Raw genomic sequence first — 114,513 nt, 5'->3', positions numbered from 1 at the left:
TTTCGGAACCTCGTTCCGGACGCGCGAGCCTGTGACGTTCATGATCGCCAAGCGGATATGGCCGACGCTCCAGCTCATCTTCGCGGCCATGGCGTTTTCTGTCGTGATCGGTGTTCCCCTGGGTTTCATCGCCGCGCTGAAGCCGGGGGGCATCGTCGACACGCTGGCCATGGTCGTGGCGGTGTCTGGACTTTCGATCGCCAAATTTTGGCTCGGATTGGTGCTGATGTACTTGTTTGCGTTGAAGCTCGGCTGGCTGCCGAGTTTCGGCTATGGCGATGGCGGACTGAAATATTTGATCCTGCCTGCCGTGACGCTTGGCGTCTCGCCGATGGCGTTGTTCGCCCGGACGACACGCGCTGCTGTCCTCGAGATCATGACCGCGGATTTCGTCCGCACCGCGCGCTCCAAGGGCATGAGCGAGACGCGGGTCGTGAAGTGGCATGTGATGCGCAACGCGCTTGTCATCATTCTCACCACCGTCGGCCTGCAGTTCGGCGCGCTGATGGGGCAGGCGGTCGTGGTCGAGAAACTGTATTCCTGGCCGGGCATCGGCTCGCTGCTGGTCGACAGTGTCCTGCAGCGCGACATTCCGGCCGTCCAGGGCTCCATTCTTGTCGTGGTGCTGTCCTTTCTCGCGATCAATCTGCTGATCGACGTGCTCTACGGCGTGATCGATCCCAGGATCAGATACGCATGAAGCTCCGCGCCAATCTCATCATCGGTGGCGCGCTGTTCGCGCTTGCGATCCTGGTCGGCCTGCTCGCGCCCTGGCTGGCGCATACCGATCCTGTGCTGGACGCCAATTTGCTCAACGCGGAAGAGCCTCCGAGCTGGACCTGGTGGTTCGGCACCGACGATCAGGGCCGCGACATCTATTCCCGCGTCGTCTATGGCGCGCGCGTTTCGCTGACGGTCGGCATCGTCTCGCAGCTCATCAACAGCGTCATCGGCGTGGCGCTGGGCCTGAGCGCCGGCTATTGGGGCGGCTGGTGGGACGATGTCGTCAACGGGCTGACCAATCTCATGCTCGCGATCCCATCGCTGATCTTCGCGCTGGCCATCATGGCGGTGCTGGGACCCGGCCTGACCAGCCTGCTGATTGCACTCGGCTTGACCAACTGGTCCTTCACGTGCCGGATCGCCCGGGCCTCGGCGCTGTCGCTGAGGAGCCAGGGTTACGTGCAGGCCGCGACCGTGCTCGGCTACGGCGATCTGCGCATCATGATCACGCAGCTGCTGCCGAACATGCTGGGGCCGATCGTCGTCATCGGCACGCTCGGCATGGGCAGCGCGGTGCTGTCCGAAGCCGCGTTGTCGTTCCTCGGCCTCGGCGTGCGCCCGCCGTTTCCGAGCTGGGGCAGCATGTTGTCGGATGCCCGCGACCAGATCACGACGGCGCCGTGGCTCTCGGTGTTTCCCGGCCTTGCGATCTTCTTGACGGTGCTCGGCCTCAATCTGCTCGGCGACGGCCTGCGCGACATTCTCGATCCGCAATCGCGGAGCCGGCGCGCATGACCGGCGCGCCGCTGATCGAAGTCGAGAATCTCAGCATCGATCTCGACGATGGATCGCGGCGCGTCGCGGCGGCCGAGGGCATTTCATTCCGCATCGATCGCGGCGAAACCTTCGGCCTCGTCGGTGAATCCGGCTGCGGCAAGAGCATCACGGCGCTTGCCTTGATCGGCCTGTTGCGGCAACCATTGTCGATCGGCGGCGGCGCCATCCGGTTTGAGGGGCGGGAGATCCAGCACCTTTCGGCCGCCCGGCAACGCGATCTGCGCGGCAATCGCATCGCCATGATCTTCCAGGAGCCGATGACGGCGCTGAACCCGGTCTCGCCGGTGGGCCGGCAGATCGCCGAGATGTTCGTGCTGCACAAGGGCAAGAGCTGGCGAGAGGCCGACAGACTGGCGGTCGAGGCGCTGGCGAGCGTCCGCGTTCCCGCGCCGGAGCGGCGCGTGAAGGATTACCCGCACCAGCTGTCCGGCGGCATGCGCCAGCGCGTGATGATCGCCATCGCGCTCGCCTGCGGTCCGGATCTCCTGATCGCCGACGAGCCGACAACAGCACTCGACGTGACCGTGCAGGCCGAAATCATCGAGCTGATGCGGAATTTGTGCGCCGAGCGGGGAACCGCAATCCTGATGATCAGCCACGATCTCGGGCTGGTCGCCAATGTCTGTCGCCGCGTGGCCGTGATGTATGCCGGCCGCATCGTCGAGGAGCGCGGCTCGGCGGACATCTTCCGGGCGCCCTCCCATCCCTATACGCGAGGCCTCGTCGCCTCGCTGCCGCGGCTCGGCAGTCGTGCAGCCCTTGGCCGCAGCCGGCTGACGGAGATCGCGGGTGTGGTCCCGGCCATCACGAATTTTCCGAACGGCTGCCGGTTCAATCCGCGTTGCGCGCAGGCGACCGATATTTGCCGGACCACCCCGCCGGGAGCGGATTTGCTGGAGGCCGGCGGCCTTGTCAGGTGTCACCACCATGCATGAGCCGCAGGACAGGTTGGGTGAGACGCGGCCGGACGACGATGTCATTCTCAGCGTGAGGGATCTCGCGGTCCATTTTCCGCTCGGAGGCGGCCTGCTGGGGCGCGGCCGGCGGCTGCTCCGCGCCGTCGACGGCGTCGATCTCACCTTGAAGCGCGGCGAATGCCTCGGCCTCGTCGGCGAATCCGGCTCCGGCAAGTCGACCGTCGCATTGTCGATCCTTGGCCTCGTGACGCCGACGCGCGGCCGCATCGTGCTGGACGGACAGGACGTGACGAACCGGCCATCCGGCGATCGAAAGGCGCTGGCCCGCATCGTGCAGATCGTGTTTCAGGATCCCTACGCCTCGCTCAATCCGCGCCAGACCGTTCGCCGCACGCTGGAGGATCCCCTGCGTGTGCATGGCATCACGGCCAAGAGCGAGATCGAGGACCGCGTCGCGAAGATGCTGCGGCATGTGGGCCTGCGGCCGGAGCAGGCCGACCGCTACCCCCATGAATTCTCGGGCGGCCAGCGCCAGCGCATCGGCATTGCCCGTGCGCTGATCCTCAACCCGAAGATCGTCATCTGCGACGAACCCGTCTCGGCGCTCGATGTCTCGATCCGCGCCCAGATCATTAACCTGCTGCTGGAATTGAAGGAAACGCTCGGTCTCTCCTACATCATGATCAGCCACGATCTCGGCGTCGTCGAACACATGAGCGACAAGGTCGCCGTGATGTATCTCGGCCGCATCGTCGAGAACGGCCACTGGCGCGAGATTTTCGAGCGGCCCGCGCACCCCTACACGCAAGCCCTGATCGCCGCCATCCCCGATCCCTTGCGTCACGCACCGCTGGCGACGACAGGCGGCGACCTTCCCAACCCGCTCAATCCGCCGAACGGATGCGCCTTCAGCCCGCGATGCCGCCACGCGGAAGCTGTGTGTCGGAGCGAGCCGGGGCCGGTGCTCGAAACGCGTCCAGATGGGCACGCGGTGAGGTGTTGGCGGAGCGAGGAGATTGCGGCAGCGAGCGTCGCTCTATCACCGTCACCCTGAGTGGCCGCTTCGAAGCTCCGGATGAGGTGCAATCGCATTGCTGGCGTCGTGACTCAACGGTCACGACTTAGCGGTTGCGCCGGAATTACGGCGTTGTTCAAACTCCTTGGGACAGCGAGCGCGGCGCAGTTCGCTCCGGGGCCCGCGCCTTCGGGCTCTCGCTGGGAGTTCGCGACTGACAATGGCCAGCGGACCTATGACAACGGCACGCCTGCCGTGGCGCTTGTGCCGAACGGGGGTCAATAATGGTTGAGCTTTCAGCGTCCCGAAACACCTTGGCAGAAAAGCTTCGTCGCGCGGCGCGTAATGCACCCACGGTGCTGCCGTCTGTGATGGCGGCGCCCCCGACGATTACATTCACTGCAAACGTCACCGGAAACCCCGCGACGTCATACAACGCAACTCGCCAGATCGCGACTGGAGTTCTCACACCGTCTACCGATAGCAAGCTCCTTATCGGCGGCAAGAAACTCGTCACCAATACGGTGCTCACGACAGTGCAGCAAAGCTGGGATGGATCGAGCTTCAAGGGGTATGATAGCTGGCTCGAATTCGGGTTCTTCGGCGGTGGTGATGCAAGTTCGAGGTCTACATGACCTCGAACTCGCAGAAGTGCGACCTTCTCATCAATGGACAATATGCCTACGCGCGGGGGAGCAAGAGTGCTCCGAGTGGTGGCAACAATTGCACCATGTTGGTCGATTTCGGCGGGGCGCAACTTTCGGATATGGATGTTCGCTTCGAGCGCACGCAGATTTGCGGTATCGGAACATCCGTCGTCAACACGATCAGACCTGTCTCGTTGCTTGATCGCGTGGTCGCTTACATCGACGGCGACAGTTGGACGGGACCGGCGACCGCGGCGACGTGCCCCCAGATGGGCTGGTCGCGGTCGTTCGCGAAGCTGATGGGCTGGAAGAGCGCCGAATTCTATGGACTCGGCGGGACTGGTTACGTCACGACAGGCGGCACGCTCAATTTCGGCCAGCGCGCGCCCTTTGACATATTCCTGCGTCCGAAGCCTGACGCGCTTGTCGTGTTCGGATCGACCAACGATGGGAGCGTCACGCCAGCATCTACAGTCCAGACCGCGGTTAGCGCTTACATCGCTGCAGTCCGCACGAATTGGGGCTATAATTTCCCAATCTCCCTAATTGGCATTCAGGGTTATACGTCAGGATATCCGACCGCACAGAATGCTGCTGTCGCGGCGGCTGTGGCGGGCGCGAACGCCGCCGGCGATATTTGGTCCTCTTCATTGATCCTTCGACATGGCAGACAGGCAGCGGTCGGGTCGGCACGACCACCAGTGACGGCAACTCCGACTGGATGATTTCCAGCGCTCTCACAGGCCATCGCAGCGATGCAGGTATGGACTATTGGGCTGCAAGAGCATCGCAGGTAGTCAAGTCAATCATCGCGAATTTACCGGCTTAGGTCTACTACGCCACGATAACGCTTAGCGCGCGGCGTAGCTCCACTTCGGCGCGATTAGTCGCGACGCGTGGGATCGCATTGAACCAAAGTGGGTGATCCCACAGCGCCTGCTTCAATTCTGGTGGAATGCTCATTCTTTCGATGCGCTCGGTAAGCTTCAACCCAAGCCGCTGACTGATCTCGAGTAGATAGGTTGCTAGCTGACCGGTATCAAAATTCTCTGATCCCCCCGTAACTGGCTTCACGATCGGTGCGGCATCATCCGGATGTCGGATGTGCTGTTGTGACGTCGCAGGAATGAAAATATCAGCGGCGCGGATGGCGGGGACGTTCATGTAAGTCGAGTAGACAGCAAGCTGGAAACGCGTGAATTGCGCAGTCTGGAGTCGAAAGCCGGGCGTGAATTCGAAGGTGTGGACCGGAAGGGCAGCAAAAACAAAGTAAACCGGGCTCGACGTGTCCATGTGGGTGAAGGGGTCGGCGATGCGGATGAGCTTGTCGCGTGGTTTTGGATTGGCCGTGTATCGAGGCTGATCAAGTCGAGCGCAGCGTCGCGCATATACGTTCCAAAGAAGAAAGCCCTTCGAATTTTCGATGAAGGCGGCGGATGTTATGAGGCGACCGTCAGCAAGTTTCGTTGATCGTTTGATGGTAGTGCCGGGTGCGCTGTCGCTTGGATGGAGTGAATACCGTTCGAAGGAGATGGGTACATTCGCTCCGCCATCTTCGTGGTTCGTCTCAGAACGCGAGAAAAGCATGACGCTGCCGTCGCTGGTTTCTTGTGCAGCGAGCAATTCCCGATCAACTCCGTCGTACCGTGCGATGAACCGGGTCTTGGGACGAGGCATGGCTTGATCCGATGTAATGGAAGGCCGCCGGTCAGGGTAGGAAGAGCGCCACCGAGCCGTTCGCTCGTCTCAGGTCGGTGGTAGTTGCTTGATCCGCTTTCCGTTCCGATCGTACTGGATGGTCAGCGGGACTGACTGACCATCTTTTTCCAAGCCAAGGCGGATCGCTAAGCTACCATCTTTGAGGCGTTCGATTTTCGGGCCGCCGTCGCGATTGCCGTGAGCAGCTCCGTATACTTTCTGGCCGGACTGCTCTTCGGATTCTATCGCGTGACGCAGATCTTGCCCTATCTCTCCAAGGATTGCAGAGGCGTCGAGAATTTGAGCCAGATCACCCGAAGTCAGCTCTATGCCCAGGTTATTGCGGAATTGCCCTCCTGTCGGAATGCTCAAAGTCACGGCGTATCCGTCTGCTATCGCATCCTTGATTGCGCGTTCCAACCGTTCGAACTTCTCTGAATCCGTGCTTTTCGCTTCTGACGGCGACGCCCTTGAAACGAGGCGTTTCAGGGCGTCATAACTATCCCCAGCAATCGACTGCCCCAATTTACCCACCGCGGCAGCTCCAAAGATGCCGGCTCCCAGCGTTGCGAAAGTGCGCCAGGATTCCCAGTCCATAATGATCTGCAGCAGATCGTTAGGTCCGGCCCAGCCCTGCAGGTTCTCTACACGTGGCGGATGGCCAACAAAGTCTTCGAGCGCGTTGCTGATCGGAAGGTACCTATCGCCATGGACGCGGCCAATGCTGGCTTCGATTTTGGTCATCTGATCCTCCCAAAAGGGGGCATTTTGACCGGTGCTGCCCGAATGTCGAGTCCACTCCCCTCAGGGACGCGCGTTCCCTTAGCCTTTCGTCCATTTGATTGTGCACTCGTTTCCGCTCTACCTTGACGGCACTCCGGGCTACCGGAGATTTCATAGGGGGGATTTTATGCGCTTGTTCACTGCCACCTTTGCTGTTTTAGCCGTTTCCTGCGTTCAGGCGAGTGCCATTGACCTGAAAGACTGCAAGGCGATCAAGGAGCTGCCCGACCGGATCGCCTGTAGCGAAGGCAACGTAAGGATGTTGAGCGACGCGCTCGCCAAGACTGTTCAGCTTGGGAAGGACTACAAACTCTCCACGCGAGGCCGTTGCCTGAGCTATTACGACGAAAACAAGGGCGCTATCACCATGACTTGCGATCATCCCGATCTGCAGGGATGGAGGATGGAATAATAAGGGAGCGTGGGCGGCGCACCGCCGCTCACGCACCACCCTTTTCCGGCTTCGTCGAATTTCCCATCAGGCTCCTCAGGCACCGGCCGTCCACTCCCATCAAGGCGCTGAGGCACTCCCTCAGGGGGAGCTGCCACTGACGCCACAATCGCTGTGATGAGATCGTGCTCCTGTTTCGCCTGCCTCATCAAACGCGGCCCCGGCAAGGCTATGGATTCCTGGTCAAGCCTATCGTCTGACACCGGCCAGACGAGGGCGACTCGCTACCGAGTTCTCCGCCGGCAGCGCACGCAGCCACGCGCGAAAACTGACGACCTCCGGACAATCCGCGGTGCCTTCAGGCGCAATCAGCCAATCACCCAGACCTGATCCCTCATCGACCCGGTCGCAGCGATAGCCTGGATGGTGGCCAAGACTGCGGGCGATCAGCAGGTCGACCTTGCCCTCGACCAATTCGTGCAGGCCGGCCGGATGCAGCACCCGCAAGCCGATCTCCGCATGCGTGCTGCGAAACGCTGCCAGATCGAGGCGACGGAGGTCGAAGCTGCCATGGATGCCTAATTGCAGCAGCACCGCACCGGCCGGTTTCAACTGTGAGGTCGCCTCCGCAATGTGGCGAAAGCCTTCGGAGACGCCGGGCAGATAGGCCTGACCGGCCGCGGTGAGGATGAGCTGCTTATGCAGCCGCTCGAACAGCTGCATGCCGAGGCGCGCCTCCAGTGCCTTCACCTGCTGCCCCACGGCGGCGGGCGTGACGTGTAGCTCGTGCGCGGCCAGCTTGAAACTGAGATGCCGGGCGGCGGCCTCGAAGGCGCGGAGCGCGTTGAGTGGGGGAAGGGCGTAGGTCATCGGTCTCCATTTTGACACTGATGGGCTGTGGCCTTGCAATAGATTTTCTTGCGCTGAACCGCAGCAATGATGCTTTGCGAAGCGGTGATGGCGCCGGATACGGTCGACAAGCAATCCGGAGAAACCTCATGCCCCCAGCTCACCTCGTCAGCCACAATCCCGCATCGGTCCACGCTCCCGCCGGCGGTTACTGCATGGGACTTGAACTGACGCAGCATCGACGGCTGTTGTTCATTAGCGGCCAGGTGCCCCAGAGACCCGACGGCACCGTTCCTGACGGTTTTGAGGCGCAGTGCGAGCAGGCCTGGCGCAATTTGATCGAGGTGCTCGCCGCCGCAGGCCTTGGCGTCGCGCATCTGGTCAAGGTCAACACGTTCCTGACCGACCGCAATCAACTCGTGGCCAACCGCACCATTCGTCGCGCGATGCTGGGCGAACATCAGCCCGCGCTGACGGTCGTGATCGTCGAGACCGTCGACAGCCAATGGCTGCTGGAGATCGAGGCGATCGCCGCGGAGTGAAACCGGCCGACATTGCAATTGAACCAAATCATATCAGGTGTCCCATGGCTGAGATCATCCATCCGTTCTACGAAGCGCATCGCGGTGCAATGGAGGCCGCCATGCGCGAGCGGCTCGATCTGGCCGAACCGATGTTGCGCGAGCGCGCGCAGCTTTCCGAGATCGACGGGATCAGGCGGAAGGTGATGGACGAATTCGAAATCGTGCTCACCCAGATGCCCCATGTCGGCGGCGCGGCGAGCCGCATGAGCGATTTCTTCATGCGCCTGATGGGCTTCATGGCCATCAGCCGGGTGCTGCGGCGCCACGGTGTGCCGCTGCCTGTGATCGGCGAGATCGAGCGGGACACCTACAAGGCGCAATTGCTCACCGTATCGGAAGCGGAACGTCTCGCCTCGGGTCGTCAGTTCATGTCGGCTGAGAACCAGGCCTCGCTACGCGAGCAGGCGGCGAGAAGCGCGACTGAAAGCCATCAGACCGAGTTTCCGGAAGATTTCGTCTACGATTTCGTCGAGCCTGATGCGGGTGACAGTTTTGAATTCGGCATCAACTACAAGGCTTGCGGCTTCTGCAAACTCGCGGCGCGCCATGGAGACAAGGACATCCTGCCGAACATCTGCGGGCTCGATTTCGTCGCCTACGCAGCGCGGGGCATCCAACTGGAGAGGACACAGACGCTAGCGGGCGGTGCGAGCCATTGCAATTTCCGGTTCTCGCGGCTTGTGCCGGACTAGAACCGTCACCCTGAGGTGGCCGCTTTAGCGGCCCTCGAAGGGCGACGGCCCGGCTGCATCTTGGCCGTTCATCCTTCGAGGCTCACCACGGGACGCGTTGCGTCCCATGGCTCGCACCTCAGGATGACGGAGCGTTGTTCGTCGCGAATGTCAGAGTTCTCTGGAATAGCAGCTACGGACGCGCACACCGCCATGATGACATCCTGCTCCTGTTTTGCCCGACGAGTCAAACCGTCGCTGCGGTCGCAGCTACACAATTTCGGGTTTTTGTAAGTCGTTGAATTCCCTCAAAGTCTCTACTGTGCATGGGGTTGTTTTCGCGCTTTTTGTTTTGAGGGGCGGCTATTCCACCGCCTTTTCCCTCAGCCGCTGCGCATAGACGTTGATCACCAGCGCCGCCAGCAGGATCAGGCCGCGGATCAGGATCTTCAGGAAGCTGTCGATGTTGACGTGGTCGAGGCCGTTATTGAGAACTCCGAGAACGAAGAGCCCGACGATGGTGTTGCCGATGCCGCCGCGGCCGCCGAACAGGCTGGTGCCGCCGACCACGACGGCGGCGATGGAGTCGAGCAGATAGGTATCGAACTCGTTCTGCTGCGCGCTGCCGAAATGAGCGACACCGAGCATGCCGCCGATACCGGAGCACACCGCCGAAATGACCATCACCGCGCCGAGGATGAGCTTGACGTTGAGGCCGGAATATTCGGCCGCCTCGCGGTTGCCGCCGACCATGTAGACGTAGCGGCCGAAGCGCGTGTAGGTCAGCACCAGATGTCCCAAGAGCAGCATGATCGCGGCGACGATGACGATCCATGGGATGCCGCCGATTGAGCCCGAGCCCAGCGTGGTGATCACGCCGGGCACCTTGTAGGCGATCTGGCCGCGCACCAGCAGCGCCGAGATGCCGGCCGCGATCTGCATCATCGCCAGGGTCATGATGAAGGAGGGGATGCCGATCATTGTCAGCCCCAGCGCATTGACGAGGCCGAGAGCTGCGCAGAGCAAAATGGCCAGCAGGATCGCCGCGGCGCCGGGCAGGGGAATGTTGGGGATGTTGACGTAGGATTCCTGGAGCGTGAAGTAGGCGACCGCGATGCCCGTGACGTTGGCGATGCTGGCGATCGAGAGGTCGATCTCCGCGCAGAGGATCACGAAGGTAAGGCCGACGGCGATGATGCCTGTGACCGACACCTGCGTCAGGATGTTGCCGAGATTGTCCAGCGTCGCGAAGGAGGGGCTGGCCAGCGCAAAGAAGCCGGACAGGAAGATCAGCGTCAGGAACGGGGCGATGTTGCGCATCTGCGAGCGCAGGAACGGCGCAAGCCCTCGCGCCCGCTGCCCCGCCGCCAAAGCCGTCTCACTGCTCGCCATGTGCTTCTCCGTCACGCCGCTTCCAGCAGGCGGTCCTTGCTGACCGGCTCGTTCTTGAATTCGCGCACCAACGCGCCGCGCTTGAGCACGAGGATGCGGTCGGCCAGCGACAGCACCGTTTCCGGCTCGGTCGACAGCACGATGATCGCGAGCCCCATGGCGCGGAGATCGCGGACGATGTTGATGACGTCGTTCTTGGCGCCGACATCCATGCCGCGGGTGGGCTCGCACAGCACCAGGAGTTTTGGCGGATAGGTCAGCCATTTCGCCAGAGCAACTTTCTGCTGATTGCCGCCGGAGAGCATGCCGAGATCGAGCCCGACCACCGGCGGTCTGATCTGGAGCTGCTCGACCTGGCGCTGGGCGATGTCGCGCTCCTGCGCCGGCTTGAGCAGCAACGCCGAGATGCGATCGAGAATGCTGATCGAGATGTTCTTGTAGACCGGCTCCTGGTGAAACAGCATCGCGCGTCGGCTCTCCGGCACCAGCGCCACGCCGGCGCGCCGCGCCGCCGCCGTGCTTGCGAAGGTTTTGAGGTTGCCCTCGACCGCGAGCGTGCCGCCGTCCGGCTTCAGTTTGCCGAACAGGATGCGCGACAATTCCTGCTGGCCGCAGCCCATGAAACCGTAGATGCCGAGCACTTCGCCGGCGCGCGCATCGAAGGAGATGTCCTTCAGGCTGCGGGCCAGGGACAGCTGGTCGACCTTCAGGACCACCGACCTGTCGCTCGGTTGGGGCAGCATCAAATCGTCGCTATAGCTGTGCTCGAGCGCTTCGCCGCCGCGGCCTATCATGGCCTCGATCAGCGCGCCCTTGCTGGTCGAGGCACTTGCGGTCTCCGCGACCTTCCGCCCGTTGCGGAACACGGTCACCGTGTCGGACACGAGCAAGATGTCCTCGATGAAATGCGAGATGAAGACGATCGCCGTGCCTTCCTCTCGCAAGCGCCGCAGCGTCGCAAACAGTCGCTCGACCTCGGGCGGGGAGAGGGCGGAGGTCGGCTCGTCCAGGATGACGATGCGCGCGCCGGAGAACAGCACGCGCGCGATCTCGATCAGCTGCTGAAGCCCGATGGGTAAGTCGCCGAGCCGGCTCATCGGATCGACGTCGATGCCGAAGCGGGCGAGCTGCTCGCCGGCCTCGCGCGCCATCCGCCGCCATTGCACCAGGCCAAGCCGGTTCGTCGGCTGGTTGCCCAGAAACACGTTCTCCGCGACCGTGAGGTCGGGCGCGACGGAGAGCTCCTGGTGCACCATGGCGATGCCGGCGTTGTGCGCATCGCGGGCCGAGCGGAAATGCGTCTCCTGTCCGTCGATCAGGAAGCGGCCGGAAAATTCGGTGTGCACGCCGGCGATGATCTTCATCAGCGTGCTTTTTCCCGCGCCGTTCTCGCCGACGAGACCGTGGATTTCGCCGGGTGAGAGCGCGAAGTCGACACCACGAAGCGCCTCGACGCCGCCGAAGCTCTTCGTGATGCCCTGCAGTTCCAGGAGGGGCGAACGATCCTCTCGCATGGAGGCTCAGATCAGGAAGTGATCCTGCATCCACTGCATCCCGGCGGCGTTGGCCTTGGTCACGACCGGACCGTCGGTGACGACATTCTTGGGGATGCCCTGTCCGCTCTTTTCTCCGCCGACCACGGCGGAAACGCCTGCGATGATCGCGCCGCCATGAATCCGGCAGGACGGATTGCGCACGGTCGCGAACATGCGGCCTTCGCTGACGGCCTGGATCGCCGGCGGCATCGCGTCCACGCCGCCGATCAGGATGTTGGTGCGGCCCCGCGCCTTCATGATGTTGGCGGCGGCGAGCGCCATGTCGTCATTGTGGAAGAACGCCGCGTCGATCTGCGGATACTTGGTCAGGTAGGTTTCCCAGAGACGTGCGGTCTTCGACACATCCCAGTCGGCCGGCTGGGTGTCGAGCACCTCGATCCCGGGGAATTGCTTCACGACATTGTTGAAGCCCTTGGCGCGGCCCTGCGCGCCGGTATGGCCGAGGGCGCCCTGCGTCATGATGATCTTGCCCTTGCCGCCCATCGCGTTGCACAGCGCCTGCGTCACCGAGGCGCCCATGAACTCGTTGTCGGGGGCGAGGAAGGAGTGGACGTTGATCTGGTCCAGCGGCGCGATCAGCGTGTCCATGTCGATCACCGGCGTGCCGGCATCGATCATCTTCTGCACCGGCTGGGTGAGGGTGCCGATGCCAAAAGCCTGGATCGCGACGAAGTCCCATTTCTGCGAGGCCATGTTGTCGATCGCCGCGCGCTGCTTCACGGCATCGAGCTGGCCGTCGAACCAGGTGACCTCGACATTGAACAGCTTGCCCCAGAATTCCGCGGCCTGCTTGCCCTGCGCGCACCAGGTGGCCTGGAGGCCTGCGTTGGAGAACGCCGCCTTCAGCGGCTTCTCGCTGCGTCCGACTTCGGCTGCAAGGGCGGGGTTTATGCCCATGCTGCCGAGGATGGCAGTCGCGGCGCCGGCGGTTGCTGCCGCCTGAAGAAGATCGCGCCTCGTCGTCGAGAAATCTTTCGTCCCGGACATCGCTCGCTCCCATACAATTTTGCTTCGGCGCGTCATTGATTGCGCGACCGATGTCCGAAAGTGTCTCACAAGAGTTGGTGCCACTCAATCCGCAATCAACGGTCGCCGCGAGAGGCGTTGGTGCAGCGCAAAGCGTCAGGCCTGAACGGAGGCGAACGCGTCGATCTCGATGAGCAGTCGGTCCCAGGCCTGTGCGATGTCCGACGACCATTCATCGCGGAGGAGATCGCGCAGTGTATCCCTGATGACGGCGAAGAAGGCGGTGAACAACTCGCGCGGCGTGCCGTAGCCATCGTGCGATACGACCTCGCACGCGATCAGCCGGAATTGCCCACGGCGATCACCGGCGAAGTCGAGAATCGCCTCGATCGTGAGTGCGAGCATCGATCCCATCACGAGCTCGCTGCCTTGCGTGCGGAACATCGCCCGCGTTTCGGGATGCTGTTCGAACAGCCGCTGATAGACGTGTGGCGTGAGATCGGTGCAGCGCGAGGCTGCAAGTTCAAGGCTCTGTTCGATCGGATTGGGAGAAGGATTCATCGGCGCATCAGCCCCGCAGACAAAAAAAGAGCGGGGCCCTAGCCCCGCTCGAAAATTGTGTCGACCCTATTATCCCCGATTCTAAGATTTGATCTTGATTGGCGGGGCGACGCTGCATTTTGCGCGTCAGGGGCTCCTCCCGAGACTTGGACCACCAGACTTCGACCTCGCGGCCAGCCTGAGCAAGGGGATGCTAGATCAACTTTTCTCACTTGTCATCATTTTCGGCAACGAATGTTCAAAATTCGAGCATTTAACGAAATGATCGGGTGGCCCGCCGTGTAAGCATATGACAAATATAAGAAATCTGTGGATGGGGCAGGGGCTCGACTGCCTCAAATGCCGGAGGTTCCCTGCTGGTGGCGGCCGGACCACAGTTTTCCGGGGAATTTGCGCTGCATTAAGAAGGCGGCGGAACCGGGCTCGACTCGGCCATAGCGCGGTGTTTAGTTAGTAGACGAACGAATGGTTCGGCGGATGCGCGCACGGCTGCAAAAATTCCTACCCCTGGTCCTGCTCGCTTTGGTGATGCAGGTGCTGGCGCCGATTGCCGCCTGTTTGGCGGCTGGCCAGGCTGTGGCCGATCCGCTTTCTGCCGCCGTCATCTGCCACAGCGCGAGCGAGCAGGGCGGCCTGAACGACCGGAATGATGCACCGATCGCGCATGGTGGCGCCTGCGCCCTCTGTTGCCTGGCGCAATTGGGCGCGTCGCTCGATTCGCCGCCGCACGCCGCGCTTTCCGTTCCCTTCCGCCACGCCGAGCGCGTGGTATGGCACGCCGTGGAGGCATCCGCCGGCGCGACCCATAAAGGCACAAACGCCCAGGCGCGCGCGCCGCCTCAATTTTCCTGACGACTCTCGTGATCGTCGCGGTCCGCCGCAGGCGATTGATGCTGTCGAATGGCCGGAGAGAAAGCCCGGCGTCAGGAATGCCCCATGTTATGTTGTCATGCTCGCCGTGGCGCGAGCGTCGTTGCCATTCAGGCCGCGCTGCTTGCCTCGTCAAGCGGAGCCTTTGCCCAAAGCGGCAATACCGAGCTTCCCGCGGTGACTGTCGTGGCCCCGCAGGCTGCCCGTCCCAAACCAATAAGCCGACCGTCGAAACCGCGCGCTGCATCGGCAGGCCGTGCGGCAAGGCCCGTGACGCCAAGCGCAAGCGTCAGCGTATCCACCCAAAACAGGGCCGTGACGGCCAGCGCTGCCCGCGACGGCGTCAATCAGGCGCCGGCCGGTCAGACCGCGACGACCATCGATCGGAGCCAGTTCGACAACCGCCCGTCGTTTTCGGTCAGCGACGTCCTGCGGGATAGTCCGGGCATCTCGATCAAGCAGGGGAACGGCCCCCGCGATTTCGGCATCTCGATCCGTGGATCCAACGCCCGGAATAGCTTTGGCATCCGCAATCTCGTGATCTTCGACGACGGTTTTCCGGTGACGCAGCCGGATGGCCTGTCGCGCAGCGACCTGATCGATCCCCATGCCTATGGCGCGATCGACGTGGTCCGCGGTCCCTCGTCGGCGCTTTATGGAAACTACGCGACCGGCGGCGCGCTCAATTTCCGAACCCGGCCCGGTGGCACGATCGACGGCGTCGAGTATGGCGTCGACGGCGGCAGCTACGGCTATCTCAACAACTACCTGGCGGCCGGAAAGAAGGTCGGTAATTTCGAGGGATCGCTGTTCGCAAGCGATACGCGGGGCGACGGCTACATCGGCAATAGCTGGTTCAATACGCAGACCGTCAACTTCCTCGGTACGCTCAAGGCGACGCCGGACGACCGCTTTACGGTCAAGATCATCAATAATGACCTGAGCGCGCGGTTGCCGATCCGGCAGTCGCTGAACCAATTCCACACCAATCCCTTCCAGCAGGGGTGTACGAGCGGTACGGCGGCGGCCGCCGGATGTCCCACCGTGTCTCTCTTCAAGAACGGCTTCAACGGCGGCAAGGACATCGAGACAGCGACGCAAGCCGGTCTCGGGCGAAACGATCGACGAACCATTGTCGGAGCACGATGGGACCACGACTTCGACAATACGACCACGTGGCGAAACCAGTTCGTTTTCGACGACAGGAACATCAGCCAGCCGACCGGCGCGACCAGCGCCATCGGCGATTTCCCCTCCTACAACTACATGAGCGATATTACGAAGCGTGGCGAAATCTTCGGCATGGAGTCCACCACATTAATCGGCGCCTGGTACAATACACTCGTGGCGTCGAGCGATACGCGTAACGTCATGCCGGGCGGCAACGCCACGTTGGGGCTGCTGCAGGCCAACACCTTCAGCGATACATCCAACTATGGAATACGGGCGAGGGAGGAACTGAAGCTCACTCCTGATTTGACGGCGATAGCCGGAATTGGTTGGGAAACTACAATTCTGAGAGGCGTCAATACCCTCTATAAATACGACACCTTCAATGTTCCGGTAGCGACGATACCGGTGCCCACCACCGCCGATCGCAAGATCGAAAACACGGCTCCTGAGTTGGCGCTGCTCTACAGGCTCAATCCAGAATGGCAATTTCGCGGACGAGTAGCGACCGGATACGGGACGCCGCAGGTCTCGAATCTGTTCGTTCTTCCGAGCGGTGATTTCGGCAACAACACGCAGCTCCAGACGCAAACCAATGTCGGCTACGATCTGGGCTTCGACTGGACGCCGAGCAGTGCGGTCAAACTGAGCGCGACGGCCTTTTACGAGTTTTTTCGAAATGAATTGGTGAGTCAGGCCGTCAGTAACCCGAGCGCGAGCAACGCGACTTACATGTTCAACGCACCGCGATCCGAGCATCGGGGCATCGAACTTGCTGCCGATTGGAAGTTCCATCCGGGCTGGCGGTTCATGGCGGCGTATACCTATCTCGACGAGGTCTACACCGAGTATGTGGAGAACATCACCAATGTCGCGGTGTTCAGCTTCAACCGGGCAGGCAACAAGATCCCCGGAATCTCGCCGAACGAGCTGACGGCCAGGATCGGCTACGACGAATTCGCGGGGTCGCTGACGGGGCTCGGAGGTTTTGTCGAAGTCCAGTGGAAGGAATCCTTCTACATGGACAATGCAAATCTGCTGAAAGCGCCGGGCTATGAGCTGATCAACGTGAACGTCCACTACAAGACGGACCTGGTGTCAGACACCTTCAGATCCCTCAACCTGTTTCTCGAAGTCAGGAACGTATTTGATCGCACTTATGTTGCGTCGGCAAACAACATCACCAATGCGGTGACCACAGCCGGCCTTCCAAATCTTGCCAGCGTGCTCGCGAACACGACGGGATCGATTTACGCGGGCTCGCCGCGCACGTTCGTTGCGGGTATGAAGGTGGCGTTCAAATGATACGGGCTCTCAAAGGGAGTGCGGCTGTGATCCGAAGTGGCTTGTTGGCGATACTCGCTCTCGCCTTCTTGCAAGACGCGGCACTTGGACAGATGCACGCGCAGCATGCGTCGGAGGCCGCTTGTGACGAGCCGACGCTGCGTTGCGCGACCAAGACGACGCCTGCATTCGGTCCGGATGGAACGCTGTGGCTCGCCTGGATGGCGGGCGGGCAGGTTTCAGTTGCGAGTTCGCAGGATGCAGGGCGGAGTTTTTCGCCTCCCACCCAAGTCACGACAAAGCGGCTCAACCTTGATTGGGGGCCGGATGCCCGGCCGAAGATCGTGGTCGATCGAAATGGGGGCATCGCGCTGGCGTTCTCGATCTTCAGGGATGAAGCTTTCAACGGCCAGGTGCTCTACACCCGCTCGTCCGACGGCGGAAAGCACTTTGCGGAGCTGAAGCCCATCACCGCAAACAACGAGAGCCAGCGTTTTGAGGCGCTCGCGCTCGATCAGGATGGAACGGTGTTTGCGGCCTGGCTCGATAAGCGCAATCGTGTTCCTGCAAAGGAGGCGGGGCGAAAATACGAGGGGGCAGGGTTGTTCTTTGCTTCGTCGCGCGATGGGGGCACCACTTTCGGGGATGCTGGTCTCGCGCGTGACAACACCTGCGAATGTTGCCGATTGGGGCTGACATTCGCAACGGCGGGCCGGCCGGCCGTGATCTTCAGAAACATCTTCGAGGGCGGCGTGCGCGATCACGCAGTCATGACCTTTGCCGACATCTCGACACCCGGCGAGATCCATCGCGTCAGCAACGACGACTGGCAGATCAACGCCTGCCCGCATCATGGGCCGAGCCTCACGGTTGCGCCGAACGGGACCTATCACGTTGCCTGGTACACGAACGGAAAGGTGCGGAAAGGACTGTTCCACGCCCACTCGCGCGACGAAGGCCGCACCTTTTCCACGCCGATGGCGCTGGGGCAGCCGGGCCGCAACCCGACGCGCCCGTTCTTGCTCGCAGGCCCGGCGGGAACCCTGATGGTCTGGAAAGAGTTCGATGGTGAGAAGACCTCGGTCCAGATGACGATCTCCCGCGACGATGGCGAGACGTGGTCGCTGCCGAAGACGATATCGAGCACGACCGATACATCCGATCATCCCTTGCTCGTTTCCAATGGCCGACAGACCTACCTGTCATGGATGACGAAGGCGGACGGCTATCGTTTCACGGCAATCGAGGACCAACCATGAAACGTCGGTTTGTGGGCCTTCTGGGCCTCGGTATCTTAATCGCATCAGCGTCAGCGCTAGGAGCGGCGCCAGCCCTTAAGCCCTTCGAGCGCGGCACGTGGCAAAGCGTGCTGAGCGGGCATGCGGGTCGCCCGACGCTCGTGCATTTTTGGGGCGTAACCTGCGGGCCCTGCAAGATCGAGCTGCCGCTGCTCGGGCAATTTGCGAAGAATCATCCCGGGATCGACGTCGTCACGATCAGCGCGGATCTCGTGCCGAACCTGCCGGCGGCGACGCAATCGATGCTCGATAAAGCGGGGCTGTCGACGACCGAAAACTTCATCTTCAACGACGGTTTTGTCGAGCGTTTGAGGTTCGAGATCGACCCCGGCTGGCAGGGCGACATTCCCCGGACAATGCTCATATCGCGCGATGGAGTCATCACGACGATTGAAGGCTCGGCCGAGATAGCCGACTTCGAAAAATGGTCTGCGCAACAACTCACCAAACACTGAAAGTCAATCTGCAAACGGGAAGACCGATATGAAGACGATGTTGAAAGATGTGCTGATCGCAGCGTTCGCTCTCGCGCTCTGCACGGCACCAGCGGCGGCCGACGACGTCAAGGCGGGCGATCTCGTCATCTCGCAGGCGTGGAGCCGGGCGACACCGGGCGGAGCCAAGGTCGCCGGCGGCTATCTCACCATCGAGAACAAGGGCACAGTGGCCGACAAGCTGGTCAGCGTTTCCGCCGATATCGCGGGGAAGGCCGAGGTTCACGAGATGGCGATGGAGAACGGCGTGATGAAGATGCGCCTGCTCGATAAGGGCCTCGTGATCGATCCCGGCAAGACGGTGAAGTTCGCCCCCGGCAGCTACCACCTGATGCTCCAGGAGCTGAAGGGCCCCTTCAAGCAGGGCGACAAGGTGCCGGTGACGCTTCAGTTCGAGAAGGCCGGTAAGGTCGCCGTCACCCTCGACGTCCAGGGCGTCGGCGCGCAGGCGCCCGGCGAGGGCGGGCACATGATGAAGAAAATGCCGGATCATCCGGGAATGAAGATGTGATGAAACAGATCAAGCCTTCCATGACTATGCATCGAATCCTTGCGAGTCTGATCGCCGCGCTCGCGGCGTCCCCCGCGGCGGCGCATATCACGCTAGAGACCAAACAGGCGGCGGTCGGCTCCTACTACAAGGCCGTCTTTGCTGTGCCGCACGGCTGCAAGGGATCGCCCACGGTGAAGATCCGGGTGCAGATTCCGGAAGGGGTGATCGCGGTGAAGCCGATGCCGAAGGCGGGCTGGAGTGTTGACGTGGTCGAGGGCAAATACACCAATGAGTACGACTACCACGGCAACAAGCTTTCCTCCGGCGTCAAGGAGGTGGCCTGGTCGGGCGGCAAGCTGCCGGACCACAATTACGATGAGTTCGTCATCAGCAGCTTCCTCACCACGAGCCTGACGCCGAACACGACGCTGTATTTTCCTGTCGTCCAGGAATGCGAGACCGGCGTCAGCCGCTGGATCGAGATCCCCACGGAGGGGGCCGGGCATTCGCACGAGGGCAAGTCACCGGCGCCGGGTGTAAAACTCCTGCCAAAACCCTGATGCGCCTGCTCGCCGCGCTCGCGACGCTGCTTCTTGGTGTCGGCTTTGCGACCGGCGTCTCGGCGCACGCGGCGCTGGTCGCGGTCGAGCCGCCGAGCGGCAGCATGCTTGCGAACGCGCCGAAGGCGGTGGAGTTGCGCTTCAACGAGGCGGTGACGCCGGGTGCCATCCAATTGATCGACGGCGCGGGCATGGCGCGGGATGATGTGCGCGTCAACGCATCGGGCGAGACCATCTCGGTCGCGATGCCGGCTGACATGCCGCAGGGGACGGCGGTCGTCAGCTATCGCGTGATCTCGCAGGATGGCCATCCCGTCGCGGGATCGGTGATCTTCTCGATCGGCATGCCGACGGGGACGCAAGCTCTCGCCAACGCCGCTGTCGGATTGAACGTGCTGATCTGGCTGGCGCGGGTCGGTCTCTATCTTGGCCTGTTCGTCGGCGTCGGCGGCGTGTTCTTTGCGCGCTGGGTTGCGTGGTCGATGACCGGCATGACCGTTCCGTGCATGGCGCTCGCCATCGGCGTCCCGAGCGCGGTGGTGTCCCTTGGCGTGTTGGGGCTGGATCTCCTCGGCCTACCGCTATCCGCTCTCGCGACGATGGCTTCCTGGAGAGTCGCATTGGGGACCAGCGCGGGCCCGGCCTTGCTCGTGTCCATCACTGCAATGCTGCTCGCGTTGCTGGCGCTAGGCAACGCGTGGTGCGCGCGCGCTCTGGCGATCATTGCCTTCGTCGGCGTCGGCTTGTCGCTGGCCATGACCGGGCACGCCGCTACGGCACCGCCCGAACTGTTGACTCGGCCGGCAATCTTTCTCCATGGTCTCGGTGTCGCGTTCTGGATTGGGGCCCTCGCGCCGCTGGTCGCGCTGTTGTCGAAGCGGCCCGCCGCGGCTTTGCCTGTCGTAAACCGCTTTTCTCGCATCGCCGCGCCGGTCGTTGGCGTTCTCGCATTGACCGGCCTCGCGCTCGCCATCGTTCAGCTTGAGAAGCCGTCTGCATTGGTCGAGACCCGCTACGGATTGATCCTCTCGATCAAGCTTGCGCTGGTCCTCGTGCTGCTGGCGCTTGCCGCGCTCAACCGCTTTCGCCTGACTCCGGCTCTGGCGGGGGATCACGGGGCCGCGCAGAGCCTGAAGCGCTCGATCGTGCTCGAATGCGCCATCGCGCTAGGCATCTTGGCCGTCGTGGCGGGCTGGCGCTTCACGCCGCCGCCGCGAACGATCGTTCCGGAGACGCCGCTGGCGATCCACATCCACACCGACAGGGCGATGTTCCAGGTCCTGGTCTCGCCGGGTAAGGTGGGTATCAACGATTTCGTGCTGCAGCTCATGACCGGCGAGGGGGCGGTGCTCGGGGCCAAGGAGGTGACGCTGACGCTGAGCCTGCCCGAACGCGGCATCGAGCCAATGGAGCGGAACGCCTCGCTCGGGCCGGACAGCTACTGGCACGTGCGCAAGGTCGAACTGCCCTTTGCGGGCCGCTGGCATGTGCGGATCGACGCGCTGGTGAGCGATTTCGAGAAGATCACGCTGGAGGACGAGCTCGAGGTGGCGGCGCCCTGAACCCGGCTCTTCGGCACCTCGCGTCGAACCTGAAGTCGACGGAAAAATGACAGGAATTCCGCTGTGTTAGCGGGTTTTCCTCATTCCCGGTCTTGTGTTTTGGCTCCCAATCCGGTTTCACTGCAAGCCATCACTGATTCCTCGAGTATTGCCATGCGGTTGTCGCGGTTCTTTCTGCCCATCCTGAAGGAAAATCCGAAAGAGGCGGAGATCGTCTCGCATCGGCTGATGCTGCGTGCCGGCATGATCCGGCAGGAGGCCGCCGGCATCTATGCCTGGCTGCCGCTCGGCTTCCGCGTGCTCAAGAAGATCGAGCAGATCGTGCGCGAGGAGCAGGACCGCTCCGGCGCGCTTGAGCTGTTGATGCCGACGCTCCAGCTTGCCGACCTCTGGCGCGAGAGCGGCCGCTACGACGCCTATGGCCCCGAGATGCTGCGCATCGCCGACCGCCACAAGCGCGAGCTGCTATACGGGCCGACCAACGAGGAAATGATCACCGAGATCTTCCGCGCCTATGTGAAGTCCTACAAGAGCCTGCCGCTGAATCTCTATCATATTCAATGGAAATTCCGCGACGAGCAGCGTCCCCGCTTCGGCGTGATGCGCGGCCGCGAGTTCCTGATGAAGGACGCCTATTCGTTCGACCTCAACGAGGCCGCGGCGCGCGTCGCCTACAACAAGATGTTCGTGGCGTATTTGCGCACCTTCGCGCGGATGGGGCTGAAGGCGATCCCGATGCGCGCCGAGACCGGCCCGATCGGCGGCGATCTCAGTCATGAGTTCATTGTGCTCGCCGAGACCGGCGAATCCGGCGTTTTCATCAATCGCGACGTGCTGGACCTGCCGGTGCCGGGCGAGGACGTCGACTATGAGAGTGATTTGACGCCGATCATCAAGCAATGGACCTCGGTCTATGCGGCGACGGAAGACGTTCACGACGCCGCGCGCTTCGAGCAGGAAGTGCCCGCGGACAAACGGGTGAACACCCGCGGTATCGAGGTCGGGCAGATCTTCTATTTCGGCACGAAGTATTCCGATGCGATGAAGGCGCTGGTCGCGGGCCCCGACGGTGTCGACGTGCCGATCCACGGCGGCTCCTACGGCGTCGGCGTCTCGCGCCTGCTCGGCGCCATCATCGAAGCCTGCCATGACGATGCCGGCATCAAATGGCCGGAGGCCGTTGCCCCGTTCCGCGTGTCGATTCTCAACCTCAAGCAGGGCGATGCCGCGGTCGATGCGGCCTGCGAGAAGCTTTATGCGGAGCTGTCCGCCAAGGGCGTCGACGTGCTCTACGACGACACCGACCAGCGCGCCGGAGCCAAATTCGCCGCCGCCGACCTGATCGGCATCCCCTGGCAGATCATGATCGGGCCGAAAGGGCTTGCCGACGGCAAAGTCGAGCTCAAGCGGCGAAGTGACGGCGCCCGCGAGACCATGTCGCCTGCCGACGCCGTCGCAAGACTTGTGGGCTGATAAGGCTGGTTGGCTGAATATTGTTCATCGCCCCAGATCGCGGCCGCCAATCCGGCCACATTTGACCCCGAATCATGGGACTATCAAGCGATGGATGAACCCATGACCGAGACGATACAGACCGCGCCTTTTGCGCCATTCGAGTGGATGCTGTCGGCGCGTTACTTACGCGCGCGCCGCAAGGAGGGATTCATCTCGGTTATTGCCGGGTTCTCCTTCCTTGGTATCATGCTGGGCGTGGCGACGCTGATCATCGTCATGGCCGTCATGAACGGCTTCCGCAAGGAGCTGCTCGACAAGATCCTCGGGCTCAACGGCCACATCCTGGTCCAGCCGCTGGAATCGCCCCTGACCGACTGGAAGGACGTCGCCGACCGCCTTAGTCAGGTCCAGGGCATCCGGCTCGCAGCGCCCGTGGTGGACGGCCAGGCGCTGGCGTCGTCGCCGTGGAACGCCTCCGGCGTCCTGGTGCGCGGCATCCGCTCCGACGACCTCAACAACCTCACCTCGATCGCCAAGAACATCAAGCAGGGCTCGCTCGAGGGCTTCGACGACGGGCAGGGGGTTGCGATCGGCCGGCGCCTCGCCGACCAGCTGTCGCTGCACGCCGGCGACAGCATCACGCTGGTGGCGCCGAAGGGCGCGGTCACCCCGATGGGCACGACGCCGCGCATCAAGCCGTACAAGATCGCCGCGGTGTTCGAGATCGGCATGTCCGAGTATGATCTCGGCTTCGTGTTCATGCCGCTCGCAGAGGCGCAGGCCTATTTCAACCGCAGCAACGACGTCACCTCGATCGAGGTCTTCACCACCAACCCGGATCAGATCGTCGCGTTCCGCCAGGCCGTGACGGAGGCGGCGGGCCGGCCGGTGTTCCTGGTGGACTGGCGCCAGCGCAACTCGACCTTCTTCAACGCGCTCCAGGTCGAACGCAACGTGATGTTCCTGATCCTCACCATGATCGTGCTGGTCGCGGCGCTCAACATCGTTTCCGGCCTGATCATGCTGGTGAAGGACAAGGGCAGCGACATCGCGATCCTGCGCACGATGGGGGCCTCGCAAGGCTCGATCATGCGCATCTTCCTGATCACGGGCGCCTCGATCGGCGTGGTCGGTACGATGGTCGGCTTCATCGTCGGGCTGGTGATCTGCCTCAACATCGAGTCGATCCGGCAATTCCTGTCCTGGCTGACCAGCACCGAACTGTTTTCGCCAGAGCTGTATTTCCTGTCGAAGCTGCCCGCCGAGATCGACATCGGCGAGACCTCGGCCGTCGTCATCATGGCGCTGACGCTGTCGTTCCTGGCGACGCTATACCCGTCCTGGCGCGCCGCGCGCCTCGATCCCGTCGAAGCGCTGCGGTACGAGTGAGGGGCTGATGGAGAGCCAGGGGGCGGAAGATGTACCGGTCATTTATCTCCACGAGATAAAGCGACAGTACTTGCAGGGTGAGGTGCCGCTGACGATCCTCGACGGCGCCAAGCTCGCGCTGTGGGCGGGCCAATCCGTCGCGCTGGTGGCGCCGTCCGGCTCGGGCAAGTCGACGCTGCTGCATATCGCGGGACTGTTGGAAGCGCCCGATTCCGGCGAGGTCTATGTCAATGGCGCGCCGACCTCGCAACTGCCCGACATCGAGCGCACCCAGCTTCGCCGCACCGATATCGGCTTCGTCTACCAGTCGCACCGGCTGCTGCCGGAGTTCTCGGCGCTGGAGAACGTCATGCTGCCGCAGATGATCCGCGGCCTCAAGAAGTCCGAGAGCGTCAAGCGCGCCAAGGAAATCCTCGGCTATCTCGGCCTCGGCGAGCGCATCACGCACCGTCCGTCCGAACTATCGGGCGGCGAGCAGCAGCGCGTTGCGATCGCGCGCGCGGTGGCCAATGCTCCGCGGGTGCTGTTCGCGGACGAGCCGACCGGCAATCTCGATCCGCACACCGCGGACCACGTCTTCCAGGCCCTGATGCAGCTCGTCAAGGCGACCAAGGTCTCCATGCTGATCGCGACCCACAACATGGAGCTCGCCGGCCGGATGGACCGCCGCGTGTCGCTGTCGAACGGCCAGGTCATCGAGCTCGAATAAAAAAACGCGAAAACAACCCCATGCACAGTAGCCAAGTGCTTGGCCGGACTGACGAAAAAATGGCGCTCCCCGGGGCGTTCAAGGCCGGATCACCGTCAATTTGAACGGCCCGCCATTGGCGGCGGCATGGGCTACCGCCTCATTGGCGTGGTCGAGGTCGAAGGTGGTGGCCTCGTACTCCTCCAGCCTGAGCAGTCCCGCGCGCACCAGCGCGATCAGGCGGCCTGCCGCATCCGGCGGATACATCCAGACGCCGTGAATGCTGATGCAGTTGCGCATGATCCAGGGATAGGGCAGCTCGAGGCCCGCGCCGCCGGCCATGCCGACACCACCCATCAGCACGACGCGGCCGTAAGCGCGCACCGTCATGATCGCCGCGCGCACCACATTCGTACTCACCGAGGGTGGCATGATGTCGAGCACGCAGTCGATCGGACCGGGTGCCGCACGCTTCATGCGCTCGCGGTCGTCGTCCTCATTGCCGGAGAGCCTGACCGGCTTGACGCGATCGCCGAAGCGGCGGACGAGGTCGGCGAGAATAGTCTCGTTGCGACCGGGCGCGACCACGCAGGCTGCGCCCATCGCAAGCGCGACCGAGACGGCTGCGCTGCCGAAATTGCCGGTGGCGCCGCTCACCAGCACGGTCTCGCCGGGCTCAAGGTTGGTGGCAAGGAAGCCGCCATAGGGCACCAGCAGCGTCCCCAGCGCGCACCATCGCGTGGCTTCGTCGGACGTAATTTGGCCCAGGCGCTTTACGTTCTCCGTCGGCACCCGCATCTGCTCGGCGAAGGAGCCGTGGCGAAAATGCTGTTGCAGGCGCATGGCGCCGGCACCGGGGGCGGTGAGTCCTTGCAGGGCAATGTCGGGCGCCGCGGCGTCGTCGCGCGAACGCACCGTCGGGTCGCAGAACACCCAGTCGCCAACGCTGAGCTTCGTCGCGTCCGGGCCGATGGCGCGCACTCTGCCGATGCCGCCTGGCCCAGGGATGATCGGCAGGTCGAGCGCATAGTTGCGCGCGCCGCTGAAGACCTCGTTCATGTAGGACAGCACCCGCGTTGCGATGACGTCCACGATGACCTCGCCCGTGCCGAGCACAGGGTCCGCGGCTTCCTCGATCGCAAGGGGCGATCCAAATGACTTCAATACGGCAGCTTTCATGATCTCACCTCAAAGTGGGGTGAAGCCCATATGCGCCGGCTTTCCAGGCCAGGGAAGGCCTGGTATTATCCTAGTATTCCCGAGGCCCTCCATCGAGGCACGTCACCATGGCCGACCCACGCCGCGTCGAATTCGGCGACTTTCTCAGGTCCCGCCGCGAAAAGCTGTCGCCGAAGATGGTCGGGCTTCCCGCGGGCCGGCGGCGCCGCACGGCGGGCCTGCGCCGCGAGGAGGTCGCGCAGCTCGCCGGCATCGGCGTCGACTGGTACATCCGGCTCGAACAGGGCCGCACCGTCAGCCCCTCGGTCACCACCGTCGACGCGCTGGCGCGTGCGCTACGCCTCAGCAAGACCGAGCACGCCCATCTCAAGGCGCTCGCGCGCGACGGCGACAGGCGCGCGTTCACGCGCGAGATCGTGCCGCCGCCGGTTCGGCGGATGATCGAGAGCCTGGCGCAGCCGGCCTACATCACGGGGCGGCGCTGGGACGTGCTGGCCTGGAACGCGGCGGCCGAGGAGATCTTCGGGTTCGGACAATTGCCCGAGCAGGACCGCAACACGCTGCTGCTGGTGATGACGAACAAGCAGACGCGAAAATTCTACGGTGCCGGCTGGGCCGATGTTGCCAAGAGCATGGTCGCGATGTTTCGCGCCACTCACGACGTCTGGGCCGGCGATCCCGCCTTTACGGAATTGCTGACGCGGCTGCGTGAGGGCAGTCCGGAATTCGTCAAATGGTGGGAAGCGCACGAGATCCGCAGCACCGCCGCGGGCCTCAAGATCATGAACCATCCGACCAAGGGCGTGCTCCGGTTCGAGCACACCAGCTTTCAGGCCAATGACGATCCGGCGCTGAAGCTGGTGATCTATACGCCGGTTTAGGACGGTGACCGATGCGTACGGGCACGCGGCTTGGATCACTAGCCGACCACCTTGAGCGACCAGATGGATGTTGGGGTCGGCATGGTGCCCACTATGGGTGATGGCGGAACCTAAATGCCATCATGCGGTTATCGCGCAGACAATTTGCGCGACCCGCCTGCATCACTCGAAGTTCAGGCGGGCTACCTTTGGTGGAAGCGAACAGCAGCGGGACGAGCAAGCAGCTAGCTCATCGTGGAGCTGGGAAAGTGGCAGGGGAAGACCAATGACGACAGCGACCGGGGTCCGCTCGGCCGATCGCAATTCCGTCTTAGCCACACTCGGCGACTACATCCGAGAGATCAGCAATCCCGACGATCTCGCCTATGCTGCGGCAGAGCTGCTCGGCCGCAGCCTCAACGTCAGCCGGGCGGGCTATGGCACCGTCGACACCTCAGCCGAGACCATCACCATTGTCCGCGACTGGAACGCACCGGGCATCCTGAGCCTCGCAGGCGTGCTGCGCTTCCGCGACTATGGCAGCTACATCGAAGATCTCAAGCGGGGCGAGACCGTCATCTGTGCCGATGCGGAAAAAGACCCTCGCGTCGGCGATCGTGCCGAGGCCCTTGCGGCGATCTCTGCGCGCGCGCTCGTCAACATGCCGATCTCGGAGCCCGATGGGGTCGTGGCGCTGCTGTATTTGAACAATGCCGGGCCGCGCGAATGGAGCTCTGAAGAGCTGGAGCTTATTCGCGACGTTGCCGAGCGGACGCGCACGGCGGTAGAGCGCCGCCGTGCGGAGACGGCTGTGCGGGAGAACGAAGCCCGGCTTGTTTTCCTGGACGCACTCAACAAGGAGACGGCCAGGACGCGCGATGCCGACGGCGTGATGGCGGTCACGACCAAAATGGTCGGCGAGCATCTCGGCGTCTCGAACTGCGCCTATGCCGACATGGACCCGGATCAGGACGGCTTCACGATACGGGGCGATTGGGCCGCGCCCGGCGCAATGCATATCCTCGGTCACTACAGTCTGGCCGACTTCGGCAAGAAGGCGGTGCGAGAGTTGGGCGCGGGCAGGCCGCTCATCATCAATGACAATTTGAGGGAGATTGCGCCGGACGAAGCCGCCACTTTCCAGAACATCGGGATCGGTTCGACGATTTGCATGCCCTTGGTGAAAGAAGGGCGACTGACCGCCTTGATGGCGATTCATCACCGCGGCCCTCACCGGTGGACGCCGCGCGAGCTCGCCTTGCTCACTGAAGTGACCGAGCGATCGTGGGCCCACATCGAGCGCGTTCGATCGGAACAGGCAGCGCGGGAGGCTGCCGAACGACTGACGCTTGCGAACAAGGCGGCTGGTATCGGCACCTGGGACTACGACCCTGTGAACAACGTTCTTCGATGGGATAGCCGCTGCAGGGAGGTGTTCGGTCTACGGCCGGACGCCGAAGTCAGCTATGAAGGGTCGTTCCTGAAGGGCCTCCATCCCGAGGACAGGCAGCGCGCCCACGAGGCCGTGTCCGCAGCCCTGACGCCGCACGCGCCGACGACCTACAATATGGAATACCGAACCATCGGCATCGAGGACGGGGTCGAACGCTGGATCGTCGCGACCGGTCAAGCCATCTTTGCCAACGGCCAGGCTGTTCGGTTCATCGGAACGGTTCTGGATATCACTGCGCAAAAGAAAACCGAGCGTCATCTTAGACTACTGAATGATACCGGGGCTTCGGTCTCTCGCGAACGCGACCTCGACAAGATCGTCCAGATCGTGACGGATGCCGGCGTCGGCCTCACCGGGGCTCAATTCGGCGCCTTTTTCTACAACGTTCTGGCGCCGGATGGCGGCAGCTACATGCTGTATTCGCTGTCGGGTGCGCCGCGATCCGCGTTTGAAAACTTTCCGATGCCCCGCAACACCGCCGTCTTTGGCCCGACCTTCGAGGGCTCCGGCGTGGTGAGGTCCGACGATATCCTGCAGGACCCCCGCTACGGCAAGAACGCGCCGCGGAAAGGCATGCCCGAGGGCCATCTTCCGGTCCGATCCTACCTGGCGGTCCCTGTGATCTCGCGAACCGGCGAAGTCCTCGGCGGACTTTTCTTCGGCCACGCCGAGACGGGCAAATTCCAGGCCGAGCATGAGGCCGCCTTGCTTGGTATTGCGGGCCATGCCGCCACCGCCATCGACAACGCCCAGCTCTTGACCCGGCTCGAGGCGCTCAATGCCGGATTGGAGCAACGTGTTGCCGACGAAATTGCCGAGCGCATGAAAGCTGAAGAGCAATTGCGGCAATCCCAGAAGATGGAAGCCGTCGGGCAATTGACCGGAGGCATTGCCCACGACTTCAACAATATGCTCGCCGTAATTCTCGGCAGCCTGAATCTTGCCAAGCGGCGGCTCGGCAGGGGAGAGGTCAGCATAGACCGCTTCATCGAGGGCGCGATCGACGGTGCAAATCGCGCAGCCACGTTGACGCAGCGGCTGCTCGCGTTCTCGCGCCAACAGCCGCTCGCGCCTGAAATCGTGGACATCAACAAGATGGTCGGCGGGATGAGCGAACTGCTCGAGAGATCGCTTGGCGAGCTTATCCGCCTCGAGACGGTCCTGGCGGCTGGCCTCTGGCGGGTCAAGGCAGACCCGGCCCAGCTCGAAAGCGCCATGATCAATCTCGCGGTCAATGCGCGCGATGCCATGCCAAAGGGCGGCAGGCTGACGATAGAAACCAGCAATGCCTCGATCGATCTAATGTATGCTCGCGAGTACGCACTCGCACCCGGGCAGTACGTTCTCGTGGCCGTGACGGACAACGGCACGGGAATTCAGTCCGATGTGCTGGGCAAGGTGTTCGATCCGTTTTTCACGACCAAGGTTGTGGGCAAGGGGACCGGCCTCGGCCTCAGCCAGGTCTACGGTTTCGTGCGGCAGTCGGGCGGCCATGTCAAAATCGACTCGGAAGTCGATGTTGGCACGACCGTGAAGATCTACCTTCCACGCTTCGCTGGCGAGGAGGCGGGCTCAGATCTGTCGCAGGAAGACATAGCCGCCGGTGCAAGCCATCAGAATGAAACCATTCTCGTCGTGGAGGACGACGAGCGCGTCCGCAGCATGTCTTCGGAAAGCCTGCGCGAACTTGGCTACACCGTCATCGAGGCAGCCAGCGCCAAAGAGGCGATCAGGACGATCGAGAATGGCTTCGTTCCAGATCTGCTGTTCACGGATGTCGTCATGCCCGACATGACGGGCGCCGAACTGGCGGCCGAGCTGTCAAGACGGTACCCGGAGCTGAAAGTGCTGTTCACCACCGGCTACACGCGCAATGCAATCGTTCACAATGGCGTGCTCGATGCCGGCAAGCATCTGCTTCCGAAGCCCTTCGCTATCGATGACCTGGCTGCCAAAGTCCGCAGCTTGCTCGACGAGATATGAACGCGCTTCGCAAACGATCTCTCCCGTTTGCAAGCCGTCGTCACAAGGGCTATGTCCCGGCTTTCGGAAGAGCATGACATGACAATCTCGGATGACAACGACCTCGCGCGCCTGAAAGAGATCGGGCGAATCGTCGCCAATACCCTGGAGGCAATGGGGAAGGCGCTCGAGCCGGGCATGACCACCTCCGAGCTCGACCGGATCGGGCGAACGCTGCTGGAGGCTGCCGGCGCACGTTCGGCGCCGGAGCTGGCCTACGACTTTCCGGGCGCAACCTGCATCAGCGTGAACGAGGAGATCGCTCATGGCATCCCGGGCGATCGGCGGATCGCGCGTGGGGACCTCGTGAACATCGACGTGTCGGCCGAGAAGAACGGCTTCTTTGCGGATACGGGAGCCTCGTTCGCCGTTCCACCCGCAACGCGAGCGGTCGAACGTCTTTGCAGGGATGGCCGGCGCGCGATGTGGACGGGCCTGCAGCAGGTCGGAGCCGGCAAACCGATCGCCGGTATCGGTCAGGCCATCGGGACCTTTGCGCGGAAGAACGGTTACAGCCTGGTCAGGAATCTTGCGAGTCACGGCGTCGGCCTGTCGCTCCACGAGGAGCCGACGGAGATCGCAACATGGCCCGACCGCTCCGAACGCCGCGTCATGAGCGAAGGCCTCGTGTTCACCGTCGAGCCGTTCCTGTCCCTTGGCGCCGAATGGGCACAGGATGGCGATGATCCGTGGACGCTCTACAGCAGCCCCGAGGCGCCGACCGTTCAATACGAGCACACTGTGATCGCCACGCGAAGCGGACCGTTGATCGTGACGATGGCTGGTTAAGGAGGCGTCCTCAAGCCACCGGATCTCGCGCAGCATCCGAACGGCTTCGATCGTCCGGCGCCAGCGGCGGTGCACGTCTCGCCGGAGGAGTCTCGGGTAAGGCGGTCTTGCGTCCCGAGCTGATATCGACCGGAACAGATTTGGCGTCGCGATAGGCGACAATCCAGATCAGGAAACCCAGAACTGCCAGCGCGGCGCCGACGGGACCGGTGGAGGTCCACCCCAGCCCTCGCGAATGGCGAGACCGCCGAGGAACGGGCCGAGCGCATTGGCTGTGTTGAACGCCGAATGGTTGAGTGCGGCGGCGAGCGCCTGCGCGTCTCCCGCGACGTCCATCAGGCGCGTCTGGAGGATGGCGCCGAGCGAGACGCTGGCGCCGATCGCGAAGACGTCTGCCGCCAGCGCCCAGGGATTGCCGGCGGCGAGCGGAAACACGGAGAGCGCGACCGCCGAGAACAGCAGGATGCAACCCGCCGTCGGCATCAGCGCGCGGTCGGCAAAGCGCGGCACGACCAGATTGCCGAGCGTGGCGCCGATGCCGAACACGGCCAGAAAAAACGGAATGACCGCCGGGCTGACCTTGGTCACCTCGATCAGCGTCGTCGCGAGATAAGTGTAGACGGCGAACATGCCGCCGAAGCCGATGGCGCCGATCGCCAGCGTGATCCAGACGCGGCCGCTTCGCAACGCTCCGAGCTCTCGCAGGGGATCGGACCGGCCAGCCTGGTCGCGCGGCGCGAACAGGGCGCACAGCAGCACCGTGAGCAAGGCCAGCACCGACACGAGGCCGAAGCTCGCGCGCCAGCCGATCGCCTGCCCAATCAGATTGGCGAGCGGCACACCGACGATGGTGGCGCCGGTCAAGCCGAGCATCACCTGGCCGATCGCCTGCGAGCGACGATGTTGAGGGACCAGCGAGGCCGCGACCAGCGCGGCGATGCCGAAATAGGCGCCATGCGGCAATCCCGAGAGAAAACGCGCCGCGATCATCGAGCCAAAGCCCGGCGCCAGCGCGGTGAGGGTGTTGCCGAGCGCGAACACGGCCATCAGAACCAATAGCTGCGCGCGCCGCGCGAACCGTGCGCCGAGCACGGCGATCAGCGGTGCGCCCAGCACGACGCCGAGGGCGTAGGCGCTGATCGCGTGCCCCGCCGTCGGCTCGTCGACCCCGAGATCGGCCGCGAAGAACGGCAACAGGCTCATCGACGCGAATTCGGTGGTCCCGATCGCAAAGCCGCCCATCGCGAGCGAGAACAGGACGATGGCGAGATGAGGGGGCGCGGAGGCGGCGGTCGCGCGCGGCGAGGTCGCTTGCTTCGATGTCGTCATATGTCCTGCAATGGTGGCGTCAACGGGAACCAGCCCAGCGAACGTCGCCACCCCTGCAAGATTTCTCCGTCCTAGTTAAACCCGGATCGGTCGGCGTCAACACTGGACGCTCAACGCAAGGCAGGCCGCATATCAGCGTCCCGATTTGTGAGCACGACGCGAACACCGGGCTTCTTGGTTTGCTCGTCCGCTTCAATTGGACGAGCGCGGCGCATCTCAACGCAGCAAATAGCGCGGTGAATTGCTCAGCCCCGGCCATTCATCCCCGGTAACGCAGAAAGGATGATAGGTCCCGAACGCGCGCGCCGGCGCGCTTGCGCCGAGCGTGAGCGTAAATGTGGCGAGGGCGAGCGAAAATGTGGCGACAATGGGGAGAGCAATTCGTCTCCGCATTCGTTGTCCAATCACGCGAACGTGCGCGCGACGTTGTCACGCGCGCGTGCTGTGTATGTCGTGTAGGCGATATCGGAACTCGTGAAACCACTTGTTTCAAAGGGTTTCCAGCGCGCACGGTAAATCTTCATTAATGAAGCGCGACCCTTTGGCGCGAACTGTGGCGTCGAGGTTACAGCAATTCCGTCGAGCGCTGCTATGACGACGCCACGGCCCGGGGGCCTAACGAAACTGGAACGGGAATCAAATGAACAAGAATCTGTTGCTTGCTGCTGTGAGCCTTGTCGCGCTCGGCGCGGCTGCACCGGCGGTGGCTGCTGACCTCGCTGCGCGGCCTTACACCAAGGCGCCGGCGATGGTCGCCGCGATCTACGACTGGAGCGGCTTCTACATCGGTATCAACGGCGGCGGCGGTTCCGCACATTCGACCTGGGATCTCGTCGGCGGTGGCCGCGAGGGTTCGCACGATGCGACCGGCGGCACGGTCGGTGGCCAGATCGGCTATCGCATGCAGTCGGGCCAGTGGGTGTTCGGTATCGAAGGTCAGGGCAACTGGGCTGACTTCTCGGGCGACAACGTCAGCGCGCTGTTCGCGACCCGCAACCGTTCCAAGATCGACTCGTTCGGTCTGATCACCGGTCAGATCGGCTACGCCTGGAACAACGTCCTCATTTACGCCAAGGGCGGTGCGGCTGTCGTCGGCGGCAAGTATGAAGTCTCGACCACGGGCGGCGCACTGCTGTCCTCGAACGATCAGACCCGCTGGGGTGGCACGATCGGTGCCGGCCTCGAGTACGGTTTCGCCCCGAACTGGTCGGTTGGCGTCGAGTACAACCACTTGTTCCTGCAGGACAAGAACGTCACCTTCGCGCTGGTGCCTTCGACCGATCGCATCCGTCAGGACGTCGACATGGGCCTCGTCCGCCTGAACTACAAGTTCGGTGGCCCGAGCCTCGGCCGCTACTGAGTAAAAGACTGCTATCGATCGCTCGACTTCGAGCGGTCGGCGAAAGCCCCGGCCATCGGCCGGGGCTTTTTGTTGTTCAAGTTCAGCGGGTTAACCATTCCGCTGCGAGATGGCCGAGACGGCTTGACTCCTGAGAACGAAATGAGAACAATGTTCTTCATACGTTCTCGCCATGGAGCAAGCCATGTTCAGGATTTTCGTCGAAGAAGCCGCCGCGTTGGCGTCGATCGCGCTGTTTGTCGGGATGATCGCGATCTGGGCCCAGGTGCTCCCGCAGCTCTAGGGGCGGGACAGGTTGGGGAAAAGCAGGACGACGCGGCCGATCGGCCGTTCCGGCGTGGACTCTGGCACCATGACGCCCCACCATCGTGAGGCGAGTCGGCCAGGCGAGTGCAGGATGCCTCCGGTGCCGGTGTCCGCTCCATCTCATCTGCAAGAGGCCGTCACGCGACCATGCCGAGCGCCGGATTTGTCCACCTTCACGTTCACTCGGCCTATTCGCTGCTCAAGGGCTCGATCAAGATCGCCAAGCTCGCCGAGCTAGCCAAGAAAGACCATCAGCCGGCGCTGGCGCTGACCGACACCGACAACATGTTCGGCGCGCTGGAGTTCTCCGACAAGATGGCGGGCTCCGGCATCCAGCCGATCGTGGGCTGCGAGATCGCGATCGAGTTCGGCGACCAGGATCCCAATGCGCGCAACGTGCTGCTGCCCTCGCGCGTGGTGCTGCTGGCCGCGCAGGAGCGTGGCTACCGCAGCCTGATGCGGCTGAACTCGCGCGCGTTCCTGGAGACGCCCGACACTCATGCTCCCCACATCAAGTTCGACTGGCTCGAAGGCGAGACCGAAGGCCTGATCGCGCTGACGGGCGGTCCGGACGGGCCGATCTCGCTGGCGCTTGCCGGCGGCTATACCGAGCTCGCGGCGGCGCGCTGCGAGCGTCTCGCCAACCTGTTCGGGGACCGCCTCTACATCGAATTGCAACGCCACAACACCGACAAGGAGCGGCGGGTCGAAAGCCACCTGATCGACATCGCCTACACCAAGGGCCTGCCGCTGGTTGCGACCAACGAGCCGTATTTCGCCGCGACCGACGATTACGAAGCCCATGATGCGCTGCTCTGCATCGCCGGCGGGCGGCTGATCGCGGAGACCGAGCGCGAGCAGCTCACGCCCGATCACCGCTTCAAGACCCGCGCCGAGATGGCAGTGCTGTTCGCCGACATTCCGGAGGCGCTGGTCTCGACGGTCGAGATCGCCGAGCGCTGCTCGTTCCGGCCGATGACGCGCAAGCCGATCCTGCCGTTCTTCACGGTCGGCGCTGCCGCAAGCTCCGACGCCGCCGCGGTCGAGGCGGCCGAATTGAAGCGGCAGGCGGAGGAGGGGCTCGCCAACCGCCTACGCGTGCACGGACTGTCGCAAGGCACGACTGAAGAAGATTACAGCGCGCGGCTTGCGTTCGAGCTCGACGTCATCATGCGCATGAAATACGCGGGCTACTTTCTGATCGTCTCCGACTTCATCAAATGGGCGAAGGGCCAGGGCATTCCGGTCGGGCCGGGCCGCGGCTCCGGCGCAGGCTCGCTGGTTGCGTGGGCGCTCACCATCACCGACCTCGACCCGATCAAGTTCGGCCTGCTGTTCGAGCGCTTCCTCAATCCGGAACGCGTCTCGATGCCGGATTTCGACATCGACTTCTGCCAGGACCGCCGCGGCGAGGTGATCAAGTACGTCCAGGAGCGCTACGGTCGCGATCAGGTCGCGCAGATCATCACGTTCGGTACGCTACAGGCCCGCGGCGTGCTCCGCGACGTCGGCCGCGTGCTGCAGATGCCCTATGGCCAGGTCGACAAGCTCACAAAACTCGTGCCGCAGAATCCGGCCGCGCCGGTGACGCTTGCGGCCGCGATCGAGAGCGAGCCGAAGCTCCAGGCGTTCCGCGACGAGGACCCGGTGGTGGCGCGCGCCTTCGACATCGCCCAGCGCCTCGAAGGCCTGACCCGTCACGCCTCGACGCACGCGGCCGGCATCGTGATCGGCGATCGGCCGCTGAGCGAACTCGTGCCGATGTATCGCGACCCCAAATCCGACATGCCGGTGACCCAGTTCAACATGAAATGGGTCGAGCCGGCTGGCCTCGTGAAGTTCGACTTCCTCGGCCTGAAGACGCTGACCGTGCTCGACGTCGCGTGCAAACTGCTCAAGCCGCGCGACATCCATGTCGATCTCGCCACGCTGCCGATCGACGATGCCGAAAGCTACCAGATGCTGGCGCGCGGCGAGGTGGTCGGCGTGTTCCAGGTTGAAAGCCAGGGCATGCGGCGCGCGCTGGTCGACATGCGCCCCGACCGTTTCGAGGACATCATTGCGCTGGTCGCGCTCTATCGACCGGGCCCGATGGCGAACATCCCGACCTATTGCGCGCGCAAGCACGGCGACGAGGAGCCGGAATATCTCCACCCCGTACTGGAGCCGATTCTCAAGGAGACCTTCGGCGTCATCATCTACCAGGAACAGGTGATGCAGATCGCGCAGGTGATGTCGGGCTATTCGCTCGGCGACGCCGACCTGCTGCGCCGCGCCATGGGCAAGAAGATCCGCGCCGAGATGGAGAAGCAGCGCGAGATCTTCGTCGCCGGCGCCGTGAAGAACGGCGTCCCGAAGGGGCAGGCCGATACGATCTTCGAGCTGCTGGCGAAATTCGCCGACTACGGCTTCAACAAGAGCCACGCGGCGGCCTATGCCTTGGTGTCCTACCACACCGCCTACATGAAGGCGCATTACCCGGTGGAGTTCATCGCGGCGTCGATGACGCTCGACCTCAACAATACCGACAAGCTGTCCGAATTTCGCGCCGAGGCGCAGCGCCTCGGCATCAAGGTCGAGCCGCCCAACGTCAACCGTTCCGGCGCGACTTTCGAGGTCGGCGACAAGACCATCTACTACGCGCTCGCGGCGCTGAAGGGCGTCGGCATCGCGGCCGTCGAGCAGATCATCGCGGAGCGGACCAAGAACGGCTTGTTCACCTCGCTCGCCGACTTTGCCGCGCGGGTGTCGCCGCGCGCGATCAACAAGCGCATCATCGAAAGCCTCGCCGCCGCGGGCGCGTTCGACACGCTGGAGCCGAACAGGGCACGGGTCTTCGCCGGCGCCGACTCGATTCTCGCCGCATGCCAGCGGGCGAACGAAGCTGCGACCATCGGCCAGAACGACATGTTCGGCAGCTCGGCCGACGCGCCGACCATCATGTTGCCGCAGATCGAGCCCTGGCTGCCGGCGGAGCGGCTGCGCCGTGAATATGACGCGATCGGCTTCTTCCTGTCGGGACATCCGCTCGACGATTACGCCACCGTGCTGAAGCGGCTGCGCGTGCAGTCCTGGGCCGAGTTCTCGCGCGCGGTGAAAACCGGCGCCACCGCCGGCAAGGTCGCCGCCACCGTGGTGTCGCGCATGGAGCGGCGGACCAAGACCGGCAACAAGATGGGCATCATGGGGCTCTCTGATCCCACGGGTCACTTCGAGGCGGTGCTGTTCTCCGAAGGCCTCGCGCAATATCGCGACGTGCTGGAGCCGGGCGCCGCGGTGCTGCTCCAGCTCGGCGCCGAGCTCCAGGGCGAGGACGTCCGCGCGCGCGTGCTCCACGCCGAACCGCTGGACGAGGCCGCGGCCAAGACGCAGAAGGGCCTGCGCATCTTCGTGCGCGATACCAAGCCGCTGGAATCGATCGCCAAGCGTCTCGCCGGTCCCGACATGGCCGCTTCGAACGGCGCCGCGCCGAAGGTCGGCAGTCCGGGCATCGCGCCCCGCTCCAACGGCGACGGCGAGGTCTCGCTGGTCATGATGCTCGACCTCGAGACCGAGGTCGAGATGAAGCTGCCCGGCCGCTTCAAGGTCTCGCCGCAGATCGCCGGCGCCATCAAGGCGGTCGCCGGCGTGGTAGACGTGCAGCAGCTCTAGCAACACGCACCGTGTTGCAGGCGGCTGCATGTTTTGCGCGGGGTGATGCTGCGGCCCTGTTGCAACCTGTCGCTGATTTTGATTAGCATGCACTCGGGGAAAATCTGGGGGCGTGATGCTATTGCGTGGGCTGGTATTGCTCGTGGCTGCAGCACTGCTGTGCGGCTGTGAGACGGCGAGGAGCGGGCTCGGATATTCGGAGACGGTACGAAAGCTGGGTCCGCCGAAAGCCGGGCAGGCCCGCGTCGTCGTGTTTCGCGAGAAAGGCTTCGGCGGCATCGGCGATCCGGACTGGGAATTTTCCCTCGACGGTACGCCGATCAAGGGCCTGAAGACCGGGACCTACGTCTATGTCGATCGCCCGGCAGGCCAGCACCAGTTCGTAGCAGAGGAAGCGGCGCTCGGCGTCACGCGCGTGGACTTTTCGGCTCAGTCCGGCCAGACCCTGTTCTTCGTGGCGCGGTTCAGTGAGCGCAAGAGCGCCATGATCGCGAACGCGAGCACTGGGGTTCTGGGCTGGGGTCTCACGCTTGCGATGACGTCCGGCTATAAAAATCAGGGGCCGCTGGATTTCCTGCCCTTGGATGAACCGGCCGCCCGGACGACGATCGCAGAGCTTCGGTTGGCGCAATAGCCCCCGCGCGAATTCGGCCCCGCCCGCACCGTCATTTGTGGTGTCGTCACATTGTTGCGGCTATGATCGCAGTGAGGCCGTTCGTCCATCGCGCCGGGAGGGAACGTGACATGTGCGACAAGTGCAATGAATCCCCACATGAGATGATCGCGCCGTCGCGACGATCCGCGATGTTGTTGGGCGCCTCCGCGCTCGGCCTCGCCCTGACCGGCAGAGCGTTCGCCAAAGAGACCAAGGCGCCGCCCAAGCCGCAGAACGTGCTGTCGCCCGACGCATCATTGAAGCGCCTGACGGAAGGCAATGCGCGCTATGTCGACGGCGTGTCGCGGCGGCACGATTTCAAGCACGAGCGCGAGGCGCTGGTCGGCGGACAGAATCCGTTCGCGGCCGTGCTGAGCTGTGCCGATTCGCGCATCGCGCCGGAATATGCCTTCGACACCGGCCGAGGCGATCTGTTCGTTTGCCGCGTCGCAGGAAATTTCGCCGGCACCGAAACCATTGCCAGCATGGAATACGCGGTGGCCGTGCTGAATACGCCGCTGATCCTCGTGCTCGGCCATGACGCTTGCGGCGCGGTCGATGCGACGCTGAAGGCGATCAAGGACAACAAGCCGCCGCCGGGCCATATTCCCTCGCTGGTCGATGCGATCACGCCGGCCGCCAAGACTGCGATGCAGCAGGGTGGGGACGTTCTCGACAAGGCGATCCGGCAGAACGTCATCGACAACGTCGCGAAGCTGAAGTCGGCAACGCCGATCCTCAATGCGGCCGTGGAGCAGGGCAAGCTGAAGGTCGTCGGCGGCATCTATCGGCTCACGACAGGAACGGTGGATGTGATCGCGCAGGGCTGAACCGGTGCGTCGCCGCGTCGCTTACGCGGAGCTGACGGCGGAGCGGGGTGGCCATCCCACCGCCTCAATCCAAGCCTTCGCTATTTGGAAGTCTTTCGTTCAAGTGCCATTCAGCTGGCCGCGCGTCTGATGCGTCGCGGCACCTCAACAACAGAACGGGCAAGCAAGCCATGCGTGGGACGCTCAGAGCCTTCATTTGCCTTCTCCTGCCGATCGCGGTCCTTGCCGCGGGCGCGCCGGATGCGGCGCGTGCGCAGCAGCAGGAAAAGCGTATCGCGCTCGTGGTCGGCAACGGCGCCTATGCCAAGTCGCCGCTGGCGACGACGGCAAACGATGCCGGCCTGATCGCGCAGACGCTGCAGGCGGCGGGCTTCGACGTCGTCGGCGCCCGCGATCTCGACGGCGACACGCTGCGCAAGAGCTTTCGCGATTTCATCCAGAAGGCGCAGGCCTCAGGCCCGGGCACCGTCGCGATGGTCTATCTCGCCGGCTATGGTGTGCAGCTCGCCGGTGAGAACTACTTCATCCCGGTCGATTCCAACATCACCCGCGACACCGACATTCCGACCGAAGGCCTGCGCATCGGCGACTATCTCCGCCAGTTGGCCTCCGTTCCGCTGAAGGCCAACATCGTCGTGCTCGACGCCGCGCGCGCGCAGCCCTTCGTTGAGGGCGGCCAGCAGATCGCGAGCGGACTTGCGCTGGTCGAGCCCGAGGCCAACATGCTGATCGCGTTCAACGCCGCGCCCGGCACGGTGGCGCCCGAGGAGCCCGGACCTTACGGCATCTATGCGCAGTCGCTGGCGGAGATGATCCGCACCGGCGGCCTGCCGCTGCCTGAAGTGTTCGACCGCGTTCGCCTGCGCGTCAACGAGGCCAGCAAGGGCGCGCAGGTGCCCTGGAACGAGCAGAAGATATCGGCGCAATTCTCGTTCTTCGAGCGTGGGCCCGACGCGCCGCCGCCGCAGGCCACGCCCGACCAGGTCGCCGCGATCCGCAACAAGCCGATCCGCGATCTCGGCGTGCAGGATGCCTATGCCGCCGCGCTCACGCGCGACACGCTACCTGCCTACGAAGAGTTTCTCACCGCCTATCCCGGCGACCCGCTGTCGAAGCGCGTGATGGTGATCGTCGCGGCGCGCCGCGAGGCCATCACCTGGCGGCGGACCTATCGTACCGACACGCCGGAAGCCTATTGGTCGTATCTGCGTCGCTATCCGCGCGGTCCGCATGCGGCTGATGCGCGCCGGCGCCTCGCGATTCTCACCGCGCCGGCCGAGCCCCCGCCGAGCTTCGCGATGATCGACTACGACGTGCTGCCACCGCCGCCGGAGGAGGTGGTCTATGTCGACCGTCCCGTGCTGTATTTCAGCGATCCGGATTTTGGCTTCGCGCCGCCACCGCCGCCGCCGGTCTATTATCTGCCGCCGCCGCCACCGGATTTCGTCGTGCTGTCGCCGCCGATGCCGGTGATCGGCCTGTTCGTGCTGCCCCAGCCGATGTTCGTGCCGATTCCTGTGTTCGTCAGGCCGCCGGTCTATGTCGCACCGCCGCCCAACAACATCATCTATCAGAACATCCATAATAGGACGGTCATCAACACGGTGATCAACCAGCCGCCGGCACCGCCGGCGGGTGCGGGTGCCGGACCGGGCAATCTCACGCCGGCCATTCCCGGGCGCACCAATCCGGCTGGTCCAGCCATGCCGCAGGCGGCCGTGCAGCGCGCCGCCCTGATTCAGCAGGGCAAGGCGCCGATGCCGCCGAGCGCGACGATGCAGCCGACGACGAGGCCAGGAATGCCTCCGGCGACGCCGGCCAAGGTCGTCCCAACCGGGACGCCACCTGCTCCACCACTTGCTACACCCCCTGCCACTCCACCTGCGACGCCACCGGCCAAGCTGCCCCAAGCCAATACGCTCCCGGTTCCCGGCACCCATGGCGGTCCGCCCGTACCGCCAGCGGGAGCGGGGCCACTGCCGGGCGGCAAACCCGGATTGCCGACGGCCACTGCACCCGGCACACCGCCGCCGACCCATTCGGGAACGCCTGCGGGAAGGCCTGCGGGAGCGCCGACAACTGCTGCTCCCGGCACCACGCCGGCAGCCCATCCCGGTGCGCCGACCGCCACGGCGCCGGTGACTGCGCCCACGGCGACAAACCCGGCCGGTGTGCCCGGCCAACCGCCGAAGCCGCCGGTGGCACAGGCTCCGCCCGGGACCGGCCCCGGGGACCATGGCAAGTCCGCGACCCGCGAGCCGGCTGGTTCGCCGCCGGCTGCCCGCACGCCTCCCGGCGCAGTTGGACGACCGGTCACGCCGCCGCCTGCGGCCGCGCGGGAGCCGATCCGGCCGCAGCATCAGCCGACCGCTGCTCCCGCCCAGGCTACCCGGCCGTCGGCACCACCACCGCGGCCTCAGGCCGTGGCCCGGCCGACGCCTCCGCCTCCGCCGCGTATTGCGCCGCCGCCACCGGCACGGGTGGCTCCGCCCGTGGCGGTCGCTCGGCCGGCGCCGCCGCCAATGGCACGACCCGCGCCGCCGCCGCCGGTCGCCCGGCCGGCGCCACCTCCGCCGCCCCGGGTGGCGGTCGCGCCACCGCCGCCGCCGCGCCCGGCAGCGCCCCCACCGCGTCCTCCGGCTCCGCCGCCGGCGGCAAAGAAGTGCCCGCCGAACCAGCCCAGATGCTAAGCAGGGGCTAGGCCGCAGCGTGGTCTTTACGGAAGGGGGGCTCTCGCGGGCGAAAGCCGCCCCGAAAGGCCCTTATTTCCTTGCTTCTGGTCGAAATCGCGCTATACACCGCGCCATCTCACACGGAAGCATGGCTCACAAGGCCGTCCGGTGGCAGCCGGGGCGACAACGCTCTGTCCTGCTCACACGCTTCCGGAGGAACCAACCGGAGAACTAGAACGATGGCACTACCCGATTTCACTATGCGTCAGCTCCTCGAAGCCGGCGTGCACTTTGGTCACCAGTCTCACCGCTGGAATCCGAAAATGGCGCCGTTCATTTTCGGCGCCCGCAACAACATCCACATCGTCGACCTCGCGCAGACCGTGCCGTTGCTGCACAACGCCTTGCAGGCGGTCAGCGACACCGTCGCCAAGGGCGGCCGCATCCTCTTCGTCGGCACCAAGCGCCAGGCGCAGGACGGCGTTGCCGACGCGGCCAAGCGCTGCGCTCAGTACTTCGTCAATTCGCGCTGGCTCGGCGGCACGCTGACCAACTGGAAGACGATCTCGGGCTCGATCAAGCGCCTGCGTCATCTCGACGACGTGCTCGCCGGCGGCGATGCCTCCTCCTACACCAAGAAGGAGCGCCTGACGCTTCAGCGCGAGCGCGACAAGCTCGACCGCTCGCTCGGCGGCATCAAGGACATGGGCGGTCTGCCCGACCTGATCTTCGTGATCGACACCAACAAGGAAGACATCGCGATCCAGGAAGCCCAGCGGCTCAACATCCCGGTCGCGGCGATCGTCGACACCAATTCGGATCCGAAGGGCATCACCTATGTGGTGCCGGGAAATGACGACGCCGGCCGCGCGATCGCGCTCTATTGCGATCTGATCGCGCGCGCAGCCATTGACGGCATTTCGCGCGCCCAGGGCGATTCCGGAATCGACGTCGGCGCTTCGGTTCGGCCGGTCGCAGAAGAGCTGCCCGCCGCCACGAGCGGCTTCCAGGGCCTCGCCGGTCCGCGCGGTACCTCCGACGACCTCAAGAAGCTCCCGGGCGTGTCGGGCGCGATCGAGAAGAAGTTCAACGACCTCGGCATCTTCCACTTCTGGCAGCTGGCCGAGCTTGATCACGACACCGCGCACAAGATCGGCGAAGAAGTCGGCCTGCCGAGCCGCGCGGACGCCTGGGTGGCCAAGGCCAAGGCGCTGACCGCGGAAGCGGAATAGTCAAAAAGAGCGATGGGTTGGCCGGACAAGTTCCGGCCACCATTTCAGTTGACGCGAATTCCTGAGATGGACCGCGGCGAGGCGATCTGGCCGCGCCGCGGTAAACCGGCAGGCAAAAAGGATTTTGAACGATGGCAACGATCACAGCTGCGATGGTCAAGGACCTGCGCGAGTCGACCGGCGCAGGCATGATGGACTGCAAGGCCGCGCTGACCGAAAACGACGGCAACATGGAAGCGGCGCAGGATTGGCTGCGCAAGAAGGGCCTGTCGAAGGCCGCCAAGAAGTCGGGCCGCGTCGCCGCCGAGGGTCTGATCGGCGCGCTCACCAAGGGCAACAAGGGCGTCGTGGTCGAGGTCAATTCCGAGACCGATTTCGTCGCGCGCAACGGCCAGTTTCAGGGCCTCGTCAAGATGATCGCGCAGGTCGCATTCAACGCCGGCGCCGATGTCGAGAAGATCAAGGCCGCCAAGGTCGGCGACGTCACGATCGAAACTGCGATCAATGACGCGATCGCCACCATCGGCGAGAACATGACGCTGCGCCGCGCCGCTTCGCTTGAGGTCAGCCAGGGCGTGGTGTCGAGCTACGTCCATGGCGCGGTCGTCGAGGGCGCCGGCAAGATGGGCGTGATCGTGGCACTGGAATCGCCCGGCAAGGCCGACGAGCTCGCAACGCTTGGTCGCCAGATCGCGATGCATGTCGCGGCCGCCAACCCCCTGGCGCTGGATCCGTCCGGTCTCGATCCGGCGGTCGTCAAGCGCGAGAAGGACGTGCTCGCCGACAAATATCGCCAGCAGGGCAAGCCTGAGAACGTGATCGAGAAGATCGTCGAGTCCGGCCTGAAGACCTATTACAAGGAAGTTTGCCTGCTGGAGCAGGCCTTCATCCACGACACCGGCAAGTCGGTGGCGCAGGCGGTGAAGGAAGCCGAAGGCAAGGTCGGCGGCGCGGTGAAGATCGCGGGCTTTGTGCGCTATGCTCTCGGTGAGGGAATCGAGAAGCAGGAAAGCGACTTCGCGGCCGAGGTCGCGGCGGCCAGCGGCAAGAAGTAAGCGCCGGAACGTTCCTTCCGGCGTGCCGCCGGAAGCGGCGGCCGGACAAGGAAAGTGCTCATGACTGATCCGGTCTATCGTCGCGTCGTGATCAAGCTGTCCGGCGAATATCTCGCGGGACCGCAGGGTTTTGGCATCGATCAACCGACCATCGACCGGGTCGCCGACGATCTGATCGCAGCCCGCCATCTCGGTACCGAAGTCGCCGTCGTGATTGGCGGCGGCAACCTCTTTCGCGGCGTCGAGGTCTCCTCGCGCGGTGTGTCGCGCCCGACCGGCGACACCATGGGCATGCTCGCCACGATGATGAACTGCCTCGCGCTCGAAGCCACGATCGAGCGCAAGGGCGCGCCTGCGCGCACGCTGTCGGCCTTCGTCATGCCGGAGATTTCCGAGCTGTTCACCCGCACCGCGGCGCACAAATACCTCGCCGAGGGCCGGATCGTGTTGCTCGGCGGCGGAACCGGTAATCCGTTCTTCACCACCGACACGACCGCAGTGCTGCGCGCCGCCGAGATCGGCGCCCAGGCGGTGCTGAAGGCGACCAATGTCGACGGCGTCTACTCGGCCGACCCGAAGAAGGACCCGACGGCCACGCGATTCGACCGGCTGACGCATTCGCAGGCGATCGAGGGCGGCTACAAGGTGATGGATGCGACCGCCTTCGCCCTTGCCCGCGAGACGTCGCTGCCTATCATCGTGTTCTCGATCGCGGAGCCGGGTTCGATCGGCGCTGTACTGCGTGGCGGCGGCCACGGAACCATTGTCGCCGGCTGACGGCTTGTCGTTGCACCCTGAGAGAAGGGGTGCGGAGAGGTCGGCGGGATTTTGAAGGAGAAACGTGATGGCCACGGATAATTTCGATCTCAACGAAGTCAAGCGCCGCATGCAGGGCGCGATCCAGTCGCTCAAGCACGAACTTGGCGGCCTGCGCACTGGTCGCGCCTCCGCCTCGATGCTCGATCCGGTGCAGGTCGACGCCTATGGCAGCCACATGCCGCTGAACCAGCTTGCCACCGTCAGCGTGCCGGAGCCGCGCCTGATCTCGGTGCAGGTCTGGGACAAGTCGATGGTCAAGGCGGTGGAGAAGGCGATCGTCGATTCCAATCTCGGCCTGTCGCCGGCGACCGAAGGCCAGGTGCTGCGCCTGCGCATCCCCGAGCTCAACGAGGAGCGTCGCAAGGAGCTCGTCAAGGTCGCGCACAAATACGCGGAAGCCGCCAAGGTCGCCGCGCGCCATGTCCGCCGCGATGGTCTCGACGTTCTCAAGAAGCTCGAGAAGAATCACGAGATGTCCGAGGACGATCAGAAGCGCCACGCCGACGAGGTGCAGAAGGCGACCGACGGCACGATCTCCGAGATCGACCAGTTGCTGGCCGCCAAGGAAAAAGAAATCCTTACCGTCTAAAGCGCGGTGGATCGCGCTTTAGGTTATTGTTCGTGCATGATCTTTTCGGAAAACCGTTTCGCACTTTGCGCTAACGCGGCCCTTCGGGTCCGGATCATGCTTTAAGGCAGCCTCATGTCCAACGCCGCCGCGCCCGCAACGGAAGGACCAGATCGGTCCGATGCGCCTGCGCATGTCGCCATCATCATGGATGGCAACGGACGTTGGGCGGCCGCGCGCGGCTTGCCACGGGCGGAAGGCCATCGCCGCGGCGTGGAGGCCCTGCGCCGCGTGGTTCGCGCGTCGCATGAACTTGGCATCCGCTATCTCACCATCTTCTCCTTCAGCTCGGAAAACTGGTCGCGTCCGGCGAGCGAGATCGGCGATCTGTTCGGCCTGTTGCGCCGCTTCATCCGCAACGATCTGGCGAGCCTGCATCGCGACGGCGTCAAGGTACGCATCATCGGCGAGCGGGACGGGCTGGAGGGCGACATCTGCGCACTTCTCAACGAGGCGGAGGAACTGACGCGCGATAACACGCGCCTCACGCTCGTCGTCGCCTTCAATTACGGCTCCCGGCAGGAGATCGCGAAGGCGGCGCAGAAGCTCGCGCGCGAAGTCGCCGAGGGCCGGCGCAGTCCTGACACGATCGATGCCGAGACATTGGGGGCGCATCTCGACGCGCCCGACATTCCCGATCCCGATCTCATCATCCGCACCAGTGGCGAGCAGCGCCTGTCCAACTTCCTGATGTGGCAGGCCGCCTATAGCGAGCTCGTCTTCGTGCCGATTCACTGGCCCGATTTCGACAAGGCGGCCCTGGAAGGCGCAATCGCCGAATTCGCCAGGCGCGAGCGCCGTTTCGGCGGCCTGGTCGCGAAAACCGCCTCGTGAGCGAGCCCGACTCCGCACCGGCCGGTTCTCAGCCTGCCCCCAGCAATCTCGTGATGCGAATCCTCGCGGCGCTGGTGCTGGCGCCGCTCGCCATTGCGCTGGCTTATGCCGGCGGCTGGCTGTGGGCGCTGCTCGTCACCCTGGTGTCGATCGGACTGTTCGCGGAATGGCTGATGGTGGTGGGCGCAGGCTCGACCGCGCTGACCGGGACGGGGACGATCGTCATCGCCACGATGGGCTTGTGCGTTGCCTTCGGCGCGCTGAAGACCGCAATCATCACCGGCGTGATTGGCGGCGCGGTCGTGACGGTGATCGCGCGGGGCAAGTTCGTCTGGGCGGCCTCCGGATTCGCCTATGCGTCGGCGGCGCTACTCGCCTCGATCCTGCTGCGGAAGGATCTCGTGAACGGCTTCGCCGCGCTGATGTTCGTGCTGCTCGTGGTGTGGGCGACCGATATCGGCGGCTATTTCGCCGGCCGCGGCATCGGCGGACCGAAACTGTGGCCACGCGTGAGCCCGAAGAAGACCTGGTCGGGGGCGCTCGGCGGCTTTGCCGCGAGCCTTTTGGTCGCGGCCGGCTTTGCCGCTTGCGGGATCGGAAAGATGGCTCCATTGATGCTCGTCGCCGCGGTCCTCTCGGTCGTGTCGGCCTGCGGCGATCTGTTCGAATCCGCGGTCAAGCGGCGCTTCGGTGTCAAGGATTCCAGTCACTTAATTCCCGGCCACGGCGGGCTATTGGACCGTCTGGACGGTTTTGTCGCCGCCATCCTGGTGGCATGGATTATCGGCTTCCTCCGCCATGGTGTGCATAGCGCCGGAAGCGGTCTTATGGTTTGGTGAATATATGAGCGCGGTTCCATTGCGTAACAACAAGGCTGCGGCGTCGACCATCCGCAGCGTCACGGTTCTCGGCGCCACCGGCTCAATCGGCGACAGCACGATGGATCTGCTGCGCGCCTCTCCCGAGCGCTACCGTGTCGAGGCGCTGACGGCGAACAGCAATGTCGAGGCGCTGGCAAAGCTCGCGAAGGAGTTTTCAGCGCGCTTCGTCGCGATCGCCGACACCTCAAAATTTGCCGAGCTCAAGGCTGCGCTCGCGGGCACCGGCACCGAATGCGGCGCCGGCGAAAGCGCGGTGATCGAGGCCGGCGCGCGTCCGGCCGATTGGGTGATGGCCGCCGTGAGTGGCGCGGCCGGACTGAAGCCGGCACTGGCGGCGGTCGATCGCGGCGCGCATGTCGCGCTCGCCAACAAGGAATGTCTCGTCTGCGCCGGCGATTTCTTCATGCAGCGCGCGGCGAAAGCCGGCGCCTGCATCCTGCCTGCGGATTCGGAGCACAATGCGCTGTTCCAGGCGCTCGCCTCGGGCAACCGCGACGAGCTCGTCCGTGTCATCATCACGGCCTCCGGCGGCCCGTTCCGCACCTGGAAGCCCGCCGACATCGAGCAGGCGACACTCGAGCAAGCCCTGAAGCATCCGAACTGGAGCATGGGCCAGAAGATCACGATCGATTCCGCCTCGATGATGAACAAGGGGCTCGAGGTGATCGAGGCTTCCTATTTGTTCGCGCTCTCGCCCGACGAGATCGACGTCCTCGTTCATCCGCAATCGATCATCCACGGCATGGTCGAGTTCTCCGATCGCTCGGTCGTCGCTCAGCTCGGCGCACCCGACATGCGCACGCCGATCGCGCATTGCCTCGGCTGGCCCGACCGCATCAAGGGGCCGGCGGCCAAGCTCGATCTGGCCAAGATCGGCCAGCTGACATTCGAGGCGCCGGATTTCGAGCGCTTCCCCGGGCTGCGCCTGGCCTTCGATTCGCTCCGGACCGGGAAGGGGGCGACCACCGTCTACAACGCCGCCAACGAGGTCGCGGTCGCCGCCTTCATCGCCGGCAAGATCCGGTTCGGCGCGATTGCACGGCTGGTGGAAGCGACGCTGGACGACTGGATCCGCAGCGGGAACCAGGCCCCGCTGACGTCGGCGGACGATGCAATCGCTGTTGACCATGTTGCGCGAAATAGGGCTGCCGCCCTATTGCCTCAAATTGCCTTAAAGGCATCCTAGATGGTTCGGGGCCAGGGCCTTGCGGCGCTGGATGAGGGAATTCGATGATCGACTTTTTCGTCCATAGTTTCAATACGTTGAGCCATGGGCTCCTCGGCTACGCGGTTCCCTTCCTGTTCGTCCTGACCATCGTCGTGTTCTTCCATGAGCTCGGCCATTTCCTGGTCGCGCGCTGGGCGGGCGTTCGCGTATTAACTTTTTCGCTCGGTTTCGGACCTGAGCTGGTCGGTTTCAACGACCGCCATGGCACTCGCTGGAAGATCTCGGCGATCCCGCTCGGCGGCTATGTCAAGTTCTTCGGCGACGAGAGCGAGGCTTCGACACCATCGTCCGAGAAGCTCGCGGCCATGACGGCCGAGGAGCGCGCCGGCAGCTTCCATCACAAGAAGGTCGGCCCGCGCGCCGCCATCGTTGCCGCCGGACCGATCGCCAATTTCATCCTGGGCGCGCTGATCTTCGCCGGCATGGCGCTGTATTACGGCAAGCCGAGCACGATCGCGCGCGTCGACGGTGTCGTCGCCGACGGCGCTGCGGCGGCAGCCGGCTTCAAGATCGGTGACGTCGTCGTCCAGATCGACGGCAAGCCGATCGAAAGCTTTGCCGACATGCAGCGTATGGTTGCGATGAATGCTGGTTCGCCGCTTGCCTTCCAGGTCAAGCGCGACGGTGCCATCGTGTCGCTGACAGCGACGCCGGCACTGCTCGAGCGCAAGGATCCCTTCGGCAACAGCCACCGTCTCGGCGTGCTCGGCGTCGAACACAAGTCTCAGGCCGGGGAGACCTCCACGTCGCCTGTCGGCGTCGGCGAAGCGCTCAAGATCGGGGTGGAGCAGGTCTGGTTCATCATCACCAGCACCTTCAAGTTCCTGGGCTCGTTGTTCGTCGGGAACGGCAATCCGAATGAGGTCAGCGGCGTGCTTGGCATTGCCAAGATGTCGGGGCAGGCGGCCAGCGCCGGGTTCCAGTTCGTGATCAACCTCTGCGCGGTGCTCTCGGTGTCGATCGGCCTGCTGAATCTGTTCCCGATCCCGCTGCTCGATGGCGGTCACCTTATGTTCTATGCGGCGGAGGTTGCCCGTGGTCGGCCGCTATCCGAGCGGACTCAGGAGATGGGGTTCCGAATCGGGCTTGGCTTGGTGCTGATGTTGATGGTGTTTGCGACCTACAACGACATCCTGCGAATGGCCGCATCTTGATAGGGGCTTTTTTGTGGCGTTGCCCGGGCGTTGCTCTTGGGCAACGTCTTGGAATGAAAATGAAATTACGGCGCGCTCGACCGTTTGCGGCGTCGGTGAAATTGTCTACAAGCGGCTTGAACTTGGGGAATCTCCAGACCGGCGTTGGGGTTGGGTCTGGTACGGAATGATAAGGGCGCGTTGCGCAATGAAGTTTGGACTGCGACTCCGGGGGGGCTTGCTCGCAACCCTGATCATGTTCGGCGCGCCGGTGCTTGCCCCGGTTGGGGCTGCCTTTGTGTCTTCGTCTGCGCTTGCTCAGACCGTGCAGTCGATTTCCGTCGAGGGAAATCGCCGGGTCGAGTTGGAGACGATCCGCTCCTACTTCAAGCCGGGTCCCGGCGGTCGTCTGGATCAAGGCGCCATCGCCGACGGCCTCAAGGCGTTGATCGAGACCGGCCTGTTCCAGGACGTCAGGATCAACCGCGGTGCCGGTGGCCAGATCGTCGTCTCCGTGGTGGAAAACCCGGTGATCGGCCGCATTGCCTTCGAGGGTAACAAGAAGATCAAGGACGAGCAGCTCACCCTTGAAATCCAGTCCAAGGCGCGCGGCACCTTCTCCCGCGCCATGGTGCAGTCCGACACGCTGCGAATCGCTGAAATCTATCGCCGTTCCGGCCGCTACGACGTTCGCGTCACGCCTGAAGTCATCGAGCAGCCGAACAACCGCGTCGATCTCGTCTTCACGGTCGAGGAGGGCGCCAAGACCGGCGTCAAGTCGATCGAGTTCGTCGGCAACAGCGCATTCTCGTCCTACCGCCTTCGCGACGTCATCAAGACGCACGAAACGAACCTGCTGAGCTTCCTCGGCAGCGGCGACGTCTACGATCCCGATCGGGTCGAGGCCGACCGCGACCTGATCCGCCGCTTCTATCTCAAGAACGGTTTCGCCGACGTCCAGGTCGTGGCCGCGCTCACCGAATACGATCCGGAGAAGAAGGGCTTCAACGTTACCTTCAAGATCGAGGAAGGCTCGCAATACCGGGTCGGCTCAATCGACTTCCGCTCCAGCATTCCGAACTTCGATCCCAGCTCGATGCGCAACTATTCGCGCGTCAATGTCGGCTCGCTCTACAACGTCGAATCGGTCGAGAAGTCGGTCGAGGAGATGCAGATCGAAGCCTCGCGGCGCGGTTATGCCTTCGCCGTAGTCCGTCCCGGCGGCGACCGCAACTTCGAGGCGCATACCGTATCGGTCGTGTTCAACATCGATGAGGGTCCGCGCACCTATATCGAGCGCATCAACTTGCGCGGCAACACCCGCACGCGCGACTACGTGATTCGTCGCGAGTTCGACGTCTCCGAGGGCGATGCCTACAATCGCGCGCTGGTCGACCGTGCCGAGCGCCGCTTGAAGAACCTCGACTATTTCAAGAGCGTGAAGATCACGACCGAGCCCGGCTCGTCGAGCGACCGCGTGATCCTGCTCGTGGACATGGAAGAGAAATCGACCGGCGATTTCTCGGTTTCGGGTGGTTACTCCACCACCGACGGCGCGCTGGCCGAAGTCTCGGTCTCCGAACGCAATTTGCTCGGCCGCGGCCTGTTCGCCAAGGCCTCGGTGACCTATGGTCAGTACGCCCGCGGCTATTCGCTGTCGTTCGTCGAACCCTATTTGCTCGACTACCGTGTCGCGCTGGGTCTCGACCTCTATCAGCGTGAGCAGAAGTCCAACAGTTACATCTCCTACGGCACCAAGACGCTCGGCTTCTCGCCACGCCTCGGTTTCTCCCTGCGTGAAGATCTGTCGCTGCAGGTGCGCTACTCGATCTATCGGCAGGAAATCACGCTGCCGTCCTACCTGTCGAACTGTAACAACAATCCCGCTTCCGCGGCGTTCAACCCGAGCCCGGCCTATGCCAATGCAAACGGCATCGACCTGAGCTCGACCAACGGCCTCGGCTGCTACAGCGACGGCGAAGCTTCGCTGCCGGTGCGCAAGGAGCTTGCCAACGGCAAGACCCTGACCTCGGCGCTCGGCTACACGCTGACCTACAACACGCTCGACAACAACAAGAACCCCACCGACGGTCTGCTGGTCGATTTCCGGCAGGACTTCGCCGGCGTCGGCGGCGACGTCTCCTACCTGAAGACTGTGGTCGACGCGAAGTATTACACTCCGCTGGTGTCCGATATCGTCGGCCTCGCTCGCATCCAGGGCGGCATGCTGAACAAGATGGGCAGCGATTTGCGCATGCTCGATCATTTCCAGATGGGCCCGAACCTCGTCCGCGGCTTTGCCCCGAACGGCATCGGACCGCGCGATCTGAATCCCTTCGGTACTCAGGACGCGCTTGGCGGCACCAAATATTGGGGTGCTTCGCTCGAATTGCAGATGCCGTTCTGGTTCCTGCCGAAGGAAGTCGGTCTGAAGGGCGCCGTCTACGCCGACGCCGGCGGACTGTTCGACTATCAGGGCCCGACGACGTGGTCGGTGACCAACGAAATGACCACGACCAGGAATTCGACCTGCACGCCGTCAACCGTCAATCCAAACTCGGCCGGAACCTGCACCGGCTTGGTGTATGACAACGGCAATGTCGTCCGCTCGTCGGTCGGTGTCGGCTTGATCTGGGCCTCGCCGTTCGGTCCGCTGCGCTTCGACTACGCCGTGCCGCTGACCAAGGGCAAGAGCGACCGTACCCAGGAGTTCCGGTTCGGCGGCGGCACCTCGTTCTAATTCGAACAGCACGGCACGATCCGGACCACCGGAGCCGGTTTCCGAAAGGGATCGTGCCAATCCAGGAGATGAGGCATGATGCGGCTTGGCCGCTTCATGCCGAAGCCGGACCGCGACGGGGTGGAATGGCGCAGCCGACCTTCTTCACACAACCGCCCGCCTCAGCGCTGGCTGACATAGCCACGCTGACCAAGGCGGAGTTGGTCGATCCCGCCAGGGGCGGCCAAATCATCAGGGGCCTTGCTTCGCTCGGCGAAGCCGGCCCGATGCACCTGTCGTTCTTCGACAATCTCAAATATGCCGATGAGCTCAAGGCGACCAAGGCCGGTGCTTGCCTGGTGAGCCCACGCTTCGAGGCTCGGGTGCCCGCGCACGTCGCCGTGCTGCGGGCGCCACAGCCGTTCCGCGCGTTCGTCAGGATCGCGCGGGAGTGGCATGGCGACGCGCTCCGGCCGCAATCCTGGACCGGCAATGAGGGCATCGCGCCGTCGGCCATCATCGATCCCACGGCCAGGCTCGAGGACGGCGTGATCGTAGATCCCCTGGCCGTGATCGGCCCTGACGTGGAGATCGGCAGCGGCACGGTGATCGGTGTGGGGGCCGTGATCGGCCCCGGCGTCAAGATCGGCCGGGACTGCAATGTCGGCGCACGCACCGCCATCCAGTGCGCGCTGATCGGCAACGACGTCCTGATCCACCCCGGCTGCTCGATCGGCCAGGATGGCTACGGCTTCATCTTCTTCGGCCCCGAGGGGCATCTGAAGGTGCCCCAGACCGGCCGCGTGCTGATCCAGAACAATGTGGAGGTCGGCGCCGGCACCACCATTGATCGGGGCTCCTTGCGCGACACGGTGATCGGCGAGGGGACCAAAATCGACAATCAGGTCCAGATCGGCCACAATGTGACCATTGGCCGGCACTGCCTGCTGGCCGCCCAGATCGGCCTTGCCGGTAGCCTCACCCTCGGCGACAACGTGGCGCTGGGAGCGAAGGTGGGCATCAACAATCACGTCAAGATCGGGGATGGAGCTCAGGTGACTGCCATGAGTGGCGTCAAGGACGACGTTCCTCCCAACGGACGCTGGGGTGGTTTTTTTGCCAAGCCGACCAGGCAGTGGTTCAAGGAAATTTTGGCGGTGGAGCGCCTGGCGCGCGACAGCAAGGCCGATCCGAAGCAGGAGGAACGGGAGTGACGGACGAAGCACCGGTCAGGTTCGAGCTTGTGGACATCAACATGATCCTGCAAACGCTCCCGCACCGCTTTCCGATGCTGCTGATCGATCGCGTGATCAACATCCGCACCGATTACAGCGGCATCGGCATCAAGAACGTCACCTTCAACGAGCCGCCGTTCCAGGGCCACTTTCCCGATCGCCCGGTCTATCCCGGCGTCATGATGATCGAAGCGATGGCGCAGACCGCGGGTGTGATCGGCATCAAGTCGGTCGAGGGCACCGAGAAGCCGCGCGCGGTGTATTTCCTGACCATCGACAAGTGCAAGTTCCGTAAGCCGGTGCTGCCCGGCGATACCATCGAATATCACATGCGCTCAATCGGCCGCCGCAAGGCCATGTGGTGGTTTCACGGCGACGCCAAGGTCAACGGCCAGGTGGTTGCGGAGGCCGACGTCGGCGCCATGCTGACCGACTGAGCGGGATCAACTTCTCTGGATACGCTCGCGCGCAGGACACGCGTAGCGTCCGCCGCTGACCTCGCGCTTGATGTTCTGGTTGAAGAACTGTCCCATGGACGGCGCGCCCAGCAGGCGCTCGACGGTGTCGACCGGCACGCCGCAATAGCGATCGTAAGCGCCGTTCACTGCTACGACGAGGCCCTGCTGCGCACGGTCGTAGCAGACCCGTTGGAGCACCGTGCTGCGGCTGATGTCGCGGCATTCGAATGTCGCGAGGTCGATGGGGCGGTGTTCGGCGGTCTCGATCGTCTCGGACACGATCGGCGCGGTCACGAGCTGTGCGAGGAGAAGTGCCAGGGCCCTGACCACGATACCTGAAGCTCCGCATGAACTTGTTGATGAGCCGGGAAGACTGCTTCACCCGGCCCTTGAAACACGGAGAGATCATACGTCACTGGACAGATCGGGCATAGTCGCGCTAACCAGCGGAAAACCGAGCGACTTCAACACCTAATCAGACCTTCTTGATGAGTCAGATTGCTTGATGAGTAAGATTGATCCCACCGCACGGATCGCGGACGGCGCCGTGATCGGCGAGGGCACCGAGATCGGCCCCTTCTGCATCATCGGCCCGCATGTCGTGATCGGCAGTAACTGCAAGCTGATCGGACATGTGCATATCACCGCGCAGACCACGATCGGTGACGATTGTACCATCTATCCGTTCGCCTCGCTCGGCACGCCGCCGCAATCGCTCAGCTATCGTGGCGAATTGACGAAGCTCAAGATCGGTTCGGGCTGCACGATCCGCGAGTCCGTGACCATGAACGCCGGCACGGTCGCAGGCGGTGGCATCACAGAGGTCGGCGACCGCAACTATTTCATGAATTGCAGCCATGTCGGCCATGACTGCCATGTCGGCAACGACGTGATCTTCGCGACCTCGGCCACGCTCGGCGGTCACTGCGAGATCGGTGATTTCGTCTTCATCGGCGGTCTGTCCGCGGTGCACCAGTTCACCCGCATCGGCCCGCAAGTTATGGTCGGCGGCGTGTGCGGCGTGCGCGACGACGTCATTCCGTTCGGCCTCGTCAACGGCCAATATGCCGTGCTCGAAGGCCTCAACCTGATCGGCATGAAGCGGCGCAAGTTCACCAAGCAGCGGCTTGCGACCGTGCGCGCGTTCTATCAGAAGCTCTTCCATGGCCCCGCGACCTTTGCCGAACGCCTGGAGGCGGCGCGGCCGCTCGCCGGTGAAGATCCGGCGATCGGCGAAATTCTCGACTTCATCGGCAAGGGCAAGCGCCCGCTCTGTCTTCCCGCCATCGCGAAGTGATGATGGGATGGCCGCAGGCATGACATCGGCGGCTTCGGAGATTTCATCGCCGGTCGGCGTGGTCGCTGGCGGCGGTGCGATGCCGTTCGCTGTCGCCGACTCGCTCGCCGCCCGCGGCATCACGCCGGTGTTGTTTCCGCTTCGGGGAGCCTGCGATCCGGCACGGGTGGAGAAATTCCGTCATCGCTGGATCTCGGTCGGCCAGCTCGGCCGCGCCATGCGGCTGTTTCGCGAGGAGGGCTGCCGCGACCTGATCTTCATCGGCACGCTGGTGAGGCCTTCGCTCTCGGAGGTCCGGGTCGACTTCACGACGCTTCGGCTGCTCGGCCATGTCATCCGCGCCTTCCGCGGCGGCGACGACCATTTGTTGTCCGGCGTCGGGCGCATTCTCGAGCAGGGCGGCTTTCGCATGGTCGGCATCAAGGATGTCGCGCCCGACCTCTTAATGCCCGAGGGCTGCATCAGCCGCGCCTGGCCGAGCGACACCGGCAAGACCGACATCGAGCGCGGACGCGCGGTGCTGACCGCGCTCGGTCCGTTCGACATCGGCCAGGCTGCGGTCGTGATCGACGGCCATGTGGTGGCGGTCGAGGACATCGAGGGCACCGATGCGCTGCTCGCGCGCGTGGCACGGCTGCGCGAAGAGGGTCGCATCCGCGCGGCCACCGGGCGGGGCGTGCTGGTGAAGGTCCCAAAGAGCGGGCAGGATCTGCGCTTCGACCTGCCGACGATCGGCCCGCGCACCCTCGAGGGCGTCGCCGCCGCAGGGCTGGCTGGGATCGCCGTCGTTGCCGGCAACACCATCGCCGCCGAGCCGGAGGCGATGATCGCGCTCGCCGACGCCAAATATCTCTTCGTCATCGGCCTGCCGGCGTGATGCAAGGCCGCGATCCCAAGCGCAAGATCTTCCTGATCGCCACGGAGGAATCCGGCGACCGGCTTGGCAGCGCCTTGATGAAGGTGCTGCGCCAGCGCCTCGGCGACGGCGTGCAGTTCGTGGGCGTCGGCGGCCACACCATGGCGCGCCAGGGCCTCGAGACGCTGTTTCCGATCGAGCAGCTTTCGATCGTGGGCTTCGCCGCGGTCGTGCAGCAATTGCCGAAGATCCTGCGGCTGATCCGCGAGACCGCGGAGGCCGTGACCGAAGCCGCGCCGGACGCGCTCGTCATCATCGACAGCCCCGACTTCACCCACCGTGTCGCCCGCCGCGTGCGGACGCGCAATCCGGCGATCCCGATCGTCGACTACGTCTCGCCGCAGCTCTGGGCCTGGCGGCCGGGGCGAGCGCGGACCATGCTCGGCTATGTCGACCATGTGCTCGGCCTGTTGCCGTTCGAGCCGGAGGAATATCGCAAGCTCGGCGGCCCGCCATGCAGCTATGTCGGCCATCCCCTGATCGAGCAATTGCCCTCGCTGCGGCCGAACGCGGAGGAGCAGGCGCGCCGCGACGGCGAGGCGCCGGTCTTGCTGGTGTTGCCCGGCAGCCGCCGCAGCGAGATCAGGCACCATCTCGATGTGTTCGGCGCCACGCTCGGCCGATTGCAGACGGAGGGCCGCACGTTCGAGCTGATGCTGCCGACCATGCCGCATCTCGAAGCCACCATCTGCGAAGGCATCGCGAGCTGGCCGGTCAAGCCTCAAATCGTGGTCGGCGAGAACGAGAAGCGCGCCGCCTTCCGCATCGCGCGCGCGGCACTGGCAAAATCCGGCACGGTGACGCTGGAGCTCGCGCTATCGGGCATCCCGATGGTGACGGCCTATCGCGTCGGCGCGATCGAAGCCTTCATCCTGCGCCGCGCGATCCGCGTCTCCTCGGTGATCCTCGCCAATCTCGTGATCGGCAAGGATGTCATCCCGGAGTTCCTGCAGGAAGACTGCACGCCGGAGAAGCTGGCGCCTGTGCTGTCGGAGCTGCTGACCGATTCACCGCTGCGCCGGCAGCAGGTGGAAGCGTTCGCCCAGCTCGATGCGATCATGTCGACCGGCAACACGTCGCCGAGCGTGCTCGCAGCGGATATCGTGCTGGCGACCATGCGCAAGGGCAGGCGGGTTAGCTAGGACGTGTACTCCCAAGCGTCGGCTTGCCAGCGCAAAGCGGAAGCCTCCTGAAGCGGGATCGGCGGCTTGTGGACCCAAAGCGGTCCTCCAGCGGTTCACCGGCTGAATTTTTGAGTGGCACCTTCAGGTGCTTGCAGCGTTTGGTTTGCTGGCCAGTCCGCACCGGCAACCGAGGTATTGAGGAGTGGGTCAATGAGGCCCCAGAGCGCAGATGATATTATCAGCAAAGTACCTGCCGTCACGTTCGGCTTCTGGATAATCAAAATCTTAGCCACCACGCTGGGCGAAACGGGCGGCGACGCGGTGACCATGAGCTGGCTGCACGCAGATCAGAACGCCCAAAACGGCGGATATCTGATCGGAACGGCTATCTTTCTGGCCATTTTCGTTGCCGCAGTCATTGCTCAGATTTCGACGCCGAAGTTCAATCCTTGGGTCTACTGGCTGGCCATCGTTGCTTCCACCACCGTGGGTACCGCGTTGGCGGATTTTTTTGATCGTTCATTGGGGATTGGTTATGTGGGAGGCTCATCCATCTTGCTGGCCTGTGTGCTTTGTTCCCTTGCTGCATGGTACACGACCTTGGGCTCGGTGAATGTCGACACGGTAACGTCCCCAAAGACCGAACTATTCTATTGGATCACCATTACGTTTTCGCAAACCTTGGGTACCGCTCTCGGAGATTGGGTCGCTGACGACTCCGGGCTGGGATACGATGGAGGCGCTCTACTGTTTGGTGCGGGACTTTTGGTGCTTGCGGCGCTGTACTACTGGACCAGGGTATCGCGGGTTTTTCTATTCTGGGCGGCCTTCATTCTCACGCGTCCTCTGGGGGCCACCGTTGGAGATTTTCTGGACAAGCCAGTCAGCCATGGCGGGCTCGCCCTGAGTCGTCCTTTAGCTTCCGTGGTCCTTCTCGCTGCAATCGTCTTGCTCGTCGCTATCCTGCCGCAGCGGCCAGGGCGGCATTCGGTCGATTGGGCTTCGCAGCCAAGGACCGAGTAGTCCAGTTCATCGGGGAGGTCGCCTTCTGGCCCCAACTCGGACCCAGGGTGAGGTACGCCAACGCGACTGCTCTCGGATGCGGAGTGGACCTCTACGAGGCAACTCGGGTTTGTGAGTACAGGCTCTAGCCGAGACCCGCGTCGACCTGAAAACACTGCCGCGTGACGCGCTGGCTCTCATCGGAAGCGAGGAACAGCGCCATGTTGGCGATGTCATCGGGCGTCACCGCGTCGGGAATAGCCTGACGCGTGCGCAGCTCGGCGATCGCATGGTCGTCCGGATACCACAGCTGGCGCTGGCGCTCCGTGATCACCATCCCCGGCGCGATCGCGTTGACGCGGATGCGGTCGGGCCCGAGCGACCGGGCCAGGGAGTTGGTGAAGCCGACGATGGCGGCCTTCGCAGCGGCGTAGACCGGCAGCCCCGGCGCGCCGCGCATCCAGGCAATCGATGACATGTTGATGATCGAACCGCCGCCGCGCGCCTGCATCTGCGGCACCACCGCTTGCGCGGCAAAGAAGACGTGCTTGAGGTTGACGCCGATCATCCAGTCGAACTCGGCCGGGGTCACCTCGGCCAGCACCTGACGCTGATCATTGGCGGCGTTGTTGACGAGAACCGCGGCATCGCCAAGCGATCTGTGCACCTGCGCCATGGCGCCGCGCAAGGCGTCGATGTCGAGGAGGTCGCAGGGCACGTACAGGGGTACAGTTCCGGTCGCCGCCTTCACTTCCGCGACGAGCGCCTGGCCGGCTGCTTCATCGAGATCCAGGAACGCGACGCGCGCCCCTTGCGCCGCGAACGCCCGCACGAAGGCGGCACCGATGCCGCTGGCGCCACCGGTGATCAACACCACGCGATCCCTAAGACCGGCATAGCTCGTTCTTGTCATGCGATCAGTCGCTCCGTCTCGGGGTCGAACAGGCAGATGCGGCGCGTGTCGAGCGCAAACGGGGCGGCGGCGCCCGGTGTGGGGCGGATGTCCGGCGTGATGCGCGCCAGCGCAGGCTCGCCCCCAAGCCGCAGCAGCACGATCGTTTCGGCCCCCGTCGGCTCGACCATCTCCACCGGCGCGTTGACGACGACGGGCGGATCGGCGGAGAACACCCGGCTGCCCTCGGCGATGCATTCCGGCCTGATCCCGATCACCACGTCACGGCCGACGAAGGGGGCCGCCGCGTCGTATTGGCCAAGGCGGAGGTGGACCTCGTCCGGCCGTCCCGCGCCGATCACGACCACCGGCCCGCCGGCATCGGCCTCTAGCCGTGCCGGCATCGTGTTCATCGGCGGCGAGCCCATGAAACGGGCCACGAACAGATTGGCGGGATAGCGATACACGGTGTCAGGGTCGGCAAACTGCTGCACCACGCCCCGGTGCATCACAGCAATGCGCGTCGCCATCGTCATCGCCTCGATCTGGTCGTGGGTGACATAGACGATGGTGGCGCCGATGCGCTGATGCAGGCGCTTGATCTCCATCCGCATCTCGACGCGCAGCTTGGCGTCGAGATTGGAGAGCGGCTCGTCGAACAGGAAGAGCAGGGGATCGCGCACCAGCGCCCGGCCCATCGCCACACGCTGACGCTGGCCGCCGGAGAGCTGCGACGGCTTGCGGCCGAGCAGCGGCTCGATCTGGAGCAGCCTGGCCACATTCGCCAGGGCTTTCTCCTGCTCCGCCTTTGGTACGTGGCGGCATTCCATGCCGAAGGTGATGTTCTGGCGCACCGTCATCGACGGATAGAGCGCGTAGGACTGGAACACCATGGCGATGTCGCGGTCCTTCGGCGGAACGTCGTTGACGATACGCCCGCCGATTTCCACGGTGCCTGCACTCGGGAGGTCGAGCCCGGCGATGATGTTGAGCAGCGTGGACTTGCCGCAGCCGGATGGTCCGACGAGCACAGTGAATTCACCGCTCTCGATGTCGAGATCGATGCCCTTCAGCACCTCCAGATTGGCGTAGCGCTTGGACAGGGAGCGAATGCTTAGTGCTGCCATGACAATCCGATCATTTCACGGCGCCGGCGGTGAGGCCGCGCACGAAATATTTGCCGCCGATCAGATAGATCAGCAGGGTCGGCAAGGCGGCGATCATCACCGCCGCGCTTTGCACGCCATGCTGCGGGATGTCGGCGACCGCGGCGGATAGCGCGATCAGCGCGGCGGTGACCGGCTGCTGCTGACCTGTCGTGAATGTCACGCCGTAGAGAAATTCGTTCCAGATATGCGTGAACTGCCAGATCACGGTGACGACCAGAATCGGCGGCGAGAGCGGCAGGATGATGCGCCAGAAAATACGAAAGAAGCCTGCGCCATCGATGCGCGCAGCTCTTATCAAATCCTGCGGGATGGCAGTGTAGTAGTTTCGGCAGAACAAGACGGTAAAGGAGAGCCCCTGGATCGTGTGGATCACGACCAGCCCCGTCAGCGTGTTCATGAGGCCCGTATCGCGCAACACGATGGTCCAGGGAAGCAAGCGCATCTGCTGGGGAAGGAAGAGCCCAAGAGTCACGATGCCGTAGATCCAGCTATCGCCGCGAAAACGCCAGAGCGACACGGCGTAACCGGCGACAGCACCGAGCAGGGTCGAGAAAATCGTCGCAGGGATCGTGACCAGCGCGGAGTTCAGCATGTACGGCCGGATGCCGGCGCAGGTCTCGGCGACGCAGAAACCGCTCCAGGCGGCGGCGTAGTTGCTCCATGCCCATTGCTTCGGCCAGCCGATCATCGAGGCCTGCGCGATCTCCTCGTTGGTGCGGAGCGAGTTCAGCACGACAACAGCCAATGGCGCGAGCCATGCTGCAGCGATCAGCGAGACGACGAGATAGATCAGAATCCGGCCTGGCGCGAGGGTTCGCTCACGCATGGATCGCACGCCGCCGCTGGACATAACGCCACGCTGCATAGGGCAGCAAAACCGCGAGAAGAATGAGCAACATCAGCACTGCCGCCGCCGCTCCGCGTCCGAGCAGGCTGCGCTGGAACATCAGGTCGTAGACGACGAGGGCTGGCAGCTGGGTGGCGATCCCAGGCCCACCATTGGTGAGCGCGCGGACGAGGTCGAAGGTCGAAATCGCGAACTGCAGCTGGATGACGATGACGGTGATGGTGATCGGCCAAAGGGTCGGCAGGATGACGCGCCGGTACATTCGGATCGGTCCGGCGCCGTCGATCTGCGCCGCCTTGATCAGGTCGGCGTCGACGGAGCGGAGGCCGGCGAGGAACAGCGCCATGGCGAAACCGGAGGATTGCCAGATCGCAGCGATGACAATGGTCCAAATGGCCATGTCGCGGTCGATCAGCCAGTCGAACCGGAAGGAGCTCCAGCCGAGGTCGCGGACCAGCTTCTGGATCCCGAGGCCAGGATTGAGCAGCCAACTCCAGACCGTGCCGGTGACCACGAATGACACCGCCAGAGGATAGAGGAAGATGGACCGCAGCAGGTTCTCGCCGCGAATGCGCTGATCGAGCAGGATCGCAAGGATGAGACCGGCCGCCAGACTCAGCAACACGAAGCCGCTGCCAAACAGCAACAGATTGTCCAAGGCAATCTGCCAGTTCCGCGATGCTGCAACCGAAGAATAGTTGCGTAAACCGACCCAGCCCGAGATCGGGACCAGAGTGGACGGCGTGAATGATATCCAGATCGTCCAGAGCGAGAACGCAATGAGGTGCGCGGCGGAAAACAGCAGCGGCACCCAGATCGTCAAATATTCGGGCAGCCGGCGTACCCAGTCAGGGGCTGCCGGCCGGCCCGGTGTTGTCGGGATAGCGATGGTCAACGTGCGCCCTCGACGGCCTCGGCAAGGCGAGTGACCGCTTGCTCGGGCTTGATCGTCTTGTTTTTCACGTACTCCGTGATCACGTCGATGATCGCTGCGGTCATCCCGTTTTCCTGCGCCATGTTGTGCGCGAGACTGAGGACGGCCTGATTGCTGGCGATCGCGTCTTTCAGGGCTGCTGCGGTCCGCCGTTGCCCGTCCGACCAGCCTTCGCCGGACAGATCGACATCGGTGCGCACGGGGATCGATCCCGTGATCTGCGAATACATGGTCTGGATCGCTGGATCCATGACGAGCTGGGCCATCAGCTTCTGACCGGCTTGCAGGTCGGGCTCCTTGCGCTGCCAGAATATGAAGGCATCGGCATTCAGCAGGAAGACAGGCTTGCTATTGTCGCTCGGGCCCGGGGCGATGATGAAGTCCTCGAACTTGAAACCCGCGTTGCGCAACACGCCCTGCGCCCACCCGCCCATGATCATCATGCCCATGTCGCCGTCGACGAAACGCTTCAGGTTGGTCGAAAAGTGCTGGGCGCCGACGTTGGGGTCCATCCAGTCGGCAATCTTGCGCACCTGGACGAAGGCAGCCTTTATTTCGGGACCCTCCAGGGCCTTCTTGTCCAGATTCATGAGGGCTGCGCGGTATGCAGTGGGACTGATGCCTGCCAAAGCGGCTTCGAATTTTTGGCCGTCGTCCGGGCGGGTGCCACCGTTGGCGATGGGATAGGGGACGCCGCCTGCTTTCATCTTCTCGGCGAGGTCGTTGAACTCGGCCCATGTGACGGGGATCTTGTCGGCCTTGGCCTTGTCCATCGCGCGTTTGGAGAGAAACAGCATGTTGGTGCTGTAGATCTGCAAAGGCAGCGCAATCCACTTGCCCCCCGGCTTGTGCAATTTTGCAAGGTCCGGAGCGATAACCTTTTCGTAGCCGGCGGCAGCGACGACGGCATCGAGATCGACGGTCGGGGCAATCTTGGACCAAGCCGCGATCTCGGGACCTTTGAGCTGCGAACAGGCCGGTGGATCGCCAGCCATGATCTGGGCACGCAGCTTGTTCATCATCTCGGTGGTGAAGCCGGGGACGGGCGAGTGCTGCCAAACCCCGCCTTTCTCCTCGAATTTCTTGCCGAGCGCCGTGATGGCAGCCCCATCGCTGCCCGCGGACCATTGCGAGATCGCAGTAAGACGCGGCTTGATCGCGCCTTGCGCTCGCGCAAAGGCCGGCAGTGCGAGCGCAGCCGCGGATCCGGCGAGCAGTTGGCGCCTTGTTGTCGTGATCGGCATGGCAGTTTCCTCCCGGTGTGAACTCTTTCGCGCGAGAGCCGCGCGGCATCAGGTATCTCAGGCGGCCTCGATTGATGCGGCCGGCATGCCGCCGCGGCAAGCGAGGCAGAAAGCCGCGAATGCCAGCGCCGCCCGCGGATCGTTGCCATTCGACGGCGGCACGAAAGCGAGCGACACTTGCGCGTGCTTGCGCCCGCCCAACAGACAGGCGTCGATCCCCTCGACGAGCGCGCTGCGATCGTCGTCGGCGAGAAGCGATGGCCAGCCGCTGATCGCGACGCCCTTGCATGGCTTCACGTTCAGCGTGTTGCCGATCGCAAGGCCAAGCCGGAACAGCCGCCGGCGCAATTCCTGCCGCACACGCGACGAGAGCGGTATCGCGGTCACCCATTCGCTGCCGGGTTGAAGCAGCTCGGCTTCCGCGACGCCAAGAAGCTCGGCCAGGGCCGGAAGCGACGTATAGGCCTCGACGCAGCCATGATGACCACAGCGGCAAATTGGACCGTCGGCTCCGAACACCATGTGGCCGAGCTCGACCGGCTGGAGGGCATCGTCCTCCATCGGATCATCCATCCAGGTGCCTGCGACGCCCTGACCGACGAAGACGAAGAGATGCGCGCCGCTGAATGGATAATGCTCCGTGCGGCAACGGTGAAAAATGGCGTGCGCGACGACCGAATTGGTGAACTCGACCGGCACGCCGGCAAAATTCGCGCCGAACATCTCGCTGATACGCCCGATGTCGCAAGGAATGATCGGATTGCTTGATGCGCTCGAGCGGCCGAGGCCCGGAATTGAGACGCCGATCTGCGCGAGGGGGATGTGCCGGCGCCGCGTCCAGTCGCGCAGCAATGTCATCGCCTCGCGAAACGCCTGGCCGACCGTTGCGACCGTCGGCGTCTTCGGCAGCGGCACATCCCCGGTGTCGTGCAGTTCGCCCGACAGGCCCCCGACGCCGACGCTGAGCCGCTGGGTGGTCAGCTCGAAAGCCGCAAGCGCCACCGTCCCATCAAGCGACACGAGGCCAGTCGGGCCGCCGACATAAGGGGCAGGGCGCCGCACTTCCTCGATCAGGCCTTCGGCCTTCAGGTCGAACAGGATGCGCGACAGGCTCGCTTCCGACAGGCGCACGGCCTTGGCCAGCGGCGGACGAAACGACCCGCCCGACTGAAGCAGATGAGTCAAAATGGCAGCACGCGTCTGCCGCCGACTTCTCGGCTGCTCCGGCATTTCCATCCCTGTCGTCATTCTTACTTAGAGTAAGAATTTGCGCGCGAAGCGTTTCGACGTCAAGCGCCGGCCGACGCATTGCGCCGACTTGTTGTTGTGCGCGGCAGCAAGATTGTGTCGGCGCAAAACAAAAACGGCGCCATCGGGAGATGGCGCCGCTTCGAAAGCCGTGATGGCTCGACCTTACTTCCGGTTGTTGATCGCGACGTAGTCGCGCTTGGTAACGCCGGTGTAGAGCTGGCGCGGACGGCCGATCTTCTGCTGCGGATCCTCGATCATCTCGCTCCACTGGCTGATCCAGCCGACGGTGCGGGCGACCGCGAACAGCACGGTGAACATCGAGACCGGGAAGCCCATCGCCTTCAGCGTGATGCCCGAATAGAAGTCGACGTTCGGGTAGAGCTTGCGGTCGATGAAGTACTGGTCGCTGAGCGCGATCTTCTCGAGCTCGAGCGCCACCTTCAGCATCGGATCGTCGCCATGGCCGGTCTCCTTGAGCACGGCGTGACACATCTTCTGCATGATCTTGGCGCGCGGATCGTAGTTCTTGTAGACGCGGTGACCGAAGCCCATCAGGCGGACTTCGGAGTTCTTGTCTTTCACCTTGGCGATGAACTCGGGGATCTTGTCGACCGAGCCGATCTCGGCGAGCATCGCGAGCGCGGCTTCGTTGGCGCCGCCATGCGCCGGGCCCCACAGGCAGGCGATGCCGGCGGCGATGCAGGCGAACGGGTTGGCGCCGGAGGAGCCGGCGATACGCACGGTCGAGGTCGAGGCGTTCTGCTCGTGGTCGGCGTGCAGGATGAAGATCTTGTCCAGTGCATCCGCAAGCACCGGGTTGATCTTGTAGTCCTCGCACGGCACGGCGAAGCACATGTGCAGGAAGTTCTCGGCGAACTTCAGCGAGTTTTTCGGATACACGAAGGGCTGGCCGACCGTGTATTTGTAGGCCATCGCGGCCAAGGTCGGGATCTTGGCGATCATGCGCATGGAGGCGATCATGCGCTGCTTCGGATCGTTGATGTCGGTCGAGTCGTGATAGAACGCGGCGAGCGCGCCGACAGCCGCCACCATGATCGCCATCGGATGGGCGTCGCGGCGGAAGCCCTGGAAGAAGCGGGCCATCTGCTCGTGCACCATCGTGTGATGGATCACGCGGTCGTCGAAATCCTTCTTCTGCGCGGCGGTGGGAAGCTCCCCGAACAGCAGCAGATAGCAGGTCTCCAGGAAGTCGCCGTTCTCGGCGAGCTGCTCGATCGGATAGCCGCGGTATTCCAGCACGCCCGCGTCACCGTCGATATAGGTGATCTTGGACTGGCAGCTCGCGGTCGAGGTGAAGCCCGGGTCGTAGGTGAACAGGCCGGACTGGCCGTAGAGCTTGCCGATATCGATGACGTCGGGCCCGACGCTGCCGCTGTGGATCGGAAGATCGAAATTCTTGTTTCCGACCGTCAGTGTGGCGGTCTTATTGCTTGGTTTTGCGTCCATCAGAGGTCCCCGATGTATGGTGAAACGGGCCGGACCCGGAGGCCCCGATGAGATATCGCGGGGCAGGCCGGATGTTCCAGAAGGTACGGCTGAGATGGGTATATTATTGCTGTGTGCGCTGCAAGATGGCGCCGCGCATGGTCGACTTACGTCGTAGCCTAGTCCTTGGCCGGTCCTCGGCTCGGTCCTCGGCCTACTCCTTGGCCTGATCTTTGAGCCGGCCCAGGCTTTCCTGGCGTCCGAGGACGTCCAAGACCTCGAATATGCCGGGCGAGGTCGTCCGCCCGGTCAGCGCCGCCCGCAGCGGCTGGGCGACCGCACCGAGCTTGAGACTATTTTCCTCGGCAAAGGCGCGCAGCGCGGCTTCCGCATTGGCCGCGCTCCAAGTCTCGACTTTCTCCAGCGCGGAATGAAGTTGGCCAATCAGCTTGCGGTTCTCAGGCGTCAGCAGCGCTGCCGCCTTCGGATCAAGCTCCAGCGGCCGATCGGCGAAGATGAAATAGGCGCCGTCGATCAGCTCGATCAGCGTCTTGGCGCGCTCCTTCAGGGCCGGCATGGCCTTCAGGAGCTGCGCGCGCGTGGTGTCGTTTAACTTGGCCTTAAGCTCGTCGCGGCTGGGCACGACGTGGTCCAGCACGTCCTCGAACATCTTCACGAGTGATTGATCGTCGGCATTGCGGATGTAGTGGCCGTTGAGGTTTTCCAGCTTGGCGAAGTCGAAGCGCGCTGCTGCGCGGCCGACGCTGGCGAGGTCGAAGGCGGCGATCATCTCCTCGGTGGAGAAGATCTCCTGGTCGCCGTGGCTCCAGCCGAGCCGGACGAGATAATTGCGGAGCGCGGCCGGGAGGTATCCCATGGCGCGGTAGGCATCGACGCCAAGCGCGCCGTGCCTCTTGGAGAGCTTCGAACCGTCCGGGCCGTGGATCAGGGGGATGTGGGACATGCTCGGCAGCGTCCAGCCCATCGCGTCGTAGATCTGCTTTTGGCGGGCCGCGTTGATCAGATGGTCGTCGCCGCGGATGACATGGGTGACACCCATGTCGTGGTCGTCGACCACCACGGCGAGCATGTAGGTCGGGTTGCCATCGCCGCGCAGCAGGACGAGGTCGTCGAGATTCTCGTTCTGCCAGACCACGCGGCCCTGGACCTGATCGTCGATCACGGTCTCGCCGGTCTGCGGCGCGCGGAGCCGGATGGTGGGCTTCACGTCGGTTGGGGCCGTCGCCGGATCGCGGTCGCGCCACAGACCGTCATAGAGGCGGGTACGCCCCTCTGCGCGCGCCTTCTCGCGCATCGCGGTCAGCTCCTCGGCGGTGGCGTAGCAGCGATAGGCCTTACCGTCGGCGAGCAGCTGCTCGGCGACCTCGCGGTGGCGGGCGGCGCGGCTGAACTGGTAGATGACATCGCCATCCCAGCCGAGCTCCAGCCATTTCAGGCCGTCGAGGATGGCGCCGATCGCGGCCTCGGTGGAGCGCTCCCGGTCGGTGTCCTCGATCCGGAGCAGCATCTTGCCGCCGTGCTTCTTCGCATAGAGCCAGTTGAACAGGGCCGTGCGCGCGCCCCCGATATGGAGGAAGCCGGTCGGCGAGGGAGCGAAGCGGGTGACGACGGGAGAGGTCATTCTTGGCAAGGCCTATGCATTGGAGGCGGTGGTATATAACAGGACCGGTGCATAACTAAAGCCCGGCAGCGGACGGCTTAAGGCCTTGCTTAAGCCCTTGGCTCAGCGTCCCGAATTTGGCAGAAGGGCCGCTGATTTCCCTACAGGATTTTCGTAATGACAGAACCGGTGGCGAACGAGGTTGGGCGCGATTTCATTCGTGACATCATCCAGGCCGACCTCGAGCAGGCCAAATACAAGGAGATCGTGACCCGGTTCCCGCCGGAGCCGAACGGTTACCTGCATATCGGCCACGCCAAGTCGATCGCGCTCAATTTCGGCATCGCCCAGGAGTTTCCGGGCCGCTGCCATCTGCGCTTCGACGACACCAACCCGGTCAAGGAAGAGCAGGAATATATCGATTCCATCCAGGCCGACGTGCGCTGGCTCGGCTTCGACTGGGGCAAGAACCTGTTCTTCGCCTCGGACTATTTCGACCGCCTCTACGAATGGGCGGAGCAGCTGATCCGCGACGGGCTCGCCTATGTGGACGACCAGACCCAGGAGGAGATTCGTCTTGCGCGCGGCACGCTGACCGAGCCCGGCAAGAACTCGCCGTTCCGCGATCGCAGCGTGGATGAAAATCTCGATCTCTTCCGACGCATGAAGGCGGGCGAATTCCCGAACGGCGCGCGCGTGCTGCGGGCCAAGATCGACATGGGTGCGGGCAACATCAATCTGCGCGACCCCGTGCTGTACCGCATCCTGCATGCGCACCATCCGCGCACCGGGACCAAGTGGAGCATCTATCCGAGCTACGACTATGCCCACGGCCAGTCGGATGCGATCGAGGGCATCACGCACTCGATCTGCACGCTGGAGTTCGAGGATCACCGGCCGCTCTATGAGTGGTTCATCGAGAAGCTGCCGGTGCCGTCGAAACCGCATCAGTACGAATTCGCGCGGCTGAACCTGACCTACACGCTGCTGTCCAAGCGCGTGCTGACCCAGCTCGTCCGCGAGGGCCATGTCGCGGGCTGGGACGATCCGCGCATGCCGACCATGGCGGGGATGCGCCGCCGCGGCGTGCCGCCGGCCGCCCTTCGCGAATTCGTCAAGCGCATCGGCGTGGCGAAGGCCAACAGCGTCGTCGACGTCGGCATGCTCGAGTTCTGCATTCGCGAGGAGCTGAACCGGACATCGCAGCGGCGCATGGCGGTGCTGAAGCCGCTCAAGGTCGTGATCGAGAATTATCCGGAAGGGCAGACCGAGGAGCTCGAGGCGATCAATCATCCGGACGATCCCTCCGCCGGAACCCGGAAGATCACGTTCGGCCGTGAGCTCTATATCGAGCAGGACGATTTCATGGAGAACCCGCCGAAAAAGTTCTTTCGTCTGTCGCCGGGCAACGAGGTGCGGCTGCGCTACGCCTATTTCGTCAAGTGCACCGGCGTGATCAAGAACGATGCCGGCGAAGTGGTGGAATTGCGTTGCACCTACGATCCCGCGACCAAGGGCGGTAACGCGCCCGACGGCCGCAAGGTCAAGGCCACAATGCACTGGCTGTCGGCGGCAACATCCGTGCCCGCGGAAATCCGCGTCTACAACCAGCTGTTTGCCAGTCCGAGCCCGGACGCCTCGAACTTCGCCGCCGACCTCAATCCGCAGTCGCTGGAAATTCTCGCTGATGCCTGCGTCGAGGCGTCGGTTGCGAAAAGCAATTCGACCGAGCCGATGCAGTTCGAGCGCCAGGGCTATTTCGTGCGCGACAAGGACTCGACCCCCGGCAGACCGGTATTTTCCAGGACCATCGGCCTGCGCGACACGTTCGCGAAGGAAGTGGCTAAAGGCTGAAATGAGCTGCGAGACCACAATGAGCGACGAAGCCGACGCCATCGTTTCCGCCATCATCGCGAAATGGCGCGCCGGCTTCGCCATGCTCGACGCCGCTGCCCTCTCGTCTCTGTATTCGAAGAATGCCTTCTTCTTCGGCTCCAACCCGAAGCTCTACCAGGGCAGGGACGGCGTCGCAGACTATTTCAATGGCCTGCCACGCTGGCGCAAACCGAGCGCGGTGTTCTCCGAAGTGAATGCGGCGAGGGCAGGTCCTGATCTGATCAACATGGCTGCAACCATCTCGTTCGATCTCGCCGGCGAACGTCCCAATTTCTCGGTCAAGATGAGCTGGGTCATCATTCGCGAGGACGGCGACTGGAAGATCGTCAATCACCATGCTTCGTCGCAGGCGCCGCTGATCTGACCAGTCGGGCACACGGCTTCGTCATTCTCGTGAGAGAACGAACTTGCATCCCGCGCGTTGGGGTGGGTCCAACAAGGAACCCACCATGCAGAACATCGCAGAGCATATGGAAGTCATCGGCGCCGATGGCGTCCACATCGGCACCGTCGACAAGGTCGAAGGCAATCGCATCAAGCTGACCAAGAAGGACAGCGGCGAGGGCAGCCACAAGGGACATCATCACTTCATCGACAAGGGCCTCGTCGCCGACATCGAGGGCAACAAGGTCCGGCTGTCGGCCAAGGCGGATGTCGCGGTGACGATGGAAGAGGAAAAGTAGCGGTCGCGCCCTTTCGTTCCTGATCCGTACCGCTATCCGCCCGCCTGCACGTTCCGGTAGCTTCTCGCTTCGTTGCGTATTATCGAGTGCAGGGAATGGCGGAGCCGGGCCGGACGGTACGGTCGCAGGGGATCGCGGGGACGTGGCCCGGGGGCCGCACCGCGTCTGCCAGCGGCCTTGCGCCTGCAGGCCTCGACCTCTGGACATCGCTGGCCGAGACCCTCCGCGTGTGGCTACGCGCCGAGGCTGGCGCCGGGCGGTTGTTGCCGTGGGTGCCCGTGGCGTTTGGCTGCGGCATCGCGCTTTATTTCTCCGCAGATCATGAGCCGGTGCTGTGGGTCGTTGCCACGACCGCCATCGCGCTCCTGCTCGGCGCGGCTCTGTTGCGGCGGAGCCGGCTGTTCGCCCCGGCCATCATGATCGCGGCGGTCGCGGCCGGCTTTGCCGTCGCGACCTGGAAGACGGCGCGCATCGCTCACCCGGTGCTGGCAAAGGCGCTCTATTCGGTGTCGTTGTCGGGCTTCGTCGAGGCCCGCGACATCCGCGAGCGCACAGATCGTTTCGTGCTGCGCGTCACCGCGATGGAGGCGCAGCGTAGCGACGTCAGGCTCGAGCGCGTGCGCCTGTCGGTCCGCAAGGGCACCGCGCCGGAGGTCGGCAGCTTCGTTCAGCTCAAGGCGCGGCTGATGCCGCCGCTCGCGCCGGTGCGGCCCGGCAGTTACGACTTTTCGCGCGACATGTTCTTCCAGGGCATCGGCGCCTCCGGCTTCGCAATGGGCGCCATCACGGTGGCGGCGCCCCCTGAGACCGCCGGTTGGCGGCTGCGTTATGCGGCCTTCATGCAAGGCTTGCGCGATGCGATCGATGCCCGCATCCGGGCGACGCTCGACGGCGACAACCGGGCGATCGCGACTGCGCTGCTCACCGGGCGACGCGATGCGATCACCACGCCCGTCAACGATGCGATGTTCATCTCCGGCCTCGGCCACGTGCTCTCGATCTCCGGTTATCACATGGCCGTCGTGGCCGGTGTCGTGTTCTTCGCGGTGCGCGCGCTGCTCGCTTTGGTTCCGGGACTGGCGGCCGGCTTCGCCATCAAGAAATGGTCGGCCGCCGCCGCGCTGGTCGCCGCCGCGTTCTACCTGCTGCTGTCGGGCGCGGAGGTCGCAACGCAAAGGTCGTTCTTCATGACGGCGGTGGTGCTGATCGCGGTGATGGTCGATCGCCGTGCCATCACCTTCCGCACGTTGGCTGTCGCCGCGCTGATCGTGCTGGCGGTCGCGCCGGAAGCGCTGGTGCATCCGAGTTTTCAGATGTCGTTTGCGGCAACGCTGGGGCTGGTGGCGCTGGTGCAGATCGGCATGCCCAATTTGTTTGCCTCGCCGGACCATTCGGCGACCGCGCGCATTGCGATGTGGGGTGGGCGCGAGATCGCGATGCTGTTCATGGCCTCGCTGATTGCGGGACTTGCGACTACGCCCTATGCCGCGTTCCATTTCCACCGTGTCACGCCGTTCGGCGTGCTCGCCAATCTCGGCGCGATGCCGGTGGTCTCGGCGCTGGTGATGCCGGCGGGACTGTTGGGGCTGCTTGCTGCGCCGTTCGGGCTGGACAGCGTGTTCTGGTGGCTGATGGGGATCGGCATCGAGTGGATGGTCGCGGTCTCCCGCTGGGTCGCGGCCTTGCCGGGCGCGGTCGGCCGCATCCCGGCGTTCGGGATCGCGCCGCTGATCGCGGCGAGCCTGGGAATCATCGTGCTGGGCTTGTTGCGCACGCCGCTGCGCTGGTCCGGCGCCCTGGTGCTGCTGGCAGCGATCCTCTGGGGACTGTCGGCGCGGCAGCCCGACATCCTGATTGCCGGGGATGGCGCGAGCGTCGCGGTGCGGGGCAGGGACGGATATCTGCACCTGATCAGGACCAACAAGGACAGCTTTCTGCTCAAGGAATGGCTCGCTGCCGACGCCGATCCGCGCGATGCCGGCAGAGCCTCGCTGGCCGATGGCGTGTCCTGTGACGAATCCGGCTGCGTGACGCCACTGGCCGACGGGAGGCTGGTCGCGCTGGCACTGCGCGTCGACGCTCTCGCGGACGATTGCAGTCGGGCCGCGCTGGTGGTGACGACACGTCCCACGCCGCCCGATTGCGCGGCGATGGTGGTCGATCGGCAGCGACTCGCCAGCCAGAGCGCGCTGGCGCTGACGCGGCGTGGTGACGGTTTTGTGGTTCAGACGGTAAGGGCGAGAGGCACGAGCCGCCCCTGGTTGCCGGCCGGCGCCGGTGAGGGTGATTTCGACGGCAGCCTTGCGCCGAAGGCGACCGCGCCCCGCATCAAGGACGCAACGCCGGCGGAGACCGACTTGCAGGCCGACGATTGATCTGATGGTGCGGAGCAATGCAGTGGGTTGGCGCATCCGCTCGGATTCGCCGGGCGCAAACCACACCTTCTCGCCGGCCACGGCCGGCGATGGCGATTCAATCCTGACCTCCGACCTCGTAGCCGGAGGGCGGCTGTGTCAGCCGATCGGCAGGTGCGTGACGGTCGGCTGCCTGTCGGCGATGATTTGCGCCTTGTTCTCGCGCTCGGTGACCGACTGAGTCACCGGCAGTTGCAGCACGGTCGCTCGCTGGCCTTCGACGAGCTGCGTCACCAGCACGTATTTGCCGTCGGGGAATTCGATCGCGTCATGATGGCGGTCGGGAACGTGCGGATCGATCTTGCCGAACTTGCCCACGCGGGAATTGATGGTGCGCGTCCAGATCCAGCGATTGTCGTAGCGGACGTCGTCGGCGAAGGCGAGCTCCGTTCCCGGCAGCAGGCAGACGGCAACAGACGGATCGGCTGCGGAGGCGAAGCCGCGCGTCGAGGTGCCGCGGAAGCTTGTCGTGACGATCGTCTCGCCGACTTCGGCGGGGCGCGACGCGACGGCATGCAGGCTGTAGTCACACATCGGGTGCTCCTCATGCTGGGATAGCAACCCGCGTCTCTCAATCGAGGCGCAGGCCTCTATCAGAGTTGAAGCACGAACGCTCTGCTTGGTTGTGGGCAAATCTGCGGCTGGTTTCTGCAGGCCGCGATCACATTATCTTTCCCGAATTCAATAGGAACAAAGCCCCTTGCGATGCATTCGGGAGGCGCATGCGCGAATATTGCCGGCTTGGCTGCAACGGTCGAACTTGACCGCTGGTCGCTGTTTCCTCGAACGCTCGAGCCGCGAAGCGGTGCTGTTTGAAGCGGTACCGCTTCGTCGGCGTCGCGAGGAGCCAGCGCCGGAGGAGGGGCCGGATAGTCTGTGCAGAACCAGAACGACTATCCAGCCGGAGCGGACGATCATCCGATCCAATCTCTGACCGGCGCTGCAGATCGGAAGCGCGCGAGGCGCCAAGCACTTCCGGTATGAAGCATTTCCGGTATCAGTACTTCCGGTAAAGCCCGATCAGCTTGCCCTGAATCTTCACCCGGTTGGGCGGCAGGATGCGGACCTCATAGGCTGCGTTGGCGGGCTCGAGCGCGATCGAGGCGCCGCGACGGCGGAAGCGCTTCAGCGTCGCTTCCTCGTCGTCGATCAGCGCCACCACGATGTCGCCGGTATCAGCGCTCTCGTTGCGCTGGATCAGCGCCATGTCGCCGTCGAGGATGCCGGCCTCGACCATGGAATCACCGCGTACTTCGAGCGCGTAATGCTCACCCGAGCCGAGCATGTCAGGCGGTACGCTGATGGTATGGCTGCGGGTCTGCAATGCCTCGATCGGCGTGCCGGCCGCGATGCGGCCCATCACCGGCACCGCGACGGGGCGTTCGCCCTCGTCCGCGGGCAGGCTGGAGCCCGCACGCACCTTGCCGAGATTGCCCTCGATGACGCTCGGGGTGAAGCCGCGGCGGCTGCCGGCGGCCGCCTGGAGCTCCGGCAGCTTGATGACTTCAATCGCACGGGCGCGGTTGGGCAGGCGTCGGATGAAGCCACGTTCCTCGAGCGCCGTGATCAGGCGATGGATGCCCGACTTCGAGCGCAGGTCGAGCGCATCCTTCATCTCGTCGAAGGAGGGCGGCACGCCGCTTTCCTTCAGACGTTCACTGATGAACCGCAGAAGCTCGTATTGTTTGCGCGTTAACATCTCGACCAAAGTCCCCCGGTTGATGTCGTCCGATTCCGAGACGCAGAATTCGGCCATAAGCCGCTACATGCTCGAAACAAATCATGAACGGACACTATATGTTCGATACATGTTCCGCAACTGCTTAATTTACCGTGAACAGGGCGAACTTCGCGGAACGCGCGTTGCGGGGGCGCTCAGACGGGGAGCCGCAACACTTCGCAAGCCGTGCCGGCTTCGGCCTTCGGCGCGAATGGTGCGCGCACGAGAAGTACCTGCGCTGCAGCGAGATTCGCAAGCAGCGAAGAGTCCTGATGATTGACGGGAAGAACGACGCGTGTGCCATCGTCACGCTCCTCCAGATGCGCCCGCAGATAGTCCTCGCGCTGGTCGTTGGCGCCGACGTCGCGGCCGAGCACGGCGCGTTCACGGCGATGGTGAATCACCGAACGGCCCGACAGGGCGCGAATCAGCGGCACCATGAACAGGAAAGCGCACACGTAGGACGACACGGGATTGCCCGGCAGGCCGATCACACCCATTGCGCCGAGTCGTCCGTGCATCATCGGCTTGCCTGGCCGCATCGCGATCTTCCAGAACGCCATCGCGATGCCTTCGTCCCGCAGCGCCTGCTGGACCAGATCGTGGTCGCCGACCGATGCGCCGCCGGTCGTGATCAGGATGTCGGCGCCGCTCTCGCGGGCGCGGCGGATGCCGGCGGTGGTCGCCTCCAGCGTGTCGGCGGCAATCCCGAGGTCGATGGTCTCGGCGCCCTCGCTGCGGGCGAGCGCGTGCAGGGCGTAGCCGTTGGAATAGACGATCTGGCCGTGGCCGGGCGTGGTGCCCGGCATCACCAGCTCGTCGCCAGTGGCGAGAATCGCGACCTTCGGTCGCCTGAAAACGGCAAGGTGCGGATGGTTCATCCCGGCGGCGAGCGCGAGGTCGCGCTCGGTGAGACGGCTTCCCTTGCGCAGGAGCACGTCGCCTTCGCGGAAATCGACGCCGGCGCGGCGGATGTGCCGTCCGGCGACCGCGGCTTCCTTGATCGTGATACGCTCGCTGGCGGCGACCGTGTCCTCCTGGATCACGACGGCGTCCGCGCCAGCGGGAACGACGCCGCCGGTGAAGATCCGCACGGCCTCGCCGGCGCCGACCGTCCCCGCGAACGGCCGGCCCGCCGCGACTTCGCCGATGACGGTGAGCTCCGAATCGATCGTCGCGGCATCGGCCGCGCGCACCGCGTAGCCGTCCATCGCGGACATCGCCTGCGGCGGCTGCGTGCGTCGCGCGGCGACGTCACGCGCGAGCACGCGATGGTAGGCCTCGTCGAGGGAAATCATGTCTTCCGGCAGCGGCTCTGCACCCGCCAGCACCGCGGCAAGCGCGTCGGAAACCGGCATCAAGGCCACGGCGAAAACTCCTGCTCGGCACGTTCGGGCGAATGTTCCGCAAGTCTTCTAGCCGAGCGCGGGCGCGGAGGCAAAAACGGGGCAGTCATCCCGCCGCTTCGCATTGTTCCGGAAGGCGGATCAAACGTGTCGCGGCATGATCCGAGGGAAGTGAGAGATCGGCAGGAGAGTGGTCATGGAAGCGACGAAAATCATGACAAGACGAGAGCGACGAGCGCCCCGGCCTGCATCGATCAGCTCCCTGCCTGCCCGGGAGTTACGTCGGGCGCCTTCGGCCCCTGGTCTTTGTCTGGCAGCGGATCGGCCTGGGATTTCAGGTCGGCGGCCTTGCTCACGAGCTTGGCGGAAAGGTCCGAGTCTGAAGTTGTCCTGGCGAATTCAAGGAGAAGAGAGGCCTGCCTAGTGAGGTAGTTTTTGCCCAACACGGTGATGCACCCGTTCGTAGAAGTCCCAACGGGCTGTAGACTCCTGAAGACGGTATTCTGTTCCGGGAACTCTGTATAAAAATGCACAAAGTGATTGGTTCCAAAATCTTTCGAATTAGTTCCGTCGGGCGCACCTTCCATGGGCTTCGCGCCGACGGATCGTCGTCAGATGCCCAATGCCTTCAACGCGTTCCCGACGTCACGCGGCGAGGTCACATGCACCGCCGTCAAGCCGCGCGCCCGCGCTCCCTCGATGTTTTCAGCAAGATCGTCGAAGAACACGATGCGCCCGGCGGGCACGCCGATCGCCGCAACGACGTGGTCGAAGGCTTCCGCATCCGGTTTGCGCAGGCCGATGCTGGACGACAAATAAAGCTCTCGGAAATGGCCGAGGAGGTCGGCATACTCCCTCGAGAAATGGTCCACGTGCGGCCGGTTGGTGTTGGAGAAAGCGTAAAGCGGCATCTGCTTCGCTGCCCGCGGCAGCAGCTCGGAGATCTCAGGCATTTCGCCGGCGAAGATCGCGTTCCAGCCTTCCAGGAACTGCGCGTCCGAAATGCCGATTCCGAGCGAGGCTCGCAATGAGGCGAAATAATCCTCATCGCTGATTTTCCCCATCTCGTGCAACCGATAGGCTTCGCTGTCCCGCACATAACGCGCGACGATGGCGTCGGGCTTGCAGCCGGCATGTCCCGCCCAGCAGGCGATCGCCTTGGAAAAATCGATATCGAGCACCACGCGGCCGAGATCGAACAGGAGCGCATCCGCAGCTCCGGGAGAGAGCGATTTCACCTGCATCCTTTCACTCAGTATCGATACGGCTCGTGGTCGAACAGCGGAAACGCGCTGAACACACTCGGCGCATTGGTTGCGGTCGCCTGGTGCAGGCAGGATTTGTTGACCTCGGCGAACGAGGTCGCACCCAGGAGGCCGAGGCAGCGCAGCACTTCATCTTCGAGCAGCTCCAGCATGCGCGCCACGCCGGCTTCGCCGGCCGCCGCCAGCGCCCAGCATTGCAGCCGGCCGATGCCGACGACGTCGGCGCCCGCCGCGATCGCCTTGACGATGTCGGTGCCGCGACAGATGCCGCCATCGACCATGATCTTGGCGCGGCCGTTCACGGCGTCAACGATCTCCGGCAGTACGTGCATGGCGCCGCGACCGTGATCGAGTTGACGGCCGCCATGGTTGGAGACGTAGATCCATTCGACGCCGTGATCGATCGCGATCAGCGCGTCCTCTGGCGTCGCGATGCCCTTGAGGATCAGCGGGATCTTGAACTTGTCCTTGATCATCTTCACCGTCCGCCACTCCAGACCCTTCTGGTAATCGCCGCCGGTGGCGCGCAGCCGGCTCTCGCGAACGTAGCGCTTGGCGATGTCACGTTCACGACGGCTGTAATGGGCGGTGTCGACGGTCAGGCAGAAGGCGGCGTAGGCGTTCTTCTCGGCCCGGCTGACGACGTCGGCGACGAAGGCGTCGTCGCCCCGCACATAGAGCTGGTAGAGGCGCAGCGCGTCGGGCGCAGCTTCGGCGGTCTTCTCGAGGCCGGGCTCGGACACGGAACTGAGCATGTGCGCCGCACCGAAAGTGCCGCAGGCGCGTGCCACGCTCGCTGCACCATCCGGATCGAAGATCTCGAGCGCGCCGACGGGGGCGAGCACCACCGGCAGCCGCATCTTGCGGCCGAACTGCTCGACCGAGCCGGTGACCTTGCGGACATCGCGCAGCACGCGCGGGCGGAAGGCGATCTCGTCCAGCGCCATGCGGTTGCGACGCATCGTGGTCTCGGTCTCGGCCGCGCCGACGATATAATCCCAGGCATTCTGGTTGAGGTTGGCGCGGGCTTTCCGGATGAATTCATGCAGATTCTGGAACGGCTCGGTGCTTGCGCCGAGCTCGACGTTCCTGTCCGGTTGGATGCGGGGTGCTTCGTTCATTTTTATCCTCCCGAGAATTTGAAGCCTTCCCTCATCGCCTAACCCGTCCGGGGCGCCAAAACCATCCTAAAATGGCATGGCTGCGAGGCGTGGGCCGGCCGGCCGACCCCCGCTGTGCACGAACCGGGTCCTGCAACGTTGCCGAAAGTTTAGGTCCGGACGAAGCGATTTTTACGGTGTACCCGCCGGCGTGGCATCCCGGCCTTGAAGAAACCAGAATGGTATTGTGAGAAGCAGGCTGGATCGCCATTTGCATGGCGGCTCCCAGCCCCACCGAACCGCGAAGCAAGAAGGCCAGCCTATCCATGCGGAAAACCCTGCTGTTTCCACTGGGCGCGCTCACCGGAGCGTGTCTGACCCTTTTGGCAGCCAGTCCGCACGGCGGCGTATGGGCGGCACGGGCGGCAGCGAGCGCGGATGACGCCTATTCCAAGCTCAATTTGTTCGGCGAAGTGTTCGAGCGGGTGAAGGCGAGCTATGTCGAGAAGCCCGACAATGCCAAGCTGATCGAAGGCGCGATCACCGGCATGGTGACCTCGCTCGATCCGCACTCGCGCTACATGAACGACAAGGCCTGGACCGAGATGCAGGAGACCACCTCCGGCGAGTTCGGCGGGCTCGGCATCGAGGTCACGATGGAGGAGGGGCTGGTCAAGGTCGTCTCGCCGATCGACGACACGCCGGCGTCCAAGGCCGGCATCATGTCGGGCGACCTTATCAGCAAGATCGACGGCGATGCCGTGCAGGGCATGACGCTCGAGCAGGCCGTCAACAAGATGAAGGGGCCGGTCGACACCCAGACCAAGCTCACGATCATGCGCAAGGGCGCCGACGCCCCGCTCGACGTCGCGATCAAGCGCGAGATCATCCATGTGCGCCCCGTGCGTTTCCATGTCGAGAACGGGGATATCGGCTATATCCGCGTCACCTCGTTCAACGAGCAGACCACCGATGGCCTGAAGAAGGCGATCGCATCGATCTCCAAGGACGTTCCGCCGGAGAAGCTGGTGGGCTACGTGATGGACCTGCGCAACAATCCGGGCGGATTGCTCGACCAGGCCGTGTCGGTGTCGAGCGCGTTCCTGCAGCGTGGCGAGGTCGTCTCGACCCGCGGCCGCAATCCGGAAGAGACCCAGCGCTTCACCGCGCATGGTGGCGACCTCACCAAGGGCAAGCCGCTGGTGGTTCTCGTCAACGGCGGCTCCGCCTCAGCCTCGGAGATCGTGGCCGGCGCGCTGCATGACCACAAGCGCGCCACGCTGATCGGCACGCGCTCGTTCGGCAAGGGCTCGGTGCAGACCATCATTCCGCTCGGCACCGGCAACGGCGCGCTCGCGCTGACCACGGCGCGCTACTACACGCCCTCGGGCCGCTCGATCCAGGCCCAGGGCATCGCGCCCGACATCGAGATCCTCCAGGACGTGCCGAGCGAGCTGAAGGGCCGGATGGACACCATGGCGGAGTCCCAGATGCGCGGTCATCTCCAGGCAGCCGATGGCACCGAGCAGACCGGATCGCAATCCTATGTCCCGCCGGAAGCGAAAGACGACAAGGCCCTGCATACGGCCTACGACTTCCTGCACGGCCAAACCGCGAATGCGGTCGCCGCCAAGCCGGCGCCGAAGGCTGCGGTGCCGAACTAGGCGCTCGCGACGGTAAGGTGTTGATCGCCCGGGAGCGGATAGCCGTTCCCGGGCGAACTTGTTTCGGGGCGCTGTGTCAACTCGGGTTCATGGCCGCGAAGGTGGCCTCATAGCAGCCGTCGCGCTCGGCCCAGCGGCGGGCGCGGTCGCGCTCGACCAGCACCTCGCCGCCGGGATGGACACTTTGGCCTGATCTCGCCGTCAAGCTGGACGGGCGGATCCTGGCCCTAGCTTGCCTCGCGGCGGCGGCTTTCGTTGCCGCCGCGCTGGGCGAGACGGCTGCGATGGAGCGCGAACAGCTCCAGCACCTTGTCGGCGGGTTTTGCGGCGCTGAACAGATAGCCCTGCATCTCGGAGCAGCCGAGTGCGCGCAGCAGACGCTGCTGCTCCTCGGTCTCGACACCCTCGGCCGTGGTGGTCATGCGGCGGGCGGCCGCGAGATTGACGACGGCCTGCACGATGCTGGCGGAGCCGTCGGGGCCGGCGATGTCGTTGACGAAGCAGCGGTCAATCTTGATCTTGTCGAACGGGAAGCGGTGCAGATAACTCAGCGAGGAGTAGCCGGTACCGAAATCGTCGAGCGCGATGCGAACGCCGATGGCGCGGAGTTGGTGCAGGATTGCAAGCGCGGTGTCGTCGTCGCGGATCAGTACCGCCTCGGTGATCTCGAGTTCGAGCCGGCTCGCCGGCAAATTGGAGGCGGCAAGCGCCGCCATGATCTTCAGCGCCAGCGTGCCGCTCTTGAACTGCACCGGCGAGACGTTGACAGCGAGTCGGATGTCGTCGGGCCACTTCGCCGCATCCCGGCAGGCGGTCGCCAGCACCCATTCGCCGATCTCGTTGATCAGGCCGGTGTCCTCGGCGATCGGGATGAACTCGGCCGGCGAGACCGTGCCGCGCTCGGGATGGCGCCAGCGCACCAGCGCCTCGCAGCCGGTGATGCGGTCGTCCTTCAGGCTGAGGCAGGGCTGGTAATACACCTCGAGGCCGCCTTCGAGCCCGCCTTGGGCGATGGCGTGGCGCAGGTCGATCTCGAGCTGCCGCCGCTCGTGGATCTTGGCGTCCATCTCCGGCTCGAAAAAGCGATAGGTGCGGCGCCCTGCGGCTTTGGCGGCGTACATCGCCATATCCGCGTTCTTCAGGATCTGGTCCAGCGCCGTTCCATGTTGCGGCGCCAGCGCGATGCCGATACTGGCGTCGGTGGCAAGATGATGTCCCATGCAGTCGAACGGCGCCCGGATGGCCTCAAACACCCGCGCGACGAGCTCGTTGACCTGATCCAGCGATGTCACCGCGCTCTGGACGATGGCAAATTCGTCGCCGCCGAGGCGCGCCACGAAGTCCGTCGGACCCGCACACCGGTGGAGGCTCTGCGCGACCGACTTCAGGAGCTCGTCGCCGACGAGATGCCCGAGCGCGTCGTTGACGCCCTTGAACTCGTCGATGTCGATGTAGTGCACCGCGAGTTGTTCGCCGCCGGCGACCAGATCGAGTTCCTGACGCAGATGCTCATGGAACAGGGTGCGGTTGGGCAGGTCGGTCAGCGCGTCGTAATGAGCAAGATGGGTGATGCGCTCCTCGATACGCCGGCGCTCCGTGATGTCCTCATGCGTCGCCACCCAGCCGCCGTCCGTGAGCGGTTCGTTGACGATCTGGATCGAGCGACCGTCGGAGGTCTCGACCACCATGGAATTGCGCACATGGATGTCGCGCAGGACCCGTGCGACATATTGGTCCGCATCGCCGGTGAACGAGCCGGTGGCTCTGCGGTGCGCAATGATGTCGCGGAAGCTGCAGCCGGGCCTCACGATTTCGGACGACAGCCCGTACATCTCGATGTAGCGCTGGTTGCAGATCACGAGCTGCTGCGAGGCGTCGAACAGCAGCAGGCCCTGGGTCATGTTGTTGACGGCGCGGTCGAGACGCTGCTTTTCCAGCGTCAGCCGTTCCCGCGAAAGACGATGCTGCTCCAGCAGCTTGCGTACGATCGCGATCAGCACGCCCGCGATGGCGAGCGCGGAAGAGGCGGCGACCGAGATCAGGATGCCGATCTGCTCGCGCCAGTCCGTCAGGGCCGTCGCGCGTGTCGTGGTGGCCATCATCAGGATCGGGAAGTGAGGCAGGGCGTGCGAGGAAATCAGCCGGTCCTCGCCGTCGACGGGGCTCATGAAGCGGCCAGTAAAATGGTCGAGCCCGAAAATCCTTTGATGCGCGAACGGACCGTTCTTGAAATTCCGTCCCATCAATTCGCTGGAATGGGGATAACGGGCGAGCATCGTGCCGTCCCGGTGCAGCATCGAGATCGTGGTGCCTTCGCCGAGCACGGCGGACTCGAAGAATTTTTCGAAGTTTGCCGGCTCGATGCCGCGTCCGACCACACCCATGAATTCGCCGTTCGGTCCGACGATCTTGCGCACGATCAGGATGGTCCATGCGCCGGAGATGCGGCTGTAGAGTGGCTCGATCAGGACGTCTGGAGCGTCGGGATCGTACCGGAACGTCCGAAAATAGGCGCGATCGGCAACGTTCACGTTCGGGGCCGGCCATGCCGTCGATGAATTGATCAAATTGCCTTCGGCATCGATGATATTGACGCCGCCTATGTAGGGCAGTGCCTCGATCTTCGAGCGCAGCATCCGGTGGAGGTCCTGGCCGGCGAGGCGCTTGCGATAGTCCGCCGCACTGATGATGCCGCTCGCACGGACGTAGTCGACGAAATCCTTCTGGATGACCGCGAAATCCTGCAATTGCTGGTCGAAATGATGGGCCAGCATCAGCACGGTGTTTTCCAGCTCGCGGCCGGAACTGCGCAGCGCGCGTTCGCGGAAATTCTGCGCCATCAGCGTCGCGCCGACGGCGATCGCAGCGATCAGCAGCGTGCCGCCCACCACCAGCCAGCGGATCGGTCCGCTGCGCACGAAGGCCTGGTCAAAAAGGCGACTGCCGAATCCCGTCATCATGATCGATCGTTGTGGTGCACACGTCAGGGTCAATTCCTGGCCCCGTAAACATCCGTTGGTTTACGGGAACGGAGTGGAGGCGAAGTTAGCAAGCTGGGTTAACGCGCCGTGAACGGACGGTCGCAAAAGCAATCAATATGCGAGCGAGTATGGCCTGATCGCCGCCGGCATCGCGCTTGCGATCATTGCCGTGGTGAACGCCTGGGCAAGTTCAATGCAAAAATTCGGCTCGCTCAGCGCGTCCCTGAAGTAGCGGCGGCAATCAGACGCGGTAATGGCCCGACTTGCCGCCGAGCTTCTCGACCAGATGGATGCCTTCGATGCGCACGCCGCGTTCCACCGCCTTGATCATGTCGTAGATGGTGAGGCAGGCGACCGAGACGGCGGTGAGCGCTTCCATCTCGACGCCGGTCGGGCCGGTGACCTTCACGCTGGCGCGGACGAGGCAGCCCGGCAGCGTCGCGTCGGGCTCGATCTCGACCGTCACTTTCGACAGCGCGAGCGGATGGCAGAGCGGGATCAGCTCCGCGGTGCGCTTGGCGGCCATGATGCCGGCGATGCGGGCGGTGCCGAGCACGTCGCCCTTTTTGGCGTTGCCGGACACGATCAGGTCAAGCGTCGCCCTGGTCATGACGACGCGTCCTTCCGCGACCGCGAGCCGCTCGCTCGCGGGCTTGTCCGACACGTCAACCATCCGCGCCTCGCCGGAGGCGCCGATATGGGTGAGGGCAGGGCCGGACTTGGTCGGTTTGGCCTTTGCGGGCTTACGCGCCATCAGTTCGTGCCTGTGGCGCGCGCGGTCTCGCGCGCCAGCAGCGTGCGGGTCGCAGCGGTAACGTCGGCTTGCCGCATCAGGCTCTCGCCGACCAGGAAGGTCGACATGCCGACGCGCTCGAGGAGGGCGAGATCGGCGGGCGTGAAGATGCCGCTCTCGCCGACCATCAGTCGATCCCGGGGGATCAGCGGCGCCAACGTTTCGCTGGTCGCAAGCGTGGTTTCGAAGGTGCGCAGATTGCGATTGTTGACGCCGATCATCGGCGAACGCAGCTTCAGCGCGCGGTCAAGCTCGGCGCGGTCGTGGATCTCGATCAGCACGTCCATGCCATGGGCGATGGCGGCGTCCTCGAGCTCGTTGGCCGTGGCATCATCGAGCGCCGCCATGATGATCAGGATGCAGTCGGCGCCGTGCGCGCGGGCCTCCGCCACCTGATAAGTATCGAACATGAAATCCTTGCGCAGCACCGGCAGTGACGTTGCCGCGCGGGCCGCCACCATAAAGTCGAGATGGCCCTGGAACGAGGGCGTGTCCGTCAGCACCGACAGGCAGGCAGCGCCGCCGGCCTCATAGGCCCTGGCCAGCAGCGGCGGATCGAAATCGGCGCGGATCAGGCCCTTTGACGGCGAGGCCTTCTTGACCTCCGCGATCAGCGCGAAGTCGCCATTGGCGTGCTTGGCCTTGATCGCACGCACGAAGCCGCGCGGTGCCGCTTGCGCCTTGGCCTTCGCCTCCACCGCCGATAGCGGCTGCGCGCGCTTGGCCGCCGCGATTTCCTCGCGCTTGTAGGCTTCGATCTTGGTCAAGATGTCCGACATGTCAGGCTCAGCCGTTCGAGACCGCGATCAAATGTTTCAGCCGCGCGCTCGCCGCGCCGCTGTCGAGCGATTTTGCGCCGATCACGACTCCTTCCTTGAGATCCCTGGCACGCCCCGCCACGACCAATGCGGCAGCGGCGTTGATCAACGCGACGTCACGATAGGGGCTCGGCTTGCCGTCGAGCACGCCCTGCAAGGCGATCGCGTTGGCGTCGGCGTCGCCGCCTTTGAGTGCACCGGCCTCGCAGCGCGGCAGGCCCGCGTCCTCCGGCGTCACCTCGAAATTCCGGATCTCGCCATTGTGGAGCGCGGAGACGAAGGTCGGGCCTGTGAGGGTGATCTCGTCGAGGCCGTCGGAACCGTGCACGACCCAGGCGGATTCGGAGCCGAGGTTCTTGAGCACTTGCGCCAGCGGCTGCACCCATTGCCGGGAGAACACGCCGACCATCTGCCGCTTCACGCCGGCGGGATTGGACAATGGGCCGAGCAGGTTGAAGATCGTGCGTGTCGCAAGCTCCACCCGGGTCGGGCCGACGTTCTTCATGGCGGGATGATGGGCGGGGGCGAACATGAAGCCGATGCCGCATTCGCGTATGCAGCGGCCGACCTGCTCCGGCCTCAGATCGATCTTCACCCCGAGCGAAGCCAGCACGTCGGCGGCGCCCGAGCGCGACGACAGCGCGCGGTTGCCGTGCTTGGCCACCGGCAGACCGGCGCCCGCAACGATGAAGGAGGCACAGGTCGAGACATTGACCGAGCCGGAGCCGTCGCCGCCGGTGCCGACGATGTCGACGGCGTCCGCGGGCGCATCGACCGTGAGCATCTTGGAGCGCATGGCCGAGACCGCGCCGGTGATCTCGTCCACGGTCTCGCCGCGCACCCGCAACGCCATCAGCAGGCCGCCCATTTGCGAGGGCGTAGCCTCGCCGGACATCATGGCGTCGAAGGCGGAAGCCGCTTCGTCACGCGACAGGCTGGCGCCGGTCGCCACTTTTCCAATGATCGATTTCAGGTCGTCCATCGCGTGCTTTCAACTCACTGGTTCGCGCCGGTCACCTGCGCGAAGGCGGCCTGATTGATGCTGGTTCCGATGTCTGTTTCAAGCTTGTTGACGTAGGACGCGACCTGCTCCTCGGTCTGCGCGCGGTCGAGAGTGTCCTTCAGCTTCTTGACCGCCTCGGAAGCGGCATCGACCGTGGGATCGACGATCTCGGTGACGCGGAACACGATCACCTCGGTGCCGCCGGTCACCGGCGACTGCCCGACGCCGTCCTTGGCGACGCGGAAGGCGGCCGAGACGACGGTTGCGGGCACGCTGGCGGGCGAGTCGTCGCGCTTGAAGCCAGTGGCGGTCTCGACCTTGGCGCCGATCGCGGCTGCTTCGTCGGCTAGCTTGCCGCCGGATTCGAGCTTCTGCACCATCTCGGTCGCCTTGGCCTTCAGCTTGGTCGCGATCTGGTCCTGGCGCCAGCGCGCCTCGACCTGGTCGCGGACCTCGTCGAGATTGCGGTCGCGCGACGGCGTGATGGCAAGCACGTCGTACCAGACATAGCCGCCCTTGAACGAGATCGAGTCATTGTCGACGCCGACATCGGTGTTGAAGGCCTGCGACACCACGTCGAGGCCCTGCGGAATGCCGGAGACCGGCTGGCCGCTCGGGGCGCGGCCGGAACGGTCGACGGCGTCGATGGTCACGGCGGTGAGCCCGAGCTTCTGCGCCGCATCGATCACGCTGGCACCCCCGCCGCGCTCGTCTTCCATCTTGTCGCGGAGATCGGCGACCTTGACGCGCGCGCGCTCGGTGGCGATCTCGCGCTTGATGTCGGCGGCAACGCTCGCGTAGTTCGCCTCAACGCCCGGCTCGATCTTTTCGACCTTGACGATCGACGTGCCGAGCCGGCCCTGGATCGGCTGGCTGATTTCACCGGCGGGAAGCGCGAAGACGGCGTCTCCAACTGCGGGATCGAGCGAGGATTTGGTCACGAGCCCGAGATCGACGTCGGACGCGCTCAGTCCGCGCTCCTTGCCGAGGTCCTCGAACGACGTCCCGCTGGTGAGCCGCTCGCGTGCGGCCTGCGCCTCGGCGGCGTTGGGAAATACGATCTGCTGGATCTGGCGCTTCTCCGGCGTGCCGAGCCGGTCCTTGCGCTGGTCGAACACCTTCTTGGCGTCCTCGTCCGACACCTCGCTCCACTTGCCGATCTCCTCCGGCGAGACCACGACGAACGCGATCTTGCGATATTCGGGCGCGCGGAACTGAACCTTGTGATCCTCGAAATAGGCGGCGAGCGCCTCGGGCGACGGCGCGTCGATGGTGCCTGCCTGGGCTGCGTCGAGCCTGACGAATTCAATGGCGCGCTGCTCGTTCTGGAAGCGCGTCAGCACGTCGAGCATCGCCTTCGGCGGCTCGAGGCCGGCACCGATCGTGCCGGTGATCTGCCGGCGCAGCGAGACCTTGCGCTGCTCCGAGACGTAGCGCTGCTCGGTATAGCCGAAATTGCGGATCACGGACTGGAAGCGGTTCGGATCGAAGTTGCCGCCGACGCCCTTGAAGTTCGGATCGTTCATGATGAGCTGGCGGATCTGGTCGTCGGACTGGCCGAGCCCGAGCCGGCGCGCCTCTTCGTCGAGGGCGGCTTCCGCGATCGTCTGCTGCAGCACCTGACGGTCGAGGCCGAAGGCGCGCGCCTGTTCAGGCGACAGCGGGCGGCCGAACTGGCGGCTGATCTGCTGGAGGCGATCGGTGTAAATCTGGCGGAACTCGTTCAACGAAATCTCGGTGCCGCCGACCTTGGCCACGGTGGATTGCCCAAAGCCCTTGAAGATGTCGGCAATGCCCCAAACGCCGAAACTGATGATCAGCACGCCCATCACAACGGCCATAATGGTCTTGCCGAGCCAGTTTGATGAGGCCTTGCGCATTCCTCGAAGCATTTGGTCCAACTTGTTTGGCAGGAGGGGAACGGGAGCGCGTCTTAATGCAGATTCCGCAAAAGCGCGTCACCAAATTGATCAATCATCATAAAGTGGTGGCTTTCCCCCCGCAACCTCGGGTGCGGCAGGCTTTCGATCCTTGCGGTTAAAAGCCCCTGGTCTCTGGAACTGCCACGGGACCTCTGCTAGCGCATGAACAAACGAATTTTGCTGGAATTTGACATGACCGATGCCATCCGCCCCCTGATCGCCGGCAACTGGAAAATGAACGGCCTGAAGGCCTCGACCGCCGAATTCGACGCCATGCTCAATGGCGCGGCAGAGGTGGCCGGCAAAGCCGACCTGCTGGTTTGCCCACCGGCGACCCTGATCGCAGCTTTCGCCGAGAAGGCCCGCGGCAGGAAGGTCGCGGTGGGGGCCCAGGATTGCCACCCCAAGGCCTCCGGCGCCCATACCGGCGATATCGCCGCCGAAATGCTGGCGGATTCGGGTGCGACCGCGATCATCGTCGGCCATTCCGAGCGCCGCGCCGACCATGGCGAGGGCGATGCCCTGATCCGGCAGAAGGCCGAGGCCGCCTGGCGCGCCGGGGTGATGGCGATCGTCTGCATCGGAGAGACGCAAGCGCAGCGCGATGCCGGCCAGACCCTGGATATCCTGCGCGGCCAGCTCAACGGTTCGCTGCCGGATGGCGCGACGGCCGCCAATCTGGTCGTGGCCTATGAGCCGGTCTGGGCAATCGGCACCGGCCTGACCCCGACGTCCGGGGATGTCGAGCAGATTCATGGCTTTATACGTGAATTCCTGACCTCCAGGTTCAAGGCCGACGGCGCCGGGATGCGCATCCTCTATGGCGGCTCGGTCAAGCCCTCGAACGCGGCCGAGCTGATGGCCGTGAAGAACGTCAATGGCGCGCTGGTCGGCGGGGCCAGCCTGAAGGCGGCCGATTTCCTTGCGATTGCGCAGGGCTGTCCCTAGCTAACTCCAAACCTTAGGACCCGGCTGATCGGGGGTGGCAATGCCCCGTCTGATCGTGTAACACCGCGCAACTTCAGGAAAACCCCGCGAAGCACGATTGGCCGCCGTCTCGGCGCTGTCGGCTTGTGACGGAAGGACACTATGCAGACTGTTGTCATCGTCATTCACCTCATGATCGTCACCGTCATGATCGGCGCCGTCCTGCTCCAGAAATCGGAAGGCGGGGGCCTGGGCATGGGAGGTGGCGCAGGCTTCATGTCGAGCCGCGGCACCGCGAACCTTCTGACGCGGACCACCGCGATCCTGGCCGTTGGCTTCTTCCTCACCAGCCTGTTCCTGTCCTGGTATGCCGGCTACGACCGCAAGCCATCGTCGATAATCGGCGCACCGGCGTCGCAGACCCAGCCGGCCGGTGGTGGACCGATCGCGCCGCCGACCTCCGGCGGCATCCTGGATTCGCTGAAGAAGGCCGACGAGCAGCAGCAGGCTCCGGCACCGAGCGGCCCGCAGGTACCGCGTTCGCAATAAAGCAGGGGGGCCATGCAGGGCGGCTTCTACCGTCCTGCATCAACAATCCCCATCAAGGCTCTGTCACCACTCTCAGTTCTGGCTCACCCACAGCCCCGCAAAATGTTTGGGGCGGAATACGAATCGCTTTGGCGAATCGAATTCGAGGGATTAGAGGTTAAGCCCCATGGCGCGGTACATATTCATCACCGGCGGCGTGGTTTCTTCGCTCGGCAAGGGTCTGGCTTCAGCGGCACTCGGTGCCCTGTTGCAAGCCCGGGGCTACAAGGTCCGCCTCCGCAAGCTCGATCCCTATCTCAATCTCGATCCCGGAACGATGTCGCCCTATCAGCACGGCGAAGTGTTCGTGACCGATGACGGCGCGGAGACCGACCTCGATCTCGGACACTACGAGCGCTTCACCGGGCGGCCGGCGACCAAGGCCGACAACATCACGACCGGGCGCATCTACCAGGACATCATCTCCAAGGAGCGGCGCGGCGATTATCTCGGCGCCACCATCCAGGTGGTTCCGCATGTCACCAACGCCATCAAGGATTTCGTCCTCGACGGCAACGACGATTACGACTTCGTGCTGGTCGAGATCGGCGGCACCGTCGGCGACATCGAGGGCCTGCCGTTCTTCGAGGCGATCCGCCAGCTCAAGAACGAGCTGCCGCGCGATCACGCCATCTACATTCATCTGACGCTGCTGCCTTACATCCCGAGCGCCGGTGAGCTGAAGACCAAGCCGACGCAGCACTCCGTCAAGGAGCTGCGCTCGATCGGCATCCAGCCGGACATCCTGCTCTGCCGTACCGATCGCGAGATCCCGAAGGAGGAACGGCGCAAGCTCGGGCTGTTCTGTAACGTGCGCGAGAGCGCCGTCATCGAGGCGCGCGACGCCGACAGCATCTACGCGGTCCCTCAGGCTTACCACGCCGCAGGCCTCGACGACGAAGTGCTTGCGGCCTTCGGCATCGGCTCGCGGATTCCGCCGGAGCTGCGGAGCTGGCAGCAGATCAACGAGCGCATCCGCAATCCCGAGGGCAACGTCACCATCGCCATTGTCGGTAAGTATACCGGCATGAAGGATGCGTATAAGTCGCTGATCGAGGCGCTCTCGCATGGCGGCATCGCCAACAAGGTGAAGGTCAATCTCGACTGGATCGAAAGCGAGATCTTCGAGAAGGAAGATCCCGCGCCGTTCCTCGAGCATGTCAACGGCATTCTGGTGCCTGGTGGCTTCGGCCAGCGCGGCGCCGAAGGCAAGATCCGCGCGGCGCAGTTCGCGCGCGAGCGCAACGTGCCGTATTTCGGCATCTGTTTCGGCATGCAGATGGCGGTGATCGAGGCCGCGCGAAACCTTGTCGGGATCGAGGAGGCCAACTCCACCGAGTTCGGCCCGACCAAGGAGCCCTTGGTCGGCCTGATGACGGAATGGCTGCGCGGCAACGAGCTCGAGAAGCGCACCAATGCCGGCGATCTCGGCGGCACGATGCGCCTGGGTGCCTATCCGGCGGCGCTCAATCGCGGCAGCCGCGTCTCGGAGGTGTACGGCGGCGCGACCGAGATTTCCGAGCGCCACCGCCATCGCTACGAGGTCAACACCGCCTACAAGGATCGCCTCGAGCAGCACGGGCTGAAATTCTCGGGCCTGTCGCCCGACGGCGTGCTGCCGGAGATCGTCGAGTACGAGGATCACCCCTGGTTCATCGGCGTCCAGTTCCACCCCGAGCTGAAGTCGCGGCCGTTCGAGCCGCATCCGCTGTTCGCCTCGTTCATTCAGGCGGCGATGGTGCAGTCGCGGCTCGTGTAATTAAGACTTAGGCGGAACGATTGAACGTTCACGCCGGAAAATCAGCGGCTAGTCTCAGATTCAGCGGAGCAGGGCGCTCATACCTCGCCTGACGTCTGGTGGGTCGATCTGAATATCTAGCTTGTCCAAGCCAAAGATGTCGCGAAGGCCGGTCTGGCCAGCAGTTGTCAATTGCACGGCCCGTGTATCAGTCACGCGAATCAGCCAATTCAGCTCCATGCAGCATCGTTGGATCTCGGCTCCGACATGGCCGGCGATGTGATATCGGCGCTCGCTCCAGTCGAGGCACGGCTTGCAAAAGATGCGTTTGTTTTGGCGCTTTCGATTCAGGTCGACGCCAAATTCTGTCAGTAATTTTGCGCCGGCATCGGTCACGTCCCCACCATCCTCACCCAGAATGATGTAGCCGCCGGCGACCAAAGAGTCTGCAATCGCAACGCCCAGTCGACCCGCCAAATGATCGTAGCAAGTCCGGCCGAACCGCAACGCCGAGTCACGCGCCGATCGAGGTTGATATCGCTGAGGAACCTCGAGAGCAGCCACTAGCTTGATGCTCTCAAGCATGCTGGCAACCAGCGGTGAGGAAATTCGGTAGTACCGAAAGCTGCGCTTCCTGGTCACTGAGATAAGCCGGGCGTCGACCAGCTTGGACAAGTGCTCGCTGGCCGTCGGTCGCGAAATTCGCGCGAGAAACGCCAGCTCACTTCCGGTCAGGGATTGTCCACCCATGAGGGCTGCCAACATGGTCGCGCGCGCGGTATCGCCAACGAGCGCTGCAACCTCGACCATGTTCGCCGCTGCGACCATTGCCCCCTCTACCATCGTCGGCATCGGGTCAACAAGCGACATGAGTTCGGTATGCACCAAACTCATAAATGGAGACAATGAACGCCTCGGATGCGACAGCACGGGCCGTGTTGAGTCCACTTCGTCGATAGTGACCTGCAGGAGCCGGCCGTGAAGCGCGAACCAGTCAGAGTTGAACCCATTTCCACCTATTTGGAGCAACGGCGGAAGGGGCCGATCTGCCCAATCATTGTCGCCGGTGAGACGGTTTATGTGTCAGGCCTTCCGCCATTTGATCCGGTCACCGGTGAGGTTAAGCGATTGCCGTTCGTGCGGCAGAGCGAGATCGTGCTCGACCAACTGAAACTTTGCCTGGAGGCTGCCGGCTCGTCGTTGCGGGATGTCGTGAAATGTAATGTCTACTGTACGCCTGTTCAAATTTCGATGCGTTCAATGATGTCTACCAACGCTATTTCCCGGTTTCGCCTCCTGCGCGGATCTATTTAACGGTCCCTTCCTGGCCGGGTGAGTTTGATGTTGAGGTCGATTGTGTTGCGATCAAATCCGATCTGGAAGATCGGCCGGCGACCGCAAGGGACATGAACCAACTAAAGCATCTCAATGCCGGCTATATGCGCTCGGTCGCCTTGAAGGATGTCGATTGGTTTCGCGAACATCTGAGCGATGATTTCGTCAACAGCAACCCTGACGGATCGATGGTTGATCGTGCCGGGTTCATTGAACAAATTGCCAAGCCTGCAGCCATATCGAATTTGGGATACGAGGACGAGCGGATCCGGATCATGGGTGATATGGCGATTATCCATGCGAGGACCACCTATACCAAAGCCGATGGCTCGGCCGGACTCGGACGATATACCGACAGTTGGGCCCGTCGCGAGGGCGTCTGGGTTTGTGTTGCCGCCCACGTGACCCGGGGGTGAGCAAAGGCAGGATTTGCGGCAAGCTGAGTTCGTGGTTGTCGTGCTGCCGGAGATCGTCGCGTCGGAGGATCACCCGTGGTCCACCGGCGCACAGAGCCGGCTGGTCTGACTTCCCACCTTTACGATCGCGTCATTTGTTGCGACAACTCCCTGCCGCAAGAACAACAATGCAGGGATTGAACTCCGATGATCTACGAAATGCGCATCTATCGCTGCGTGCCCGGCCGCCTGCCGGCACTGCTCAAGCGGTTCGAGACCGTCACGCTGAAGGTGTGGGAAAAGCACGGCATCAAGCAGGCCGGGTTCTTCACGACGCTGATCGGTGAATCCAACCAAGAGCTGACCTATTTCCTGGCCTGGGAGTCGCTCGCCGAGCGCGAGAAGAAGTGGGCCGCCTTCATGACCGATCCGGACTGGATGAAAGGGCGCGCCGAGAGCGAGGCGGACGGCCAGATCGTCGGCAACATCGTCAGCCAGATCCTGGCGCCGACCGCCTTCTCGGCAGTGAAGTAGAGGCGGCCGGCGCGAGGGCGTCGCGGGGAGCCTGGGCGCAACCCTGATATTCTGGGAGCCCAGGCCGAATGGGGTTGATCCGCCCTTCATCGCGGCTATGGTCGCGTCGAAACGAGGGATTTGCCTTGAGCTCTTCGACGTCAGCGGCGCCGGTCGTTACCATTGGCAAGGTCAAATTCGGCAATGATCTGCCGATCTCGATCATTGCCGGGCCGTGTCAGCTCGAAAGCCGCCAGCATGCGCTGGAGGTGGCCTCCGCGCTGAAGGAGATCGCCGCGCGGCTGCAGATCGGCCTCGTCTACAAGACCTCGTTCGATAAGGCCAATCGCACCAGCGCGTCGGCTGCGCGTGGCCTCGGGCTTGCCCAGTCGCTGCCGATCTTCGCCGAAATCCGATCGTCGCTCGGCCTGCCGGTCCTGACCGACGTGCACGACGCCGCGCAGTGCGCCGAAGTGGCGCAGGCGGTGGACATCCTGCAGATCCCGGCGTTCCTGTGCCGGCAGACCGATCTGCTGCTGGCGGCGGCCGCGACCGGCAAGGTCGTCAACGTCAAGAAGGGGCAATTTCTCGCGCCCTGGGACATGGCGAACGTCGTGTCCAAGATCACGAGCGCGAACAATCCCAACGTGCTCGTCACCGAGCGCGGTGCGTCCTTCGGCTACAACACGCTGGTCTCCGACATGCGCGCCTTGCCGATCCTGGCGCGCACCACCGGCGCACCCGTTATCTTTGACGCCACTCATTCGGTGCAGCAGCCGGGCGGGAAGGGGACGTCTTCCGGAGGCGAGCGCGAATTCGTGCCGGTGCTCGCACGCGCAGCCGTCGCCGTCGGTGTTGCCGGTGTCTTCATCGAGACCCATCCCGACCCTGACAGCGCGCCGTCCGACGGGCCGAACATGGTGCCGCTGCGCGAGTTCGAGGCGCTGATCCGAAGGCTGATGGCGTTCGACGCGCTCGCCAAAGATTCGACCAAAGCCGACCCGCGCTGATGCAGCAAGGCGCAGCGCGGCCGCACGATCACGGCCTGCCGGCCGCGCTCTACGTCATCTCCGGTGCAAGCTTTGCCGCGGCGCTCTCCGCGCGCGCGCTCGATCCGGTGCTGCCGCACGTCGCGGAAGACTTTGGCGTCAGCATCGCGACCGCGGCCGGTTTCGCCGCGGTGTTTGCCTTCACCTTCTCGATCATCCAGCCGATCGTCGGCGCCGCCGCCGATCTGTTCGGCAAGACGCGGCTGATGATCGGCTGCCTCGCGCTGCTCGGCCTTGCCAACATCCTGGGGGCGCTCTCGAGCTCGTTCTCGGTTCTGTTCGCGACCCGTATCCTCGCCGGCATCGGCTCCGGCGGCGTATTTCCGGTGGCGTTGAGCCTGACCAGCGATCTCGTCGGCCCGGAGAAGCGCCAGGTCGCGATCAGCCGCACGCTCGCCGGCGCGATGACGGGCAATCTCCTCGGCGCCTCGGCCTCCGGCCTGATCGGCGATTTCCTCGGCTGGCGTGGCGTGCTGGCGGTGCTCGGCGCGCTCGTGATCGTTGCGTCGATCGCGGTCGCCGCCGGTTTTCGTGGCGCCAAGGTCAAGCATCCGCCGAAGACGAGCCTGTCGGCGCTGAAGGCCGGCTATCGCACCATCTTCACCAACCCGAACGCCTATGTCTGTTATTCGGCGGTGTTCATCGAAGGCTGCTGCGTGCTCGGCCTGTTTCCCTACATCGCTTCGTTCCTGTTCGAGCTCGGCCAGACCTCGCTCTCGATCGCGGGCATCGTCATCGCGGGTTTTGCGGTCGGCGGTCTGTTCTACACGCTGACAGTGTCGCGCCTGCTGCCATGGCTGGGCATGAAGCGAATGATGATCGCGGGCATGACGCTGGTGGCCTCGCAGCTCGTTGTCGTCGCCTTCGGCCTGCGCTGGGAAGTGCAGGCCCTCAATCTCATCGTGATGGGATGGGGCTTCTACATCGCCCATGGCTGCCTCCAGATGTTTGCCAGTGAGCTCTCGGTCGAAGCACGCGCGACCGCACTGTCGCTGCACTCGTTCTTCTTCTTCATGGGGCAGACGGTCGGGCCGCTCGCCTATGGTCTTGGCCTCCAGCATGGCGGCAAGATGCCGACCCTGTTCGCGAGCGCCGCGATCATGGTGGTATTGGGCCTTGTCTGCGCGCGCCTGCTGAAACAGCGCGCGCCGTCCGACGCGCGCTGAGGCTATTCGGTCCCTTAAGGGGGATCGGCCCCACCAAGACACCGTCGGCCCCGTATACATGGCACACGAATTGCTTCGATTTTGGGCAAATCGAGGTGTGAGATCGTGGACGCCCAGACCAGCCGTTCGCCCAGCGCAGCCAGCGTGCCCCGATCGACGGGATATCCCACCAAACCCCCGCTCCGGCGCTTCCTGACCGCTTGTTACGAAGAATTCCGGGCCGACAATTCGGGCGAACTTGCCGACTACATCCCCGAGTTGAAGCGCGCCAACCCCGACCATTTCGGCATCGCGCTCGTCACGATCGATGGCCACGTCTACGAGGTCGGCGACAGCGCGGTGCCATTCACGATCCAGTCGGTCTCGAAGGCCTTCGTGTTCGCCCTGGCGCTGGAGACGGTGGGCGAGGAGCGCGTCGCGGCCACCATCGGAGTCGAGCCGAGCGGCGAGGCCTTCAATTCGATCCGGCTCACCAACGACAACCGCCCCTTCAATCCCATGGTCAACGCCGGTGCGATCGCCTGCTCGGGCCTGATCTACGAGGTGGATGGGAAGGGCGCCTTCGAGCGCGTCCGCTCAAAGCTTAGCCAGTTCGCCGGCCGCGAGCTTGGCGTCGACGAGGCCGTGCACGCCTCGGAGACCGCGACCGGCAATCGCAATCGTGCGATCGCGTGGCTGTTGCGCAATTACGCGGTGCTACCTGACGACGTCGATGCGGTGCTTGACGTGTATTTCCGTCAATGCGCGATCCTGGTGACTGCGCGCGATCTGGCGGTGATGGCGGCAACGCTCGCCAATCGCGGCATCAACCCGGTGACGGGTGCGCAGGTGATCACGCCGCACATCGTCGCCCGCACGTTGTCGGTGATGACGAGCTCGGGCATGTACGACTATGCCGGCGAGTGGACTTATCGCGTCGGCATCCCCGCCAAGAGCGGCGTCGGCGGTGGCATCGTCGCGGCGCTGCCTTCGCAACTTGGGCTCGGCACCTTTTCGCCGCTGTTGGACAATCATTTCAACAGCGTGCGCGGCCTCAAGGTCTGCGAGGCGCTGTCGGCGCGGTTCGACCTGCACATGCTCAACCGCAACGCCGACGTACGCAGCAGCGTCATGGCCGACTATGATATCTACGGCATCTCGTCGCGTCGCAGCCGCCAGCCGCACGAGCAGCAGATTCTCGACGATCGCCACAGCGATATCCGCACCCTCGAGCTCGTCGGCGCGCTCAATTTCGGCACCATTGACTACGTCACACGAAGACTCACCAGTGAGCCGCCGAACGCGCCGCTCCTGATCATCGATTTCCGCCGCGTCCCCGACATCACCGCAGCCGGCGCAGAGCTTCTGGGTGAGACGCTGACGGCGCTCAACAATGCAGGCATCACCACGGTTCTATCAGGCATCGAGGAGACGTCCGCGGTATGGGCCGCGATTTCCGCGCGCACGGCGGATCCGCGAAGGCTGCGGCGCTTTGCGCTGCTCGACGATGCGATCGAATGGGCCGAGGACCAGGTGATCTATCGCTTCGGCGGCTTTACCGACATGAAGGAGAGCGTGCATCTCGGCGATCAAGCGCTGCTGGCCGAGCTCGACGCCGACGAGATCGCCGCCATCGTCAAGCTCTCGACCACGCGCCACTACTATGCCGGCCAGCGCATCGTCGCGGCCGGCACGCTCGCCAATTCGCTGTTCTTCCTCCAGAGCGGCATGGTCAGCGTCAAATTGCGAAGCGGCGTGCGGCTGGCCTCGCTCGGCCCCGGCATGGAGTTCGGCGAGATGGCAATCCTCGAGAGAAGCCGCAGCGCCGATGTCTTCGCCGATACGCTCGTGACCTGCCTCGAACTGCCGCTCGACAGTTTTGCCGACTACCGCCGGCTGCATCCCGAGACCGCACTGAAGATCATGCGCAACCTCGCCGCGATCCTGGCGCGGCGGCTGGTGGCGGCCAACGCCAAGGTCGACCTGCTCAGCGCTTATTAGCCAGAACGCACCGCTTCCTGGACACTGGAAACGTTCAGCCCCGTCCGCGATAGGGCGCGACGCCTTGCTCCGGCACCCACAATCCCTTCGGCGCGCGGCCGGTCTGCCAGAACACGTCGATCGGGATGCCGCCGCGCGGATACCAGTAGCCGCCGATGCGCAGGAACTTCGGCTTGATCTCGCTCGCGATGCGCTTGCCGATCATCACGGTGCAGTCCTCGTGGAAGGCGCCGTGATTGCGGAAGCTCGCGATGTAGAGCTTGAGCGACTTCGACTCCAGCAGCCATTGGCCGGGCGCGTAGTCGATCATCAGATGCGCGAAATCCGGCTGTCCCGTGACCGGACAGAGCGAGGTGAACTCGGGCACGGTGAAACGGACCAGATAGTCGGTGCCTCCTTGCGGATTGGGCACGCGATCGAGTTTCGCCTTCTCGGGCGCATCCGGCCATTCCACGGCGCGGCCAAGCTGCAGGGCAGCTGAATCCGAGCTTGAGTTCTTCGATTTGCTGGGCTTTTTCGACATCAGTCCGCCTCCGTGGCGCCCTCTTAGCCAATCATCGTGCGGCCGTCACCCGGCCTTTTCCGCTTCGATGCATTGCGGTAGAAGCACCCCAACTGACCGCTTAGTCCCCCGAAAAGAGGCCCTCATGACCGCCATCATCGACATCATCGGACGCGAAATCCTGGATAGCCGGGGCAATCCCACCGTCGAGGTCGACGTCGTGCTGGAAGATGGTGCGCTCGGCCGTGCTGCCGTGCCGTCCGGCGCCTCCACCGGCGCCCATGAGGCGGTGGAACTGCGCGACGGTGACAAAGCCCGTTATCTCGGCAAAGGCGTCACCAAGGCGGTCGGCGCCGTCAACGGCGAGATCTTCGAGGCCCTGAGCGGCCTCGATGTCGAGCAGCAGGCCCAGCTCGACCAGATCATGATCGACCTCGACGGCACGCCGAACAAGAGCCGGCTGGGCGCCAACGCCATCCTCGGCGTGTCGCTCGCCTGCGCCAAGGCGGCCGCGAACTCGCTCGACATGCCGCTCTACCGTTATGTCGGCGGCACCTCGGCGCGTCTCTTGCCGGTGCCGATGATGAACATCATCAATGGCGGCATGCACGCCGACAACCCGATCGATTTCCAGGAGTTCATGATCCTGCCGGTTGGCGCGTCCTCCTTTGCCGAGGGCCTGCGCTACGGCGCGGAGGTCTTCCACACCCTGAAGTCCGAATTGAAGAAGGCGGGCCACAACACCAATGTCGGCGACGAGGGCGGCTTTGCCCCGAACCTGCCATCGGCGGACGCCGCGCTCGAATTCGTCATGAACGCGATCGGCAAGGCCGGCTACAAGGCGGGCTCCGACATCGTCATCGGCCTCGACTGCGCCTCGACCGAGTTCTTCAAGGACGGCAAGTACGTCTACGAAGGCGAGGGCAAGACCCGCTCGATCTCCGAACAGGCCAAGTACCTTGCTGACCTCGTCTCGCGCTATCCGATCGTGACCATCGAGGACGGCATGTCGGAAGACGACATGGACGGCTGGAAAGAGCTGACCGACCTCATCGGCAAGAAGTGCCAGCTCGTCGGCGACGATCTCTTCGTCACCAACGTCAAGCGGCTCGCCGAAGGCATCAAGGCCGGACGGGCCAATTCGATCCTGATCAAGGTCAACCAGATCGGCACGCTGACCGAGACGCTCGCCGCCGTCGAGATGGCGCACAAGGCCGGCTACACCTCGGTGATGTCGCATCGCTCCGGCGAAACCGAGGATTCCACCATCGCCGACCTCGCGGTCGCCACCAATTGCGGACAGATCAAGACCGGCTCCCTTGCGCGCTCCGATCGCACCGCCAAATACAACCAGCTCCTGCGCATCGAGCAGCAGCTCGGCAAGCAGGCGCTCTACGGCGGCAAGGCGGCACTGAAGGCGCTGGCATAAGCCAGCGCTCGGACAAAAACAGGGGAGGATCGACATGAGTGACGGCAAGACCGGCCTGCAACTGCGTTCGCTGATCAAGACGAGCGGTGAGCTCGAAATCTCGCTGCTCGACGTGCCGACCCCCGAGCCCGCCGCGGACGAGGTTGTCGTCCGCGTCGAGGCGGCGCCGATCAATCCGTCTGATCTCGGGCTCCTCATCGGCGCGGCCGACATGAGCACGGCAAAGGCTTCCGGCGACAAGGGCGCTCCCGTCATCACCGCGAAGGTGCCGGAAGGCGCGATGCGGGCGATGGCAGGCCGGCTCGACGAGTCCATGCCGGTCGGTAACGAAGGCGCGGGCGTCGTAATCAGGACCGGCTCGTCGGATGCCGCGAAGGCGCTGATGGGCAAGACCGTCGCCATGATCGGCGGCGCGATGTATACGCAGTATCGCACGTTGAAAGTGCGCGAGTGCCTGCCGCTGCCGGAAGGCACCACGCCGGCCGAAGGTGCCTCCTGCTTCGTCAATCCGCTCACCGCGCTCGGTATGACCGAGACCATGCGGCGCGAGGGTCACAAGGCGCTGGTGCACACTGCGGCCGCCTCCAATCTCGGGCAGATGCTGAACAAGATCTGCATCAAGGACGGCATCCCGCTGGTCAACATCGTGCGCAGCAAGGAGCAGGCCGACATCCTGCACAAGATCGGCGCCAAATATGTCATCGATTCCACCGCGCCGAGCTTCCTCGGTGATCTCACCAACGCGCTGGTCGAGACCGGCGCCACCATCGCCTTCGACGCCATCGGTGGCGGCAAGCTCGCCGGCGACATCCTCAACTGCATGGAAGTCGCGATCAACAAGACCGCGAAGGAATACAGCCGCTACGGCTCCAACGTGCACAAGCAGGTCTACGTCTATGGCGCGCTCGATGTCCGCCCGATCGAGCTGCCGCGCGGCTTCGGCATGGCCTGGGGCGTCGGCGGCTGGCTGCTGTTTCCGTTCCTGATGAAGATCGGGCAGGCGGACGGGGCCAGGCTGCGCCAGCGCGTGGTCGACGAACTGAAGACCACGTTTGCCAGCCACTACACCAAGGTGGTGTCGCTTTCCGAGGCGCTCGATCCCGCCAACATCGCGGTCTACGCCAAACGCGCCACCGGCGAAAAATTCCTCATCAACCCAAATAAATAATCGCCACGTGCGACGGCACGTCACCCAAAGAAGGTCTTGCCTTCTGAGCGAGGCGGGAGATTATTCCGCCGCCATTGAAAGCGGAAAAACCGCAAGGCGCGCTCAGAAGGGGACTTCTCCATGACCGATCTCAACCGCCGCCATTTGCTCGCAGGCGCCGCCGCCCTCAGTGCGGCTGCGATGACCAAGCTTGGATCGACCACCGCCAATGCCGCGGTGCCGCAAGCCGGCACCCAGGCGCCTGGCTTCTACCGCTACAAGGTCGGCAGCTACGAGTGCACGTCGATCAATGACGGTGCGCGCACGTTCCCGATGCCGGACAAGTTCGTCGTCAACGCGCCGAAGGAGGAAGCGCTGGCCGCGGGCGAGGCGGCCTACATGCCGAAGGGCATGGTCACAGTGCCGTTCAACCCGCAGCTCATCAACACCGGCTCCAAGCTCGTGCTGATCGATACCGGCAACGGTGTGGCCAATCTCGAGCCCAGCAAGGGCGCGGTGGGCCGCACGCTGCAGAACCTCCAGGCCGCCGGCGTCGACCCCAAGAGCATCGATATCGTGCTGCTCTCGCATCTGCATCCCGACCACACCAACGGCATTCGTCTCGCCGACGGCGCGCTTGCCTTCCCCAATGCGGAGATCATGGTGCCGGGCAAGGACTGGGAGTTCTGGACCAGCGAGGACAACGCCGCCAAGGCCGAGTCCAACGCGATGATGAAGAACTACTTCGCCAACGTGAAGAAGACCTTTGCCGGCCTCGAGTCCAAGGTCACGAAGTACGAGTGGGGCAAGGAGGTCGCGCCGGGCATCACCTCGATCGCGACGCCCGGCCACACCCCGGGGCACACCTCGTTCGCGGTCGCCTCGGGCGATGCCAAGGTGCTGATCCAGTCCGACGTCACCAACATCCCCGAGTTCTTCCTGCGCAATCCGGACTGGCATGTGGTGTTCGACACCGATGCTGCGCTGGCGCAGGAGACCCGCCACAAATTCTACGACATGGCGGCGGCCGAGAAGGCGACCGTGATCGGCTTCCACTTCACCTTCCCCTCGGTCGGCCATGTCGAGAAGGACGGCGCCAAATATCGCCTGATCCCGTCGGCGTGGAATCCGACGATCTGAGCCGATTTGCGGATTTGTACCAAGGAGTCAGGCCGCCACTTGGCGGCCTGATTGTTTGGGCAACCGTTAAGAAACCCAGCGTTTCCAAATCCGACCGGTCCATGCACTTGCATCCATCACTCGGGATCGCTTAAGTGCCGCCCCGGCACTCCCGCTGAAGATTTCGAGGACACTCCATGGCCTATAACATCGTCACGATCGCCGGCAGCCTGCGCAAGGACAGCTTTTCGCTGAAGATCGCCAATGCGCTCGCCAAGCTCGCGCCGGCCTCGCTCAAGCTCGAGGTCGTCACGCCGGCCGGCATCTCGTTCTTCAACCAGGACCTCGAGGGCGCGCCGCCGGCCGACTGGCTGTCCTTCCGCGAAAAACTTCAGAAGTCAGACGGCGTCATCTTCGTCACGCCGGAATACAATCGCGCGATCCCGGGCGTGCTGAAGAACGCCATCGACGTCGCCTCGCGGCCCTATGGCAAGAGCTCGTTCAACGGCAAGCCGGTCGGCATCATCGCGAACTCGCCGGGCCCCCTCGGCGGCGTCAGCGCCGCCAAGACGCTCCAGAACATCCTGCCGGGCATTTCCGGCCCGATCATGCAGCAGCCGGAGGCCTATCTGAACGGGGTGGGCGACGCCTTCGATGCCGACGGCAATTTGATCAAGGAGTCCCTGAAGCCCGTGCTCCAGGCCTATATCGACGCGTTTGCGGTGCACGTCGCGAAGCATCACGGCTGAGGCTAAATCGTCCGCAGCCACAGCGTGGGCCCTCATCCTGAGGAGAACGCGAGGCGTTCGTCTCGAAGGATGGCTCCGGGAAATTGCCGGGCCTTCATGGTTCTCGCTGCGATGCGAAGCATCGTCCACTAGACGGCGCTTTGCGCCTCCTCACCATGAGGGTCCGCTAGCGTCGCGCGCGGGGCCCAGCCGCCCGAAATTAGCACGCCCTTAACCAACCTGTCCCATCTTCCCAGGATGGTCTCCCGCGCGCGCCTGAAATCGATCCTGACCGGTCTTGCCCTCTATGCGATGGCGGCCGCCATCGTCGGCTATTTCGGCGTCAACGCATATACCGGCAAGTACGGCCTCAACGCCCGCCAGGAGCTCGACCAAGAGATCGTGGCGCTGACCAGCGAGTTGGCCCAGCTCAAGCGCGAGCGCGCCAGGAGCGAGCAGCGCGTTTCGCTGCTGCGCTCCGCGAAGATCGACCCCGACATGCTGGACGAGCGGGCGCGCTTCCAGCTCGACTACGTCAATCCGCGTGATCTCGTCCGGACGATCCCGGCGAACTGACAACTCTTCCTCAAGCTGAAGGACTGGAACCGGATTGCCGCCTTGACGGGATCGTGGCAACCGGCTCATGGCTTCCAGCGCCATGGCCAGGGTTGACGCAGATCAACCGGGCCGTGCCGGCACGCTCTAAATTGCCACCCGGAGGAAACAGTGATGAATGGGCAATCCCCCCGGCATCACGCGGCCCGTGTCGAGGCCGCCATTACGTCAGGCCAGGCGGCACGCTCGTCGCTCGTGGCTTCGTGGCGCCGTTCATCCAGATTGCATCGTCTCGATCCCTCCGGCCGTAGCTCGCCGAACCGGCTGAGCGAAGCCGAGCTGCACCGCGCGCGGGAGCGCATCGCGCCGCTGCTCGCCGCTGCGCGAGGTGCGATGGACCGGCTCTACCAGGCGGTCGGCGCCAGCGGCTGCTGCGTGCTGCTCGCCGACGGCGAGGGCGTGCCGGTCGATCGCCGCGGCACCCCGGCGGACGACGCGACTTTTCAGTCCTGGGGCCTCTGGACCGGCGCGCTCTGGAGCGAGGAGCATGAGGGCACCAACGGCATCGGTACTTGCCTTGTCGAGCAGCGTCCGCTGACGATCGACCGCGACCAGCATTTCTTCACCCGCAACACGCTTCTGAGCTGCACCGCCGTTCCGATCTACGACCATGAGGCTGCGTTCGCGGGCGTGCTCGACGTCTCCTCCTGCCGCGCCGACCGCACCGACGTGTTTTCCAGTCTGATCGCGCTCGCGGCCGGCGAGGCGGCCAGGCGTATCGAGGCCGATCTGTTTCGCAGGGCCTTCGCCCATGCCCGCATCGTGCTGACGCAAGCTGCGGACGGCCAGTGCGGCGGCCTCGTTGCGGTCGATGCGGACGATCTCGTAATCGGTGCGAACCGGTCCGCCCGAGCGGGACTCGGGATTGCGCCCGGCCGGGCGTTGCAGCCGATGCCCGCCGCCGATCTTCTCGGCGGCGACACCGCGCGCGACCATCTTGCCAGCGGTCAGCGCGCAGTGTTGCAGCGGGCGCTCTTGCGCGCGGGCGGCAATGTCTCGGCGGCCGCCAAGGCCCTCGGCGTCAGCCGCGCCACGCTGCACAGGAAGCTCAAGCGGTTCGAGCTGAACGCGCATTGAGCTGCTGATAGACCCTCATGGTGAGGATCGCGAAGCGGTCATCTCGAACCACAAGATGCCCTGCCGTCATCCCCAGCCATCCTTCGAGACGCGCGCAAGAGCGCGCTCCTCAGGATGAAGTCAGTATGTGCGGCGGCACGACGTGCGGCCTCGTCACCTGTCGCAGAACTGCGACAGGTCGGTGCCGTCATCGCGCCTATCAGGGCTGACAGAAGCCGCCTCCCGCGACATCGTCGGCGCAAGTCGCGACCACGCGACGAATTGCGCAAACAGCAAACATCGGGAGTGATCAATGAACAAGGTAGAATTCCTCAGCGTCACCAAAATTCCCTTCGCCGAACGCTACGACAATTTCATCGGCGGCAAATTCGTCGCGCCGATCTCCGGCAAGTATTTCGACAACGCCTCGCCGGTGACGGGCCAGATCGTCTGCAAGATCGCGCGCTCCGACGCGCAGGACGTCGAGGCAGCTCTCGACGCAGCGCATGCCGCGAAGGCCGCCTGGGGCCGCACCAGCGTCGCCGAGCGCGCCGCGATGCTGAACCGGATCGCCGACCGCATGGAAGACAATCTCGAGCGCCTCGCCATCGCCGAGACCTGGGACAACGGCAAGCCGATCCGCGAGACCCGCGCCGCCGACCTCCCGCTCGCCATCGATCATTTCCGCTATTTCGCCGGCGCCATCCGCGCCCAGGAAGGCTCGATCGGCGAGATCGATCGCGACACCGTTGCCTACCATTTCCACGAACCGCTCGGCGTAGTCGGCCAGATCATTCCCTGGAACTTCCCGCTGCTGATGGCCTGCTGGAAGCTCGCGCCCGCGCTCGCCGCCGGCAATTGCGTCGTGCTCAAGCCGGCCGAGCAGACCCCGGCCTCGATCATGGTCTGGGCCGAGATCATCGGCGACATTCTGCCGCCCGGCGTCCTCAACATTGTCAACGGTTTTGGTCTCGAAGCCGGCAAGCCGCTGGCCTCGAGCCCGCGGATTGCAAAAATCGCATTCACCGGCGAGACCACGACGGGCCGGCTGATCATGCAATACGCCAGCCAGAACCTGATCCCTGTCACGCTGGAGCTCGGCGGCAAATCGCCGAACATCTTCTTCAAGGACGTCACGGCCGAGGACGACGACTTCTTCGACAAGGCGATCGAAGGATTCGTCATGTTCGCGCTGAACCAGGGCGAGGTCTGCACCTGTCCGAGCCGGGCGCTGGTCCATGAGGACATCTACGACCGCTTCATGGAGCGGGCGCTGAAGCGCGTCGCCGCCATCAAGCAGGGCGATCCGCGCGAGGCCGACACCATGATCGGCGCGCAGGCCTCGGGCGAGCAGCTGGAGAAGATCCTCGCCTATATCGACATCGGCAGGCAGGAAGGCGCGAAGGTGCTGGCCGGCGGCGGTCGCGCCGAGCTCGGCGGCGATCTCGCCGGCGGCTTCTACGTCCAGCCGACGGTGTTCGAAGGTCACAACAAGATGCGAATTTTCCAGGAGGAGATTTTCGGGCCCGTCGTCTCCGTCACGACCTTCAAGACCGACGACGAGGCGCTCGCGATCGCCAACGACACGCTCTATGGCCTGGGGGCCGGCGTCTGGAGCCGCGACGCCAACCGCTGCTATCGTTTCGGCCGGGCGATCCAGGCCGGCCGGGTCTGGACCAACTGCTACCATGCCTATCCCGCGCATGCGGCCTTCGGCGGCTACAAGCAGTCGGGCGTCGGGCGCGAGACCCACAAGATGATGCTCGATCACTACCAGCAGACCAAGAACCTGCTGGTCAGCTACAGCCCCAAGAAGCTCGGCTTCTTCTGATCGGGCGGGCAGAGAGGGCTGCGCTGTTCTGCGCCGCCCGTTCCAAATGTCGGGACCGCGTTGGCAACGTTGCTTGACGCGGTCACGAATCTGCGCGTGCGGCGACCGTGTCGATTTGTTGCCCGATCCGCGTCAAAGATTTTGCAATATTACGATCACGTTGCAGTGCGGCATAATGAAAGTCGTGCCATGCCGCCGCGGTGCTTTCCAAGGGCGTTTGACTTGGGTTAGAGAGGGCTGAAGTTTTCTCTGACCCGGAATTCCCATGGCCGCACCCAAGAAAGCCGCCGCAAGCACTGCACAGGACAAGACCGACGGCGGTTCGCCCCCGGAATTCACCAGAGAGCAGGAGCTCAAGGCGCTCCGCGACATGCTCCTGATCCGGCGGTTCGAGGAAAAGGCCGGCCAGCTCTACGGCATGGGCGCGATCGGCGGCTTCTGCCACCTTTATATCGGCCAGGAGGCCGTGGTGGTCGGGATGCAGATGGCCCTGAAGCCGGGCGATCAGGTCATCACCGGCTATCGCGATCACGGCCATATGCTCGCCACCGGCATGGAGGCCAACGGCGTCATGGCCGAGCTCACTGGCCGTCGCGGCGGCTATTCCAAGGGCAAGGGCGGCTCCATGCACATGTTCAGCAAGGAGAAGCACTTTTACGGCGGTCACGGCATCGTCGGCGCCCAGGTCTCGCTCGGCACCGGGCTCGCTTTCGCCAATCACTATCGCGACAACGACAATGTCAGCGTCACCTATTTCGGCGACGGTGCGGCCAACCAGGGCCAGGTCTATGAGAGCTTCAACATGGCGGAGCTCTGGAAGCTGCCGGTGATCTACGTCATCGAGAACAACCGCTACGCCATGGGCACCTCGGTTTCGCGCGCCTCGGCGCAGCAGGATTTCTCCAAGCGCGGCGCCTCCTTCAACATTCCCGGCCAGCAGGTCGACGGCATGGACGTCCGTGCCGTCAAGGCCGCCGGCGACGAGGCGGCGGCCTGGTGCCGCGCCGGCAAGGGACCCTTCATCCTGGAGATGCAGACCTACCGTTATCGCGGCCACTCGATGTCCGATCCCGCAAAGTACAGAACGCGCGAGGAGGTCGAAAAAGTGCGCCACGACCAGGATCCGATCGAGCAGGTGCGCAACCGCCTGTTGGCCGCCAAGGTCAGCGAGCAGGATCTGAAGGCGATCGACGCCGAGGTGCGCGACATCGTCAACGCGTCCGCCGATTTCGCCCAGCATGATCCCGAGCCGGATGCCGCCGAGCTCTGGACCGATATTTATCGCTGAACGCGCGCAAGCTTTCTTTTGGAGTCGATATGCCAATTCAAGTGCTGATGCCCGCGTTGTCGCCCACGATGGAGAAGGGCAACCTCTCCAAATGGCTGAAAAAAGAGGGTGAGACGATCAAGTCCGGCGACGTCATCGCCGAGATCGAGACCGACAAGGCGACCATGGAAGTCGAGGCGACCGATGAAGGTACGCTCGGCAAGATCCTGATCCCCGAGGGCACCGCCGACGTGGCCGTGAACACGCCGATCGCGACGATTCTGGCAGATGGCGAGAGTGCCGCCGATCTCGCCAAGGCGCCCGCGCCTGCCCAGCAGCAGAAGGCGGCCGAGTCCGCAGCTCCTGCCGCCGCGAAGGCCGAGGCTCCAGCTCCCAAGGCTGCGCCGGCACCGCAGGCCGTCGCAGAGCCCGACCCGGAAGTGCCTGCCGGCACCGAAATGGTGACGCAGACCATCCGCGAAGCCCTCCGCGATGCCATGGCCGAAGAGATGCGCCGCGACGCCGACGTCTTCGTGATGGGCGAAGAGGTCGCCGAATACCAAGGCGCCTACAAGGTGACGCAAGGCCTGCTTCAGGAATTCGGCGCCAAGCGCGTCATCGACACGCCGATCACCGAGCACGGCTTTGCCGGCATCGGCGTCGGCGCCGCGATGAGCGGGTTGAAGCCGATCGTCGAGTTCATGACCTTCAACTTCGCCATGCAGGCGATCGACCAGATCATCAACTCCGCGGCCAAGACGCTCTACATGTCCGGCGGCCAGATGGGCTGCTCGATCGTGTTCCGCGGGCCCAACGGCGCCGCTTCCCGCGTGGCCGCTCAGCACAGCCAGGATTATTCGTCCTGGTATTCGAACGTCCCGGGCCTCAAGGTCGTCGCGCCGTTCTCGGCCGCTGATTACAAGGGCCTGCTCAAGGCTGCGATCCGAGATCCCAACCCGGTGATCTTCCTCGAGAACGAAATGCTCTACGGCCACACCGGCGAGGTGCCGAAGCTCGACGACTTCGTGATTCCGATCGGCAAGGCGCGCATTGTGCGCTCGGGCAGCCATGTCACCATCATCTCGTGGTCGAATGGCATGAGCTACGCGCTGAAGGCCGCCGACGAACTCGCCAAGGACGGCATCGAGGCCGAAGTGATCGACCTGCGCACGCTGCGTCCGATGGACACCGAGACGATCGTCAATTCGGTCAAGAAGACGGGACGCGCCGTCACCGTGGAAGAGGGCTGGGCCCAGAGCGGCGTCGGCGCCGAGATCGCCGCGCGGATCATGGAGCATGCCTTCGACTATCTGGATGCGCCTGTAACCCGCGTCTCCGGCAAGGACGTGCCGATGCCCTATGCCGCGAACCTGGAAAAGCTCGCGCTGCCCTCGGCGGCAGAGGTGGTCGAGGCCGCCAAAGCCGTCTGCTACAGGTAGACCATGGCGGGCCCGAAGGAGCAGCCACTGCCACCCGACGTACTCGTCCGCGATGATGCGGTCGAGATCCTGCGCGTCTTCGTGCTGGACGGCGGGCTGTCGATGGCATTCCAGCGGGCCTTCGACGAGCCCGACATGTGGGGCCTGCTGCTCGTCGATCTCGCCCGTCATGCCGCGCGCGCCTATGCGCGCGAGAGCGAATACACCGAGGAGGACGCGCTGAACCGGATCATCGAGATGTTCCAGGCCGAGATCGAGCGTCCCACCGACACCGGCACCACGACGCCGCGCGGGAAGGGGCACTGACCGTGGCGATCGAATCCTATCATTTCGATTTCATGCTGGAGGCGATCCGCGAGGCGGAAGCCTCGATCGCGCAAGGCGGCCTGCCGATCGGCGCCGTGCTGACCCGCGACAACAAGGTCATCGCCCGCGGCCACAACAACCGCGTGCAGGAGAACAATCCGATCCTGCACGGCGAGATGAGTTGCCTGCGCGAGGCGGGTGCGATTTCGTTCCACGATACCGTCATGTACACCACGCTGTCGCCATGCGCGATGTGTGCCGGTGCGCTCGCGCTGTTCAAGGTCAAGCTCGTGGTGATCGGAGAGTCCGTCACCTTCCCGGGCTCCAAGGACATCCTCGATAAGTTCGGCATCCCCTGGATCGACCTTGCCGACGACCGCTCCATCACCATGATGAAGAATTGGCGTTCCATCCCTGCCAATGAGCGCCTGTGGCAGGGCGACATCGGCAACTAACCTGGTCTGTCCGTCTTCGGTCCGGAGACGGATTTTTGCAAAGTTCTTCTTGAGGTCAGCATGCCCATCAACATCCTGATGCCCGCTCTTTCGCCGACGATGGAGAAGGGCAACCTCGCCAAGTGGCTGAAGAAGGAAGGCGACAAGGTCAAATCCGGCGACGTCATCGCCGAGATCGAGACCGACAAGGCGACCATGGAGGTCGAGGCCATCGACGAGGGCACGATCGCCAGGATCCTCGTGCCCGAGGGTACGCAGGACGTCCCGGTCAACGACGTGATCGCGGTGCTGGCCGGCGAGGGCGAGGACGTGAAAGCGGCAGGTGCGGCCAAACCCAGCGCTTCGGCCGCGCCTCCGAAAGCTGCTGAAGCTCCCACTGCCGCACCGGCGCCCGCGCCTGCAGCCCCCAAGGCCGCGCCGCCGCCCGCTGCCGCACCTGCACCGCAGGCTGCAGCACCGGCTGCGCAGAGCAACGGCCATGCCGGCCGCGTGTTCTCCTCGCCGCTGGCGCGCCGGCTCGCCAAGGAAGCTGGCGTCGATGTTGCGATGGTGACCGGCACCGGCCCGCATGGCCGCGTAGTGGCCCGCGACGTCGAGCAGGCCAAGTCCGGCAAGGGCCTCAAGGCGCCCGCCGCGGCGCCGTCAGGCGCGCCCGCGAGCGCGCCGACCATGTCGGACAAGCAGATCCTGTCGCTGTTCGAGCCGGGTTCTTACGAGGTCGTCCCCCATGACGGCATGCGCCGCACGATTGCGCAGCGCCTGACCGCGTCGATCCAGAACGTCCCGCACTTCTACCTCACCATCGACTGCGACATCGGCAAGCTGCTCGCCGCGCGCGAGGAGATCAATGCGGCTGCTCCCAAGGACAAGGAGAAGAAGCCGCTCTACAAGATCTCGGTCAACGACTTCGTCATCAAGGCGATGGCGGTCGCGCTGCAGAAGATCCCGAACTGCAATGTGAGCTGGACCGAATCCGGCATGGTCAAGCACCACCATTCGGACGTCGGCGTCGCGGTGGCGATGCCCGGTGGCCTGATCACGCCGATCATCCGCAAGGCGGAGACCAAGACGCTGTCGACCATCTCCAACGAGATGAAGGATTTTGCGACACGCGCCCGCTCGCGCAAGCTGAAGCCCGAAGAGTACCAGGGCGGCACGACGGCCGTCTCGAACCTCGGCATGTTCGGCATCAGCCACTTCACCGCCGTGATCAACCCGCCGCATGCCACGATCCTCGCGGTCGGCACCAGCGAGGAGCGGCCTGTGGTCCGCGGCGGCAAGATCGAGATCGCGAACATGATGAGCGTGACCCTGTCCTGCGATCACCGCGCCATCGACGGCGCGCTCGGCGCCGAACTGATCGGTGCCTTCAAGCAGTTGATCGAAAACCCTGTGATGATGATGGTGTAGCCCGGGGAGGCGCGGGGTGAATGCGAACGCGCTGGCCCTGGATCTCCTTGTTGCTCTCGGCTGTGGTTGCACTCAATCCGGTCGGGCTCGATATTCTGCATTCCGCGTTCTTTGCCGGCGAGCAGCTGGCACGGAGCATCGGCCAGGCGGTCATTATGATCGCGCTGGCTATCATGGCCGGCGCGATCCTGCTCGAATGGCTGGTCAGGGTTTTGATTTCCAGGCGCCGCGCCCGCGGCGCCACTTGAGTTGAACGGGAGCCGCCATGGCCGATACATCCTTCGACATCATCATCATCGGCTCCGGTCCGGGCGGCTATGTCACCGCGATCCGCGCCGCCCAACTCGGCTTCAAGGTCGCGATCGTCGAGAAATCCTATCTCGGCGGCATCTGCCTGAACTGGGGCTGTATCCCGACCAAGGCGCTGCTGCGCTCGGCCGAGATTTACCACTACATGCAGCACGCCAAGGATTACGGCCTGTCGGCCGATAACATCTCGTTCGATCCCAAGGCCGTGGTGCAGCGCTCGCGCGGCGTCTCGAAGCGGCTGAATGACGGCGTCGGCTTCCTGATGAAGAAGAACAAGGTCAGCGTGATCTGGGGCGCGGCTTCGATCGACGCGCCCGGTAAGGTGACGGTGAAGAAGTCCGACGTCGAGGGACCCAAGGGCACGCTCGGCGAGGGGGCTTATCAGGCCAAGCACATCATCGTCGCGACCGGCGCGCGGCCGCGGGTGCTGCCGGGCCTCGAGCCCGACAAGAAGCTGATCTGGACCTATTTCGAGGCGATGGTGCCGGAGCGGATGCCGAAATCGCTGCTGGTGATGGGCTCGGGCGCGATCGGGATCGAGTTCGCATCGTTCTTCAAGACGATGGGCTCCGACGTCACGGTGGTCGAGGTGCTGCCGCAGATCCTGCCGGTCGAGGACGCCGAGATTGCCGCTCTTGCCCGCAAGCGCCTCGAGAAGCAGGGCATCAAGATCCTCACCAACACGGGCGTGACGAATCTGGAGAAGAAGAGCGACAGCGTGGTCGCGACGCTCGATGACGGCAAGGCGAAGCAGACCGCCGAGTTCGAGCGCGTGATCTCGGCCGTCGGCGTGGTCGGCAATATCGAGAATCTCGGTCTCGAAAAGCTCGGGGTCAAAACCGAGCGCGGCTGCATCGTGATCGACGGCTACGGCAAGACCAACGTTCCCGGCATCTATGCCATCGGTGACGTCGCGGGTCCCCCGATGCTGGCTCACAAGGCCGAGCATGAGGGCGTGATCTGCGTCGAGGCGATCAAGGGCCTGCATCCGCACCCCATGGACAAGCTGATGATCCCCGGCTGCACCTATTGCAACCCCCAGGTCGCCTCCGTCGGCCTCACCGAAGCCAAGGCCAAGGAGAACGGCCGCGAGATCCGCGTCGGCCGCTTCCCCTTCGTCGGCAACGGCAAGGCCATCGCGCTCGGCGAGGACCAGGGCCTGGTCAAGGTCATCTTCGACAAGAAGACCGGTCAGCTGCTCGGCGCGCACATGGTCGGCGCGGAGGTCACCGAGCTGATCCAGGGCTACGTCGTCGCCATGAACCTTGAGACGACGGAAGAGGAGCTGATGCACACGGTCTTCCCGCATCCGACGCTGTCGGAGATGATGAAGGAAGCCGTGCTGGATGCTTATGGAAGGGTGCTGAATATTTGACATCAGACCCGTCATCCTGAGGTGCGAGCGCAGCGAGCCTCGAAGGATGCACGGCCGAGATACAGCAGCCGGGCTCGTCGCCCTTCGAGGCCTCCGCTTCGCTCCGGCACCTCAGGGTGACGGGATAGACATTGAGAACACCAGAACAAGAAGGAAACCACCCCATGCAGGACAACGACAACCTCACCATCGAACGCCCGAGCTTCGTCACCCATCTCGAATGCGCGATGGAGGGCGACCATTATCCCGCCGACCAGGTCCACAACCTCTCCAAAGCCGGCAAGCCCCTTTTGGTGCGCTACGACCTCGCCGGAGTGAAGAAGGCGCTGACCAAGGAGGCGCTTAGCCACCGCCCTGCCGACATGTGGCGCTACCGCGAGCTGCTGCCGGTGCGCAAATGCAAGGACATTGTCTCGCTCGGCGAGGTCACCACGCCGCTGATCCGGCTGCCCAAGCTCGGCGCCAAGCTCGGCGGCGGCGAGATCATCGTCAAGGACGAGGGGCGGCTGCCGACCGGCTCCTTCAAGGCGCGCGGTCTCGTCATGGCGGTGTCGATGGGCAAGGCGCTGGGCATCAAGCACATGGCGATGCCGACCAACGGCAATGCCGGCGCGGCGCTCGCGGCCTATGCGACCTCCTGCGGCATCAAGACCACGATCTTCTGCCCGGCCGATACGCCCGAGGTGAATGTCAGCGAGATCGAGCTGCAGGGCGCCACCGTCTACCGCGTCAACGGTTATATCGATGATTGCGGCAAGATCGTCGGCGAGGGCAAGGCAAAAGTCGGCTGGTTCGACACCTCGACCTTGAAGGAGCCGTACCGGATCGAAGGCAAGAAGACGATGGGGCTCGAGCTCGCCGAGCAGCTCGGCTGGGACGTGCCCGACGTGATCTTCTATCCGACCGGCGGCGGCACCGGCCTGATCGGCATGTGGAAGGCCTTCGACGAGCTCGAGAAGATCGGCTTCATCGGCAGCAAGCGCCCGCGCATGGTTGCGGTGCAGGCCTCGGGCTGCGCGCCGATGGTGCGCGCGTACGAAGCCGGCACCGAGCATGCGACGCGCTGGGAGGACGCTCACACCATCGCGTCAGGCATTCGCGTGCCGCAGGCGATCGGCGACTTTCTCATTTTGCGCGCGGTGCGGCAGAGCAACGGTTTTGCCATTGCAGTCGACGACGACAAGATCTCGTCGGCGCTGAACGAGGTCGCGCGCGAGGAGGGGCTGTTGCTGTGCCCCGAAGGTGCCGCAACCTACGCCGCCTACAAGGACAGCCTCGCCGACGGCCGCGTCTCGAAGGGTGACCGCGTGATGCTGTTCAACTGCGCCACGGGCCTGAAATACCCGCTGCCGCCGGTCACCCGGACGCTCGATCGCCACAAGCCGATCGACTATTCGCAGTTCTAGCGCGTCATTTCGCCTCTTCACGAACGATCCCTCTTCCCGTACGCGGGAAGAGACAAAAGCAACAATGACACCGTTGGGAGAAGACAATGAAGGCCGCCTGGGCTGCGCTGATTGCTATTCTCGCTGTTGCAGGCGCCGCGCGCGCCGACGACTATCCCTCGCGTCCGATCACCATCATCGTGCCCTTCGCCGCCGGCGGTCCGTCGGATGCGATGGCACGGGTGCTTGCCGAGCGGATGCGCACGGCGCTCGGCCAGCCGCTGGTGATCGAGAACGTCACTGGCGCGGGCGGCTCGATTGGCGTCGGCCGTGCCCTGCATTCGGCCCCCGACGGCTACACGATCTCGTTCGGCCATCTCGGCACCCACGTCGCCAACGGCGCCGTCTACAAGCTCAATTACGACCTGGTCGCGGACCTGGAGCCGGTGGTGCTGCTGCCGAGCAATCCCATGATCGTCGTCAGCAAGAACGCGGTGCCCGCGACCTCGCTGAAGGAGCTGCTGGACTGGCTGAAGTCGCGGCCATCGCCGCCGACCGCCGGCACCGCCGGCGCGGGCTCGGGCAGCCACATCGCCGGGGTCTATTTCGAGAGCATCAGCGGCATCAAGCTGCAATACGTTCCGTATCGCGGCACCGCGCCCGCCCTGAACGATCTGATCGCCGGCCAGATCGACGTCATCGTCGACCAGACCTCGAACTCCATCAACCAGGTCCGCGCCGGCACCATTCGCGCTTACGCCATCACCGACGACAAGCGCCTGTCCTCGGCGCCCGACATCCCGACGGCGGCGGAGGCCGGCCTGAAGGGTTTCAACATGACGCTCTGGTCCGGCATGTGGGTGCCGAAAGGCACGCCGAAGGCGATCGTCGTCAAACTCAATGCCGCAGCCGTGGAAGCG

Annotated in this window: 102 protein-coding genes and 1 pseudogene (2 of these 103 running past the window's edge); 72 read left to right on the top strand and 31 right to left on the bottom strand. The window is 64.1% G+C overall.

Features of this window, described 5'->3' with window-relative positions; genetic code table 11:
• The 6 genes from BRA471DRAFT_RS21120 to BRA471DRAFT_RS21095 form a co-directional block, all read left to right on the top strand.
• Positions 1 to 700, top strand: the 3' portion of a protein-coding gene (locus tag BRA471DRAFT_RS21120; RefSeq protein WP_007610960.1) for an ABC transporter permease. It extends 224 nt beyond the left edge of the window; only the last 700 of its 924 coding nucleotides appear in the window; its start codon lies off the left edge, out of view; it ends in the stop codon at positions 698 to 700.
• Positions 697 to 1,518 carry an ABC transporter permease gene (locus BRA471DRAFT_RS21115; protein WP_007610959.1) on the top strand — a complete coding sequence of 274 codons (822 nt, stop codon included), beginning with the start codon at positions 697 to 699 and terminating at the stop codon, positions 1,516 to 1,518. Before BRA471DRAFT_RS21120 ends, BRA471DRAFT_RS21115 begins: the two co-directional genes overlap by 4 nt.
• Positions 1,515 to 2,495 (top strand): ABC transporter ATP-binding protein, encoded by a 981-nt coding sequence (locus BRA471DRAFT_RS21110; protein WP_007610958.1) that lies wholly within the window; start codon positions 1,515 to 1,517, stop codon positions 2,493 to 2,495. The genes BRA471DRAFT_RS21115 and BRA471DRAFT_RS21110 overlap by 4 nt, the downstream gene beginning before the upstream one ends.
• Complete coding sequence (locus BRA471DRAFT_RS21105; protein WP_035974156.1) at positions 2,488 to 3,531, top strand: ABC transporter ATP-binding protein; 1,044 nt, start codon at positions 2,488 to 2,490, stop codon at positions 3,529 to 3,531. Before BRA471DRAFT_RS21110 ends, BRA471DRAFT_RS21105 begins: the two co-directional genes overlap by 8 nt.
• A gap of 245 nt (positions 3,532 to 3,776) precedes the next feature.
• The gene (locus BRA471DRAFT_RS21100; protein WP_157234086.1) at positions 3,777 to 4,127 is read left to right on the top strand and encodes a hypothetical protein; all 351 of its coding nucleotides are present in this window, start codon (positions 3,777 to 3,779) and stop codon (positions 4,125 to 4,127) included.
• Complete coding sequence (locus BRA471DRAFT_RS21095; protein WP_007610956.1) at positions 4,124 to 4,864, top strand: hypothetical protein; 741 nt, start codon at positions 4,124 to 4,126, stop codon at positions 4,862 to 4,864. Before BRA471DRAFT_RS21100 ends, BRA471DRAFT_RS21095 begins: the two co-directional genes overlap by 4 nt.
• 109 nt (positions 4,865 to 4,973) lie before the next feature.
• On the opposite strand, the gene BRA471DRAFT_RS21090 is transcribed toward BRA471DRAFT_RS21095, so the two are convergent.
• Together BRA471DRAFT_RS21090 and BRA471DRAFT_RS21085 are read right to left on the bottom strand one after the other, a co-directional pair.
• Positions 4,974 to 5,816 carry a hypothetical protein gene (locus BRA471DRAFT_RS21090; RefSeq protein WP_007610955.1) on the bottom strand — a complete coding sequence of 281 codons (843 nt, stop codon included), beginning with the start codon at positions 5,814 to 5,816 and terminating at the stop codon, positions 4,974 to 4,976.
• Between the two features lie 69 nt (positions 5,817 to 5,885).
• Positions 5,886 to 6,581 (bottom strand): hypothetical protein, encoded by a 696-nt coding sequence (locus BRA471DRAFT_RS21085; RefSeq protein ID WP_007610954.1) that lies wholly within the window; start codon positions 6,579 to 6,581, stop codon positions 5,886 to 5,888.
• A 172-nt stretch (positions 6,582 to 6,753) separates the two neighbouring features.
• Here BRA471DRAFT_RS21085 and BRA471DRAFT_RS21080 point away from each other — a divergent pair, with 172 nt between their 5' ends.
• Positions 6,754 to 7,032: a hypothetical protein gene (locus BRA471DRAFT_RS21080; RefSeq protein ID WP_157234085.1), complete on the top strand. Its 279-nt coding sequence runs from the start codon at positions 6,754 to 6,756 to the stop codon at positions 7,030 to 7,032.
• A 228-nt stretch (positions 7,033 to 7,260) separates the two neighbouring features.
• Here BRA471DRAFT_RS21080 and BRA471DRAFT_RS21075 read toward each other — a convergent pair whose 3' ends face one another.
• A complete protein-coding gene (locus tag BRA471DRAFT_RS21075) occupies positions 7,261 to 7,881 on the bottom strand; it encodes a LysR family transcriptional regulator (protein ID WP_007610952.1) in 621 nt (206 codons plus the stop codon).
• Positions 7,882 to 8,009: 128 nt separating this feature from the next.
• On the opposite strand from BRA471DRAFT_RS21075, the gene BRA471DRAFT_RS21070 reads away from it, so the two are divergent.
• Together BRA471DRAFT_RS21070 and BRA471DRAFT_RS21065 are read left to right on the top strand one after the other, a co-directional pair.
• Entirely contained in the window at positions 8,010 to 8,402 is a 393-nt protein-coding gene (locus BRA471DRAFT_RS21070; RefSeq protein WP_007610950.1) for a RidA family protein, read from the top strand.
• Between the two features lie 44 nt (positions 8,403 to 8,446).
• A complete protein-coding gene (locus BRA471DRAFT_RS21065; protein ID WP_007610946.1) occupies positions 8,447 to 9,136 on the top strand; it encodes an L-2-amino-thiazoline-4-carboxylic acid hydrolase in 690 nt (229 codons plus the stop codon).
• A 342-nt stretch (positions 9,137 to 9,478) separates the two neighbouring features.
• Here the strand turns inward: BRA471DRAFT_RS21065 and BRA471DRAFT_RS21060 are convergent, their stop codons facing one another.
• The 4 genes from BRA471DRAFT_RS21060 to BRA471DRAFT_RS21045 all read right to left on the bottom strand — a co-directional run bounded on the left by BRA471DRAFT_RS21060 (position 9,479) and on the right by BRA471DRAFT_RS21045 (position 13,590).
• The gene (locus tag BRA471DRAFT_RS21060) at positions 9,479 to 10,507 is read right to left on the bottom strand and encodes an ABC transporter permease (protein ID WP_007610945.1); all 1,029 of its coding nucleotides are present in this window, start codon (positions 10,505 to 10,507) and stop codon (positions 9,479 to 9,481) included.
• Positions 10,508 to 10,518: 11 nt separating this feature from the next.
• On the bottom strand, positions 10,519 to 12,021 hold the full coding sequence (locus BRA471DRAFT_RS21055; RefSeq protein ID WP_007610943.1) for a sugar ABC transporter ATP-binding protein: 1,503 nt from the start codon (positions 12,019 to 12,021) through the stop codon (positions 10,519 to 10,521).
• 6 nt (positions 12,022 to 12,027) lie between these two features.
• Entirely contained in the window at positions 12,028 to 13,050 is a 1,023-nt protein-coding gene (locus BRA471DRAFT_RS21050; protein ID WP_007610940.1) for a sugar ABC transporter substrate-binding protein, read from the bottom strand.
• Positions 13,051 to 13,185: 135 nt separating this feature from the next.
• The gene (locus BRA471DRAFT_RS21045; RefSeq protein ID WP_007610937.1) at positions 13,186 to 13,590 is read right to left on the bottom strand and encodes a globin; all 405 of its coding nucleotides are present in this window, start codon (positions 13,588 to 13,590) and stop codon (positions 13,186 to 13,188) included.
• Between the two features lie 477 nt (positions 13,591 to 14,067).
• Here BRA471DRAFT_RS21045 and BRA471DRAFT_RS21040 point away from each other — a divergent pair, with 477 nt between their 5' ends.
• The 10 genes from BRA471DRAFT_RS21040 to BRA471DRAFT_RS20995 all read left to right on the top strand — a co-directional run bounded on the left by BRA471DRAFT_RS21040 (position 14,068) and on the right by BRA471DRAFT_RS20995 (position 24,874).
• A complete protein-coding gene (locus BRA471DRAFT_RS21040) occupies positions 14,068 to 14,442 on the top strand; it encodes a DUF2946 family protein (protein ID WP_231170948.1) in 375 nt (124 codons plus the stop codon).
• A gap of 84 nt (positions 14,443 to 14,526) precedes the next feature.
• Positions 14,527 to 16,935 (top strand): TonB-dependent receptor, encoded by a 2,409-nt coding sequence (locus tag BRA471DRAFT_RS21035; RefSeq protein ID WP_007610931.1) that lies wholly within the window; start codon positions 14,527 to 14,529, stop codon positions 16,933 to 16,935.
• Positions 16,936 to 16,961: 26 nt separating this feature from the next.
• On the top strand, positions 16,962 to 18,173 hold the full coding sequence (locus tag BRA471DRAFT_RS21030; protein ID WP_007610928.1) for a sialidase family protein: 1,212 nt from the start codon (positions 16,962 to 16,964) through the stop codon (positions 18,171 to 18,173).
• Positions 18,170 to 18,667 (top strand): TlpA disulfide reductase family protein, encoded by a 498-nt coding sequence (locus BRA471DRAFT_RS21025; protein WP_007610927.1) that lies wholly within the window; start codon positions 18,170 to 18,172, stop codon positions 18,665 to 18,667. Before BRA471DRAFT_RS21030 ends, BRA471DRAFT_RS21025 begins: the two co-directional genes overlap by 4 nt.
• A gap of 28 nt (positions 18,668 to 18,695) precedes the next feature.
• Positions 18,696 to 19,217, top strand: coding sequence for a copper chaperone PCu(A)C (locus BRA471DRAFT_RS21020; protein ID WP_007610926.1), 522 nt, complete (start codon positions 18,696 to 18,698; stop codon positions 19,215 to 19,217).
• A 26-nt stretch (positions 19,218 to 19,243) separates the two neighbouring features.
• The gene (locus BRA471DRAFT_RS21015; RefSeq protein ID WP_156527303.1) at positions 19,244 to 19,759 is read left to right on the top strand and encodes a YcnI family protein; all 516 of its coding nucleotides are present in this window, start codon (positions 19,244 to 19,246) and stop codon (positions 19,757 to 19,759) included.
• Positions 19,759 to 21,321, top strand: coding sequence for a CopD family protein (locus BRA471DRAFT_RS21010; RefSeq protein WP_007610922.1), 1,563 nt, complete (start codon positions 19,759 to 19,761; stop codon positions 21,319 to 21,321). The genes BRA471DRAFT_RS21015 and BRA471DRAFT_RS21010 overlap by 1 nt, the downstream gene beginning before the upstream one ends.
• A 153-nt stretch (positions 21,322 to 21,474) precedes the next feature.
• Complete coding sequence (proS, locus tag BRA471DRAFT_RS21005; protein ID WP_007610920.1) at positions 21,475 to 22,794, top strand: proline--tRNA ligase; 1,320 nt, start codon at positions 21,475 to 21,477, stop codon at positions 22,792 to 22,794.
• Between the two features lie 90 nt (positions 22,795 to 22,884).
• A complete protein-coding gene (locus BRA471DRAFT_RS21000) occupies positions 22,885 to 24,165 on the top strand; it encodes a lipoprotein-releasing ABC transporter permease subunit (RefSeq protein WP_035974154.1) in 1,281 nt (426 codons plus the stop codon).
• A 7-nt stretch (positions 24,166 to 24,172) separates the two neighbouring features.
• The gene (locus BRA471DRAFT_RS20995; protein ID WP_007610916.1) at positions 24,173 to 24,874 is read left to right on the top strand and encodes an ABC transporter ATP-binding protein; all 702 of its coding nucleotides are present in this window, start codon (positions 24,173 to 24,175) and stop codon (positions 24,872 to 24,874) included.
• Between the two features lie 78 nt (positions 24,875 to 24,952).
• Here BRA471DRAFT_RS20995 and BRA471DRAFT_RS20990 read toward each other — a convergent pair whose 3' ends face one another.
• Entirely contained in the window at positions 24,953 to 26,032 is a 1,080-nt protein-coding gene (locus BRA471DRAFT_RS20990) for a zinc-binding alcohol dehydrogenase family protein (protein WP_007610915.1), read from the bottom strand.
• Positions 26,033 to 26,139: 107 nt separating this feature from the next.
• Between BRA471DRAFT_RS20990 and BRA471DRAFT_RS20985 the strand changes: the two genes are divergently transcribed.
• The 3 genes from BRA471DRAFT_RS20985 to map all read left to right on the top strand — a co-directional run bounded on the left by BRA471DRAFT_RS20985 (position 26,140) and on the right by map (position 31,156).
• Positions 26,140 to 26,913 (top strand): helix-turn-helix transcriptional regulator, encoded by a 774-nt coding sequence (locus BRA471DRAFT_RS20985; RefSeq protein WP_007610910.1) that lies wholly within the window; start codon positions 26,140 to 26,142, stop codon positions 26,911 to 26,913.
• 265 nt (positions 26,914 to 27,178) lie between these two features.
• The gene (locus tag BRA471DRAFT_RS20980) at positions 27,179 to 30,328 is read left to right on the top strand and encodes a GAF domain-containing protein (protein ID WP_007610908.1); all 3,150 of its coding nucleotides are present in this window, start codon (positions 27,179 to 27,181) and stop codon (positions 30,326 to 30,328) included.
• 78 nt (positions 30,329 to 30,406) lie between these two features.
• A complete protein-coding gene (map, locus tag BRA471DRAFT_RS20975) occupies positions 30,407 to 31,156 on the top strand; it encodes a type I methionyl aminopeptidase (protein ID WP_007610907.1) in 750 nt (249 codons plus the stop codon).
• A 10-nt stretch (positions 31,157 to 31,166) separates the two neighbouring features.
• Here the strand turns inward: map and BRA471DRAFT_RS20970 are convergent.
• Positions 31,167 to 32,485, bottom strand: a pseudogene (locus BRA471DRAFT_RS20970) (MFS transporter).
• A gap of 640 nt (positions 32,486 to 33,125) precedes the next feature.
• Between BRA471DRAFT_RS20970 and BRA471DRAFT_RS20965 the strand changes: the two are divergent.
• The 16 genes from BRA471DRAFT_RS20965 to fabZ all read left to right on the top strand — a co-directional run bounded on the left by BRA471DRAFT_RS20965 (position 33,126) and on the right by fabZ (position 54,160).
• Entirely contained in the window at positions 33,126 to 33,845 is a 720-nt protein-coding gene (locus BRA471DRAFT_RS20965; protein ID WP_007610903.1) for an outer membrane protein, read from the top strand.
• Positions 33,846 to 34,298: 453 nt separating this feature from the next.
• A complete protein-coding gene (gene dnaE, locus BRA471DRAFT_RS20960; protein ID WP_007610902.1) occupies positions 34,299 to 37,802 on the top strand; it encodes a DNA polymerase III subunit alpha in 3,504 nt (1,167 codons plus the stop codon).
• 142 nt (positions 37,803 to 37,944) lie between these two features.
• Entirely contained in the window at positions 37,945 to 38,436 is a 492-nt protein-coding gene (locus BRA471DRAFT_RS20955) for a DUF2846 domain-containing protein (protein ID WP_231170947.1), read from the top strand.
• A 110-nt stretch (positions 38,437 to 38,546) separates the two neighbouring features.
• Complete coding sequence (locus tag BRA471DRAFT_RS20950; RefSeq protein ID WP_007610900.1) at positions 38,547 to 39,287, top strand: carbonic anhydrase; 741 nt, start codon at positions 38,547 to 38,549, stop codon at positions 39,285 to 39,287.
• A gap of 170 nt (positions 39,288 to 39,457) precedes the next feature.
• Positions 39,458 to 41,977 carry a caspase domain-containing protein gene (locus BRA471DRAFT_RS20945; protein WP_007610898.1) on the top strand — a complete coding sequence of 840 codons (2,520 nt, stop codon included), beginning with the start codon at positions 39,458 to 39,460 and terminating at the stop codon, positions 41,975 to 41,977.
• Positions 41,978 to 42,198: 221 nt separating this feature from the next.
• The gene (locus tag BRA471DRAFT_RS20940) at positions 42,199 to 43,191 is read left to right on the top strand and encodes a 30S ribosomal protein S2 (protein WP_007610895.1); all 993 of its coding nucleotides are present in this window, start codon (positions 42,199 to 42,201) and stop codon (positions 43,189 to 43,191) included.
• 131 nt (positions 43,192 to 43,322) lie between these two features.
• Positions 43,323 to 44,246 carry a translation elongation factor Ts gene (gene tsf / locus BRA471DRAFT_RS20935; RefSeq protein ID WP_007610892.1) on the top strand — a complete coding sequence of 308 codons (924 nt, stop codon included), beginning with the start codon at positions 43,323 to 43,325 and terminating at the stop codon, positions 44,244 to 44,246.
• 60 nt (positions 44,247 to 44,306) lie between these two features.
• On the top strand, positions 44,307 to 45,023 hold the full coding sequence (gene pyrH, locus BRA471DRAFT_RS20930) for a UMP kinase (protein WP_007610890.1): 717 nt from the start codon (positions 44,307 to 44,309) through the stop codon (positions 45,021 to 45,023).
• 67 nt (positions 45,024 to 45,090) lie between these two features.
• Complete coding sequence (frr, locus tag BRA471DRAFT_RS20925; RefSeq protein ID WP_007603628.1) at positions 45,091 to 45,654, top strand: ribosome recycling factor; 564 nt, start codon at positions 45,091 to 45,093, stop codon at positions 45,652 to 45,654.
• A 114-nt stretch (positions 45,655 to 45,768) separates the two neighbouring features.
• On the top strand, positions 45,769 to 46,527 hold the full coding sequence (locus BRA471DRAFT_RS20920) for an isoprenyl transferase (RefSeq protein WP_007610887.1): 759 nt from the start codon (positions 45,769 to 45,771) through the stop codon (positions 46,525 to 46,527).
• Positions 46,524 to 47,366, top strand: a complete 843-nt coding sequence (locus BRA471DRAFT_RS20915) for a phosphatidate cytidylyltransferase (protein WP_007610885.1) — start codon at positions 46,524 to 46,526, stop codon at positions 47,364 to 47,366. Before BRA471DRAFT_RS20920 ends, BRA471DRAFT_RS20915 begins: the two co-directional genes overlap by 4 nt.
• Positions 47,367 to 47,370: 4 nt before the next feature.
• Entirely contained in the window at positions 47,371 to 48,594 is a 1,224-nt protein-coding gene (dxr, locus tag BRA471DRAFT_RS20910; protein WP_007610879.1) for a 1-deoxy-D-xylulose-5-phosphate reductoisomerase, read from the top strand.
• 44 nt (positions 48,595 to 48,638) lie between these two features.
• Positions 48,639 to 49,790: an RIP metalloprotease RseP gene (gene rseP, locus BRA471DRAFT_RS20905; protein ID WP_007610877.1), complete on the top strand. Its 1,152-nt coding sequence runs from the start codon at positions 48,639 to 48,641 to the stop codon at positions 49,788 to 49,790.
• Positions 49,791 to 49,977: 187 nt separating this feature from the next.
• A complete protein-coding gene (gene bamA / locus BRA471DRAFT_RS20900; RefSeq protein ID WP_007610872.1) occupies positions 49,978 to 52,509 on the top strand; it encodes an outer membrane protein assembly factor BamA in 2,532 nt (843 codons plus the stop codon).
• Positions 52,510 to 52,634: 125 nt separating this feature from the next.
• Entirely contained in the window at positions 52,635 to 53,702 is a 1,068-nt protein-coding gene (gene lpxD, locus BRA471DRAFT_RS20895; RefSeq protein WP_007610870.1) for a UDP-3-O-(3-hydroxymyristoyl)glucosamine N-acyltransferase, read from the top strand.
• Between the two features lie 41 nt (positions 53,703 to 53,743).
• A complete protein-coding gene (fabZ, locus tag BRA471DRAFT_RS20890; RefSeq protein WP_050992707.1) occupies positions 53,744 to 54,160 on the top strand; it encodes a 3-hydroxyacyl-ACP dehydratase FabZ in 417 nt (138 codons plus the stop codon).
• A 6-nt stretch (positions 54,161 to 54,166) separates the two neighbouring features.
• Here the strand turns inward: fabZ and BRA471DRAFT_RS20885 are convergent, their stop codons facing one another.
• On the bottom strand, positions 54,167 to 54,511 hold the full coding sequence (locus BRA471DRAFT_RS20885; RefSeq protein ID WP_007610867.1) for a KTSC domain-containing protein: 345 nt from the start codon (positions 54,509 to 54,511) through the stop codon (positions 54,167 to 54,169).
• A gap of 175 nt (positions 54,512 to 54,686) precedes the next feature.
• On the opposite strand from BRA471DRAFT_RS20885, the gene lpxA reads away from it, so the two are divergent.
• From lpxA to BRA471DRAFT_RS20865, 4 genes are all read left to right on the top strand, one after another.
• Positions 54,687 to 55,478 carry an acyl-ACP--UDP-N-acetylglucosamine O-acyltransferase gene (gene lpxA / locus BRA471DRAFT_RS20880; protein WP_007610866.1) on the top strand — a complete coding sequence of 264 codons (792 nt, stop codon included), beginning with the start codon at positions 54,687 to 54,689 and terminating at the stop codon, positions 55,476 to 55,478.
• Between the two features lie 19 nt (positions 55,479 to 55,497).
• Entirely contained in the window at positions 55,498 to 56,355 is an 858-nt protein-coding gene (locus BRA471DRAFT_RS20875) for an LpxI family protein (protein WP_007610857.1), read from the top strand.
• Positions 56,352 to 57,536: a lipid-A-disaccharide synthase gene (gene lpxB, locus BRA471DRAFT_RS20870; protein WP_088931095.1), complete on the top strand. Its 1,185-nt coding sequence runs from the start codon at positions 56,352 to 56,354 to the stop codon at positions 57,534 to 57,536. The genes BRA471DRAFT_RS20875 and lpxB overlap by 4 nt, the downstream gene beginning before the upstream one ends.
• 192 nt (positions 57,537 to 57,728) lie before the next feature.
• A complete protein-coding gene (locus tag BRA471DRAFT_RS20865) occupies positions 57,729 to 58,541 on the top strand; it encodes a hypothetical protein (RefSeq protein ID WP_007610855.1) in 813 nt (270 codons plus the stop codon).
• 124 nt (positions 58,542 to 58,665) lie between these two features.
• On the opposite strand, the gene BRA471DRAFT_RS20860 is transcribed toward BRA471DRAFT_RS20865, so the two are convergent.
• The 8 genes from BRA471DRAFT_RS20860 to gltX all read right to left on the bottom strand — a co-directional run bounded on the left by BRA471DRAFT_RS20860 (position 58,666) and on the right by gltX (position 67,945).
• Positions 58,666 to 59,433 carry an SDR family NAD(P)-dependent oxidoreductase gene (locus tag BRA471DRAFT_RS20860; protein WP_007610854.1) on the bottom strand — a complete coding sequence of 256 codons (768 nt, stop codon included), beginning with the start codon at positions 59,431 to 59,433 and terminating at the stop codon, positions 58,666 to 58,668.
• Entirely contained in the window at positions 59,430 to 60,539 is a 1,110-nt protein-coding gene (locus tag BRA471DRAFT_RS20855; RefSeq protein WP_007610851.1) for an ABC transporter ATP-binding protein, read from the bottom strand. The genes BRA471DRAFT_RS20860 and BRA471DRAFT_RS20855 overlap by 4 nt, the downstream gene beginning before the upstream one ends.
• A gap of 10 nt (positions 60,540 to 60,549) precedes the next feature.
• On the bottom strand, positions 60,550 to 61,407 hold the full coding sequence (locus tag BRA471DRAFT_RS20850) for a carbohydrate ABC transporter permease (RefSeq protein WP_007610848.1): 858 nt from the start codon (positions 61,405 to 61,407) through the stop codon (positions 60,550 to 60,552).
• Complete coding sequence (locus BRA471DRAFT_RS20845; RefSeq protein ID WP_007610841.1) at positions 61,400 to 62,323, bottom strand: carbohydrate ABC transporter permease; 924 nt, start codon at positions 62,321 to 62,323, stop codon at positions 61,400 to 61,402. The genes BRA471DRAFT_RS20850 and BRA471DRAFT_RS20845 overlap by 8 nt, the downstream gene beginning before the upstream one ends.
• Entirely contained in the window at positions 62,320 to 63,606 is a 1,287-nt protein-coding gene (locus BRA471DRAFT_RS20840) for an ABC transporter substrate-binding protein (RefSeq protein WP_007610839.1), read from the bottom strand. Before BRA471DRAFT_RS20840 ends, BRA471DRAFT_RS20845 begins: the two co-directional genes overlap by 4 nt.
• A 57-nt stretch (positions 63,607 to 63,663) precedes the next feature.
• Complete coding sequence (locus BRA471DRAFT_RS20835; protein WP_198287906.1) at positions 63,664 to 64,842, bottom strand: ROK family transcriptional regulator; 1,179 nt, start codon at positions 64,840 to 64,842, stop codon at positions 63,664 to 63,666.
• A gap of 177 nt (positions 64,843 to 65,019) precedes the next feature.
• Positions 65,020 to 66,324 carry a citrate synthase gene (gene gltA, locus BRA471DRAFT_RS20830; RefSeq protein ID WP_007610837.1) on the bottom strand — a complete coding sequence of 435 codons (1,305 nt, stop codon included), beginning with the start codon at positions 66,322 to 66,324 and terminating at the stop codon, positions 65,020 to 65,022.
• 193 nt (positions 66,325 to 66,517) lie between these two features.
• Positions 66,518 to 67,945 (bottom strand): glutamate--tRNA ligase, encoded by a 1,428-nt coding sequence (gene gltX, locus BRA471DRAFT_RS20825; RefSeq protein ID WP_007610835.1) that lies wholly within the window; start codon positions 67,943 to 67,945, stop codon positions 66,518 to 66,520.
• 156 nt (positions 67,946 to 68,101) lie between these two features.
• Between gltX and BRA471DRAFT_RS20820 the strand changes: the two genes are divergently transcribed.
• From BRA471DRAFT_RS20820 to BRA471DRAFT_RS20805, 4 genes are all read left to right on the top strand, one after another.
• Entirely contained in the window at positions 68,102 to 69,778 is a 1,677-nt protein-coding gene (locus BRA471DRAFT_RS20820; protein WP_007610832.1) for a glutamine--tRNA ligase/YqeY domain fusion protein, read from the top strand.
• A gap of 19 nt (positions 69,779 to 69,797) precedes the next feature.
• On the top strand, positions 69,798 to 70,184 hold the full coding sequence (locus tag BRA471DRAFT_RS20815; protein ID WP_007610830.1) for a nuclear transport factor 2 family protein: 387 nt from the start codon (positions 69,798 to 69,800) through the stop codon (positions 70,182 to 70,184).
• 85 nt (positions 70,185 to 70,269) lie between these two features.
• Complete coding sequence (locus BRA471DRAFT_RS20810; RefSeq protein ID WP_007610829.1) at positions 70,270 to 70,503, top strand: DUF2171 domain-containing protein; 234 nt, start codon at positions 70,270 to 70,272, stop codon at positions 70,501 to 70,503.
• 95 nt (positions 70,504 to 70,598) lie between these two features.
• Complete coding sequence (locus BRA471DRAFT_RS20805) at positions 70,599 to 72,878, top strand: ComEC/Rec2 family competence protein (RefSeq protein ID WP_007610828.1); 2,280 nt, start codon at positions 70,599 to 70,601, stop codon at positions 72,876 to 72,878.
• Between the two features lie 138 nt (positions 72,879 to 73,016).
• On the opposite strand, the gene BRA471DRAFT_RS20800 is transcribed toward BRA471DRAFT_RS20805, so the two are convergent.
• From BRA471DRAFT_RS20800 to BRA471DRAFT_RS20775, 5 genes are all read right to left on the bottom strand, one after another.
• A complete protein-coding gene (locus BRA471DRAFT_RS20800; protein WP_007610825.1) occupies positions 73,017 to 73,451 on the bottom strand; it encodes a hypothetical protein in 435 nt (144 codons plus the stop codon).
• A 463-nt stretch (positions 73,452 to 73,914) separates the two neighbouring features.
• Positions 73,915 to 74,616, bottom strand: a complete 702-nt coding sequence (lexA, locus tag BRA471DRAFT_RS20795; protein ID WP_007610823.1) for a transcriptional repressor LexA — start codon at positions 74,614 to 74,616, stop codon at positions 73,915 to 73,917.
• Between the two features lie 176 nt (positions 74,617 to 74,792).
• Entirely contained in the window at positions 74,793 to 76,004 is a 1,212-nt protein-coding gene (glp, locus tag BRA471DRAFT_RS20790; RefSeq protein WP_007610821.1) for a gephyrin-like molybdotransferase Glp, read from the bottom strand.
• Positions 76,005 to 76,594: 590 nt separating this feature from the next.
• The gene (locus tag BRA471DRAFT_RS20780; protein ID WP_007610815.1) at positions 76,595 to 77,227 is read right to left on the bottom strand and encodes an HAD family phosphatase; all 633 of its coding nucleotides are present in this window, start codon (positions 77,225 to 77,227) and stop codon (positions 76,595 to 76,597) included.
• An 8-nt stretch (positions 77,228 to 77,235) separates the two neighbouring features.
• Positions 77,236 to 78,369 carry an alpha-hydroxy acid oxidase gene (locus BRA471DRAFT_RS20775; RefSeq protein ID WP_007610813.1) on the bottom strand — a complete coding sequence of 378 codons (1,134 nt, stop codon included), beginning with the start codon at positions 78,367 to 78,369 and terminating at the stop codon, positions 77,236 to 77,238.
• 305 nt (positions 78,370 to 78,674) lie between these two features.
• Here BRA471DRAFT_RS20775 and BRA471DRAFT_RS20770 point away from each other — a divergent pair, with 305 nt between their 5' ends.
• Entirely contained in the window at positions 78,675 to 80,012 is a 1,338-nt protein-coding gene (locus BRA471DRAFT_RS20770) for a S41 family peptidase (RefSeq protein ID WP_007610811.1), read from the top strand.
• Between the two features lie 76 nt (positions 80,013 to 80,088).
• Here BRA471DRAFT_RS20770 and BRA471DRAFT_RS40025 read toward each other — a convergent pair whose 3' ends face one another.
• From BRA471DRAFT_RS40025 to BRA471DRAFT_RS20745, 6 genes are all read right to left on the bottom strand, one after another.
• Positions 80,089 to 80,217 carry a hypothetical protein gene (locus tag BRA471DRAFT_RS40025; protein ID WP_256379917.1) on the bottom strand — a complete coding sequence of 43 codons (129 nt, stop codon included), beginning with the start codon at positions 80,215 to 80,217 and terminating at the stop codon, positions 80,089 to 80,091.
• 22 nt (positions 80,218 to 80,239) lie between these two features.
• Complete coding sequence (locus BRA471DRAFT_RS20765; RefSeq protein ID WP_007610803.1) at positions 80,240 to 82,972, bottom strand: EAL domain-containing protein; 2,733 nt, start codon at positions 82,970 to 82,972, stop codon at positions 80,240 to 80,242.
• Between the two features lie 262 nt (positions 82,973 to 83,234).
• Complete coding sequence (gene moaC / locus BRA471DRAFT_RS20760; RefSeq protein ID WP_007610802.1) at positions 83,235 to 83,747, bottom strand: cyclic pyranopterin monophosphate synthase MoaC; 513 nt, start codon at positions 83,745 to 83,747, stop codon at positions 83,235 to 83,237.
• Positions 83,747 to 84,565: an indole-3-glycerol phosphate synthase TrpC gene (trpC, locus tag BRA471DRAFT_RS20755; protein ID WP_007610799.1), complete on the bottom strand. Its 819-nt coding sequence runs from the start codon at positions 84,563 to 84,565 to the stop codon at positions 83,747 to 83,749. Before trpC ends, moaC begins: the two co-directional genes overlap by 1 nt.
• Before the next feature lie 7 nt (positions 84,566 to 84,572).
• Complete coding sequence (gene trpD / locus BRA471DRAFT_RS20750; protein ID WP_007610798.1) at positions 84,573 to 85,586, bottom strand: anthranilate phosphoribosyltransferase; 1,014 nt, start codon at positions 85,584 to 85,586, stop codon at positions 84,573 to 84,575.
• 14 nt (positions 85,587 to 85,600) lie between these two features.
• Positions 85,601 to 87,499: a peptidylprolyl isomerase gene (locus BRA471DRAFT_RS20745; protein WP_007610796.1), complete on the bottom strand. Its 1,899-nt coding sequence runs from the start codon at positions 87,497 to 87,499 to the stop codon at positions 85,601 to 85,603.
• A gap of 222 nt (positions 87,500 to 87,721) precedes the next feature.
• On the opposite strand from BRA471DRAFT_RS20745, the gene tpiA reads away from it, so the two are divergent.
• From tpiA to BRA471DRAFT_RS20730, 3 genes are all read left to right on the top strand, one after another.
• Complete coding sequence (tpiA, locus tag BRA471DRAFT_RS20740; RefSeq protein WP_007610794.1) at positions 87,722 to 88,477, top strand: triose-phosphate isomerase; 756 nt, start codon at positions 87,722 to 87,724, stop codon at positions 88,475 to 88,477.
• A 141-nt stretch (positions 88,478 to 88,618) separates the two neighbouring features.
• Complete coding sequence (gene secG / locus BRA471DRAFT_RS20735) at positions 88,619 to 89,005, top strand: preprotein translocase subunit SecG (RefSeq protein ID WP_007590603.1); 387 nt, start codon at positions 88,619 to 88,621, stop codon at positions 89,003 to 89,005.
• A 166-nt stretch (positions 89,006 to 89,171) separates the two neighbouring features.
• Positions 89,172 to 90,803, top strand: a complete 1,632-nt coding sequence (locus tag BRA471DRAFT_RS20730) for a CTP synthase (protein ID WP_007610793.1) — start codon at positions 89,172 to 89,174, stop codon at positions 90,801 to 90,803.
• A gap of 60 nt (positions 90,804 to 90,863) precedes the next feature.
• Here BRA471DRAFT_RS20730 and BRA471DRAFT_RS20725 read toward each other — a convergent pair whose 3' ends face one another.
• On the bottom strand, positions 90,864 to 91,652 hold the full coding sequence (locus tag BRA471DRAFT_RS20725) for a helix-turn-helix transcriptional regulator (protein ID WP_231170946.1): 789 nt from the start codon (positions 91,650 to 91,652) through the stop codon (positions 90,864 to 90,866).
• Between the two features lie 108 nt (positions 91,653 to 91,760).
• Here BRA471DRAFT_RS20725 and BRA471DRAFT_RS37020 point away from each other — a divergent pair, with 108 nt between their 5' ends.
• From BRA471DRAFT_RS37020 to glsA, 6 genes are all read left to right on the top strand, one after another.
• Positions 91,761 to 92,096 carry a RidA family protein gene (locus tag BRA471DRAFT_RS37020; RefSeq protein ID WP_007610791.1) on the top strand — a complete coding sequence of 112 codons (336 nt, stop codon included), beginning with the start codon at positions 91,761 to 91,763 and terminating at the stop codon, positions 92,094 to 92,096.
• Between the two features lie 92 nt (positions 92,097 to 92,188).
• On the top strand, positions 92,189 to 92,533 hold the full coding sequence (locus BRA471DRAFT_RS20720; RefSeq protein WP_007610790.1) for a nuclear transport factor 2 family protein: 345 nt from the start codon (positions 92,189 to 92,191) through the stop codon (positions 92,531 to 92,533).
• A 186-nt stretch (positions 92,534 to 92,719) separates the two neighbouring features.
• Positions 92,720 to 93,046 (top strand): NIPSNAP family protein, encoded by a 327-nt coding sequence (locus BRA471DRAFT_RS20715; protein ID WP_007610789.1) that lies wholly within the window; start codon positions 92,720 to 92,722, stop codon positions 93,044 to 93,046.
• A gap of 125 nt (positions 93,047 to 93,171) precedes the next feature.
• Complete coding sequence (kdsA, locus tag BRA471DRAFT_RS20710) at positions 93,172 to 94,035, top strand: 3-deoxy-8-phosphooctulonate synthase (protein WP_035974152.1); 864 nt, start codon at positions 93,172 to 93,174, stop codon at positions 94,033 to 94,035.
• Positions 94,035 to 95,240 carry an MFS transporter gene (locus tag BRA471DRAFT_RS20705; protein ID WP_007610786.1) on the top strand — a complete coding sequence of 402 codons (1,206 nt, stop codon included), beginning with the start codon at positions 94,035 to 94,037 and terminating at the stop codon, positions 95,238 to 95,240. The genes kdsA and BRA471DRAFT_RS20705 overlap by 1 nt, the downstream gene beginning before the upstream one ends.
• A 105-nt stretch (positions 95,241 to 95,345) precedes the next feature.
• Positions 95,346 to 97,220, top strand: a complete 1,875-nt coding sequence (gene glsA / locus BRA471DRAFT_RS20700) for a glutaminase A (RefSeq protein WP_007610785.1) — start codon at positions 95,346 to 95,348, stop codon at positions 97,218 to 97,220.
• 34 nt (positions 97,221 to 97,254) lie between these two features.
• Here glsA and queF read toward each other — a convergent pair whose 3' ends face one another.
• A complete protein-coding gene (gene queF / locus BRA471DRAFT_RS20695) occupies positions 97,255 to 97,743 on the bottom strand; it encodes a preQ(1) synthase (protein ID WP_007610784.1) in 489 nt (162 codons plus the stop codon).
• A gap of 124 nt (positions 97,744 to 97,867) precedes the next feature.
• On the opposite strand from queF, the gene eno reads away from it, so the two are divergent.
• The 16 genes from eno to BRA471DRAFT_RS20615 all read left to right on the top strand — a co-directional run.
• Complete coding sequence (gene eno, locus BRA471DRAFT_RS20690; protein WP_007610783.1) at positions 97,868 to 99,151, top strand: phosphopyruvate hydratase; 1,284 nt, start codon at positions 97,868 to 97,870, stop codon at positions 99,149 to 99,151.
• Positions 99,152 to 99,185: 34 nt separating this feature from the next.
• Positions 99,186 to 100,319: a zinc-binding dehydrogenase gene (locus BRA471DRAFT_RS20685; protein ID WP_007610782.1), complete on the top strand. Its 1,134-nt coding sequence runs from the start codon at positions 99,186 to 99,188 to the stop codon at positions 100,317 to 100,319.
• Positions 100,320 to 100,439: 120 nt separating this feature from the next.
• A complete protein-coding gene (locus tag BRA471DRAFT_RS20680; RefSeq protein ID WP_007610781.1) occupies positions 100,440 to 101,438 on the top strand; it encodes an MBL fold metallo-hydrolase in 999 nt (332 codons plus the stop codon).
• Between the two features lie 176 nt (positions 101,439 to 101,614).
• On the top strand, positions 101,615 to 102,166 hold the full coding sequence (locus BRA471DRAFT_RS20675) for an NADPH-dependent FMN reductase (protein WP_007610777.1): 552 nt from the start codon (positions 101,615 to 101,617) through the stop codon (positions 102,164 to 102,166).
• A gap of 237 nt (positions 102,167 to 102,403) precedes the next feature.
• Positions 102,404 to 102,721, top strand: a complete 318-nt coding sequence (locus BRA471DRAFT_RS20670; RefSeq protein ID WP_007590617.1) for a septum formation initiator family protein — start codon at positions 102,404 to 102,406, stop codon at positions 102,719 to 102,721.
• A gap of 153 nt (positions 102,722 to 102,874) precedes the next feature.
• Positions 102,875 to 103,837 (top strand): GAF domain-containing protein, encoded by a 963-nt coding sequence (locus tag BRA471DRAFT_RS20665; RefSeq protein WP_007610776.1) that lies wholly within the window; start codon positions 102,875 to 102,877, stop codon positions 103,835 to 103,837.
• 292 nt (positions 103,838 to 104,129) lie between these two features.
• Positions 104,130 to 105,647: an aldehyde dehydrogenase gene (gene adh / locus BRA471DRAFT_RS20660; RefSeq protein ID WP_007610774.1), complete on the top strand. Its 1,518-nt coding sequence runs from the start codon at positions 104,130 to 104,132 to the stop codon at positions 105,645 to 105,647.
• Between the two features lie 265 nt (positions 105,648 to 105,912).
• On the top strand, positions 105,913 to 106,935 hold the full coding sequence (pdhA, locus tag BRA471DRAFT_RS20655) for a pyruvate dehydrogenase (acetyl-transferring) E1 component subunit alpha (protein ID WP_007590620.1): 1,023 nt from the start codon (positions 105,913 to 105,915) through the stop codon (positions 106,933 to 106,935).
• A 29-nt stretch (positions 106,936 to 106,964) separates the two neighbouring features.
• Positions 106,965 to 108,353 (top strand): pyruvate dehydrogenase complex E1 component subunit beta, encoded by a 1,389-nt coding sequence (locus BRA471DRAFT_RS20650; RefSeq protein WP_007610773.1) that lies wholly within the window; start codon positions 106,965 to 106,967, stop codon positions 108,351 to 108,353.
• Positions 108,354 to 108,356: 3 nt separating this feature from the next.
• Positions 108,357 to 108,659: a DUF5076 domain-containing protein gene (locus tag BRA471DRAFT_RS20645; RefSeq protein WP_007590623.1), complete on the top strand. Its 303-nt coding sequence runs from the start codon at positions 108,357 to 108,359 to the stop codon at positions 108,657 to 108,659.
• Positions 108,660 to 108,661: 2 nt separating this feature from the next.
• Positions 108,662 to 109,114 carry a nucleoside deaminase gene (locus BRA471DRAFT_RS20640; RefSeq protein WP_007610771.1) on the top strand — a complete coding sequence of 151 codons (453 nt, stop codon included), beginning with the start codon at positions 108,662 to 108,664 and terminating at the stop codon, positions 109,112 to 109,114.
• A gap of 60 nt (positions 109,115 to 109,174) precedes the next feature.
• Positions 109,175 to 110,524 (top strand): pyruvate dehydrogenase complex dihydrolipoamide acetyltransferase, encoded by a 1,350-nt coding sequence (locus tag BRA471DRAFT_RS20635; protein ID WP_007610767.1) that lies wholly within the window; start codon positions 109,175 to 109,177, stop codon positions 110,522 to 110,524.
• A gap of 20 nt (positions 110,525 to 110,544) precedes the next feature.
• A complete protein-coding gene (locus BRA471DRAFT_RS20630) occupies positions 110,545 to 110,772 on the top strand; it encodes a hypothetical protein (RefSeq protein WP_007610765.1) in 228 nt (75 codons plus the stop codon).
• Positions 110,773 to 110,789: 17 nt separating this feature from the next.
• Positions 110,790 to 112,208 (top strand): dihydrolipoyl dehydrogenase, encoded by a 1,419-nt coding sequence (gene lpdA, locus BRA471DRAFT_RS20625; RefSeq protein WP_007610764.1) that lies wholly within the window; start codon positions 110,790 to 110,792, stop codon positions 112,206 to 112,208.
• Between the two features lie 164 nt (positions 112,209 to 112,372).
• Positions 112,373 to 113,614, top strand: a complete 1,242-nt coding sequence (locus tag BRA471DRAFT_RS20620) for a threonine synthase (protein ID WP_007610760.1) — start codon at positions 112,373 to 112,375, stop codon at positions 113,612 to 113,614.
• Between the two features lie 86 nt (positions 113,615 to 113,700).
• Positions 113,701 to 114,513: the 5' portion of a tripartite tricarboxylate transporter substrate binding protein BugD gene (locus BRA471DRAFT_RS20615; protein WP_007610757.1), read on the top strand. 156 nt of this gene lie beyond the right edge of the window; only the first 813 of its 969 coding nucleotides appear in the window; it begins with the start codon at positions 113,701 to 113,703; the stop codon falls past the right edge of the window.

Origin of the sequence: Bradyrhizobium sp. WSM471 (assembly GCF_000244915.1) — a bacterium.
In the GTDB taxonomy this organism is placed as follows: domain Bacteria; phylum Pseudomonadota; class Alphaproteobacteria; order Rhizobiales; family Xanthobacteraceae; genus Bradyrhizobium.
The sequence above is the reverse complement of the archived record's forward strand: the minus strand, read 5'-3'. Positions and strand labels throughout refer to the sequence as shown.

Coding starts and splice junctions, on each gene's coding strand:
- BRA471DRAFT_RS20995 (WP_007610916.1), top strand. CDS start 24,173: ATGGAGAGCCAGGGGGCGGAAGATGTACCGGTCATTTATCTCCACGAG.
- adh (WP_007610774.1), top strand. CDS start 104,130: ATGAACAAGGTAGAATTCCTCAGCGTCACCAAAATTCCCTTCGCCGAA.
- BRA471DRAFT_RS20820 (WP_007610832.1), top strand. CDS start 68,102: ATGACAGAACCGGTGGCGAACGAGGTTGGGCGCGATTTCATTCGTGAC.
- BRA471DRAFT_RS20630 (WP_007610765.1), top strand. CDS start 110,545: ATGCGAACGCGCTGGCCCTGGATCTCCTTGTTGCTCTCGGCTGTGGTT.
- BRA471DRAFT_RS21060 (WP_007610945.1), bottom strand. CDS start 10,507: ATGGCGAGCAGTGAGACGGCTTTGGCGGCGGGGCAGCGGGCGCGAGGG.
- pyrH (WP_007610890.1), top strand. CDS start 44,307: ATGACTGATCCGGTCTATCGTCGCGTCGTGATCAAGCTGTCCGGCGAA.
- BRA471DRAFT_RS21015 (WP_156527303.1), top strand. CDS start 19,244: ATGCATCGAATCCTTGCGAGTCTGATCGCCGCGCTCGCGGCGTCCCCC.
- BRA471DRAFT_RS20940 (WP_007610895.1), top strand. CDS start 42,199: ATGGCACTACCCGATTTCACTATGCGTCAGCTCCTCGAAGCCGGCGTG.
- BRA471DRAFT_RS21115 (WP_007610959.1), top strand. CDS start 697: ATGAAGCTCCGCGCCAATCTCATCATCGGTGGCGCGCTGTTCGCGCTT.
- BRA471DRAFT_RS20950 (WP_007610900.1), top strand. CDS start 38,547: ATGTGCGACAAGTGCAATGAATCCCCACATGAGATGATCGCGCCGTCG.
- BRA471DRAFT_RS20815 (WP_007610830.1), top strand. CDS start 69,798: ATGAGCGACGAAGCCGACGCCATCGTTTCCGCCATCATCGCGAAATGG.
- BRA471DRAFT_RS20665 (WP_007610776.1), top strand. CDS start 102,875: ATGAATGGGCAATCCCCCCGGCATCACGCGGCCCGTGTCGAGGCCGCC.
- BRA471DRAFT_RS20675 (WP_007610777.1), top strand. CDS start 101,615: ATGGCCTATAACATCGTCACGATCGCCGGCAGCCTGCGCAAGGACAGC.
- BRA471DRAFT_RS20985 (WP_007610910.1), top strand. CDS start 26,140: ATGGCCGACCCACGCCGCGTCGAATTCGGCGACTTTCTCAGGTCCCGC.
- map (WP_007610907.1), top strand. CDS start 30,407: ATGACAATCTCGGATGACAACGACCTCGCGCGCCTGAAAGAGATCGGG.
- BRA471DRAFT_RS20770 (WP_007610811.1), top strand. CDS start 78,675: ATGCGGAAAACCCTGCTGTTTCCACTGGGCGCGCTCACCGGAGCGTGT.
- lpxD (WP_007610870.1), top strand. CDS start 52,635: ATGGCGCAGCCGACCTTCTTCACACAACCGCCCGCCTCAGCGCTGGCT.
- gltA (WP_007610837.1), bottom strand. CDS start 66,324: ATGGACGCAAAACCAAGCAATAAGACCGCCACACTGACGGTCGGAAAC.
- BRA471DRAFT_RS20715 (WP_007610789.1), top strand. CDS start 92,720: ATGATCTACGAAATGCGCATCTATCGCTGCGTGCCCGGCCGCCTGCCG.
- BRA471DRAFT_RS20685 (WP_007610782.1), top strand. CDS start 99,186: ATGAGTGACGGCAAGACCGGCCTGCAACTGCGTTCGCTGATCAAGACG.
- BRA471DRAFT_RS21085 (WP_007610954.1), bottom strand. CDS start 6,581: ATGACCAAAATCGAAGCCAGCATTGGCCGCGTCCATGGCGATAGGTAC.
- eno (WP_007610783.1), top strand. CDS start 97,868: ATGACCGCCATCATCGACATCATCGGACGCGAAATCCTGGATAGCCGG.
- pdhA (WP_007590620.1), top strand. CDS start 105,913: ATGGCCGCACCCAAGAAAGCCGCCGCAAGCACTGCACAGGACAAGACC.
- BRA471DRAFT_RS21100 (WP_157234086.1), top strand. CDS start 3,777: ATGGTTGAGCTTTCAGCGTCCCGAAACACCTTGGCAGAAAAGCTTCGT.
- BRA471DRAFT_RS20775 (WP_007610813.1), bottom strand. CDS start 78,369: ATGAACGAAGCACCCCGCATCCAACCGGACAGGAACGTCGAGCTCGGC.
- dxr (WP_007610879.1), top strand. CDS start 47,371: ATGAGCGCGGTTCCATTGCGTAACAACAAGGCTGCGGCGTCGACCATC.
- BRA471DRAFT_RS20810 (WP_007610829.1), top strand. CDS start 70,270: ATGCAGAACATCGCAGAGCATATGGAAGTCATCGGCGCCGATGGCGTC.
- BRA471DRAFT_RS20980 (WP_007610908.1), top strand. CDS start 27,179: ATGACGACAGCGACCGGGGTCCGCTCGGCCGATCGCAATTCCGTCTTA.
- BRA471DRAFT_RS20840 (WP_007610839.1), bottom strand. CDS start 63,606: ATGCCGATCACGACAACAAGGCGCCAACTGCTCGCCGGATCCGCGGCT.
- lpdA (WP_007610764.1), top strand. CDS start 110,790: ATGGCCGATACATCCTTCGACATCATCATCATCGGCTCCGGTCCGGGC.
- trpC (WP_007610799.1), bottom strand. CDS start 84,565: ATGTCGGACATCTTGACCAAGATCGAAGCCTACAAGCGCGAGGAAATC.
- BRA471DRAFT_RS21075 (WP_007610952.1), bottom strand. CDS start 7,881: ATGACCTACGCCCTTCCCCCACTCAACGCGCTCCGCGCCTTCGAGGCC.
- BRA471DRAFT_RS21010 (WP_007610922.1), top strand. CDS start 19,759: ATGCGCCTGCTCGCCGCGCTCGCGACGCTGCTTCTTGGTGTCGGCTTT.
- BRA471DRAFT_RS21055 (WP_007610943.1), bottom strand. CDS start 12,021: ATGCGAGAGGATCGTTCGCCCCTCCTGGAACTGCAGGGCATCACGAAG.
- dnaE (WP_007610902.1), top strand. CDS start 34,299: ATGCCGAGCGCCGGATTTGTCCACCTTCACGTTCACTCGGCCTATTCG.
- tpiA (WP_007610794.1), top strand. CDS start 87,722: ATGACCGATGCCATCCGCCCCCTGATCGCCGGCAACTGGAAAATGAAC.
- BRA471DRAFT_RS21025 (WP_007610927.1), top strand. CDS start 18,170: ATGAAACGTCGGTTTGTGGGCCTTCTGGGCCTCGGTATCTTAATCGCA.
- rseP (WP_007610877.1), top strand. CDS start 48,639: ATGATCGACTTTTTCGTCCATAGTTTCAATACGTTGAGCCATGGGCTC.
- queF (WP_007610784.1), bottom strand. CDS start 97,743: ATGTCGAAAAAGCCCAGCAAATCGAAGAACTCAAGCTCGGATTCAGCT.
- BRA471DRAFT_RS21045 (WP_007610937.1), bottom strand. CDS start 13,590: ATGAATCCTTCTCCCAATCCGATCGAACAGAGCCTTGAACTTGCAGCC.
- BRA471DRAFT_RS20765 (WP_007610803.1), bottom strand. CDS start 82,972: ATGATGACGGGATTCGGCAGTCGCCTTTTTGACCAGGCCTTCGTGCGC.
- BRA471DRAFT_RS20680 (WP_007610781.1), top strand. CDS start 100,440: ATGACCGATCTCAACCGCCGCCATTTGCTCGCAGGCGCCGCCGCCCTC.
- BRA471DRAFT_RS20835 (WP_198287906.1), bottom strand. CDS start 64,842: ATGGAAATGCCGGAGCAGCCGAGAAGTCGGCGGCAGACGCGTGCTGCC.
- BRA471DRAFT_RS20670 (WP_007590617.1), top strand. CDS start 102,404: ATGGTCTCCCGCGCGCGCCTGAAATCGATCCTGACCGGTCTTGCCCTC.
- BRA471DRAFT_RS20920 (WP_007610887.1), top strand. CDS start 45,769: ATGTCCAACGCCGCCGCGCCCGCAACGGAAGGACCAGATCGGTCCGAT.
- BRA471DRAFT_RS21050 (WP_007610940.1), bottom strand. CDS start 13,050: ATGTCCGGGACGAAAGATTTCTCGACGACGAGGCGCGATCTTCTTCAG.
- BRA471DRAFT_RS21020 (WP_007610926.1), top strand. CDS start 18,696: ATGAAGACGATGTTGAAAGATGTGCTGATCGCAGCGTTCGCTCTCGCG.
- bamA (WP_007610872.1), top strand. CDS start 49,978: ATGAAGTTTGGACTGCGACTCCGGGGGGGCTTGCTCGCAACCCTGATC.
- BRA471DRAFT_RS20720 (WP_007610790.1), top strand. CDS start 92,189: ATGAACCAACTAAAGCATCTCAATGCCGGCTATATGCGCTCGGTCGCC.
- BRA471DRAFT_RS20855 (WP_007610851.1), bottom strand. CDS start 60,539: ATGGCAGCACTAAGCATTCGCTCCCTGTCCAAGCGCTACGCCAATCTG.
- BRA471DRAFT_RS20805 (WP_007610828.1), top strand. CDS start 70,599: ATGGCGGAGCCGGGCCGGACGGTACGGTCGCAGGGGATCGCGGGGACG.
- BRA471DRAFT_RS21070 (WP_007610950.1), top strand. CDS start 8,010: ATGCCCCCAGCTCACCTCGTCAGCCACAATCCCGCATCGGTCCACGCT.
- frr (WP_007603628.1), top strand. CDS start 45,091: ATGGCCACGGATAATTTCGATCTCAACGAAGTCAAGCGCCGCATGCAG.
- moaC (WP_007610802.1), bottom strand. CDS start 83,747: ATGGCGCGTAAGCCCGCAAAGGCCAAACCGACCAAGTCCGGCCCTGCC.
- BRA471DRAFT_RS21040 (WP_231170948.1), top strand. CDS start 14,068: ATGCGCGCACGGCTGCAAAAATTCCTACCCCTGGTCCTGCTCGCTTTG.
- BRA471DRAFT_RS20965 (WP_007610903.1), top strand. CDS start 33,126: ATGAACAAGAATCTGTTGCTTGCTGCTGTGAGCCTTGTCGCGCTCGGC.
- BRA471DRAFT_RS20990 (WP_007610915.1), bottom strand. CDS start 26,032: ATGAAAGCTGCCGTATTGAAGTCATTTGGATCGCCCCTTGCGATCGAG.
- BRA471DRAFT_RS20705 (WP_007610786.1), top strand. CDS start 94,035: ATGCAGCAAGGCGCAGCGCGGCCGCACGATCACGGCCTGCCGGCCGCG.
- BRA471DRAFT_RS20650 (WP_007610773.1), top strand. CDS start 106,965: ATGCCAATTCAAGTGCTGATGCCCGCGTTGTCGCCCACGATGGAGAAG.
- BRA471DRAFT_RS20645 (WP_007590623.1), top strand. CDS start 108,357: ATGGCGGGCCCGAAGGAGCAGCCACTGCCACCCGACGTACTCGTCCGC.
- BRA471DRAFT_RS20730 (WP_007610793.1), top strand. CDS start 89,172: ATGGCGCGGTACATATTCATCACCGGCGGCGTGGTTTCTTCGCTCGGC.
- BRA471DRAFT_RS21065 (WP_007610946.1), top strand. CDS start 8,447: ATGGCTGAGATCATCCATCCGTTCTACGAAGCGCATCGCGGTGCAATG.
- BRA471DRAFT_RS20620 (WP_007610760.1), top strand. CDS start 112,373: ATGCAGGACAACGACAACCTCACCATCGAACGCCCGAGCTTCGTCACC.
- BRA471DRAFT_RS21110 (WP_007610958.1), top strand. CDS start 1,515: ATGACCGGCGCGCCGCTGATCGAAGTCGAGAATCTCAGCATCGATCTC.
- BRA471DRAFT_RS21090 (WP_007610955.1), bottom strand. CDS start 5,816: ATGCCTCGTCCCAAGACCCGGTTCATCGCACGGTACGACGGAGTTGAT.
- BRA471DRAFT_RS21095 (WP_007610956.1), top strand. CDS start 4,124: ATGACCTCGAACTCGCAGAAGTGCGACCTTCTCATCAATGGACAATAT.
- tsf (WP_007610892.1), top strand. CDS start 43,323: ATGGCAACGATCACAGCTGCGATGGTCAAGGACCTGCGCGAGTCGACC.
- gltX (WP_007610835.1), bottom strand. CDS start 67,945: ATGACCTCTCCCGTCGTCACCCGCTTCGCTCCCTCGCCGACCGGCTTC.
- fabZ (WP_050992707.1), top strand. CDS start 53,744: ATGATCCTGCAAACGCTCCCGCACCGCTTTCCGATGCTGCTGATCGAT.
- trpD (WP_007610798.1), bottom strand. CDS start 85,586: ATGGACGACCTGAAATCGATCATTGGAAAAGTGGCGACCGGCGCCAGC.
- lpxA (WP_007610866.1), top strand. CDS start 54,687: ATGAGTAAGATTGATCCCACCGCACGGATCGCGGACGGCGCCGTGATC.
- BRA471DRAFT_RS20635 (WP_007610767.1), top strand. CDS start 109,175: ATGCCCATCAACATCCTGATGCCCGCTCTTTCGCCGACGATGGAGAAG.
- lexA (WP_007610823.1), bottom strand. CDS start 74,616: ATGTTAACGCGCAAACAATACGAGCTTCTGCGGTTCATCAGTGAACGT.
- BRA471DRAFT_RS20875 (WP_007610857.1), top strand. CDS start 55,498: ATGACATCGGCGGCTTCGGAGATTTCATCGCCGGTCGGCGTGGTCGCT.
- BRA471DRAFT_RS20850 (WP_007610848.1), bottom strand. CDS start 61,407: ATGCGTGAGCGAACCCTCGCGCCAGGCCGGATTCTGATCTATCTCGTC.
- secG (WP_007590603.1), top strand. CDS start 88,619: ATGCAGACTGTTGTCATCGTCATTCACCTCATGATCGTCACCGTCATG.
- BRA471DRAFT_RS21105 (WP_035974156.1), top strand. CDS start 2,488: ATGCATGAGCCGCAGGACAGGTTGGGTGAGACGCGGCCGGACGACGAT.
- BRA471DRAFT_RS20865 (WP_007610855.1), top strand. CDS start 57,729: ATGAGGCCCCAGAGCGCAGATGATATTATCAGCAAAGTACCTGCCGTC.
- BRA471DRAFT_RS20780 (WP_007610815.1), bottom strand. CDS start 77,227: ATGCAGGTGAAATCGCTCTCTCCCGGAGCTGCGGATGCGCTCCTGTTC.
- BRA471DRAFT_RS21035 (WP_007610931.1), top strand. CDS start 14,527: ATGTTATGTTGTCATGCTCGCCGTGGCGCGAGCGTCGTTGCCATTCAG.
- BRA471DRAFT_RS20945 (WP_007610898.1), top strand. CDS start 39,458: ATGCGTGGGACGCTCAGAGCCTTCATTTGCCTTCTCCTGCCGATCGCG.
- BRA471DRAFT_RS20725 (WP_231170946.1), bottom strand. CDS start 91,652: ATGTCGCTTGTTGACCCGATGCCGACGATGGTAGAGGGGGCAATGGTC.
- BRA471DRAFT_RS21000 (WP_035974154.1), top strand. CDS start 22,885: ATGGATGAACCCATGACCGAGACGATACAGACCGCGCCTTTTGCGCCA.
- BRA471DRAFT_RS20800 (WP_007610825.1), bottom strand. CDS start 73,451: ATGTGTGACTACAGCCTGCATGCCGTCGCGTCGCGCCCCGCCGAAGTC.
- BRA471DRAFT_RS20745 (WP_007610796.1), bottom strand. CDS start 87,499: ATGCTTCGAGGAATGCGCAAGGCCTCATCAAACTGGCTCGGCAAGACC.
- proS (WP_007610920.1), top strand. CDS start 21,475: ATGCGGTTGTCGCGGTTCTTTCTGCCCATCCTGAAGGAAAATCCGAAA.
- BRA471DRAFT_RS20860 (WP_007610854.1), bottom strand. CDS start 59,433: ATGACAAGAACGAGCTATGCCGGTCTTAGGGATCGCGTGGTGTTGATC.